This is a genomic window from Spirosoma taeanense, assembly GCF_013127955.1.
Taxonomy (GTDB): Bacteria; Bacteroidota; Bacteroidia; order Cytophagales; family Spirosomataceae; genus Spirosoma; species Spirosoma taeanense.
Map to the genome: position 1 here is coordinate 5435001 of NZ_CP053435.1, position 115343 is coordinate 5550343.

Sequence of the window (115343 nt, forward strand, 5' to 3'; positions counted from 1 at the left end):
GTGGCCTTTCCCGGGATAAAATCGTAGCAGAGGGTTTAATCATCAATCAACGGGCCGCTAACGAACCCAAGACCGAGGCCTATGCTGAAGTTGAGTATGAGTTAAAAGGACAAGCTTACCGGTCGCGCTGGTCCATTGAAAAGAACCGTAACGGCAATTGGAACGACTATGATATGGAAGTTGCCCAGTTGCCCGACGGCAATCTGCTTTCTAACAAGAAACGTGATGTTCCTTCGCTGAATACTGAAAAAATCGGCCTGACGTATGAACAGTTCATCCGGTCGATGGTCCTGGCGCAGGGGGCCTTCGACAAATTTCTAAAAGCGTCCTCGGGCGATCGGAGTAAGCTGCTGGAACAAATAACCGGCACCGACATTTACCGACGGCTTAGTCAGGGGGCGCACCAGCAGAACAAAGGCTATGATGAGCGAATTAAGGATAAACAGCGCGAAGTTACCCTCATCGACTTTCTATCAGACGAACGGGTTGCGGAGCTGAATGCCGAGCAGAAAGATATTGAAACGCGGCTTGGCGATCTTGAAAAAGACGTACAGTTTTATCGCCATGAGGTAACGCTGGTGGATGCTGTTACGGCGGCCGACGAAGAGTTGGCAAAGCTGGAACGTCAACAACTAAGTCTGGATACGCGCCAGCAAGCTTTTGCGCCGAGCGCCGAGCGGTTAACCCGGCACGAACAGGTAGCGGATTTAGCCACAGCGTTTGCGGACCTGGCGAATGCAGAATCAAACAGAAGCCAGGCTCTACGTGATCGAGAGCTTGCCGAGGGGGCCGTTACGGAACTGCAAATCCGATTAACCGCCCTTATTGATGAGGTGCGGGAACTGACCCAGCAGCCATCCGTTACTGAGCAGTCGTTCGATGCCGATCTTAATGCATTTCGGGATAAAGTTCTTGCGCTTACGCGGCAGATCGAACACGAGCAGGAACGGGCGGCTAAACCTTATCAATCCATTCAGCATACGCTGACAACGGCGTCGCAGCCCTGGTTTCGCACGCTGGACCTGAATGATCTTGAGCAGGTAACGCTACAGGTAACGAGTAGATGTAAAGAAACTGGTGTGCGACTGGTTCAGTTGGAGAACGATTACCCAATGATGACGCCCGAGCGGTTGCAGGAGGAGATCGGTCGTTATGTTGAGCAGGAAAAACAGCTCTCCGCGTTAATTCAGCTTCAGGAACAGCAACAGCAGCGACTGATTGAGGGAATGAACCTGAAAGCGCAGATTAATGAAAAGCGTGATTTTCTGAAAATTAACAAACCCTTACTGGAGCAGCTTGCCCAGAAACTTGACCTCCTCGATAAGTCACGAAAAGACCTGGAGCAACAAAAATTCCGATTGGCTCAGGAGGCTAATCTCGAAAAGCTTCGGGAAGGGCTTGTAGCTGGCGAACCCTGTCCGCTATGTGGTTCGCTCGATCATCCTTACGTTCAGCACTATGTGCAGCAGGCCGGTACGCTGGAAGTCAAGCTTCGGTTGGTAACGGAGGACTTAAGTAATAAGAAACAGGAGCACGATACTCTGCATGATAGTATCATTAAGGCAGAAGCCGATGAGCAAAGCCTTGACCAGCAACGCATTCAACTGCGAAAGGTGTTCGCTTCGGGCAAAACGACGATTAGCGAGCAGTTAACCGAACTGGCTTTAGACCCGACTCTGGAATTAGAATCGTTACGCGACACCCAGAAACTGGCCGAAGTACAGCGTGGCGAGTTAGTGATATTACAATCCCTCTGGGAAGAAGAGAAGGCATTACGTCGTTTAGCTGACGACCTGCAGATTGTCCGGGAAAGTTCGGCTGCGCTGCAGCAAATTATCAGCGAGAAAGAACGTCTATTCGCCAGCGATGACATTCAGGGCCGTTGTAACGAGCTTACCGAGCGATTCAATACCGTCAAGGGTGAACTGGCCTCGCAGCGAGGGTTAGCTGAACATGCTAATAAAGCGTTAGCCGATGCCGATCAGCAGATCAATATGCTAACGAGCCAGCTCTTGCCTGTCCTGGTCGAGCGGGGCCTGAGCGATATAGATTCCGCCCGCGCCTGTCTGCTTGATACACCGACTCTACGTCAATACCAGGAGATTCAGAAAACGCTCAGCGATGAAGCGCTTAGTATCTCATCGCGCCGGGATCAGGCAACCTCTAAGCGAAAAGAGGCTATAGAAAAGCGACAAACTGACTTAACCGGAGAGTCAGTTCGGCAACAGGTCAAAGACCTGGAGAAAGAGCAACGGCAGCGAATGGAACAGTTAGGCAACGTAAAGGCTCAGCTTAGTGCGAACGACCGCGACCGTAAGCGACAGGCGAAGCTGGCAAAAGAACTGGCGAAACTGGAAGCCGAGGCTATGCCCTGGCGTGAATTGAACCGGCTTATCGGTAGCGCAAAAGGGGATGAGTACAGTCGATTTGCCCAAAGCTTAACACTGGCGCAGTTAATCGGCCTGGCTAACCGACGCCTTCGTGATTTATCGGATCGCTACCTGTTATTAAAGCCCCGCGACGGGCAGGATGAGCTTTACGTTCTGGATCAGTACCAGGGTAATGCCGAGCGGACCGTAACCAGTTTGTCGGGCGGAGAAACGTTTACGCTCAGCCTAGGATTAGCGCTTGCGTTATCGGACCTGGCCTCTCAAAATGTGCAGATCGATAGCTTGTTTGTGGATGAAGGCTTTGGCACACTTGATCCCGATGCGCTCGATACAGCCATCGTCATGCTGGAAAAGCTACAGCAGGACAGCCATAAAACGATTGGTATCATCTCGCACCGTCAGGAAATAAAAGAACGGATCAGCGTTCAGCTTCAGGTTGAAAAAGGGAACGATGGCAACAGCCGGGTGGCTGTAGTAGAACTTTAATCACTGTTAACAAATTTTGAATTCTGTCGGCAAACAAAGCGGTCGACTTACCTTTAGCCCAAAAATTGAACTTGCTCAAATGAAATCTTTGCTTTCACTTAGCTTGCTTGGGTGTGTATTGTTAGCTGGTTGCCGCAATTCACAGCCGGGCTCGGCTGCTTCTCAGCAGAATTCTGTCTCGACGATTGCTTTTGGCTCCTGTAGCGACCAGAAACGACCGCAACCGTTATGGGACGACATTGTAGCGCAGAAGCCAGACGTCTGGATATGGCTCGGCGATAATATTTACGGCGACTCGGAGATCATGGATACACTCACGGCCAAGTATAACCGTCAGAAGTCAAATCCGGTGTACCAGCAACTGCGCCAATCGGCGTCGGTCATTGGCGTATGGGACGACCATGATTACGGCGTAAATGACGGCGGCAAAGAGTATCCCCGCCGGAAGGATAGCCAGCAACTCATGCTGAACTTTCTGGATGTTCCGGAAAACAGTCCGTTACGTAAACAGGAAGGCGCTTACTCGGCACACGTATATGGACCCAAGGGCAAACGCGTGAAAGTAATTCTGTTGGACGGCCGCTATTTTCGCGACCCGCTGAAGAAAGATGGTAAGGCGAACGTACCAGACCCTTCGGGCGATATGCTGGGCGAAGCGCAGTGGCAATGGCTTGAGCGACAACTGACCAACTCCGATGCTGACGTACACATTATTGGCAGCGGCATTCAGGTGTTGCCCGAAGAACATGTTTATGAGAAATGGGCCAATTTCCCGACTGCCCGCCAGCGACTGCTGGACCTACTGAGCAAAACAAAACCTAAAGGCGCTTTATTCATCAGTGGCGACCGGCATATGGCCGAAGTCTCGCGGGTGCAGGTGCCGGGCCTGAGTTACGCTCTGTATGATATTACCAGCAGCGGCCTGACTCATGTTTCGGCTCCGCACGAGGAAGCCAACCGTCACCGCGTTGGCGATATGGTGTCAAAACTCAACTATGGTCTGATTACAATTGACTGGAATGCCAAACCGCTGCGGGCTACCGTTCGGATAAACGGTGATAATCAGGCGACTTACCTAACGCAGGAGATCAAGTTTTAAACCTTTCCTGCATTGGCCCAAGCGAGACGGGGCGTCTTACGTATAGCTGCTATACGTACGACGCCCCGTCTCATGTTATTTACTGGTTCCGTTAGGATTTGTTAATCAACGCCATAACATCTTCCGACACACCGGTCATCGAGAAGCCGCCATCGTGGAAGAGGTTCTGCATCGTAACCATGCGGGTCAAGTCCGAAAATAGCGTAACGACGTAGTCGGCGCATTGATCGGCCGTTGCGTTGCCCAGCGGGGCCATTTTCTCGGCATAATCATAGAACTGTTCGAAACCGCCGATGCCGCCACCAGCCGTCGTAGGCGTGGGTGACTGCGATACGGTGTTGACGCGTACATTCCGGAATTTACCGTAGTGGTAGCCGAAGCTGCGGGCAATCGACTCCAAGGCGGCTTTAGCATCGGCCATGTCGCCGTAGAACGAAAACGTCCGCTGAGCCGCCATGTAGGTCAGGGCCACAATCGAGCCCCACTCATTGATGGCGTCGAGTTTATAGGCCGTCTGCATCATTTTGTGGAACGACATTGCCGAAATATCAATGCTCTGCTTGTACCAGTCGTAGTTCAGGTCGGTATAGGATTTGCCTTTCCGAATATTAGGGCTCATGCCGATGCTATGCAGCACAAAGTCCACTTTGCCGCCCAGCACCTCCTGCGATTTGGTAAACAGGTTTTCCAGATCCTCGACCGACGTAGCGTCGGCTGGAATAATCTCGGCTTCACACTGCTCAGCCAACTGTTTAATTGCCCCCATGCGCATCGCAATCGGCGCGTTGGTCAGCGTAAAGGTCGCGCCTTCTTCTTTCGCCTTCAGAGCGACTTTCCAGGCGATTGATTTCTCGTCAAGGGCACCTGATATGATGCCGCGTTTACCGTTCAGTAATCCGTAAGCCATTGTGTTAGATTTGGTTATCGACAGTTCCGCCCAGCACGGCTCGCAGTTGCAGTATTGGCTATGGCGGTTGGTTGATTGTTTTTAGCCTGGCGAGGCCGCAACGTGCGAACAAACAGACAGTTAAACAACCAAACCAATTAAACGGTCAAAGTTAGCTTATTTTTTTGGCCGGATGGCCACAAGCGGCATCGTGGCTGGGGCTGGCGGCAGTTTCAATACATTAGTCATGAATGCTTTCGTCGCCTGATAAACGCCATTCAGATCGTCCGACGTAAAGTGCGACGCAATTACGTGTTCGCCGGCGTTGGGAAAGGCTTTCTTTTCTTTCAACGCAGCGGGGGTGCCCAACTGATCAAACATATTCAGCATAGCCGCTACCGAAACAACTTTATCCTGATTGTCTTCGTCCTTGTAATAGTACCCCATGAATACAGGCTGCTTCACCTTCTGAAACTCCTCTGTGGTCATGTACTGATCAAGCATCGTCTGGAGCGCAATCAACCCATTGGTGTGGTATTCGGTCAGCCAGTAACGCCCGCGTTTAGGACCATAATGCGTAACCGTTACGTGTTCGCCCCCGAAAACCCGTTCAAGTAGCTGTTGCCCCCAGGGTTTAGTTACGAGCTTGAGTGCCGGGTTGGTAGCCGCGATACAGGGTGAATACAAGATCAGGCCATGAATTTCTGGGTGGCGGGCCGCTAGATAAAGTGTTAGCATTCCCCCCGCCGACGTACCAATTACGACGACTTTATCGCCCAGCGCTTTACCAATAGCCAGCGCCCGCTCGGCCGAACCCGCGTAGGTGGACGGCGTCAAGCCCTTAAGTGCGTCGGGTGAGTTAACTCCGTGCTCATACGTACGGCTCAGGTAAAGATTACAGCCAAACTGTTTAGCCAACTGCTTATGGATCGGATCACCTTCGGCCCAACTCGCCGTAAAACCGGGAATATAGACGATGCTGTACGGCGTTTTAACTTTTCGGGTGCTATCGGCCCAGATAATCCGCGCTTCGTTGTCGGGACGCAGGTTTGCCTTTGCTTCAGATGCCTGAATGCTTTGCTCCAATTTAACCAGGTCAGCATCGAGCCTGATATATTCCGGTTTGATTGGACCGGACTGTACCGATGGCCCAAGCAGATACCCGACGACGATCAACGCCAGCAGCAGGCCGATAATGGTCAATAGCCGTTTCATACGTATTCTTTAATATCCATGCGGATACGCCAGTCCTTGGGCAGGTAGTTATTCACCCGATTGCCAACGCCTTTTACCCAGCCCAGATTCAGGCCGTTGTATTGCGCCAGTAACCAGCCATTTACGGGTTGATCCAGGACGAGGTTCTCTTTCTTAAAAAACCGGAGCGCGTTTTCTCTACTTAGTGCGATGCCGGGTAGCTGCTGATTAATGGCTGTGCTGAGCGCCAGCGGATGAGAGGGAATAAAATCGTGCCCTTTAAACTGCCCCATTTCCAGCCCGAATCCTTTGTTACGCAGGGCGCTGTCCAGAAAAAGAAACTGCTTTTCCAATGCTTTAGACAGCGCCATTACGTCGCCATTGGGTTTTTCCCAGAACGAAAAATCGCCCGGCTGTTGCAGCCATCTGGCCGCTGACGCCGTCTCCCTAGGTCGAAGTGCGCGGATGGTTCGGAAGGTTCGTGCATCCAGCTTTACCGAAGCGGTGAACGCTGTTTTTTGAAACACACTGATAAAAAACCCTTCGCCCCGAACCCGGTGCGGATAACATTGATAGCCAACCGCATTGTCTACGGCCTTCTCCACAATATTCCAGTCAGTCGGCAAATCGAGCGGCCGGCTGCGGAAGCCGTTCTGGGAAAGGAACTGAAGATTATCCCGATTCTCGGCATCGTTATACGTACAGGTGCTGTAGATGAGCAAACCGCCTTCATCGAGAAGGGGTGCGGCTGCGGCCAGAATCCGTTTCTGACGAGCGGAGCAAAGCTGCACGTTAGCCGGTGACCATTCCTGCATAGCATCGGGATCTTTACGAAACAGCCCCTCGCCCGAGCAGGGTGCATCAACCACCACCACGTCAAAGAAGCCAGCCAGATTACTCATGTCCTCCGGATCATGATTGCTGACAACTACATTTGGAAAACCCCACTTGTCCAGATTCTCGCGTAACACCGACACCCGACTGCGGATGACCTCGTTGCAAACCAGCAAACTATCGCGCGACAGAGCCGAAGCGAGGAGCGTACTTTTGCCACCCGGTGCCCCGCATAAATCCAGAACCCGCAGGGGCCGGTTCAGATTAGCTGTTTGCCGAAGCGCTTCGTTCAGAAGCATCGACGAGGCTTCCTGTACGTAATATGCACCAGCCTGAAACAGCGGATCGAGCGTAAAACTGGGGCGTTCAGGTAAATAAAACCCTTCTGCGCACCAAGGAACCGGCTCTAGTCCGGTTGTAGCCATGGCGTTTTTTTCTGGGTTTACCCGGATGCTTACGGGCGTATCCTGCGTAAGTGCGGCAGCAAAGACCGAAAATTCGGGACCTAACTGCTGTTGCATCTGTTCCTGAAACGCGGGCGGCAATTCAGCTTCGGATGAAGTGAGGCTATTCATTGAACAAAAATACAGAACAGTCAGTCCTATTTGCGCTAAACTTACGTCATGACCGATTTACAGGAGCGATTCAGGCAGATCAAGACATTCATTTTTGATATAGATGGGGTTTTAACGAACGGCGATGTTCATTTACTGGATACGGGCGAACAGTACCGAACCTTCGATATTAAGGATAGCTACGCTATTGAACGGGCGTTGCAGGCCGGGTTTCGGGTAGGAATTGTTTCAGTTGCCAACTCCGAAGGTATCCGCCGGTGGCTCAACGTTCTCAAGGTCAAAGACGTATTTATGGGCGGCCCGTCTGACCAGAAGTTAAACGCCTACCTGGGCTACCTTACGCGCGACAGCCTGAACGAAACCGAAGTTTTATACATGGGCGATGACCTACCGGACTACCCGATTCTGAGTCGGCCAAAGGTTTTGAAAGCCTGTCCAACCGACGCCGTTGAGGAAATAAAAGCGATCTGCGATTATGTCTCGGTAAAACCAGCCGGACGCGGAGCGGTTCGGGAGGTAATTGAACACGTCCTGAAGGCTCAGAGTAAATGGCCGGTTACCTGAGCAGCGGCAACCAGCCATGATCGGACAACCTACGGCTCACCAGTTTTTAACCAGCTCGTTGAACCGCTCCAATAGGAATTTTGACTTCGGGCCTACGTGCCCATCACCGATGGTCAATTCGCCAATCTGCGTGATGGGCAGCACTTTCTTCGTAGAGCTGGTCGTGAAAGCCTCCTCGACATCGTAAAGTTCGGAGAGTAATACCGGGCGCTCCTCAACGCGGAAGTCGCTCTGCGCCAATTGCATTACTGTCCGGCGCGTAATCCCGTGCAAAATATGCCGGTTGGGCGTTATGAGACGTTCGCCCTTTATGATAAAAAAGTTACTCCGGCTCAGTTCGCTGATTTCACCTCGCTTCTGGTACAGCAGGTCCGATGCGCCGGCGCCCCGGATGGCCTCCGCCATCAGAATAACCCGTTTATAATCGGTACTTTTTACTTCGGCCATATCCCGAACGTAATCGTCGAGAATAACCTTGATACCTTTCTCATACTGAACGGGCGGTACCGGATGGATTTCTTCGGTCAGAATAAGCAGGTTCGGCCGATCAATACTAATACTATCGGGCGAGTAGCCGCCCGTCATGACGAACCGGAACGCCGTGTCTGCACCGCCCCCGCGTTCAATCAGATCCATGACGACAGCATACGTTTCCTCTTTACCCAGGGGCAGCGGCAGGTGCATGCGCTGGGCCGAATTTTGAAACCGTTCCCAATACCAATCCCATTGAAACGGCCGCCCGTTGTAGGTCAGGAAGTAATCAAACAAACCGTATCCGCGCAACAAACCGAGGTCAGTAGTACCAACAGCGAGTTGATCGGTGGGGGCAATAGTGCCATTAAAATAACCGTAATGCATGAAAAAGGCTTATCTTTATCAGAAACAAAAGTACAGCAAATGAGCGTAACACCCCGGACAACAGCGCGGAATTCGCTGACAACCCGTAAAGTTCCTGCTTCGCTGATTTACGAAGAGATTGACGGTGTACCTTACTATTATAGGGGTCACCGGGCGGTATTATCGCGTCAAAAAACCAAAGAAGAAATTATGGGTGCCAGTGCCCTGCAGTCGGCGGTTGTCTCATTGCTGATCCACATCCTGTACAAATACTTACCGTTCGAGGATTACCTGATTGCTACCAACGAACCGGGTCTCCACATGGGGCCTGGCAACAATCTCTCCAACGATATTGCCGTCTTTGATCAAGCAAGTCTGTCAACGCCTTTAGACGACAAATACTTTTCGGTGCCGCCCCGCATTGTCATTGAGGTGGACGTAAAGATTGACCTACCCGCTAATGTCACTGAGACGGAATACGTCTATGATAAGACACAGAAGCTGCTCGATTTTGGCGTTCAGAAAGTCCTCTGGATATTAACCAAAACTCAACGAACGCTCATCGCTCAACCTAACGAACGCTGGATTTTAACCGATTGGGATGACTCCGTTGAGGTATTGCCGGGTTGTAATTTTGAGTTAAATATGTTGCTGCGGTCGAAGGGAGTGATATGAAGTAATCCGGTATAATAAAAAAGCCGAACCTGTAGGTTCGGCTTTTTTATTATACCAGCTTCTTATACTTAATCCTCGTAGGAGTAGCGTCGGTGCCCAGGCGTTTACGTCGGTTCTCTTCGTATTCGGAGAAGTTACCTTCAAACCAGTACACCTGCGAGTCGCCTTCAAAGGCCAGAATATGCGTGGCGATACGGTCCAGGAACCAGCGGTCGTGGCTAATGACCACGGCGCAGCCGGCGAAGTTTTCCAGACCTTCTTCCAGCGCCCGTAGCGTATTTACGTCAAGGTCGTTGGTCGGTTCGTCCAGGAGCAGCAGATTGGCACCTTCTTTCAGAATCATGGCCAGGTGGACGCGGTTACGTTCCCCGCCCGACAGCGTACCGATTTTCTTTTCCTGATCGGCTCCGGCGAAGTTGAAGCGGCTTACGTATGCGCGCGCGTTCGACTGTTTGCCCCCCAGCATAATCCACTCGTTACCGCCTGCGATGGTTTCGTAGACGGTTTTATTGGGGTCGAGTCCATCGTGTTCCTGGTCAACGTAGGCTATTTTTACCGTTTCGCCGACAGCAAACGTACCGGCCTCGGGTTTCTCGCGGCCGGTAATCAGCTTAAACAGTGTGGTTTTACCGGCTCCGTTCGGACCAATAATACCGACAATGCCGCCCTGGGGTAGCCGGAAGTTCAGGTGTTCGAACAGCAGCCGGTCGCCGAAGGCTTTTGCGACGTCTTCGGCCTCAATAACTTTTGCGCCCAGGCGCGGTCCCGACGGGATGAAGATTTCCAGCCGTTCTTCTTTCTGGCGGTTATCTTCATCCAGCAGTCGTTCGTAAGCACCCAGTCGGGCTTTGGATTTGGCCTGCCGGGCTTTGGGTGCCATCCGTACCCACTCCAACTCGCGCTGAAGCGTCTTCTGCCGTTTCGACTCCGACTTTTCTTCTTTAGCTAAGCGCTGCTGCTTCTGATCGAGCCAGGATGAGTAATTCCCTTTCCAGGGAATACCTTCGCCCCGGTCGAGTTCCAGAATCCAGCCCGCTACGTTATCCAGGAAATAGCGATCGTGGGTTACGGCGATAACTGTTCCTTTATACTGCCGGAGGTGTTCTTCCAGCCACAACACCGATTCCGCGTCGAGGTGGTTGGTGGGCTCATCGAGCAGCAACACGTCGGGCTGCTGCAGTAACAGGCGACACAAGGCCACGCGCCGTTTCTCTCCACCGGACAGATTATCAATCAGGGCATCGGGCGGGGGGCAGCGCAGGGCGTTCATCGCCCGTTCAAGTTTTTGGTCGAGTTCCCAGGCATTATGATGATCGAGTTTTTCCTGTACTTCACCCTGTCGGGCAATCAGTTTATCAAAATCAGCGTCGGGATCACCAAAGGCTTCGTTAATTTCGTCAAACTCTTTGAGCAGGTTTACCACTTCCTGAACACCTTCTTCCACAACCTCTCTGACGGTCTTGCCAGGCGTGAACTGAGGCTCCTGCTGGAGCATACCAACCGAGTAGCCCGGCGAGAAAACCACCTCACCTGTGTAGCCTTTATCAAGGCCCGCAATGATGCGCAGTAAGGTCGATTTCCCCGAACCATTCAGTCCCAAAACGCCGATTTTGGCACCGTAAAAAAAGGAAAGGTAGATGTTCTTTAGGATTTGTCGGTTGGGCGGAATATTTTTACTCACGCCCGCCATAGAGAAAATTATGGTTTCCTGACTCATTAAATTCTAATAGATTTGTGGTTTGGCAATTACCCTCAAATTTAACCCACAGCGCAGCCTTAACCAAGTATAGTAATGGAAAACGCTTCACTGGTAGATGAATACGGTTACGTCAAAGACGGAAAGGTATTTTTAAAAGGCTACCTGAATTATGAAGACCGCCAGATCGGCGAAGTCAAACGTACAGAGCAGGAAGCGCTCGATTATTTTAAAAATCGCTTCATTATTGCCGAGAACAAAGTCAGTCAGTTAGAGAAAGACATTGCAGAAGCTCAGAACAAAGGCTCGTACCTAACAAAACTGGTTCAGCTTCGAAAAAAGCTGCTCGGCTTCGATGCCCTCGGCGACTTCCCTCCCCTACTCGAACGCCTGGATGCTCAGGAAAAACTGCTGGCCGATCTCATCACGGTCAACCAGCTTAAAAACCTTGAGATCAAACGGGCCCTGATTGCCGAAGCGGAAGCCATTGTAGACAGCACCGACTGGCGCCCAACAGCCGACGCCCTGCAGGAGATCAAAACGAAATGGATCAAAACCGGTCCCGTCGATAAGTCGGTTGAGACTGAAGTAGAAGGTCGTTTTCAAGAATTACTGGATGGCTTCTTCCAGCGTCGGCGGGAGTTTTTCAACGAGCAGAACAAGGTTATTCAGGAACGACTGGATAAATACGACGAACTGATTCGGCTGGCGTTTCGGGCTAACCGCCTGGGCGACCTGGATGCGGCTTTTCAGGAGGTTCGGCGGCTCAACAATGCCTGGAAACAAGTTGGTGAGGTACCGATCAAGAAAAGCGGCAAGTTGTATAAGCAGTTCAAGAAGGCCACAACCATGTTCTATACCAAATACAATGACGCCAAAGGCATTGTGATTGAGAAGAAGGTGGACCCGCGCATTGAAGCGCAGATGAAAATGGCCGACGAAGCCGAGAAGTTATCTAAACAGTCAGACATTTTCGCAGCTGCTGAGCGGGCAAAGGTTTTGCTAAATAGCTGGAAGGAAATTCGGGTTCCGTTCAAAATGCAGGATAAAGTTCTGAACGAGCGGTTCCGGGCAGCCTGCGATAAGATTTTTGAGTTGAGTTACCTGCACCGGGTGCTGGCCCGCAAATACCCGGCTTTTGAACTGAAGAGTAAGGCTGAACAGATTCGGACGAAGATTCGCGAAATGGAATACCTCGTCAAGCGGGAAAAAAGCGACCTTCAGTTTGCGCTTCAGGACGCTGATGGTCTCGACCCAAATAACGATGCCGACAAGCAGGTGTTGAACAAAATTAATACGCAGAAGCGTAAGATTGCGATGAAAGAAACCATCCTGCGTGAGTTTCAGAAGCAACTGGAAATGGTTGGCTACTAAACTACCCTATATCAAACGAAACGTGCTCCGACCTGAAGTTGGGGCACGTTTCGTTTATAGGCTTTGTTCTTCTGGTATGGAAACGATAACGAATCAATCCGCCCCTTCAACCGACGCCGAGTTCCGGGCGTTGATCCCGCTGAATAAGTATGTACGGCTCGACTATTTTACCGAGCTACGCGAGTTTATCCGTACTAATGCAATGACCAAAGCCATCCATGAAACAGATGGTATCGAGTATCTGGAGCTGGCTACGGGCGAGCAGATTCCACTTGACCGGGTTATTCGAATTGACGGCCATTTATCCCCACGCTATCCCGGCTACGATGATTATTCGTGTAGCTGTTAATAAACCGAAAAAGTCGCCGGTCTGACCAGCGACTTTTTCGGTTAGCCTCATCCGGATTAATCAATCAGCTCGAATCCGCAGTAGGGCACCAGAGCAGCCGGAATACGAATGCCTTCGGGTGTCTGGTTGTTTTCCAGAATAGAAGCCAGAATACGCGGTAGTGCCAGCGCCGACCCATTCAGCGTATGCAGCAACTGCATCTTGCCATCCAGTTTCGAACGGAGTTTTAACCGGTTTGCCTGATACGTTTCGAAATTCGAAACGGAGCTAACTTCCAGCCAGCGCTGCTGAGCCGCCGACCATACTTCCATGTCATAGGTCAGCGCCGACGTAAAGCCCATGTCGCCCCCGCAAAGCCGCAGAACCCGATACGGCAGTTCCAACTTTTGTAGTAGCGACTGAACATACTGGCTCATTTCTTCCAGAGCGGCATACGAGTTTTCGGGCTTTTCGATTCGCACGATCTCTACTTTGTCGAACTGGTGCAGGCGGTTCAGGCCCCGGACGTGCGCCCCCCACGAACCCGCTTCGCGCCGGAAACAGGGCGTATAACCAACGTTTTTGACAGGCAATTGATTTTCGGCCAGAATTACGTCGCGATACAGATTCGTAATGGGCACTTCGGCCGTTGGAATCAGGTACAGCTTATCTTCCGTAACATAATACATTTGCCCTTCTTTGTCGGGCAGTTGCCCCGTTCCGAAACCAGAGTCTTCGTTGATAACAATGGGTGGCTGCACTTCCTGGAAGCCAGCCATGAGCGCTTCGTCCAGAAAGAAGTTGATCATTGCCCGTTGAATCCGTGCGCCTTTGCCTTTATAAACCGGAAAGCCTGCACCCGAAATCTTGACACCTAGCTCAAAGTCGATGATGTCATATTTCTTGATCAGCTCCCAGTGTGGCTGTGCATTGACGTGCAGCGTAGGCTTTTCACCGTGTTCAAGCACCACTTCGTTATCATCGGCAGTGCGGCCTTCCGGCACGCTGCTATGCGGCAGGTTGGGTAACGTAACGAGTACGTTTTGCAGCTGCAGCTCGACTGTGCGGAGCGTTTCTTCGAGGTCTTTCGAGCGATTCTTCAGTTCGGCGGTCTCGGCTTTAGCCGCTTCGGCCGCGGCTTTGTCGCCCGATTTCATCAACGCGCCGATCTCTTTTGCTTTGGCGTTCGACTGTGCCAGTATGTCGTCTAATTCTTTTTGCGTGTCGCGCCGTTGCTGATCGAGTGTCAATACCTGATCAACGGTGGCTTCTGCATTGGCAAAATGTTTTTTCTTAAGTCCCGCAATTGTTAAATCACGATTATCTCGGATAAAAGCAGGTTGTAGCATTAAAATTATTGTTTAGCTAGTGATGTGATTAACTTAATAAAATTCTCTGCGTCCTCTACGAATGCGCCAATTTTCTCTTCATCAAAATCAATAAAGTCTTCGTAATCAGCTTCATTCCGATTGTCAAACAACTTTTGGTAAATCTTCCCCCAAACTACGTCTACCAAACCTGACTTAATGAAATGTTGATTAAGCATAGACTTTACACCTTTATGCGTGTAGGTGTCCATGTCATTCTTAGCCAATAAAGCTAATACTGCGTAGAAACAAGCGTAGTATAGGCGGTTGGCAACACCGTTCCAGTCGCCTGATTCAGCTAATTTCTTAGCCGTTTGTAATGTTCCGTAAGCTCGTTCTACGCGGTAGCTAATTAAATCGTCTTTCGTACGGCTCATACTGGCTTACGGTCACGTTTGGTGTTTCGATATAAGGGTGTCATCCAAAAGTCATTTTCCCATTCCTGTTTTGAGTGAATGATTGAACCAATAACTTTATCAGCAGACAGCTCTATTTCGAACAGGCTATCCCGTAATTGCTCTTTCAAAACTTTGTTGGTTGGTTTATTCGTCAGTACAAGAAAATCCCAATCCGAATCCACACGAGCATCGCCCCGTGCCCGCGAACCGAACAACCAGACCTCGGCCCCCGGATCAATCTCCAGTATGGATTGCTTTACGGCTTGCAGGAACTCAGAGTCGGTCATACCGTTAAAAGTTTTAAGACCTGCAAGGTTTACAAAACCTGACAGGTCCAGGCAACGTTACAACGAAAACAGTCCGTCATTCAACGCGTTCAGTGCATGGGCTTTATAGCGGCTATGCACTAGCAGTGACAGATTGCTCTCGGTACCTCCGTAGGAGATCATCCGGATTGGAATATTCTTCATGGCGTTGAATACGCGCACAGCTACCCCTTCATTGTCAGCACTGAAATTACCAACAATGCAGATAATCGTCTGGTCATAGTCGGGCTCTTCCAGGTTACAGAACGTGCTTAGTTCCTCCGAGATTTCCTGAATACGCTCGGTATTATCAATCGTGACTGATACCGATACCTCAGAGGTAGCCAGCATATCGACCGGCGTTTTGTACTTCTCGAAAATTTCGAAGATCCGACGCAGAAACCCGTAAGCATTCAGCATCCGGGTTGAATGAATGTACAGTGCCGTAATGCCATCTTTCGCGGCTACGGCTTTGAATACCTGATCTGACGTCCGGTCGGCAATGAGCGTGCCGGGCGCGGCCGGGTCCATTGTATTTTTCAGACGTACCGGCACCCCGAACATTCGGGCGGGCGTAATGGTGGACGGGTGCAGAATCTTAGCGCCAAAATACGCTAGCTCGGCGGCTTCGTCGAAGGTCAGCTCACGAACGGGGAACGTATTCTTGACAATACGGGGATCGTTATTATGCATCCCGTCGATGTCGGTCCAGATCTGAATTTCCTCGGCCCGGATAGCTCCCCCAATCAGCGATGCGGTATAGTCAGAGCCACCCCGCTTGAGATTATCAACTTCGCCCCGTGGGTTACGGCAGATAAAACCCTGCGTCACTATAATCTGCTTATCGTCGTGCTGGGGCAGCATCTCGGCCAGCCGCTGCTCAGTGTATTGGATTTCGGGCTCATTGTCGGCATCGATCCGCATGAATTCCAGCGCGGGCAGCAAGGTGGACGGAACGCCTTCTTCGGCCAGATAGGCCTGAAAAATCTGGGTGCTTAGCAGTTCGCCTTCGGCCACCAGTTCTTTCTCCTGCTTGAGCGTAAAAGGCTTAATACGCGTCAGCGACCGGATAAACGAAAACTCGTTATCCACAATCTGCTGACCAGCGGCTTTTCCTTCCGCCGTTTTATAAAGGTCGCTAATAAAGCTATCGTAATGCGCTTTCAGCGTATCAATCTGGCGGTTGGCTTCATCGTCGTTATTTGCCTTAAGTGATTCGCCAATGGCCAATAACGCGTTCGTAGAGCCAGAAAGAGCCGACAGAACAACGATTTTACGGGTATCGTCACCAGTAATCAGGTTACGGATCGAGTGCATACGCTCGGGCTTTCCGACCGACGTACCGCCAAATTTCCAGACGTGCATTTTTTAATGAGTGAAAGAGTGAATGAGCGAATGAGTGATTGAGTGTTGGCGGCATTACTCGCTCTTTTACTCTTTCACTCTTTCGCTCATTTAAATTGAAACGAATAAACCTGTTTTTGTAAGCCAAGCATTTTGATCGCCGTTATGGCGGCTTCGTCGCCTTTGTTACCATGTTTACCACCAGCCCGGTCGAGAGCCTGCTGCTGGTCATTGGGCGTCAGAACACCGAAAATAACGGGCTTGCTGGTTTTGAGACTGACGTTTGTCAGGCCCTGCGCTACAGCATGATTGATGTAATCATTGTGCTTGGTTTCGCCCTGAATTACGCAGCCGAGCGCAATAACGGCATCAACATCGTCGCGTTGGGCAAACCATTGAGCGCCGAGGCTCAGTTCATAACTGCCCGGTACGTTACCCCGAACAATGTTTTCGGCTTTTGCCCCGTATTGAAGCAACGTCTGAAACGCGCCGTTAAAAAGGGCTTCGGTCACTTCCGTATTCCATTCGGAAACGAGAATAGCAAAGCGCCGATGGCTAATGTCGGGTAGAGCGTCGGTTGAAAAGACGCTAAGATTCTTTAGGTCAGATGCCATTTGGATAAGGATTGTGTCACTACAGCTGATTAACCGACTGAAGTAGTGACAAACGCGAAACAAAAAAAGGACAAAACCCGGGTCGGCTTTGTCCTTTGCTGTATTGATTCGTTCAGATACGCTTACGACTCGCCGACCGTTGCTTCGAGCACGGATTTGTATTTCTTGGCACTAATGGCCTCAGCGGATTGGGCGTATTTTTCGATGATAGTATTGTAGGTTTCTATGGCCTTATCGTTCTGCTTAGCCTGTGCATAGGCAACGGCCTGCTTCAGCAGATAGCCGGGCGTAAAGAACTTGTTGGGCTTATAGTCGGCCGCTTTCTGATAATAATCAGCGGCTTCAGCGAAGCTTTTCTTCTCCATATAAGCGTCGCCAATCAGAGCATAGGCCCGAGCCTGCACCAGCAGGTCTGATGAGCTGAAATCTTTCAGGTGATCAATAGCCTCGTCGTATTTACCCTGTTTCAGCAAGCCAACACCCGCATAAAACTCGGCCAGATTACCGGCATCCGTCGAACCATAATTATCGGCAACAGCCAGCAGGCCCGGCGTTCTGCCATCGCCGTTCAGGGCTTTTTTGAGCGAGTCTGCTTCGAGCTGGTAAACTGATGGAAACAGTTCGGCCTGCGCCGTGTCATCCTGGCTGCTTACGTAAGCCCGATAGCCAAAGAACCCGACTATAATCAGGGCGATTCCTCCGAGTACGCCTAAAACGATGTTTCGGTTCTGCTGAAAGAAATCGCCTACGTCTTCTAACTTATTCTCTAACGCGTCCGGGTCTTCCAAAAACTCCAGTCCGGTGTTCTTCTTGCTCATGCTTTTGCAATTTGGATTGCAAAATTAGGAATATTTGCCATTGTGGAAAAGCATAATTTTCAAAAGTTTAGCGAACCCGGCTGACTATCCAAAGCCGGGTTGGGCACGGTGGTATCGCGGACGGTCATAACTTCCGATGCGCGGACTTCGCGAATCTGGTGCGGCAATAAAGTTTCTACCGCTATTGCTTCGCCCGTCAATGTTACAAACTCGACCTCAAATGCTTTGCCTTCGTTATAAACTGTAAGAATTGTGCCGACGTCACCTGCTTTCAACCGACTTTCCACTATATCTTCCTGCAGCACGACTAATTCAAACTCACTCATACCTTTATTCAACTGGTTTTGTTTAAGGAACGCTGAACCAAGAGTCTTGTTTTGTTAAAATTCGCTTAACTTTGCTCCGCTAATCTTCTTAGGGGTGCCCTAATACAACGGGCTGAGATTATACCCATTGAACCTGCGCGGGTAATGCCGCGAAGGGAACTGGATTTCTTGCTTTACAACGTTTAATCAAAGGTAGGATTGGCCCCTTGCCTATCGTTTATGCTTTTTCGTAATGAGAAAAACGATACCTGGGCGGCTTTACGCCTGCTTTTTTTCGCTAACAGCCATACTGTATCTATCCAGTCTGCCTGTTTGGGCGCAACATGCAATTACCGGAACCGTACAGGATGCCGATGGCGGTACGTTACCGGGCGCGGCCGTAACCATTGAGGGAACGTACACCGGCACGTTCACCGATGCTGCGGGCAGCTTCCGGCTGTCGAATCTTAAAGCGGGGGCTATCTCCTTACGGGTATCTCTGCTAGGCTATGAAGCACAGACCCGAACGCTTGACCCCGCCCAGACCAGTCAGGTTTCAATCACGCTCAATAAAACGGCTATTGCCGTCGATGAGGTGGTTGTAAGCGCAACGCGGGCCAATCAGAAGTCGGCAATAGCCTATACCGATGTGTCGCGTCAACAACTGGATAAGCTTAATCTGGGACAGGATATTCCCCAACTTCTCAACTTTACACCCTCTATCGTAACTACGTCGGATGCGGGAACGGGCGTAGGATATACCGGTATTCGGATTAGGGGCTCCGACGCGACCCGGGTGAATGTAACCCTCAACGGCATTCCCTACAACGATGCGGAGTCGCAGGGTACATTCTTTGTGGATATGCCCGATTTTGCCTCATCGGTCAGCAGCATACAAATTCAGCGGGGCGTCGGCACGTCGACGAATGGTGCGGGCGCCTTTGGTGCGTCGATTAACATTCAGACCAATAAACTGGAAGAAAAACCCTATGCGGAGGCTAACCTGTCGGGCGGGTCGTTCGGAACACGGCGGGTGAACGTCCTGGCGGGTACGGGTCTGCTTAATAATCATTTTGTGTTGGATGCCCGGCTGTCCAGCATCCACTCGGATGGTTACGTTGACCGGGCTTTCTCAGACCTGAAATCGTTTTACCTGTCCGGCGGCTATTATACAGCCAGGAGCTTCATTCGGCTGAATGTTTTTTCGGGCCGGGAGCAGACGTATCAATCGTGGGGTGGCGTACCGGAAAATCTGCTCAAGACTAACCGGACGTATAATCCATACACCTACGAAAACGAAACGGATAACTATCAGCAGGATAACTACCAGCTTATTACGTCGCACGAACTGAACCGGAACTGGCGGCTGAATGCTTCGTTCTTTTACACGAAAGGCAAGGGGTATTATGAGCAATATCGCCCCAACGACAAATACAGCAACTACGGTCTGCCGAATGTGGTCATTGGCGATTCGACCATCAGCCGTACGGACATCATCCGGCGTCGCTGGCTCGACAATGATTTTTACGGAACCGTCTTCTCGCTGGATTACAACAGCTTTGGCAAACTAACGGCCAACATTGGTGGTGGCTGGAACCAGTACAAAGGTGGTCACTACGGTGAAATCATCTGGGCGCGTATCGCCGGCAATACCAATATCCGCGACCGCTACTACGACGACAACGCTACCAAAACAGATTTTAACCTGTACGCTAAAGCCTTTTATCAGTTCAGCAACCGGCTCAATGGTTTCGTGGATGCCCAGGTGCGAACGGTTGGCTATTCATTCCTGGGCTTTAACAGCCAGTTGCAAAACGTGCAGCAGGACGCCAGCCTGACGTTTTTTAACCCCAAAGCGGGCTTAACTTATACGCTCAGCGACCGTAGTAGTGTTTACGCATCCGTTGGCGTGGGACACCGGGAGCCGAACCGGGATGATTATACTCAATCGACACCCCAGAGCCGACCGAAAGCGGAACAATTGATTGATTACGAAGCGGGCTATAAAGTACAGACGGAGCGGCTGGCGTTTACGGCCAACGCCTACTACATGGACTATCAGAACCAACTGGTGTTATCGGGGCAGCTGAACGATGTCGGGGCTTACAATCGGGTCAATATTCCGGCCAGCTACCGCGCGGGTCTGGAACTGGAAGTTGGAGCACGACTGGCGAAACAACTGCGCTGGAATGTCAACGCGACCTTTAGCCGCAACAAAATTCGGAACTTCACCGAGTATCTGGACAACTTTGATAACGGAGAGCAGGTAGCGAATCACTACCATGAAACCGACATTTCCTTCTCACCGAGCGTTGTCAGCGGATCACAATTGTTGTTTACCCCGGCAAAGGGCCTGGAATTGGGCTTGCTGTCGAAGTACGTCGGTCAACAGTATCTGGATAATACCTCCAACGAAAGCCGGAAACTGGACCCGTATTTTACGAACGACATTCGGCTCATTTATTCGTTCAAGCCCAAATTTGCGCAGGAGATTACGTTCACGCTGCTGTTCAATAATGTTCTGAACGAGCTTTACGAGTCGAATGGCTATACCTATGCCTACATTTCGGAAGGCAGGGTTATTGCCGACAACGGGTATTACCCGCAGGCAGGTCGGAATTTCCTGGCCGGAATCCGCCTGCGGTTCTAAGCGCGACAACAATCGTTACAGTAGTTTTGCTTTATAAAACAACAGGCCCAGATTCACGTCGATGAATCTGGGCCTGTTACGTTCTGCTTTTGAGCTATCCAATCGCCTGCTCCAGGTCCTGAATCAGATCGCTGACGTCCTCAATGCCGACGCTGAGCCGGATGAGGGTATCTTTCAGGCCGTTTTTCTCGCGTTCTTCTTTTGGAATGCTGGCGTGGGTCATACTGGCTGGATGAGTACATAGTGATTCAACACCGCCCAGCGATTCGCCCAGCGAGAAAACTTCAAACGACTCCATTACCCGCACAGCTTCAGGCATGGAATCGCCGTGGAGCGTAAACGACAGCATGCCGCCAAAGCCACGCATTTGTTGTTTCGCCAGTTCATGTCCCGGATGTGATTCCAGGCCCGGATAATACACCTGACTGACCTTGGTATGTTGCTGTAGATACTCGGCTACCTTCTGCGCATTCTCGCAGTGCCGCTGCATCCGGATGTGCAGCGTTTTAATGCCACGCAGCACCAGAAAACAATCCTGAGGCCCCGGCACAGCTCCGCAGGCATTCTGAATAAAGGCCAACCGCTGGGCTATCTCGTCGTCATTCAGGACAATGGCCCCCATAACCGTATCCGAATGCCCCCCGAGATATTTGGTAACGGAGTGCACGACAATATCAGCACCCAGATCAAGCGGATTCTGCAGATAAGGCGACGCAAACGTATTGTCCACCACCAGTTGCAGGCCATGCTGTTTAGTAATTGCCGCAATAGCCGCGATGTCCACTAGCCGGAGCAGCGGATTAGTAGGCGTTTCAATCCAGACCATTTTGGTAGCCGACGTAATGGCTGCTTCGAGGTTGGCCGGATTGTCCAGACCGACAAACTTAAATTTGAGGCCAAACTCCTGAAACACGCGCACCATAATCCGGTACGTTCCACCGTAGAGGTCATTACTGGCAATGATTTCGTCGCCGGGTCTGAAGAGTTTCAGGATGGCATCGGTAGCGCCAAGGCCGGATGCATAGCAGATACCGTGTTTACCGTTCTCAAGAGCCGCGAGGTTATTTTGCAGCACCGTTCGGGTAGGATTTTGCGTACGAGCGTATTCATATCCCTTATGTTTGCCCGGCGATTCCTGCACATAGGTTGACGTCTGATAGATAGGCGTCATAATAGCGCCTGTTGTAGGGTCTGGCTCAATACCAGCATGGATGGCTTTCGTTGCAAATTTCATACCCGAAGGTAGTAAAGTCGTCTGGAATGAAAGCGCGTGCCGGAGTAGCCTTTAGACAAAATCCGCCTTTCTTCTGTTTACCATACCAGTGAAGAACGCCATTCTCAAAAAACTAACCGGACCGGCTGTAGCTGGTATCCTGCTTTCTGTAACACCCATCGTATTTACGTCGGTGCTTACGTACTATGCGGTTGTGTATGAATCCACCATTGCGCGTTTCAGCAACTGGCAATGGGCGGGGATTACGTTCCTATGCGCCATTACCTCGGCAGGGTTAACCCCGCCAACCATGCTAGCCCTCATCTTTGGCTATTTTCTGGGCTGGCAGGCGATTCTACCCATTTTTATTATCAACTTCGGAGGAATCCTCTTCATTAACCTCTTGGTTCACTGGCTAGACCACGACCGATTTCTTCGGTTCTTACGTCAAAACCCGAAGGCGCAATCAGTGCTCGACCGCATCCTGAGCAAAGAACTGGAAGTTATTTTCTTTGCCAAGCTCTCCCCTATTCTTCCCTTTGGTCTGACTAATCTACTGTTCGCGTTATCGGGTGCTCAACTGAAAAATATCCTGCTCGGCGGCTTTCTGGGTATGACGCCCCGGACCTTGCTGGCCGTCTGGTCGGGTCACGAAGCCCACGAGATCCGAACGCTGCTGGCCAATCCGAACCAGAGCACGTGGACACAAATTATTGTCATTGGGCTGGTTATTGTGTCGATTGCCGGGCTCTGGCAGGTTTTACAGCGAGCGTTGCGCTAGATGCTCAGCCGTCAGTTCAATCAGCCGGTTATGACCGGTTTTAAAGACTGTTATCTCATACCGCGAAAGGCGTTTGGTAAGCGGCAGGACGTAATGGCCCGGCACGATCCGGTCGAAGAATCCTGTGAACAACTGTACCCGAATCGACTGTTCATTCAGTAGGGTGCTAGTGGTCGTTAAATCGGGCCAGATTAGCCGGAATCGCGTCCAGGTCAGAAACACCAGACGCCGTTGCTCGGGTGTTCCCAGCGAGATCTCGGCAAACCGCATAACTGTCCGGTTCAGTAAGCCGAGTTTTGTCAAGGCATGGCCGAATGTGTTCAGCAACGACAAATGCCGCAGACCATGCCGGAACACCTTACGCCCTACAGCCGAACCCGTAGCCAGTTGATACCAGAAGCTGGCCGTAATGCCATCGGGAGCAATTAAAATTAGCTGATCAATCCGATCCGCAAAGGCTTCGACCGTTGCCAACGCAAACCGTCCGCCCAGACTAAATCCTATCAGTGAGAACCGATCAACCGCTTGCTGCCGTAAAAAAGCAGCTACCAAACTTTGCCAATCCTTTTTGGTTAGCAATTGACGATCAGGCTGATAGCTACCCCCATGAAAAAATAAGTCAAGGGCAAATACGGTATATCGGTCGCCAATAGTGGCTTCCAGCGGTTGAAACACATCGCCATCCTGTCCAAAGCCGTGAAAAGCAAGCAAGATGGATGCGCCATTGCCGAAGACACGATAGGCCAGACGACTACCCTGGTACTCAAAAAACTGAATATTGGTGGCACTGGTCATCGGACAAAACTGCACAAAACCCAATCATCAATGCAAACTTTCGCTAATCTCAACGAATTTACAGCTTTTGCCGGGCAGTCGCTCGGCGAAACAGAGTACATGACTATTACGCAGGAAATGGTTAATCTGTTTGCGCAGGCTACTAGCGATCACCAATGGATTCATACAGACCCCGATCGGGCGAAGAGGGAATCGCCTTACAAAGCTCCCATTGCCCATGGCTTTCTGACACTTTCTCTGGCGCCTAAACTGATGGCGGAAATTTATACGATCAAATCGGTTAGGATGGGCGTCAATTACGGAGCCAATAAGATTCGGTTCATGAACGCCGTGCGGGTGGGAAGTCGCCTGCGCATGAAAGCCTGGCTGCACCATGCCGAGCCGCAGAATAGCAACGAGGCAACCAACGGTGTACGTGCTATTATCGAATGTGTTTTCGAAGTTGAGGGCGAACAGAAACCAGCCTGCGTAGCGGAATTAATCAATCTGTATTTCGAGTAATTCCGTGGCTCATTTTCCAGAATTAGTTAGTGCTGATTAGTTGCTTTAGTAATAGTATGCGTGCATACTATTACTACTATTTTTTCTTATCTTTACCCTATTATCAACAAACCAAAAACTACGTAATTCAAATGGCAACCCAGACGTTGGAATTGCAGGGATTGAACTTTAATCTTTCGGAAGAACACTTGGCCGTACAGGAAGCCGCCCGCGATTTTGCGCAGAATGAACTCCTGCCCGGTATTGTCGAGCGGGACAATGAAGCCCGATTTCCAGCTGAGCAGGTGAAGCGTATGGGTGAGTTAGGCTTTATGGGCATGATGGTTTCACCCGAATATGGAGGAGGGGGTATGGATACCGTTTCTTACGTAATCGCGATGGAAGAAATTTCCAAAATCGATGCCTCAGCCTCTGTAATCATGTCGGTCAACAACTCGCTTGTCTGCTACGGTCTGGAAGCGTTTGGGACCGAGGAGCAAAAGCAGAAATACCTAACCCGGCTGGCCACTGGCGAAACGATTGGCGCGTTCTGTTTATCAGAGCCCGAAGCGGGTTCCGACGCTACCTCACAGGCAACAACCGCCGAAGATAAAGGGGATTACTATCTGGTAAACGGGACTAAGAACTGGATTACCAACGGCAATTCGTCGGGCATTTGTTTAGTCATTGCTCAAACCGACCGGGAGAAAAAACACCGGGGAATCAACTGCCTGATTGTCGAGAAAGGAACACCGGGCTTTATAGTCGGTAAAAAAGAAGACAAGATGGGCATTCGTGCCTCAGATACGCATTCTCTGCTGTTTACCGACGTAAAAGTTTCAAAAGAAAACCGGATTGGCGAGGACGGCTTTGGTTTCAAATTCGCCATGTCGACCCTGAATGGCGGTCGAATCGGGATTGCAGCCCAGGCCCTCGGTATCGCAGCCGGCGCGTATGAGCTGGCGCTCAAATACAGTCAGGAACGCAAAGCGTTTGGCAAACAAATATTTGACCATCAGGCTATTCAGTTCAAACTGGCCGAAATGGCGACGAAGATTGAAGCGGCTCGACTACTGGTTTATAAAGCAGCTCGGCAGAAAGACGAGCAAAAAGATTATGTTCAGGCTGCGGCTATGGCCAAACTCTTTGCCTCAGAAGTAGCGATGTGGGCCACAACCGAAGCCGTACAGATTCATGGCGGCTATGGCTACGTAAAAGAATTTCACGTGGAGCGGCTGATGCGCGATGCTAAAATTACTCAGATTTATGAGGGTACATCTGAAATACAAAAATTAGTGATAGCCCGTGAGCTAACCAGATAACCTTATTCTTAGGAAAATAGAATTTTTTTATAACCCTGGTGCGTGTTCAAAGCGAATACGCACTATTTTTTTATTATTTGGAAACTTTTCTTCTTGTATTAGTTTTGTACAAATTATTAGTTTTGTGCAACTTTGAGTGCAATACCTGATTAAGAGACCTCCCTTTCAACTATGGAAGACTATAATAAAATCATCGAGTCGCTGGGTGTTAAGTTTATTAAGGCCCGTAATATTCGGATTTTGCAGCCCATCACCATCAAGAATTTTTATGATGTTGAAAACACGCTGCTCATCCTATACAATGGTGAAGTATCCATTGGCGAAGAAAAAATAAAGGTCGAAGTAGGCGACATGCTGTTTATTCCGGGAGGAAAGCACGTAACCGTCACTTATGGCGACCCGACAAACGCCAAAGGTGTCTCGAACGAAGAGTTCATGACGCACCGGGAAGCTTACTGGGAAGGCAACCACGATCCTAAGCTTATCGGACATCTGCCAAACTCATTTGGTTACGTATCGTTCGAAGCCAAAGTTTTCGATTCCGTAAACTTCTTCAATTCGCTGGACGTACCGCCGTTTATCATCAAACGCGAAGATCACCTGGCTAACACCATTGATCAGATCCTGGCAGAAGAAATGACCGATCTGGCCGGTAAAGGACGGATTATCAAGATCAAGACTGAAGAGATCGTCATTGAAGTTGTTCGGTACATTCTAAAGAACCGTCTGTTCGTTGAGCAGTTGGTTACCAACAGCACCTACTTTAAGGACCCGCGTCTGATCGACATCTTTGCGTATATCAAAGAGAATCTGGGTGGCGATCTGTCGAACAAAGTGCTGGCGAACGTAGCGAACGTTTCGGAAGATTACGTTGGTCAGTATTTCAAGATGCTGACGGGGATCAACCCGCAGGATTATATCGAATACCAGCGAATGGAAGCTGCGGTTGGCCTGCTACGCACAAGCAAGAAGAGCATTCGGGCCATTGGCGCCGAAGTTGGCTATAAGGACACAGCTTATTTCTGCCGTCGGTTTAAGATGATGTTCGGCATTCCGGCCGGAAAAATGCGTCGTCGTGAGTCGCTGATGAATGTGTAATAATCGTTTATAAGACCACAAGGGTAGCGCTGATCAGCGCTACCCTTGTGCAATCACTGCATATTTACTTCGATCGGCAGAGTATAGAACACGGCAACGGGCTTCCCGCTTACTTCGCCGGGGCGCCAGCGAGGCATCTTCTCGATAGCCGCAATGATGGTAGTCATAAATTCCTGCATGCCTTTCTGTACGTCCTTATCCAGCGGTTTTGTCGTTACCCGCACATCGCGCACTGTTCCGTCTTTATCGACGATAAATTTCGCAGCTACCGGCCCGGTATTATAATTTTTACGCACTAGCGCGTTGGGTACGCGGATATTCTGAGCCAGGTATTGACCTAGAGCGGCTTTTCCACCCGGGAACTCCGGTTCGCGTTCTACAACGGTATAAACCAGTTCGTTTCGCGATTGAGCAACGACACTGGACGGGGCCACTACCAAAGTGCTGGCTGCACTTATAAGACTTATTAGAATAATTTTTAGATTGTTCATACGTCAGGCCTGCACAATTGACTGATTGAACTCGCGTATTACAGCCGATAATTCGGGCAATAACTCGGGATTCTGCTCAATTCCGTTTCCCACCACAATTAAATCGGCACCCGCTTTTAGCGCATTATACGCTTTCTCGCCGGAATTTATCCCACCTCCTACAATAATCGGGGTATCAACAACTTCCCGTACAGCCGCAATCATCTCTGCCGGAACCGGCCGACGCGCTCCGCTGCCGGCATCCAGGTACATCAATTGCAGACCCAGCATTTCGCCCGCCATGGCTGTACAGGCGGCTACACCGGGTTTATCATATGGTAACGGAATCGTACCGCTAATGTAGGACACGGTAGTCTGCGTACCACTATCCACCAGCATATAGCCCGTTGGCAGGATTTCTAATCCGCTTTTTTTAAGGAGCGGAGCGGCAATGACATGCTGGCCGATTAAGAAATCTGAATTACGGCCTGAGATAAGCGACAGAAACAGGATGGCATCGGCTGAAGGCTCGATGTGAAGCGGATTACCCGGAAAAAGCACAACCGGCGTAGTGGTGCGCTGGCGCAGGGTTGCGATAACATCGCGGTGAACGTAATCGGTAACCAGACTCCCCCCGACCAGGAAAAAATCAATAGGATACTGCCCGGTGCGGCTAAGCAGGGCTATAAGTGCGTCTTGCTCGACCTTATCCGGATCGAGCAAGACAGCTAAGGCCTTTCGGCCTGTCAACTTATTGTTGCGAAGTATAGTCAGCAGGCCGGACTTGGGCCTTTTCGTGGTATTGCGTTGGACGGGCGGCTGGGTTGATCGCATTATTCGTACGGATGCGGGCTAAAAAGCCGGATAGCTGTTCGCGGGCAATATTGGTCAGTACGGATGTTATCAAACCGCCAATCAGGCCGCTCGCAGCTGCCTTTCTTTGTGTTTTCTTTGCCTGCTGCTTTACAACTTTACGATTCGTCGGCGGAGCGTATGAATCATCTTCATCGTCTTCGTCCAGATCATCGTAGTCTTCTTCGTCCGGTTCACCATATTTCTCGGCGTGCCGATACTCATCTGACTTCGGCAGAATGGCATTAACAACCAAATATACAGCTAAAGCAGCACCTGCAACAAATGCGGCTGTTTTACCCGTCTCGGCCGCATCATCTTTCATTGATTCAACGCTAGTGCTTATTGAGTTTTTAAACCGCTCCGTTGCGGCCATTAATTGTGCCCGGCGGGCAGTTGTATCCGCGAAAGGGACTTTGGGATCTTCCATAATGGATTTGTCTTAATTAAGTGTGTAGGATGTCCTGATTGATTAACTTATTCCGTTCCAATACATTAAGGTGTGTTTGTCTGGCCTGCATACGGAGTTTTGTCCCCCATGCTGGCGCGTGTCTGGGCCATTAGCTCTTCGATAGCTTCTGATTTTTCCGCGCTTTTCTTTTCCTGATTCTTCTTAATGACTTTATAGGCAGCTACGCGAATTTTTGATTTGAAAAAATCCTTGGCCGCAACCCAGACAACTGTAAGAATCAGGAAAAATATAGCAACAATCAGAAAGCCCAGATACCGGCTGTCGGTAACCTCATTGAGATAAGCAGCTAGCAAACTGAATAAAAATATGGTCGTCATTGCACCAAGCAGGGCCAGTACAACGCCATGGACACCCACCACAATGCCTTCTTCCACTTTACTTCTGGTTTCGAGTGTAAATAACTCGATTCGAGCCTCCAGATAGCGGAATATATTCTCCCGAATTTCTTCAAGGCGTTCCAGCATGATTGTAGATTTTTAGTTTTTTACACTGCGTTATTTACAAAAAGCCGAACGTTTTGTTTAAAAAAAGTGCATAAAGCCTTATTTCGGTACCGATAAGAGGAGAGTTTTACACCGGTTGAGTAAGTTGGAAGGCCTGCCTATTTACCCCAACAAAAGAGCTTAATCAGCAGCGCTGCTGTTAGCAGGAACAGTATCTGGTACGCCGGTAAAACAAACAGGCCCAACGAAAATTCGTTGGGCCTGCGGGTTCTGGTAATTTGCTGACGTCAAAAGGGTATGCTGTCCTTCAGGGAGGGACAGGGGCACAAGGGCTGCGCCTGGCACTTAGTTCGACTGCCGGAGCTTAGCCTCGATCGTTTGCTGGGTATGTGGCACAGCGCGAAGCCGTTCCTTCGGAATCAGCTTACCCGTGTCCTTACAGATACCGTAGGTTCCGTTCTTGATTCGCACCATTGCCGCATCCAGCTGCTGCGTAAACTTTTGCAGACGGGCGGCCAGCTGGCTTAGGTTCTCGCGTTCGCTGGTATCGGCTCCGTCTTCAAGCAGTTTCGAGTTACCCGACGTGTTGTCAGTACCGCTGTCGTTGCGCTTGCTGAGTGTTTCCTTAATATAATTTAACTCGCTACGGGTCGCATCGAGTTTCTGGCTGATCAACTCCTGGAATTCCTTCAGGTCTTCTTCAGAGTAGCGTTTTTTTTCTTCCTGAACCATAGCAGACGGTCTTAAGTCACTGGGTGTGTATATTATTCCCCAAAATTAGTGCTTTCTCATTTGATAATCAATGAATGACAGGAGATAATCGAAAAATCTTGAAAATTTATCAAATTGTAATTTACCGAGTTCTCCGATTTTTATTCGGCCATTACTGGCACTCAATCAATAACTATTTTGATATATGCCGATTACGTAGATGATTATACGGCATTATTTTTTTAGATTAATCTTAGAAAAAATGTACTTTTCATAATATAGCTAAGCTTTTATTAAGTTTGTAAAGCACTTCATCAACAAATTTAGTTTCTAAGTAAGCGAAGTAAAGCTATGGCTATGGCGTACATTGAACCAGCTCCAATAAACGATAAAGAGAATCCCCTTGAATCTATGATGTCGCGTTTCGACGCGGCCGCCCGAATGCTTGGAATTTCGGACGAAATGTATGATATCCTGAAGGTACCGGCCCGACAGGTTATTGTAGGACTTCCCGTTACGATGGACAACGGGAGTATCAAGGTATTTGAAGGCTACCGCGTTATTCACTCAAATATTCTGGGTCCGGCAAAAGGCGGCATTCGGCTGGACCCAGGCGTTCACCTTGACGAAGTTCGGGCGCTGGCCGCCTGGATGACCTGGAAATGCGCCGTTGTGGATATTCCTTATGGCGGTGCAAAAGGTGGTATTGCCTGCAACCCGCGTGAAATGTCGGCGGGCGAAATCGAACGGCTCATCCGGCAATACACCGTTGCCATGCTCGACGTTATTGGGCCCGACCGCGATATTCCAGCGCCCGATATGGGAACCGGCCCGCGGGAAATGGCCTGGATTGTTGACGAATATTCGAAAGCCAAAGGCATGACCGTCAACAACGTTGTTACGGGTAAACCACTTGTTCTGGGCGGTTCGCTGGGCCGCACTGAAGCAACGGGACGGGGCGTTACGGTAGCAGCCCTGGCGGCAATGGATAAGCTGCGGATGAATCCCTACCGCACTACGGCGGCTGTACAGGGATTTGGCAACGTTGGGTCATTCGCGGCCGAGCTACTTCACGAACGGGGCGTTACAGTAGTGGCTATCAGCGATATTTCGGGTGGCTACTACAACTCGGGCGGAATCGACATTCTGGCTGCGGTTAATTATCGCAACGCTAACAAAGGAACGCTCGACGGCTTCAGCGGAGCCGAGAAAATAACGAACGAAGAACTGCTTTCGTTACCAGTCGATGTGCTGGTACCGGCGGCTAAGGAAGACGTAATCACGGACGACAACGCCGGCTCGATTCAGGCTAAAATGATTGTAGAGGGCGCTAACGGTCCTACCTCGGCCTCGGCGGATGAAATCATTAACAATAAAGGGATTCTGGTCGTACCGGATATTCTGGCCAATGCCGGTGGCGTAACGGTATCGTATTTTGAATGGGTGCAGAACCGGATCGGTTACAAATGGACGCTCGACCGCGTTAATCGCCGGGCCGACCGCATCATGAAAGATGCCTTCGACCGCGTATACGAAACCTCACAGCGTTATCAGGTGCCAATGCGATTGGCCGCTTATATTGTAGCGATTGATAAAGTTGCCAGCACCTATAAGTTCCGGGGCGGCTATTAAGAACGAGATAAGGTTTTCGGTTTACGGTGGTTGGTTGTATATATTTGTCGATTCTTATTTGACACAACATCGGCTCACCTACCCGTAAACCGTAAATCGAAAACGCAAACTCATGCGCTTACACCGCGAAGGTAACACCATTATGCTGACTACGGGGCTGGTTCTGCTTGCCTTGAACTTGCTCGCTTATTATTATCTGTTTTCGGACAATCCGACCACGATTGCCCTCTTACTGGCCGCCAGTTCGGTATTATTCGTACTGGTTGTTCAGTTTTTCAGGATACCGAACCGCCTGTTGACGGTTAGCGAAAAACAGGTAATTGCTCCGGCAGATGGTACAATTGTGGTGATTGAAGAAACCGAAGAAAGCGAATACTTCAAGGATCGCCGGCGGCAGATTTCCATCTTCATGTCTCCGCTGAACGTGCACGTGAACCGGAACCCCGTAACGGGGATTATTCGGTATTTCAGATATTACCCCGGCAAATACCTGGTTGCCTGGCACCCCAAGTCAAGCACGGAGAATGAACGCACAACGGTCGTGATTCAACTGACCAACGGCGTTGAGGTCTTATTACGTCAGATTGCGGGCGCGGTAGCCCGGCGTATTGTCTGGTACGTAAAGGAAGGCCAGCCGGTGGAGCAGGGCTCGGAACTGGGCTTTATTAAATTCGGCTCGCGGGTCGATGTATTTTTGCCCCTCGATGCCGAAATTAAAGTCAAAATTGGTGACCGAACCAAAGGTGGCGTTACGGTGCTGGCCGAATTAGCGTAAGAAATTAAACGTCGAAGGGGCGGCTGTAAACACGATACAGCCGCCCCTTCGACGTTATAGCTGGATACTCAGCAAATTGCCCTTTTCTGTTTCGGTTACGACCAGCCCTAACCGCCCCGATGGGTCGAATACACAGTTAGACGGGTTCTGACCCGGCAGCTTAATTTCCCGTAACGGTTCACCCTCTGCCGTGAAGACCTTAATTATACCCGCCCCAAAAACGGCAACGTAAACATTTCCATCCGGTCCAACCGTCATGCCATCGGGTCCAGGAATTGGCTCATTGTCCGGCGCATCACCGGCAACGCCCCAAACACGGATATTTTCCCAGCTTAGTCCGGCTGCATCCCAGTACCCCTGCCAGATTCGATGTCGATGCGTCTCGCTAATTAACAGATTAGACGTTTCCGGCAGGAACACTAATCCATTCGGATAAAACAGCCCATCGGCAATGATTTCCAGGGTTCCGTTTGGCGCATAAACGGCCACGTATCCTTCTTCATCGCCATCGGGAGAACCGGGGCAGGTAAACACCAGGTTTCCCTGGTCATCGAATTGTAAATCATTGGGCATACTAATAGGCTGGCCACCAATGTGACTGACCACTGTCTCGATGGATTTTGACCGGATAGCCATCCGGCGAATCGCATTGTACCCGGAGTCGCAAAACCAGAGATAACCGTCGCGTACAGCCGCGCCATTAGGTCTGCCTCCCGTATGAACACGCATTGTCGTTCCATCCAAATCGCGACAAAACAGCCCCTCTCCCTCCTGCTCTACGCACCAAAGACAACCTTCCTCATCGAACACCGGTCCTTCGGGAAAACGGAGCCCAGATGCCAGTATACGTACATTGTCCATAGTTTGTTGTCGTTTGTGTACAGTAATCTTCGCTTCATTTAGTTCCTGGATTGTGCCTGCTATTACTGCTTTTCACATCATTGGACAAGTCATAATCCAGTGCCTTTGTTCAAGAATCTTCCTAAATGCATCTACTGTACCTGTTATCTGACGCTCAGGTAAATGCTCAGTCCATAACCATCTATACTTTGCGGTTATTTTTTTGCATCTTTACCAGGACTCCTCCTCTCTATCGCCATGCAGTTTGACTACATCATCGTTGGCGCAGGCTCAGCAGGATGCGTACTGGCGAACCGGTTATCGGCCGATCCGGCCGTTTCGGTGCTGCTCCTGGAAGCGGGCGGCCCGGACGCCAAACTGGAGATTCAGATTCCGGCGGCCTACACAAAACTGCATGGCTCAGCCGTTGACTGGGGTTTCTGGACGGAGCCACAAACAGCCCTAAACGGTCGACGTATTTACCAGCCACGCGGTAAAACGTTGGGTGGTTGCAGTTCGACCAACGCAATGGCATACGTGCGGGGCAATCGGCTCGACTACGACGACTGGTCTGCTTCTGGCAACGCGGGCTGGAGTTATAAAGATTTACTTCCTTACTTCATCCGGTCGGAGCATAACGAACAGTATGAGCAGTTAGACCCAGGTTACCACGGTACGGAAGGGCCGCTGAACGTAACCTTCGCGACGCGCTTTCAGACACCTTTGGCCGCAGCCTTCGTTGAGTCATGCAAACAGACCGGCATACCCGGCAACAACGATTATAACGGAGCCCAACAGGCAGGTGCTGGCCTGTTTCAGTTTACGATAAAAGACGGTCGGCGACACAGTGCGGCTACGGCTTTTTTGAAACCGGTTCTGAAACGCCCCAACCTGAATGTGATTACTCATGCACAGACAACCCAAATTCTAATTCAGAACGACCGGGCGACAGGTGTCGAATTTATTACAGGCAAAAACCAGATACAGCAGGCTATGGCTCGGCGTGAGGTCATTCTTTCGGCGGGCGCGTTTCATTCACCCCAGCTTTTGATGTTATCTGGTATCGGGCCAGCAGAAGGGCTTCGGTCAGTAGGTATTCCCGTCAAGAAACACCTGTCCGGCGTTGGGCAGAATCTACAGGATCATGTATTTACGGGCGTCAGCAGCCTGAGTTCGCAGCGGGCAAGCTCGGCTAATTTTCACCTTAAACCGCTAAATCAGTTCAAAGGATTAGTGCAGTATTTTCTGAACCGCAACGGGCCAATGACCATCAGTCCGCTCGAAGCCGTCGCGTTTCTCCGGGTCAACGATCCATCGACAGAGGTTCAGCCAGATCGGATCAATATGCAATTTCATTTTGCACCGGTCCATTTTGGGAACGACGGCCGGACCGACTTTTACGATCTGAGTACCTACCCAACAACAGATGGGTATACGGTATTACCAACGTTGCTAAAGCCAAAAAGCCGGGGCTACATCGGTCTTCAATCCAAAAATCCGCTTGATGCACCAGTTATTCAACCCAATTACCTGATAGACGACACCGACTGCCAGGTGCTCGTGAATGGTCTACGTAAAGCGATTGAGGTGATGCAGGCCGACGCCTTCGGACGATTCAGTCTGGGTATCAACCACCCAACCGAATACAGCTCGGACGATGCGCTTTGGCAACACATTCTGAATGTACTGGAACCCGTCTATCATCCGGTTGGGACCTGTAAAATGGGGCACGATGAACTGGCCGTTGTGGACGCTGACCTACGGGTTCGGGGCATTGAGGGCCTCCGCGTGATCGACGCGTCAATCATGCCAACAATTGTTTCGGGCAATACAAACGCGCCGGTGATCATGATTGCCGAGAAAGGGGCGGATCTGATTCTGGGGCGTAAAATCAGCCGGACAAACGCGGTCGGCGCAGTAACCAGTACTAAGTAGCTCCCTTAAAAATTAGCCAGATAGCTAATGTTGCGCTCGACAACTTCAATGACGAGGACATCCGGCCGCTCGGCTTTAACCAGCGCAGGATCAAGCTGACTGCCGCGCACAAAATAGGACTCTCGAAAATACCCCGGCAAAAACTGGGTCATGCTGTGACTGAACGAATCGCCAATGAACAGCAGTCGGGGCAATTGGGAGCCGGTAGTGTCCGCTTTGATGAACCGCATCGACGGAAAACCCGATAGGTCGTTTGGCACGGTAGCCGTCTGTCGGGCCGCGCGATCCGGATTCGGCGTGATAGCGTAAAAAACCGGGTCTTTCTGCGCTTCCTGCACCGTCAGCATGGTTGTCAGGTCGCCCCCTAAACCGCGCTGTTTTTCAATCCGGTAGTTGTCTGGACGAATTTGAGGTATCGAGGGCCAGTCCCGCCGGATGCGCTTCAGCAGGGCTGCGCAGCCCACCAGTGTGCCATAGTCGTTCCAGTGCGTGTCGGTCTGGTAATACACCACATGATTGCGCTTAGCAGTCCAGAGCGTATCACGGATGTCAACAAAGGGCAGTTTCGTCTGCCGAACGGCCTTCTTCAATATATCCAGACGGGAAGGGCTTACATTGGGCTTTAACCGGTCGGGCAGGTACTCCGGATAGATGGTGTGCGAATCCGGCGCAATCAGCACGTAAAGCCGAATCCCCTGCTGCGCCAGTTCCTGCTGCCGACGGATCAGGTGGCTGGTAATTATGCGGGCCGAATCAGCCGAGAGAGGCAAGAGGCCCCGATGCTGATCAACAACGTGATTATAGCTGTTCCCGAGGTAAAACCAGCCATTCTGGCCAACCACTACTTTTTCGGGCAACGGCGATTCACCCAGCACATTCAGTTTCCAGCGGCTATAGGCGTAAAACAAGGCGTTACGCCAGCCGAAGTTCTCTTTGTAATACTGGTCAAACTGCCGAACGAAGCTCCGTACGTGCGGAAAGTTCAGAGCTGGCATGCCCGCCTGCCGCCGATTTTCGGTGCTTTTGAACCGTTCGGATAGGTTCAACACCTGATCGAGCGCGGGCAACAGCAGCAGGATGGCAAACGTAAAAGCGGTTAGTTTTAAGCGTAACGCATTCATGCAGAATCAGAACCGAAAATAAATGAACGGGTTGTAAGTATCGGCCGCCAGATACGCCACCGCCATAACAAAGAGCGTAACCAAACCCAGCACGTAGGCCGTGTCGAGCGTAAGCCGGACGGGCGAGACCACAACCCGAGCCAGCAACCGATGCCATAACGTCTGAAACCGATGATAAACCGGCGTTGCCAGCACAAACCCGAGCAGCAGAGAGACAATAATCTCCGAATTCAGGAAATAAGACAACGGATAAGCCGACAGGGATGGCTCCGGCGTCAGGCCAGCCATTTTTTGCAGATACGCTACGGCCGTTGTCAGGTCGGTCGCCCGGAAGAATACCCAGCCAATCAGGACAACCAGCAGGGTATACAGGTGCGCAACGGGCGGCCACACCCGCTCCAGCCACTTGCCCAGGCCCGCCCGCTCAATCAGCAGAAACAGGCCGTGATACAGTCCCCAGACGATGAAGTTCCAGCTGGCACCGTGCCAGAGCCCCGTTACAAAAAAAACGATCAGCAGGTTACGATACGTGCGGGCTTTCGTTGCCCGACTGCCCCCCAACGGAATGTAGAGGTAATCTCGAAACCAGCTCGACAGGGAAATATGCCAGCGTCGCCAGAAATCCTGAATCGACCGGGCAATGTAGGGATAGTTAAAATTCTCTTTGAAATCGAAGCCGACCATCTTGCCCAGACCGATAGCCATGTCGGAGTAGCCGGAGAAATCGAAATAAATCTGCAGACTGTAGGCTAGAATGCCGAGCCAGGCAGTAGCCGTCGGGTACGTGTCTGGTGGCGCGTTGAAAACCGTATCGGCCAGCCCGGCAAAGGTGTTTGCCAGCAGTACTTTTTTCGCCAGCCCGATAATGAACCGTTCGGCCCCGACGCCAAACTTCTCTACCGTAACGGTCCGGTCGGCCAGTTCGGGTGCGATGTCGGCATACCGCACAATCGGCCCGGCGATCTGATGCGGAAACATGGCCACGTATGTACCGTAATCCAGAAAGCTGCGGTTGGCCCGGATGCGGCCCCAGTAAATATCCAGCGTATAGGAAATGCCCTGAAACGTATAGAAGCTAATGCCAATCGGTAAAGCAATCTGCGCCAGCGTCAGATTCTCGGAAACTGGCAGGGCGAAGGCTTCGGCAAAGCCCCGCACCGACTCAAACAGGAAGTTGGTGTATTTGTAATAAAACAGCAGCGATAAGCTCCCAACCAGCGACACAAACAGCCCGGTCCGGCGCTGACCCCGCTCCACCAGCCGCCCGGCTACGAAATTGATAAAGGCCGACAGCAGCAGAACCAGCACAACCAGCCCTTCGCCCCAGGCATAAAATAACAGACTGGCTCCGAACAAAAACGCGTTACGCCACCGGTGCGGCAGCAGGTAATAGGCAATGAGGAAGAAGGGAAGGAATAAAAACAAAAAAATAGCCGAACTGAACAGCATACGGTCGGTAATAAGTCAGCGACAAAGGTAATAATCCGACCCGAATCCCGACGGCGGGCTTAGGCAATAGATGGACCTATACACCGACGGGCGCCTGATTCGATCAGACACCCGTCGGCACTTTTCCAGTAAACTACGTTCGGATTGTTCGGAATTTTTAGAAGAACGACAACCGGATTACGAATGGATTTCCGTAGATGACGCGGGCCAGTCCCGAATTGTCATTGTAATTCAGATTGTACAGGGCCGTCAGGTTCACCCCAAACCGACGCGAAATGGGCTGCGAGTACGTCAGGCCCACCAGGGGCGAGGTCAGGCCCGCGCTGAAACTGGTTCCACCGTCTACTTTCTCCTGAATGGTGCTGTTTTCGATTTCGCCGTGCAGATACAGATTTGGAACGATAGACGGAATCGCTTCATACATCACAAACCCACGTCCGCCAAATTGATTATAGGTTGTTGGAACGTAATAGGGTGCTTTGTACCGCGTGTACGTGTAGCTTCCCCCAATACCCACAATTAAGCGTTCGGTTGCCTGATAGGCCACCACCGGGGAAGCGCCCAGGCTGAACGGATTACCGAAACGAAAACCGTTGATTCCGCCCCCGAATCGTAGCCGTTGTCCGAAAGGCAAAGGACGGCCTTCGGGTGTCTGGGTACGTAAAGGGTCTTTTCCCTGATCACGGCGATCTTCGGGGTCTTCCGTAAGCTGCCCAAACGCGACACTGCTGCTTAGCAAAGCCGTCAGCAACAGCAACTTCTGAATATGCTTCATAATAAGTTGTAGAGAATAAATTGATCGTCGGACTGAGCAGTTACCAGTGGTTATGAGGAACGTCTGCGGTTAACGTCCGCGATCCAACGTCTTGATTAACGAAATCAGAACGTAAATTCTTTTACTTCGGGATCGTTGAGCAACCGTTTAATGCATTTTTCGTGATTCTTTTCGGAACCGTCGACCCGCCAGTGACCAATGATCTCGGAGCCGATACGCTGCTGATTGCTTCGCACGGGCGACAGACCGCACTCTTCAAAGAATTTCTCGTACTGGTTAAGCGTCTTGTTCCGAAACTGCGTCACGATCTTATAATTCCGCGTCTGATTCAGTTTCTGAATTCGTTTGGTCAAGCCGACCAGCAGCAGCAACGACCCCAGAATAAAGACAAAGCCGATCAGTGCAATGTCATACAGTCCACTGCCCACACACATTCCTACGGCCGACACCGCCCAGACCGTTGCAGCTGTCGTCAGGCCTTTGACGCTGTTCTTTTCCCGGAAGATGATCCCCGCGCCCAGAAAACCAATGCCGTTAACGATGTTGGCCGCAATGCGATCTTGTGAGCCACCAATTCGAACCGACGCCATCGTAAACAACGCTGACCCTACGCAGATCATAATCATGGTCCGGAATCCGGCCGCTTTACCGTGATATTCACGCTCCGCACCAATTAATCCGCCGATCAGCAGCGCCAGACACAGGCGAACAATATCTTCCAGTTCGAAATCCATTTCCAAAACAATACCCAAGTAAGCCCGGAGCAAACAACCTTCGTTTAGCCAGGCAGCATACATACATTGATGTAAAAGAACCTATCCGAACGTAAAACCGTTAAAACTTAGATAGAGTTTACCCTCATTGACATCGAATGACTCAGACTACGGAAACCGGGCTATCGCGCTCGGTTGATCACCTCGACCCCAAGCAGTTCATCATCATCAAAGGGGCCAAAGTACATAATCTGAAGGGAATTGACGTTGCCATTCCGCGCAACAAATTAGTAGTACTGACAGGTCTTTCCGGCTCGGGCAAATCATCGCTGGCCTTCGATACACTGTTTGCCGAAGGGCAGCGCATGTACGTCGAAAGTCTGAGCAGTTACGCCCGGCAGTTTCTGGGCCGGATGGAGAAGCCCGAAGTAGAATATATCAAAGGGGTGTCGCCGGCGATTGCCATCGAGCAGAAAGTTTCGACGCGCAACCCCCGCTCAACGGTGGGCACCTCGACCGAGATTTACGATTATCTCAAACTGTTATTTGCCCGGTCAGGCATTACTTATTCGCCCATATCGGGCCAGGAGGTTCGCCGGGATACGGTTACAGACGTAGTGAATTACATATTCAGCCACGAAGACGGTCAGCGGGTCATGATTCTGACGCCCCTGATTATTCATCCAGGCCGAACGCTTGACTACGAACTTAAGGTTCTGCTTCAAAAGGGCTATACCCGGATTGTTGCGGATGGCGGTCCGACGGGTCAGCAGGTTCTGCAGATTGAAGATCTGCTGGAGCAGGACCCGGCTCAGGTCAACGCCCTGCCCGATCAAACTGATCAGCTTGAATTGCTGGTCGATCGGGGTACGGTTATCCTGGATGCCGACGGACAGCCCGACGAAGACACGCAGTATCGTTTTTCGGATTCGGTACAAACGGCTTTCAACGAAGGTGGCAGCGTTTGCCGGGTAGACGTAGTCGGGAAGGAGTCGCGTACTTTCTCTGATAAGTTTGAGCTGGACGGGATTGTGTTCGAAGAGCCAAGCGTCAACCTGTTTACGTTCAATAACCCATACGGCGCCTGCCGGCGCTGCGATGGCTTTGGTAAGGTGCTGGGTATTGACCCTGACCTGGTGATTCCCGACAAGAACCTGTCGGTTTTTGAGGGTGCCATCATGCCATGGCGGAGCGAGAAGATGAGCGAGGAGTTTCTGAAGCCTTTACTGAAAAACGGTATCCGCTTCGACTTCCCGATTCATCGGCCCTATAAAGACCTGACGCCCGCCGAGCAGGAACTACTCTGGACTGGCAACCAGTACTTCGACGGCCTGAATGCGTTCTTCGCTTACGTCGAAAGTCAGACCTTTAAGGTGCAGTACCGCGTCATGCTGTCGCGCTACCGGGGCAAGACTACCTGCCCCGAATGCCGGGGGTCGCGCCTACGCAAAGATGCGGGCTACGTGAAAGTAGGCGGCAAATCCATCACTGATTTGGTTCTGATGCCGCTGACGCAGGTAACGGCTTTCTTCCGCAATCTGGAATTACCCGAGCATCAGCAGCAGATAGCCAACCGGATTCTGATCGAGATTCGGAACCGTCTGGATTATATGGAGCGCGTCGGCCTGGGCTACCTGACCCTCAATCGCCTGACCAACTCGCTGTCGGGTGGCGAATATCAACGCATCAAACTCGCTACGTCGCTTGGTTCGGCGCTGGTCGGCTCGATGTATATTCTGGACGAACCCAGTATTGGTCTGCACCCCCGCGACACGCAGCGGCTGGTGAGCGTCCTGGAATCCCTGCGCGACATGGGCAATACAGTCATTGTGGTTGAGCACGAAGAAGAAGTGATGCGGGCCGCCGATCAGCTCATTGACATTGGCCCCGAAGCGGGCTCGCTGGGGGGCCATCTGGTGTTCCAGGGAAATCTGAATGGAATAATGAATGAGGAGCGAGGAATGCTAAATGGGCAAGAGCCAAATTCGTCCTTCATCGTTTATAACGCATCCTTGAAATCGCACACGCTCGACTTCCTGACGGGCCGCGAAACAGTGCCCGTCCCCAAGTTCCGGCGTAAGGCAACCAATTTTATTGAGTTGAAAGGCGCGCGGGAAAACAATCTCAAGCAGGTTGATGTGCGCTTTCCGCTTAACACGCTGACCGTCGTTACGGGCGTGTCGGGATCGGGTAAAAGTACACTCATCCGGAAAGTTCTATACCCGGCTCTGGTGCGTCAGAAAGGCGATGCGGCTGAAGAAGCGGGTAAGTTCATGGGCCTCGAAGGTTCGCTCGACCGGATTTCATCCGTTGAAATGATTGACCAGAACCCCATCGGTAAATCGTCGCGCTCGAATCCGGTTACGTACATCAAAGCCTATGATTACCTGCGGCAGGTCATGGCCGATCAGCCCATTGCCAAGTCCCGTGGGTATAAGCCTAGCCACTTCTCATTCAACGTCGATGGCGGTCGCTGCGAGGTTTGTCAGGGCGAAGGCGAGGTAAAGATTGAGATGCAATTCATGGCCGACATTTACCTCAAGTGCGAGGGCTGTGGCGGCAAACGCTTTAAGCAGGAAGTGCTGGAGGTAGCGTTGCAGCACAAGAATGTCTCGGACATTCTGGATATGACCGTTGACGAAGCGATCGACTTTTTCCGCAAGGTAGAACCCAAAATGGCCGATAAGCTCCTGCCCCTACAGGAGGTTGGTCTAGGGTATATTGGACTAGGGCAATCGGCCAATACGTTATCCGGTGGTGAAGCGCAACGCGTTAAGCTGGCGTCGTTTCTGAGCAAGGGGAATCCGAACAAAGGCAGCACGCTGTTTATTTTCGATGAACCGACCACGGGCCTGCATTTTCACGACATCCGTAAACTGCTCACAGCCATCAACGCTTTGGTCGATCAGGGCGACTCGGTCATTATCATCGAGCACAACATGGAAGTCATCAAAAGCGCCGACCACATCATCGACCTCGGCCCCGAAGGTGGCGAAACCGGCGGTTACGTAACGTTTACAGGCACCCCCGAAGAAATGGTGAAACTGCCCGAAGGCCAGAACTTTACGGCTGATTTTCTGCGGGGGAAAGTGTAAGCATAAGCGCTTATTTATCAGGCTAGGTTTCCATTAAAGAAAGGTGGGTGTATACCTGCCTTTCTTTATATATCACCCGTTAAAGCTACCCATCATTTTAGGTTCATCCGCTACGTTCTGCTTTTGTTCCTTGCTCAGTATGAACCACTCAGGTACTACAACAGCATACGTCAGGGCCTATGCAACATTGGTTCTCAGCCAACGCATTCGTTCACACAGTTGAAAATAATAATAGCCAAAGCCGATAATAAGCAAACGTCCGACAGACTCAGCAGTCCGTCGGACGTTTGCTTTAATTAATTACGCACAAGGGTAGGGTAATACGTTTTATCAGCCGAAGTCGGTATAGCTACTTATCGTCTTTTATAATCTTTATAACCTGCGCTTTATCGGCGGTTGCTACTCGTAACAAATAGATGCCCGTTGGCTGGCCGTTCAAACTGAACAATTCCTGCTGTTTAGGCGCTTCCATCACCGTCTGTCTGCGTTGAATGAGTCGGCCACGCGCATCCGTCATACTGATTGTGACGGGTTTACGCAATTCGGCCTGTACCTCAACTGTCAACACTTCCCGAACTGGATTTGGCCAGGCTCTGACCATTAACCCCTCCTGACCGGCGCTCTCTTCCGTTCCAACGCGTAACCCATTACTTGCGGAGCCACTCACGTTGATAACCGTTGATACAACAGGCGCATCACAATAATAGGCGTCGGCAAAGTGTCCGTAAAGAGTAGCGGTGTAACTACCGAGTTCAGTGGCCGTCGATTCAAAAACACCGCTACGTGTACCGGCTAATTCATTGCATAACGGAGGACAGGGTAAAAGCCAGGTGTAGGTGTAATACGATCGTTCGGGAATAGCGTATAACCTGAAGGTCTGCCCCGTTGAAATGTTCAGCGGTCCTGGTTTAGGCGTTCCCGAGTAAGGGGGTAGCAAATAACCAATACTATGCACTTCAACCGATTTGATTCGTATTTCGACTGTATTCCCGGTTACGGATGCCGGATCTTTTGTGCAGCCTTCCGGGCGCATGCTGGATACACGTACTTTATACAGTGACCCAATCACAGCCGTAGCAGGAACCGTAACCCCCACCATTGACCAGGGTATCCCTTCCACATTGTCCATTCCGACAGTATAGGAACTCACTATAGTTGGCGTACCACTGGTTTGAATTAAGTCAACCTTGAAGCGCGTGTCCGGGCATTGGAAGCGGGCGTATTGAAAATTGACCCATAATTCTCCACCTGGACATGAGATAGCACTTCGAAGCACATGATAATTAATCCCTCCGTCCCTATTGTTTGTAAATCCTACGTTTGTAATTGTTTGCCCAGCAGTTGTTATCCAGCAACTGACGACGAGCAGAATGAGGAGTATAATCTTTTTCATGATCTACTATTATTAGCTTCATAATACGATATGTTATTGTAGTTACCCCTATGCGCATAAATAATATAACTACCTGAAATGTAAGCACGAAGAACGCGCAATGTCTCACGAAATCTTCGATTTTAGCTAAAGGTGGTATTTACCGCCGTCTAGCATACCAAACTCATATACGTGTTTATATAACCCCAGGGAAACTCTATGGTAAGTTCGCACTTAGGCATCAGGAAGATGCTAAGATTCAGTTCTGCCCTTCGCTTTTCAGGCTCCGTATCCACTCCCGCACGAGGGCAACACCTTCCTGGTGGGTGACTTTGCGGGCAACTTCAGGCATCATAATACCGGGGTCATTGGATTCAATCCGATAAACGAGTATCGACTCGTCGGGTTTACCAGGCACGATGTCATACTGCCGCCCACCCGAACCCCGACCAGCCGCAACGGGTGTTTTCAGGACGCCCCAGACGGTAGGATTCTCCTCATTATAGCGCAGGTTCAGGCCTGACGTAGCGGCCGGGCCATCGGGGCGGTGACAATGGGCGCAGTTGATGTCGAGCCAGGCACGGGCGCGGGCGTCCAGGCTGCCGGTAGCCGGATCGTTCCAGACAGGTGTTTTTGCCACTGCCGCCAGTTCAGGCAGGCCCGTGAGTAGTCCATGCAGTTGCCAGTAGGCAAGCTGGTTGGCCGGGCCGTCGGCGTAGGTTTGTTCGCCGTTTAGCTGACGGGCCGATGGCCCAATGGGCAAGAGCCGTTCGTTCCGGTTGTGGCACCCTTTGCACTGATTCAGGTTAGGCATCACGTAGGGCTGCCGGTGTGTTTTCCCGGCCAGGTCAACGTAAGTCACCTCTGTCTGTTCGCCGGCCACTTCGAGCAGAGCGTCGGTTTGTTCGGTATTCCAGACGTATTCGAGCGCTTTCCAGCCGGCGGGCTCATGGACCAGTAAGCGCGTTTCGAGCAGTCGGCGCCCTTTGGCCGGGTCGCGGAAGTCATTCGGAAAGTAAAACGTTTTGATGAGTACCGTCCCGGTCGGAAAAGCCAGTACATCATCCGGGTTATAAGGCACGCTTTGCCCCGCGGGTAGCTTCAGGAAGCGCAACTTTTCGGCGTAGTCCGAAAACAGGGGCGTATTGAGCCGGTAAGGTATTACGCCCTCAGCCGGTCGCTGCCCGGCGATATTACCCGCAAAAATTCCCCAGTCCGAAAGCTTCTCCGGCGCGGCCGCACCCGTTCCAACCGGCCGTATGGTAAAGGCGATTGAAATGAGGAAAAGGGCAAAAGCGAGGAAAAGCTTCATCGTTACGTCTGTTTACAACCCGTAGAGCAAGCAGGAATTTGAGCCGCTACTCCTGCCCTACGGCGAGTTTGGCGTCGGCCAGCGGTTTAAGTTCACAGTTGTGCGGGGTCATATTGCGCGATACGTTCTTGAAACCGCCAGCGGCATCCATATTAGCGAACTCAGCACCGGTGTTGTTCCGCAAACAAATGTCCATCGTGGCCGGATGAGCGTAGTTAGTGTCTGTAATGCCATCCCAGAGAATGTCGGGGACATCCTTACCAAACTTCAGTTTAAAGCGGAACATCATACCCATGCGGCCTTTGCGCGTCGGATAGCCCCGTTCGCGTACGTACGTATTGTCGTGGATATTGATGTTCGTCGGATAAGGATAGTATTCCTTGTCGGCAATGGGGTTCTCGGTCATGTGGTAGCTGATAACCCCCGTGCCGATACTCTTGTTGTTGATAATTTGATTATCGAACACCTCAACCTGGTTAGTCGCCAGAATCAGCACCCCCGTACCAGCCGCCACCCGGGCGACGATGTTTCCCTTCGGGGCAAAATTGTCGTAGTTATTCTCACGGATGGTGTTTTTATAGACCCGCACATTACCGCCCCGCTTCTGCACCAGATCGGGCAGATCAAAGACCAGAATGCCCCCGGTATTGTCGTGAGCGTTGTTTTCATAGACATCGGCCATGAGCGAGTTCTCAATCTCGATACCCGCTACGTTATGATAAGCCTCACACCGACGCACCACAATATTCTTCGACTGCCCAACGTAAATACCCGCATCCGACGCGCCAATGGCGACGCAGTTTTCAATCAGGACGTTCTGGCACTGCACCGGATACAAGCCATACGAACCGTTATCAGGGCCGGGCGTACCGGTCCACTCGACTTTCAGGTTGCGGAACGTAATGCCATTCACGTTCATCGTCTTGATGGCGTCGCCTTTCGTGTCCTGAATGGTCAGGTTTTCGATGATGATATTCTGGCCGTTACTCACCCGCAGCCCTTCGGCCCCGTCGGTTTGCCCCTTAAATGACAGCACCGTTTTATCCACGCCCCGCCCCCGAATCACAATGTTTTTCTTGTCTTCCAACGACAGACTGCCCGTAAACGTAAACTTCCCTTCGTCCAGTTGAATGGTAGCTCCATCGTCGCTGAGAATAAGCTGTTTCTGAATTGCCTTTTGTACCGCCGGCTGCGCGACTGCGCCAAGGGCAGTTAAACAGCTGGTTGCGATCGTGATGAGCAGCGTTTTCATGGCAATCAATCTGTGATAAATTTCTGACAATGAAGGCATAAGGGTTTTAACAAAGATACGTTAAAAAGCAGGAATTCGCTTACCGCTGGCGAAGAGAACCGGATAGGATGCAGATACTTAAATAAGTACATTTCACTGTACCTGACCAACTTTACTCGTAATTTCGCGGGGCAATTTTCGGTTTAGTCATGTCGTCCGCGCTTCGCTGGGTTCTTTTGATTATTGGATTACCCTACTTTGCTTTTGCTCAGCTTCAGATTTCGTATCCGATGCCCCGGCTGGTCGTACAGCGCGGTGCCGATAACAATGGACGACTCTATCTATCAGGACGGCTGGGTACGGCGGTTGACCGGGTTGAAGCGCGATTGACACCCGTAGCAACCAACGATGGAACAGCCACCGACTGGCAAACGGTACAGATTAATCCAGCCAATAACGTCTTTCTAGGCTATATCACGGGTAAAGGCGGCTGGTACGTACTGACTGTTCGTACGCTAATTGGCAATACGGTAACGGGGCAGGCCACTGTGCAACCGGTGGGTATTGGCGAGGTGTTTATAACGGCGGGGCAATCGAATTCGCGGGGGCTTGGCGTAGGCGATAACGACCTGGGTACGGCTACCGACCGCGTCAATGCCATTGACACCATCAATCACTACTATCCGCCCAATGCCAACGCGCTGTTTTCTTCCGGCGATCCGTTGCCGGTGCCGGTCTATAAGCCCTTAACGGCCGGTCGGCGCGTGTTTCCGATGGCCGAAAGCTCCTGGGTCTGGGGCGAACTGGGCGATTATATCGTCTACCGCTATAACGTGCCGGTGGTCTTTTACGTAGCGGGCTGGGATGGCTCAACCATTGACAACTGGCTTAACTCAGCTAACGGCATTCCTAGCTGTAATGCGTATTACTGCGTAGAGAACTGGCCAAACCTCCAACCCTATACCAATCTCAAAAATATTTTAGGCTATTATGGCTCGACGGCGGGCATCCGGGCCGTTCTCTGGCACCAGGGGGAGGCCGAAAATGACGTCGCCCGCGATAAGATCCTGCAGTATGCCGACCGGCTACGAGCGCTGATTCAAAAGTCGCGGCAGGACTTTGGCGGACGCCCGCTACCGTGGGTCGTAGCCCGGGCTTCGTTTAACGGAACCAGTTCATCACCCGACGTAGTGGCTCAGCAGGAAGCCGTTATCGCAACACCAGGCTTCAACGCCTTTCAGGGACCGTATAACGATACCATTGTCAACCGGAACGCCGGCACGCCGGACGTACATTTTCGGAATATTCTCCGCCCTTCTCCGCATCCCCGCTATTACCTGAACCCAGGATCAATCCCGGCCGATATGGGTATGTCGCGCTACGCCCGTAACTGGAGCAACAGCCTGAATGACGGCTTTTTCCAGAACGCCCTTCCCAGCACACCGACGCAGTTTGCCGTAACCGAAACGGTCGCCGATTATCTGCGTCCCGGCGATAGTCTGCGCGTATCCTTTCAAACGGTGGGCACGTTCGCTGGCGACAATCAATGGCAGGTGCAGCTTCTCGATTCACTGGGAAAGTATGTAGGCGTTCTGGGCAGTGGACTTAGCAGTCCGGTGGCGGTTAAGCTACCCGATACGCTCACAACCGGCCGCCGGTATCAGGTTCGGGTGGTGGCTACCTCGCCCGTTTTTCCCGCCGTACCCTCCAACCTCTTCCGGGTAGGTACTCCACCGTCGTCCTCCGGTGCGGCCGACTTAAGTCTGTCCATGGGTATCAGCCAGCGAACGCCCGGTGTGAACGATACGTTGACCATCTCGCTCTACATCCGCAATGCCGGGCCTAATCCGGCGACCAACATACAGGTTCGCAATCGCCTGCCCAGTAATCTAAGCATTGTGTCGGCGTCGGGCCTGGCCTTCAGCGGCAGTACGTTAACCGGCACGGTCGTCAGCCTGAATCCGAATGCAACGGTCATTCTGAGTTTTCGGGCGCGGCCTTTGGCGGCTGGAACGTACCGAAACGCGGCTGAGATTGCACAGGTTACCAACACCGATCCCGACTCCCAGCCCAACTCCGGTACGGGCGACGGACAGGACGACACCGCGGAACTGAACTTTCGCACCCGCCAGGCCGGACTGGCTGTCTTTACGTCGCCTAATCCCAATCAGGCTCCTTTGCCCAGTGTTCAGGACAACCAACCAGCCGCCGATCTAACGAAAGCCGATGTAAGCCTAAGCCTGTCGGTTAGCAATCGCTCTCCCCGCCTGAACGACACCATAACCTATACGTTATGGCTGACAAACCGGGGTGGGATGATAGCAACCGGCCTGAACGTAACAGCTTACTTGCCCGCTGGCCAGACATTTATTTCGAGCAACGACATGGCTCCGGGTGGGGGTGGCATTTCGGGCGGACTAAGCAGTCTGGACGTAAATAGCACCGCTACACTTCAGTTTCGAGCTAAAGTTACCGCGCTGGGTCGCAGTGTCTGTAAGGCCCAGATTACAGCGGCCAGCCGCCCCGATCCAGACTCCGTTCCCGGCAACGGAACCAGCAATGGCGAAGACGATACCAGCAGCCTAATCATTCGGGTCAAGTAAGCGCCCCAAGCTGACGGCTAGCATTTACATACTGATATTGAACGGCTTACCATCGGGTTTCGTTATCCAGGCTCCCACCCTGTCGGCTAACTATCGCTTGTTTTTCAAATAAACTGCTGCTTGCTGCTGTCCGACAGTGAAAAAAGCGAAGGTTCTGCCTTTACGAATAAGTAGTCTTTGCGGTTAACCAGCGGGCATAAAATTCGAGTGCTCGCCAAATGACCTGATAACTGGACATGAAAACGCAGTGGGTTATTCTGGGCGCAGTCAGTATGACGGTGGCGTTAACGCTTTCGTCGTTTCTCGGCATTTTCGACAGCCGGGTGGATTACAATACCCAGATAAAACCGCTGCTCAACAAGAACTGCATTGTCTGCCACGGTGGCGTAAAAAAAGCGTCGGGTTTTTCGCTGCTGTTCAAACACGAAGCGCTGGCCCCGGCGAAATCCGGTAAACCAGCCATCATTCCCGGTGATGCCGACGCCAGCGAGATGATTCGCCGATTGACGCTGAGCGACCCCGATGAGCGGATGCCGCTCGATCACCCACCGCTCAAACCCGACGAAATTGAGCTTCTGCGCAACTGGATCGATCAGGGTGCCGAATGGGGCGACCATTGGGCGTATCAGCCCGTCGTAAAGCCTGAGTTACCCAAACTCGGAACGTTCTGGAGTCGGCTGGGTCTCACGCAAAATGAAGAAGCTGGCTGGGTCAGGAACGAGATCGACTACTTCATTCTTGACAAACTAAAGCATGAGGGTTTAAAGCCCTCTCCGGAAGCCGACCGGGCCACGCTCATTCGGCGGGTATCGCTTGATTTGACCGGCCTGCCGCCCACACAGGAAGCGGTGACGGCTTTTGTTCAGGACAAAGCGCCGGATGCTTACGAAAAAGTGGTTGACCAACTGCTTACATCACCCGCTTACGGCGAACGCTGGACGGGAATGTGGCTCGATCTGGCCCGCTACGCCGACACCAAAGGCTATGAACGCGACCCCGGCCGCAAAATCTGGCGTTACCGCGACTGGCTCATTAACGCCTTTAACGACGATAAGCCCTTCGACCAGTTTACCGTGGAACAGATTGCGGGTGATCTGCTGCCTAATGCTGACGACAATCAACTGATTGCAACCGGATTTCACCGGAATACAATGACGAACGATGAGGGCGGTACGCAGGATGAAGAGTTTCGGGTGGCGGCCGTTCTGGACCGGGTCAACACGACCTGGGATGTCTGGCAGGGTACTACCTTTTCGTGCGTGCAGTGCCATAGCCATCCTTACGATCCGTTTACGCACGACGAGTACTACAAATACCTGGCCTTTTTCAACAACAGCCGCGACGAAGACGTAACGAGCGACACCCCGACCCTCCGGTTCTATAAACCTGCCGACTCGCTGAAACTGGTGGCGTTACAGCAGTTTATTTCAACCGCCGAACGTAACGCGGCTCGGGCAAAGGCGCAGACCGACTATTTTACCAAGCTGGCCCGAACCATTGAACCGAAGATCAACTCCCACGACTTTGACAAGTACATCAACGCGTCGCTGCTCGACGCCAAGTACTTCGGTGCGCAGGATAAAGGCTCGGCCCGCATCAAAAATGTTACGCTGACAAACCGACCCCGGCTTTTGATTGCCTGGGGTACGAATGCTACCAACGCTGTCGTTACCCTCCGTCAGGATAAACCCGATGGGCCGGTTCTGGCTACAATTCCGGTGCCTAAAACTGGTAACAGCTGGAACGATACGATCCAGATGATTCCGCTGCCCTCTGTGCAGGGCCGCCATGACCTATATCTCTCGCTCAACAGCCCAAAAACGCCTAAAGAGTGGGTCATGGTCAAATGGGTATCCTTCCAGCCAATTCTACCTGGTCAGCCACTTAGCACCCTGGGTGAGCAGGATAAACTGCTTCTGGACGTACTGAACGCTGAAGCGGAACAAACGCCTATCATGCTCGACAGCTCCGATGACCTTGCCCGGCCAACCCATGTGTTTCAGCGCGGGAACTGGATGGTCAAAGGCCAGCGGGTGTCTCCCGACGTACCCAAGTCGTTTCCTCAGATGAACCCCAAATTACCCAGAAACCGGCTCGGTCTGGCCCGCTGGATGGTCAGTCGGGAGCATCCGTTAACGGCGCGCGTAGCGGTAAACCGATTCTGGGAGCAGCTCTTCGGGACAGGCATCGTCGAAACCGTGGAGGACATGGGCACGCAGGGCATTCCGCCAACCCACCGCGAACTGCTGGATTATCTGGCGGTTGACTTTATGGAAACGGATCGCTGGAGCATTAAGGCGCTGCTGAAAAAGATCGTTCTGTCGGCAACGTACCGGCAGCAGTCCACGGCCTCGCCCGAGTTGCTGGCGAAAGACCCGTTCAACAAATTGCTCGCCCGCGGGCCACGCGTTCGGCTATCCGCCGAGGCTGTACACGATCAGGCGCTGGCCGTAAGTAAGCTGCTGAGTACAAAAATGCATGGCCCTAGCGTAATGCCCGTTCAGCCTGAAGGCATCTGGCAGTCGCCCTACGACGGCGAAACCTGGAAACAGAGCGTTGGCGAAGACTTGCATCGACGCGCCCTGTACACGTATTGGAAGCGCACGGCCCCCTACCCGTCGATGGTAACGTTTGACAGCCCCAGCCGCGAGTTCTGTCAGTTACGTCGGCTGCGCACAAACACGCCCCTGCAGGCCTTGGTAACGTTGAATGATCCAGTCTATGTTGAAGCGGCCCAGCAACTGGCCTGCTATATGGCTGCTCAGGGCCGCTCGCCCGAAGCGCAGATTCAGGCCGGTTTCCGGCAGGTGATGCTGCGCGAACTGGCCCCGAAGAAATTAGCCGTGCTGACCAGGCTGTATCGTACAACCGAGCAGTATTACCGGAGCAAGCCAGATGAAGCGAAAAAGCTCCTGACCCTGGCCGATGCAACCCCTCAGCAGGCCGCACTGACCGTAACGGCCAATACTATACTGAATCTGGACGAAGTGATTACCAAAGAATAGTTTTACGCGCAGCTTTCGGCTACGGAACCCTTTACGTCAATATGAACAAGCTCCTGCAAGAACTCCAACAGGCTGCCGCCGAGCGCGAAACCCGGCGTCACTTTTTGCATACCTGCTCAACGGGCGTTGGTGCACTGGCCCTTAGCTCAATTCTGGGCAGCTGCGGTTTCCTGAATAAAGACGAACATACGGCTGCCGTTGGTAACGCCCTACAGTCGGGTGAGCCGACCGCTCCGCATCCGTCGCAGTATATTCCCAAGGCTAAACGGATCATTTATATTCACATGGCCGGGTCGCCCAGCCAGCTGGAATTGTTTGATTACAAGCCCGAGCTGGCTAAATACAACGGTAAAGACTGCCCGCAGGAATTGCTCGAAGGCAAGAAATTCGCCTTTATCCGGGGCGTCCCGAAAATGCTCGGACCGCAGGGCAAGTTCGCGCAGCACGGCCAGTCGGGCGCTTGGGTGTCTGATTACCTGCCGCATCTGCAGGGCGTCGTGGACGACCTTACGTTCCTCAAAGCCATGCATACCGACCAGTTCAACCATGCCCCTGCTCAACTGCTCATGCACACTGGCAGCGCCCGACTAGGTCGGCCGAGTATGGGCTCCTGGGTAACGTATGGCTTAGGAACGGAAAACGATAACCTGCCGGGCTATATCGTGCTGGCGTCGGGCGGCAAACAACCCGATGCAGGAAAATCAATCTGGGGCAGCGGGTTCCTGCCGACGGTGTATCAGGGTGTCCAGTGCCGTACCGACGGCGATCCGGTTCTGTACGCATCGGACCCGGCCGGTATCACCCGCGACGTTCGGAAGCAAACCATCGACGCGATCAGCGAAATCAATCAGCAGCAGTACAACGACGTTAAAGACCCCGAAATTCTGACCCGAATCGCTCAGTACGAACTGGCCTTCCGGATGCAGATGTCCGTACCGGATGCGATGGACATTAAGAGTGAGCCGCAATACATCTTGGACAGCTATGGTGTTGACCCGAACAAGGGCTCCTTTGCCCGAAACTGCCTGCTGGCTCGTCGGCTGGTTGAGCGTGGTGTCCGGTTCGTGCAGCTTTTCGACTGGGGTTGGGATTCTCACGGAACCAGTGAAGATGGTGCCATTGAAATAGGTCTGAAGAACAAATGCAAAGAGTCGGACCAGGCCGTAGCGGCATTGCTGAACGATCTGAAGCAACGGGGCCTGCTGGACGAAACGCTGGTGGTCTGGGGCGGGGAGTTCGGCCGGACGCCAATGCAGGAAAACCGTGATGGGCAGGTGCTGCCCTTTATGGGCCGCGATCATCACCTGGAAGCCTTTACGGTCTGGATGGCAGGCGGGGGCGTAAAGAAAGGGTTTTCCTACGGCGAAACTGACGACATTGGCTACTATGGCGTGAAAGACAAAGTTCACGTTCACGACCTGCAGGCCACGATTCTACACCTGCTCGGGTTCGATCATACGAAGCTAACCTACCAGTTTCAGGGGCGGCCGTTCCGGTTAACCGACGTAGCGGGCAAGATCGTAAAGCCTATTTTGGCCTAAACGGACTACCAGCCCATGCTTCGCATCGTTCTTATCCACGGCTACCTCGAAGACCCGACTATTTTTGACCAGTTGGTGCCGCTGATTGGCCCGGCCAGTTTTGTGCACATTGATCTGGCCGACGAATTTGCCCGTTGGGCGCCGTCAGATACGATCAACGTACAGCAGCTGGCTCAGCGCCTAATTAGCCAGTACAGGATTACGGCCGAAGATGTGATTATTGGGCACTCGATGGGCGGCTGGGTTGCCATGCACATCAAACAACTGACGAACGCCACGACTATTCAGCTGGCTTCGTGGACGAATCAGAAGAAGATTTATTTGCCTCTGAAAAACCTTCGTCTCCTGAAGTTCATGCTCGATACGAGGCTTACGCAGAACAGCGTAACAAACGGTATGTTGAAGAAACTGTACCCGTTTAAAGAGTCGTTTGGCTTATTCTGCACGCTCCTAGACAACTCGCTTCGCATGAGCCGGCTGTATATCTATCAGCAGTTTCAGACGCTATTCGCGAAGGCTCCTCCGCTGACGGTTCAGCCCGACCTACGGATTCACGCCCGTCGGGATAACATCGTTTTACCACCTGACGAACCTTTCATTGAGGTACCCGGCGATCACTTCAGCCTCGTTTTTCACGCCGAAGCCGTGGCCGAACCAATTCGTACGCTGTTAGGCAACCGACCGACAACGGCCATCGCCTGAGTTATTCCAGAACTTTAGGGACTTCAAAAAATTGCTCATCGTGCTGAGGAGCATTCGCCAGGGCCTGTTTGCGGGGCAGGTGCTGACCAACTACGTCATCGCGCAGCATATTCGTCTCGTCCGAAATATGCGTCAGCGGCTCAACACCCGTTGTATCAACCTCGTTGAGCTGTTCCATCCACGTCAGCACACCATTGAGGCTGGCGAGCAGTTCGGCTTCTTCTTCCGGCTGAACTTCCAGCCGGGCCAGATGAGCGATTTTATGGAGAGTTTCCTGATCGACTTTCATGCTATCTACTTGTTTAACTACGTCCCGGAACCGACATGGGCAACAAAATTAGGCCGTAACGGCCGCTCCCTTCATCAATTCCTGATCAATGATGCGATACGTTTCCTCCTTCAGCCATTCAATGTCGTTGGGGGTCATGCCCGTCGTTTCAATCGGTTCATGAATTACCGCCCGAAGCGGCCCCCAATGCATCCGTAGCTTTTTCTTGTCCGGTAGAATCCGGTGATCGTCCAGTAGCGTTATGGGCACAATTGGAACCTGCTGCTGAACGGCCATAATGAAGGCGCCGTCCTTGAATGGATGGTGCATTTTGGGTGGATGTTTGGCCCGGATGCCACCTTCCGGAAAAATCATGATGCTGCGGCCGGATGCCAGCAGCCGGATAGATTTAGCCAGCGAGTAGGCGCGGCTGTTCGGCTGCGACCGATCGACCTGCACATGAAGCTTGGCGAACATATAGCCCAGCAAGGGAATCTTTTTTACCTCGCTCTTACCAACAAACGCGTAATAGTTCCGAACTACTACGCCCATTACGGCAATATCCAGATATGAAAAATGATTGGCGCAGAATACATACGCCTGCTTCGGGTCGGGCCGGAACCGATGTTCGACCCGCACGGGCATACCAATTCCCCAGAAATACAGGAAGCCCCAAACCCGATTGACTTTGTGCGCCAGTGGCTTCCATTCCTCGCGCTGCAGAAACACAAACTGAAACGGAAACAGGACCAGATACAAGGCCACAATGTAAAAGGCGCACCAGATGGAATAAAGTAGTCGCATGGGCTCTGGATTGGCTTTCGGTGGGGCGTAACAACAAGCGATCGCCCCCAAAGAAAAAGTAAATCCTGGGTTCTGGTTAATTAGTGTTTGAAGTGCCGCACGCCCGTGGTGACCATGGATAGACCGTGCTGGTTGCAGTAGTCGATCGAATCCTGGTCGCGAATCGAGCCGCCGGGCTGAACGACCGCCGTAATTCCTGCCTGATCAGCAATTTCAACGCAGTCGGGAAACGGGAAGAATGCATCCGACGCCATAACCGCTCCTTTCAGATCAAACCCGAACGAGTTGGCTTTTTCAATGGCCTGCCGCAGCGCATCGACGCGGGAGGTCTGCCCGACGCCACTGGCCAGCAACTGATTTTCTTTGGCCAGCACGATTGTATTCGATTTGGTATGCTTACACACTTTTAGGGCAAACTCCAGCGCCCGCAGCTCGCTCGCCGATGGTTCTTTGATCGTTGCCGTTTTAAACTGATCGGCGGTTTCGGTCTGGTCATCTTTATCCTGCTCCAGAACGCCGTTCAGGATTGTTTTGAACATCACCGATGGTAGAGCAACTGCTTTACGTTTCAGCAGGATACGATTCTTCTTCGATTTCAGTACGTCCAGGGCCTCGGGCGCGTAATCGGGCGCAATGAGAATTTCCATGAACAGCTTATTCAGCTCTTCGGCCGTTTCCAGATTGACTGGCGTATTGGTAATCACAACGCCCCCGAAAGCTGAAACCGGATCGCAGGCCAGCGCGTTGAGGTATGCTTCTTTACCGCTCGAAGCAGTCGCAATTCCGCAGGCGTTTGTATGCTTGATGATGGCAAAGGCCGCCCCGTTAGCGTTTCTGAATTCATCAATCAGGTTTACGCAGGCATCTACGTCAACCAGGTTGTTGTACGAAAGCTCCTTGCCGTGCAGCTTCTCGAACATGGCGTCCAGATCGCCGTAGAAGGTTGCCTGCTGGTGCGGGTTTTCGCCGTAGCGAAGATGATTGGCGGGTAACTTCCTGAAATCGGCAATGTCGCCGGTGGCCTCCTTCTGCTGGCCCGAAACCACATCAGCCTCCGAACTGAAATAGGCCTGAATGGCGGTATCGTAGTACGACGTAACGCCGAAAGCCTTCCGGGCATACTGCCGACGATCGGCCAGATCGGTCGCGCCGTTTTTCTCGTTCAGGAGCGTTACCACCTCGGCGTATTGACTGCGCGACGACACGATCAGCACGTCGTTGTAGTTTTTGGCAGCCGCCCGGATGAGCGAGATTCCGCCGATATCAATTTTTTCGATGACATCCTCGTCCGACGCGCCCGACGCAACCGTTTCTTCGAAAGGATACAGATCGACCACAACCAGATCAATCGGTGGAATCCGGTGCCGCTCGGCCTGCGCAAGGTCTTCCGGCAATTCGCGCCGGTACAGAATACCACCCATTACGGCCGGATGCAGCGTTTTAACCCGCCCGCCGAAGATGGACGGGTAGCCGGTCAGATCTTCGACGGGCGTAACGGGAATACCAAGCTGTTCAATGAACGTCTGGGTGCCACCTGTGGAGTAGAGTTTAACATTCTGCTCGTGCAGCAGCCGAACCAGGGGTTCAAGGCCATCTTTATAATAGACAGAAATTAGCGCGGAGGAGATCTTAAGCGACATAGGAACGACCGGAAAACAGGTGCCCGGCGATTGCTGGTTAGTTGGCTGTTGACCCGAAACAGCCGGGAGCTGTTTCGATCAGAAGCGCAAAGATAACCAAAGGTCTTAACTTTGTCAGCCCGGATAAGCCGGCTGTTATTACCCCGAATGAGTACATTTAAAAAACTAGCCAGCGATACGGCCCTGTACGGCATCAGCACTATCCTGGGCCGGATGCTGAATTACGTGCTGGTCCCGATCCAGACGTATGCGTTCGCGAGACCGAAAGAGCTGTCGTCCAACGTTGAGTTTTACAGTTATATCGCCTTACTGCTGGTGATTTACACGCTGGGGCTGGAAACGGCTTTTTTCCGGTTTTCGGCCCGCAAGCCCGAAACCACGGCCGTCGTTTTCAGCAACACGCTGAGTATGGTAATCGTCATTACGACCGTAGCGACAGTTCTGCTGCTCTGGTTCGCCCCCGAAATTGCGGTCTGGCTCAATTACCCGAATCAGGCTACGTTTATTCGCTGGTCGGCGCTGATAGTGGCAATTGACGCCGTCATGGCCATTCCGTTTGCGCGGCTGCGGGTTGAGAATAAAGCCAGGCAGTTCGTCGTGGCCCGGATGCTCAACATTGCTATTGTTGTCGCCCTGAACGTCCTGTTTCTCATTGTTTGCCCAGACATTCTCAATGGAAAATATCTGTCGGCCCTGCAACCGCTGGTGCGTTCTGTTTACGACCCCTCCATAGGCCCCGGCTATATTTTCCTGGCTAACCTGCTGGGTAATCTCTGCTATTTTGTTCTGCTGCGCGGGGCCTTCCGGGGCTTTCGGTTCCGGCTCAACTGGGGCGACATTCGCATCCTGTATGTTTACGCCTTTCCGATTATGCTGACGGGCCTGGCGAACGTAGTCAATAACCTGACCGACCGCCTGTTCCTGCGCCATTACCTACCCGACGATTTTTATCCGGGCCTGACGAACGAAGATGCCCTGGGTATTTACGGTAACTGTTTCAAGTTATCGGTTTTTATGGCGCTGGTGACGACCTCCTTCCGACTGGCCGCTGATCCGTTTTTTTTCACCCGCGCCGAAGATAAGAACGCACCCGATCTGCTGGCCCGCGTAACAAAGTGGTTCACCATCGTTTGCGTGTTTATCTGGGTGGGCGTGAGCCTGAACTTAGATATTCTGGGTAAAATCATGCTGGCCCCAGCCTATCGACGAGGACTGGACGTAGTGCCACTCCTGCTACTGGGCAATCTGTTCCTGGGCGTTTACCAGAACATTGCCTTCTGGTTCAAGCTCACCGACAAAACCAAGTTTGGTACGCTCATCACCGGCATTGGAGCGGCCATTACGATTCTGGGGAACATCCTGCTAATTCCGGTCATGGGCTATATGGGCTGCGCTGTAGCGTTTCTGACGTCCAGCTTTGTGATGATGGCAATTTGCTACGGGCTGGGCCGTAAATATTACCCGGTTCCGTATGAAGTTGGGTCGGCGGTTGCTTATGTCCTGGGAGCGGGACTGCTGATTTACGCATCCCTGTGGATCGATATTCCTAACCTCTGGATGGCAGTGCCTTTCCATCTGGTGCTGTTCGGGCTGTTTACGGCCGTGATTATCTTTCTGGAGCGCGACAGTCTGCAACCGCTGATCGCGCGCTTCCGCCAACGCAAACCGGCTCCGGCCGGGCCAACAGAGCTTAAGTAACCATACACGGCCAGCTTTCGGACCTTATTTTGTCCGTAGATTCTCACCGGCCACCCGCGCCGTTCGGCCACGTACGGCCGAGGCAATAAAGAAGCCCGTTGCCCGACGTCCGTTTCCATTCGTGTTGATAATGTTGGTGGGTACATTAGCCGGGGGCGTAGCAAACAATCCGCCGTTGGTAATCTGGTTCTGTAGCTGCTGCCAGAATTCGAAAGCTTCGGGGGTCAGCGACATGATTTCTACCTTCACCGTATCATTAAGATTATAGAGACTGTCAGGGTTGACTGACTGCCGGAACGGACGAATAAATACCAGCCCATCGGTATCGGCGCTACCGGGAAACGACCCATCTTTCACCGTAATAATATCGCGGGGTTTGTTCTGCAGCGTGCCATTCCGGTAGTACCGAATCCGGTAGTAATCCGTAGCGCCGGGCAGATCGCGGGCAAAAAACTCAGCCTGATACCCCTCCGTTGATGATAAGGGATTGATCTTTTGTTTGCTGAACACCAGCGAATCCACCACTGGTACCCGATTCATCCGGCTGGTAGCGCGGTAGGTTTCGCCCTGAAAGGTAATATTCAGGTTGTACGTCTGCCCAATACGGCCGAGCGTGTCTTTACCGGTTGGCTGCCAGACGTAATAGCCATCGTTATCGGGATCGGTGAATGAAAAGTTTCGGCCGTTATTGTTCCTCACCTGCACGGTGGCACCGATAGCCGGTGGCGGTGTGCCGTTGTCAAGGTAGGCTGCCGTTTGCGTGAGCCGGATCGATTGTGGGCCGGGCAGATCGGTCAGGGTGCCATCGACCGACAGTTGTGTAGGCCCGGTATCGAGTTTAGCATCAATGACTGTCTCACAGCCTGTCAGCAGCAGACTTAGAACAAGCCCTGAGAAAAGCAGGTATATCGAAAATCGGTTCATGACGCATAGGCAGGATTATCTCCAGCCAGGCTTAAAATTTGAAATTATAGGTCACCGATGGTATGGCCGTGGCAAAGACGGAATAGCGTACGGCTTCCGTCAGGCGGGGATTATCAGTATTTGGTCGGAAAAAGACCGAAAAGGGATTCTTCCGGGCATACACATTATAGACCGAAAACACCCAGTTGTCTTCTTTACGTTTACCCGGTCGACGGCGTCCCTGTAGCGTAGCGGCCAGATCGAGACGGTGGTACGTTGGAATTCGGTAGTTGTTACGGGCGTTGTCAGCGTTCTGTGGAACCACGTAGCCGCCGTATTCAAAGCGGTTGGTAGGAAAGGTAGCGGGCGTACCGCTGGCCAGCGTAAAGGTTGCCGAGAAATTCCAGCGTTTGGCCTGGGGTGGATCAACCAGCAGTACCGTAGTGAGCGTGTGGCGTTTGTCGAATCGCGCCGGGAACCAGTTGCCGTTGTTGATTCCGGTCACCTGCCGTTCGGTTTTAGCCAGCGTATAGCTCACCCAGCCGTTGATGGTTCCCCGGTTGCGCTTTACGTAAAATTCGGCCCCGTAGGTCCGCCCGTTGCCGCTCAGCAAATCGCCCTCCAGAAACTTGTTCAGAATCAGGTTGGCGCCGTCGATATAGTCAATTTGGTTATGGAGCCATTTGTAATACCCTTCTACCGAGGCTTCGAACTCGTTAGCCGCGCCAAAGTTGCGGAAATACCCGCCCGCAATCTGATCGGCAATCTGCGGTTTAATGTTATTGGTCGAAGGCGTCCAGACATCCAGCGGTGTAGAAGCCGTCGTATTTGAAACGAGGTGGATGTACTGCGCCAGACGGTTATAGCTGAGTTTAAGCGAACTGTTGTCAGATAGCTCATACTTAGCCGCAAAGCGGGGCTCCCAGTTGCCGTACGTCTGGATGGTTTCCCCTCGTCTATAGGTTTGGATCGCGATTGGATTACGACGCTGGCCGGCCGGAACATCGGTCGCAAAAGTATAGGCTTCGCCCGGCCCAATGTAATTATAGAGTGAATAGCGCAACCCATACTGAAGCTGCAACCGGCGCGACATCTGTTGCTCATTGCCTATGTACAGCGCGTTTTCCAAACCGTATTTGCTTTCCAGCCCGAACGTCCGGACACTGCCCGAACTGGCAGCCGTTGCCGTACCAGGCTGAAAATCGTGTAGAATGCTCTGGCCTCCGAACGTAATGGTGTTTTTACCCAGAAACAGCGTAAAATCGGGCTTGAGGCTGTAATCGACGATGCGCGAGTTGGTACGGAAATAATCGTTTTTGTTTTCCTCCTTACGTTTCAGGTCGGAGTCGAGCGAGTAATCGTAGTTGCTGTAGTAAGCAGTCGTGTTCAGAAACAGCCGGTCGCTGAATACGTGATTCCAGCGGGCCGAAGCCGTGCCATTGCCCCAGTTGAAGCCAAAATCGGCCCCAAACACGTCGCGCCCGAAATAACCCGACAGAAACACTGTGTTCTTGTCATTGACGTGGTAGTTCGCTTTAGCGGTAAGATCATAAAAATAAAATTTTGAGCCTCTCAGGTCATCGTTCAGGAACGGCTGAGCCAGGATGTCGGCATAGGATCGCCGACCGGCGATGATAAACGAACCTTTTCCTTTGAAAAGAGGACGCTCGTAGGACAGCCGGCTAAATATCAGTCCGATCCCGCCGTTGAGCTCGGGCTTTTTGGCGTTGCCTTCTTTTAGCCGAACGTCCAGAATCGACGAGATTCGTCCGCCATACAGGGCCGGAATGCCGCCTTTAATCAGTTTGACATCCTTGACCGCGTCGGGGTTGAAGACCGAAAAAAAACCAAACAGGTGCGAAGAGTTATAAACGGGCGCTTCGTCGAGCAGAACCAGATTTTGATCAATACTGCCGCCCCGGACGTTGAAGCCCGTTGCCCCCTCCCCAACCGTTGAAACACCCGGCAGCAACTGAATACTACGTACAACGTCCACCTCACCAAGCAGCGCCGGAATCCGTTGCAGCGTCTTTACGTCTATCCGGTTAACGCTCATCTCAATGTTTTTTACGTTGTCATCTTCGCGCCGGGTCGAAACCACCACTTCCTGCAGTTGCTTTCCTTCTTCCGTAAGTTCAAGGTCCAGACGCCGGTTCTGATCAGTTAGAGCAACGGTTTTAGTTTGTTTTTCGTAGCCTACGTACGAGATCACGAGAGTGTAGGTCCCGGCAGGCACGGTAATGGCATAGAAGCCGTAGCTATTCGTAACGGCGCCTGTACCCGTCTCCTTTACGTAAACCGATACACCGATGAGCCCCTCGCCATTCGCAGCGTCCCGGATGTATCCGCTAACGGTCAGGTTTGCCTGCGCAGAGTTGCGACCAAGCACATTCTGACTCGCCTGCGCGACAGCATTTGTGAATGGCGTCAACACAGTAACCAGACAAAGCACGTATAACAGAACGAAATTATGTTTCATAGCGTAGCAAGCGCGTAAGGACTTGTCTGGCCGGTTACGCGAACAAATTCATGACGAAGCAAAAGTACGTCTGGACAGAAGCCGCTTGACTGAAAATTAGATGAACCAGCGAATCGAGAGGCTGAACGGCGCGCGGGATAGGATAAAACCTTTAAAGGGTCTATGGGCAAAAGCAGGGAAACCCTATGCCATTACCAATTGTCGTTACGTCTGAATAGACCCGACTTAGCTATCCTGTTTCTGAATTTCCTTAATCAGCTTTTTTGCTTTGGCGGGATCTGTTTCCGGAAACCGGGTTGGTAAAGACTCCAATACCTCCGCCAGAATGGTAGCGATAATGAGCTGTTGATTTGGCCGGTCATCGCTCGGGATCACGTACCAGGGATTCTGTCGGGTAGCCGTCGCATTAATCGTGTCTTCATAAGCCCGCATGTACGCTGGCCAGTGCTGCCGCTCCTCCAGATCGCTCTCGCTCAGCTTCCATTGCTTCTCGGTGTCGCTCAGGCGGGCAATGAGCCGCTTACCCTGCTCTTCTTTCGATACGTGCAGATAAAATTTGACAATAGGAAAACCATTGCGAAACAGGTAATCCTCAAAATGCACAATGTCGCCAAAACGCTGCTTCCAGAGCGTTTTCTCATCCTTTGGCAGCAGATTCTCGGGTATATTACTCTGGCTTAGCCGATCCGGATGAACCCGCAGGGTCAGCACTTCTTCGTAATAGGTGCGGTTGAAAATACCCATGTAGCCCCGTTCGGGTAGCTCCTGCCAAAACCGCCACAGAAAATCATGCTTCAGATCCGTCTTTTCGGGTTTGGTGAAAGCCGCCATCTTAAACCGCGACGGATTAACGCCCTTAAACACGTGCCGGATGCTGCTGTCTTTACCCCCAGCGTCCATCGCCTGAAATAAGACCAGCAACCCGTAATGCTCGTCGGCATGCATTCGATTCTGAGCCTGATCCATACGCGTAGCCAGTTCATCAAGCTGGTGGGCCCGATCCGTTTCGTCGACGTAAAACGGATCAATCCGCGTAGGCGTACCGGCGACCGAGAACTTGTTGTGTCCGTCGTAACGGAATTGTTTGCTATTGAATTTCATAACGTTTGCGGACAAAACAACCTCGGTCGATTATTGCTTCTCAATGATCGGAATGAGCTTCTGTAATTCATTAAAGCGTGTTTCGTCCGGCTTCGGATCAGCAATGGGCAATTTCTCAAGTTCGTTGATCAGCACCTGCCCGACCAGCAGCCGCATATTTTTTTTGTCATCCGCAGGAATGACATACCAGGGCGCGTGCTCAGTTGCAGTTTCGTTAATACAGGTTTCGTAAGCTTCCTGATAACCGTCCCAGAATGCACGCTCTTTTACGTCTCCTTCGTCGAATTTCCAGTTTTTGGCCGGGTTCTTAATCCGGGCAATAAGCCGCTCAGCCTGTTCTTCTTTCGATACGTGCAGAAAGAATTTTACGACAGGAAAGCCATTCTGGTGCAGGAATTTTTCCATATGCCGAATGGCTTCGTACCGATGCTTAAAGAGTTTATCCAAGTCATCGGTTTCTTTTCCGGGCAGACGCTGGTTCTGGGTCAGAATGTCGGGATGAACCTTAGTCACCAAAACCTCTTCGTAGTACGATCGGTTAAAAATGCCGAGGATTCCCCGTTCAGGCAGTTCGCGCCAACTGCGCCACAGCCAGTCATGGTCAAGCTCCTGATCGGTGGGACGCTTAAAGGAATATACCTTTACACCCACCGGATTGGTGCCGGTAAATACGTGCTGGATAGTGCCATCTTTCCCGGCCGCATCCAGCGCCTGAAAAATAGTGACCAATCCATAGCGGTTGTCGGCATACATGCGGTTTTGCCACGTGTCGATCTGTTCAGCATGCTGGCGCAGACGAGTTTCGTATTCGTCCCCATCTTCATAGAGATCATCTACTTTCGTTGGCGCTTTTTTGATTTTGAGCGGCTTAGAACCGTCGTAGCGGAAGCGGTCGGTATCGAGTTCTTTCACGGACAGGACGCGTAAACTTTACGCGAATCAGTTACGTTATCACTACAGCTAACAACCAGAATCCAACCTAATGGTTGTAATCGGTTCTGCGAACGGCATCGGCATCTGTGCTAACCACTCAGCCGCCAGTTGCCGGACGGATAGCGTAGATTTAACCGACCGTTGCTAAGACAGTCTCATTATGACCGCAAATCAATCCGCAAATTACGAGAAAGCCACGTTTGGCACTGGCTGCTTCTGGTGCACCGAAGCCGTGTTTGAATCGCTCGATGGGGTTATCAAATCCGTATCGGGCTACGAAGGTGGCCGGAATCCCAATCCTACGTATAAGGAAGTCTGCTCGGGTACTACCGGCCACGCCGAGTGCGTTGAAATAACCTATGACCCCAGCGTAATTACCTACCAGGAACTGCTGGAAGCTTTCTTTCGGAGCCACGACCCAACTACGCTGAACCGCCAGGGCGCCGATGTTGGCACCCAATACCGGTCGGTGATTTTCTATCACAACGACGAGCAGAAACAGCTGGCCGAAACAGCAAAAGACGAACTGAACAAAGCTGGTGCGTATCCTAATCCCATCGTTACAGAGATTAGCCCGGCCGAAACGTTCTACGAAGCCGAAGCCTACCACCAGGATTATTTTGCCAAGAATCCAAATCAGGGTTACTGCGCTTTCGTTATCGCTCCGAAACTAGACAAGTTCAGGAAGGTATTTAAAGAAAAACTGAAGCCGCAGAGCGACTCGGTAATCAATCACGGATAACCGCAAATGAGCCCCCACAAGGGGCTTTTTTGTGGCCTTAAGCGTCGGCTGGCTAATGCCAGAATGTGGCGTAGCAGGACCGGGTAGCTGATTAGTTTAGGTCGTTCGATTGCTTTTCATGTCAGTTGCTGGGTACTCTCTTTCTATGAGGTCGTTTCTGCTATTCTGCGTTCTGGTGTTAGCTGCTCCCTCAGCCTTCTCGCAGGCTGTTGCCTCAAACGTTTATTCGTGGCCCCTGTCGCCCGTTGTCAGGCATCCGACTTATGAAGAGCGAACCTTTCTGTCGGGAATAACCCGAGATTTTTCCAATCTCACGGTTCAGGCCATAACCCTGTTCGCTAACCAGCCCGCCCACCCTGCCCAGGAACTCGATGAGGAGGTCTTACTAATCATCAAGGCGGGCGAATTAACATTAACGATTGGAGAAAAACGAACCCAGCTTGGCCCCGGCAGTATAGTGCTGCTGATGCCGGGCGATGCGCATCGCCTGGAAAATAAATCGTCTCAACCACTCACCTATTATCAGATCCGATACATGTCTAACGAAATGCCGGATTTGGACCTGTACAGACTGATGGGCACCTCTTTCTGGGTCGATAGAAAAGAGATGGGTCGGATAACGCCTGATAACGAGGGGAACCGCCCCATAATTGATACGGGAACGATCATGGCGAAGCGACTTACAGCGCACGTCACGACACTGAGTCCAGGCTCAAAGGCCTATTCCCCCCATAGACATCGGGCGGCCGAAATTGTGATCGTAGTAGAGGGGGCCGTTCAGGAGCGTATTGACGAAACGCAGCAGGGGGTGCTAGCGGGCGATGTGATTTTCCTGGAGCCTAATACGCTGCATAGCCTGCAGAAGAATAGTCAGGAACAATGCACTTATTTTGTCCTGCAATTCGAGTGACTAAATAAACTTTAGCTTTTAATTTACACTTAACTTGACATTGCTAACAACCGGGCGGACTTTACACTCACCAAACGTCCCCATCCAAAGCCAGAATCAAGGATTATCTGTTGAATCGTTCAGTCATTAAATCCAAGTTAGGCGATGACGTACTACGAGGTGGAATTTTGGGCCGCTGGCGATGGGAAATGGGTGCCGATTAAAGAACTGGAACTTGTTTCGGGCCGGCCATATGTTCGGGTTGACTGTAACGAAAGACTGACACTCGATGAAGCCGAGTCCCGCTTTGCCTCGTTAACCGTCAGGCATCCTATGTTTAGTTTTAGGGTAACCAAGGTTAGCAACTTTTAATGGCTGGTGAACCTGATGTGACACCAGAGTAGCCCTAGCTCAGGGTAAAAGCGGGCTGTCTTCACCCGTGAGGATATAGCGAATATTCAGCTTCGGATAAAGCCGGGCCAGTTCAGCCAGCGATTCACTGTTCAGAAACGAACGTCCTTTAAAATGCTGATAATACTTATCGGGACGGTCCTGCTCCAGCTGCTTACAGACCTTGTAGGCAGTTACGCCCAGCGCCTTAAATGCGTCTTCGAGCCACTTGCCCTGTACGGATTTATTCATGCTACCCTATACGCTACTCATCGTCAGATGGTTGCTTATCTGCCCTGAATGGCAGACGGTTTTTATAAGGGCTACGCCTGAGTCTGACGCTTATTTTCTATTTTAGGGAGTCTCTCACCTAAAGCGTGGCCGGATGAAATATGTTCTGATTGCCCTCCTGTTAGTATCCCACCTGGGCAAAGCGCAATCAAATCTCACTGGATTAGGGCGTTACGTCATTGGCGTTACAACGCCCGACTCGCTAAATTCAGCCGATTTCAATGAACAGGACGAATCCTATGTTAAAGGCACTTTAACGTTGGTATGCTCCCATATTCGTTCGTTTTCAGCTCGTAAAACCAAAGTTGCGGGCATCGAGGTTGCGAATCTGGTACTGTATTTTTATGACAATACACTATTCCGAATTTCCTGCCCTTATAGCAATACGTTGAAAATGAGCTTTCTGGCTCAGCATGGTCCGGGGCTCCTTAAGCCAGAAACCGTTTTACGTCTTTGCCCTAGGGAGCCAGATAAACTTTTGTCTATGTGGAGCGAAGCATGGCAAAATGGCGACATTACGGCTTTGGTTGTCCACCGGAAAGGTTATACGGCAGATTGTGAGCCCGAGGAAAGCGCCAGTCTGATTATAGCCAGCCAGAAGTTCACAGCTTTATCTTCCGAATGTGAATTACGAGGCAGCGACCCCTTCCTTGACGAGTATTTGAGCACGTTGAAAAACTAATAGCAGAACGCACTAAACGATCCAGGCAGGAAAGGTAACCGACGCATCAGGCTTTTTTTAAACGGACGCCCGCATTAGTTAAGTAGCTCAGCGCTGTCTTGGTAATCACCTCAGGATCGAATCGGGCTACAACCTCCCCTTTGTGCTCATAGACAGTTACTTCATCAGTGAGCACATCATAGACTCCGTAGGGCAGTAATTCATACTCCTCGTAACCCCAGAACAAAAAATCAACCGCGTCGGGTAGTTCATCGAACCCGACAGCGTAACACGTTTCAAGCTGGGAGAAGACAGTAACGAAGCGCATACAATATATACGCACGAAAATGTCGGGCGGTTGCGTCAGGCTTTAGATTTAACCCCCGGTGCAGACACGAGACAATTAAAAAGCCCATCCGATTGGATGGGCTTTTTAATTGTGGTGCGATTGTATGTCGTTCAGGAAATCGTCGACAGCAGTTGTTGGCGAACTGCCGTCCACCGCCGACGCGAAATGGGTAACGTAGCGCCGGTTGTCAGGTGAACTAATCCCCCCAATTCCGTCCGTTCCAGCCGATCAATATAGTAGCGGTTAATGATGCAATTCCGATGCAGTCGGATAAACCACTCAGCCGGCAGCATAGGCGTATAATACTTGAGCGTGCGCGGCATCAGAATACGCCGGCCGTCAGCCCACTGTAACCAGCTGTAATTTGTTTCGGCCTGTAGATAGACCAGATTCATCACCGGAAAAGCCTGTCGGCCGCTATCGCGAAGATAGAGTTGAAGAGGTGGCCAGTTAGTAGGCGCTTCACCACGTGCGTAAATAGAAGAGGAAACGTTCGTCATACGTTAACTTGTTAGGTGGAATAGATGAACAATCTTTATAAAATTAATTAACTACTGTAAATCAACAAATTAAATTTTATGAAATCTGGTATGAACAGCTATTTTCTGTATGTAGAGATGTCACTGTGGCCATAGATAATGGCTATAGACAACGCTGCTCACAGCCTATTGCACTTACGAGTTAAGGCGCAATCAGGCGAAACAACCCGTTTCCTTACTCATTGATGCCCTAAGGCGGTTTAATTCCTGCTGTACAGCCCTGGCAAAAGCTATCTTGTCCGATTTCCGATACTGCTCCGGTGAACGAAGCTTTGAAGAGACATGAAAGCTATGATCTATCCGCTGGCAGGCCTTCCATAAGTCGGGATTCAGCTTGATTTTGTACTGACGAATCGGCGTATCGGCGCCAAACCAGAGACTGATAATATTATTGACGGTTGGTTTGATAACAACACTCATGGCCTGCTTAGAAAGTAGCTGGATCAAAATTCGAATATCGAAGGTAACTCGCTGGGCACTTATCATCAAAACCAATTTGTGTCAACGGTCAAAATCGGTGGATGGACTGCCTGAAAAGCGCGATGAACTGCTTTACTCACCGGGGTTAACAAGTTGATTATGACCTTCATTCTACAATGTTACCAGTCATTAAGTATTTATAATAGCGGCTATTTGATCTCGTTTGGCTATATGCTTTATATACATGATTAGCCGGTTTCATACACAGAGTTAGGATAGATATTGTAAGTGCGACTACTTTTATTACGGTGCCCTGGGCTTTCCTCGCCTATCACCGCCTATAAACTCTTTCAATCAATAACCATTATGAGTTCTACCTTTTTAGCTAAGTGCGCACCTTTGCTACAGATAGCTCAGGTGATGCCCGTTGACGGCACAGTTCAGATTGCTTCGTTTACAGATCCTCTCAAAGCCTTGCAATGCCTGCAGCAACAGGGTATTTCTGGCCGGGAGGTTCGCATTATGACCAATGATGCAGCCATGTACTGGGTAGTTCCCCGCCGGTTTGCCTACCGACTGATGCAGATCGGCTTTTATCCATTAAAAATTTCAACCATTTCTAAATCCACTAACTAAAGCCGGGCGAACGTCTCCACTCGTTCTGACCAGCTAAGAAGCTTGTTTGGCTGGGGCCCTGAGTTGCCTGTACACCATTGGAGAGTTATGATTCGTTCGCTTCAATCACCTTTGTGAACCTGAAGCAAACCAGTGGCTATGTTCGCTTGTTATTGGCTCTACACGCCTTCATAATGCTGTAAAACCAGTTACTCAGGGCATTCATGTTTATACGTTCACTAAATCTCTCAACATCCATGGAAACTGCTCAGACCCAATTCCAGCCCGGTGACCACGTTACGGTACTCGACGGTGGACCACCAATGATTGTCAAATCAACTAAAGAAGGCGGCCGGATAGTAACCTGTGCACCCATCCAGGAAGAACACGGAGGTGAACAGGACTATGACGCGACCAAGTTAACCAAGCTCGACAGTCAGCAGGGAGACCAGAAGTAAGGCCACCCGTGCCGCTTTAAGTCATCGGCAGCGCCGACTCAGTATGTTGCAGAAATCGCAGGAAGTTCTGCCGCTGATCGTTGACGTAAAAGCACTTCAGTTGTACAGGCAAAACGCCGGGAGTCATGACCCGGCGTTTTTTTATTATTCAGGTTGTATTGAGAAGCTCCTACAAAGTGCAGACTTTCCGCCGGAAAACGCTGAACCATTCAAGCTAATTAATAAAGGTCTGCTGACCGTCCATCTGTTGTAATACCTCCCGCCAGCGCCGACGGGAAACAGGAAAGGACACGCCCGTAGTCATATGCACCCGATAGCCGGAATTGGTATATTCCAACCGATCGATAAACTGACGATTCACTACGCACTTGCGGTGTAGCCGAATAAACCACCTGGCCGGCAGTTTGGCATGATGATATTTCAGCGTGCGGGGCGTTAATACGGGTTGGCCAGTTTTCCAGTGAAGCCAGCAATAGTTGGTATCGGCTTCCAGATAAACCAGATTTGCGACCGAAACAAACTGACGGCCGGTCTCCCGCACATACAGGCGCATAAGCGGCCAATCAATTAAATCAGCAGAGATTGTCGTTGCTAGATTAAGTGCTTGCATCATAGTTGGATTAGGTACTGAACACTTTATACGTCAATTTATAATCCAATAGATTGATAATCACAGCAATTATCCCATTAATTATATAGATTCAACGTATAATATTAAATTAAGATAATTAACTGTTTATCAGCCCCTTGAACGGCACTGGGCTTTTTCAGTGTCCCGGTAGTAGACGACCAGTTACCAGACGTAGTGAAGGCGTCTTGTCTAGACTTTTATTGATGCACACTAACCAGTTCGACCGAATAATAAGTGCCTATATTGGTATTTGTACGCCAATACGAATAGACGTTAATTTGTCGCAGTTTTACTTTAATCAGTTCTGTCTCATGAAAAAATTCAACTTTCTGTTTTTACTGGCTTTTGTGCTGCTGGCAGGCACTCAGTCGTTTGGCCAGTTAGCGATTGACAAAGGCACTAAGTTCATCAACCTTGGTATTGGTGTTGGCGGCTATGGCTACTATACGGTAGGCGGTGGCATTGGCTTAAATGCCGCGGCTGACTTCGGGGTCACTAAAAACATTACGGTAGGTGCTGTAGCTGGCTACAAAAGCTATGGAAGCGTAGGTGCGTACAAATACAACTCGTTCGATATTGGCGCACGGGGCTCATACCACTTTAATGAACTCCTCAGCCTGACCAGCGATGCCGTTGACCTGTATGCTGGCTTAGGGCTTTCATACTACTCATTCTCGTACGGCGGCTATCTGGATAACTATGGAGCGGTATACCTCCCGATTCACCTCGGTGGTCGCTACTTCTTCAGTCAGAATGTAGGAGGTTTTGCCGAGCTTGGCTCTAGTCTGGCTACGCTGAAACTTGGTGTTACCTTCAAACTGTAACCGTTTAAACTAACAATACTCCCAATAAAAAAGCCTTTCCAGCTTTGGAAGGGCTTTTTTATTGGCGTTTGCTACAGCTTACTTGCTAGCGATTTCTTTCAGGCTTTTTACGCCCATATTCCAGAGAATAAACGAGTAGATATCGGCTGTTGTCTCGATATTCTTTTTGGTGTTGCTGGCTCCGTGGCCCGAGTTGGTATCAATCCGGATCAGCACCGGGTTTGGCCCGTTATAAACCTCCTGCAGGGTAGCCGCATATTTGAACGAATGAGCGGGCACAACGCGGTCGTCGTGGTCGGCCGTGGTAATGAGCGTAGCGGGGTAGTTCGAACCAGTCTTCAGGTTATGAATGGGCGAATACGCATACAGCGCCTTAAACTCATCGGCATTGTCGCTGCTGCCGTAGTCGGCGATCCAGTTCCAGCCGATGGTGAACTTATGAAATCGCAGCATGTCCATAACCCCTACCTGCGGAATGGCTACCCGGAACAGTTCAGGACGCTGGTTTATGGCGGCACCCACCAGCAAACCTCCGTTTGATCCGCCCTGAATCGCCAGTTTTGCCGAACTGGTATATTTCTCCTGAATCAGGTATTCGGCAGCCGCGATGAAATCATCAAAGACATTCTGCTTTTTGAGCTTCATGCCCTGCTCATGCCATTTTTCGCCGTATTCACTGCCTCCCCGCAGGTTAGCCTGCGCGTAAATACCGCCCTGCTCCAGAAACGGAATCCGGAGCGCGCTGAAGCCCGGAGGCAGGCTGATGTTAAAACCACCGTAACCATACAGCAGCGTAGGATTTGACCCGTCGAGTTTCATGCCTTTCCGGTAGGTCAGGAACATAGGAATTTTCGTTCCGTCCTTACTGGTATAAAATACCTGCTTTGTCTCGTAATCGGTTGGTTTAAAATCGACCTCGGGCGCGCGGAACACCATGCTTTTCCGGGTGGCCAGATCGTACCGGTAGATTGTGGGCGGAACGGTAAAGGACGTAAAGGTGTAGAACACAAACTTATCGTCTTTCTCGCCATTAAAGCCGCCCGCTTCGCCCAGACCCGGTAGCTGAATTTCGTTTTCGAGTTTACCTGTATAATCAAATACAGACACCCGGGAGGTTACGTCTTTTGAATACTCAACGAACAGTTTGCCACCGGCCGTTCCGGCGCCGACGAGCGGCTCGGGTTTTTCGGCAATCACGACTGTCCACTTTTGGGTCGATGGACTATAGCGCATCACTTTGCTATTGGGCGCGTCGGCGTTGGTTTCAATGAGCAGATCGCCACCATCGTTGTCCAGAACACCGTACTGAAAATTCGTAATCTCCGACACGACCGGCACAAATTTCTGCTGACTAGTTTTAGCATCGGCCACATACAGCGCGTTTCCATCCTTACCCTGGCCGCGGTCGCTGATCGACAGCACTGCAAATCGTTCATCGTCGGTTGTCCGAACGGTGTGGAACCGCTGCGGATTTCTGGCATCCTCGAACACCAGCCGATCGGCCGACTGAGCCGTGTTCAGCTTATGAAAAAAAACCTGGTGGTTTTCGTTCTTTGCCGCCAGCGCTGAGCCTTCGGGTTTGGGGTAGCGGCTGTAGTAGAACCCATCACCCTGCCAGGCCGCCCCCGATACTTTTACCCACTCGATGGTTTCGGGTAGGTATTGTTTGGTGGCCAGCTTCATAATCCGGTACGCATTCCAGTCAGAACCACCCTGCGACGTACCCACTACGGCGTAAGCCCCATCTTTTGACAGTGAGAACGTTGTCAGGCGGGTCGTGCCATCGGCAGACAACTTGTTCGGATCGATCACAACTTCGGGTTTACCGTCGAGGCCTTTCTGACGGTACAGGACCGACTGGTTTTGCAGGCCGTCGTTTTTCGAAAAATAAAACCAGTCCCCTTTACGGCTGGGGGCTGAGTATTTCGGGTAGTTATACACCTGCTCCAGGCGTTCCTGTAGTTGCTTCCGGTAGGGAATCTGCGACAAATAGTCGAACGTAACTTTGTTTTCGGCCTTGACCCATTCGGCGGTTTCGACTGATCGGTCATCTTCGAGCCAGCGGTAGGGATCACTCACCGGTGTACCATGATACGTATCGGCCTGATCAGTTTTGCGCGCTTTGGGATACGTCAGTGGCCCGTCGGTTTGTGCCACAGCAGCGGAAGAAATCAGCATGAGAGATAGTCGAATGAAGTTGGTAAAACGCATTGGAGCTAAGCGTTTAAAGTTTTTATTGGAACAATAGTGCTACGAATTTCGACCCGTTAGGCCAGAACAGCAAATCAAACGGGCTTTTCGCGCCAAAACAGCTGGATTAAATCCAGCCGCCCCCGAATGAGTTTGGAAATCTGCCAAATAGATAGCTCATTTACAGCTGCATGACCTTATCCGATACACGCCATGACGCTGTCATTCCCGCACCGCAGAACGCTCTGTTGGCTGCTCCTGTGGAGTGCCTTGTGCGGGTATAGATGCGGATTAACGACCTACGCAAAAACTCCGCCCGGCACTCCCTTCCGGGTTGATCATATCGGCGTGAACGATGGACTGACGCAGGGGTCGGTTTATTCGATGCTGAAAGACAGCCGTAATTTTCTCTGGTTTGGTACGCAGGATGGCCTGAACCGTTACGATGGTCACCGGTTTCGCACGTATCGGCCAATGGTTGGCGCGGGTGGAACTACCCAGTCGGGAACAATCGTAGGCGTTAATATCGTCGGGATGGTGGAAGACCCGGACGGAAATTTGTGGGTGGGCACCGAAGAAGGCCTGAATCGCTATGATCGTCGGCGTGATCGTTTCGACTGTTTTTTTGCCTTAGACAGTAACCGGAAACCAAAGGCAAGTCGAACAATACCGTTTTTCGTTGACCAAACAGAACTGCTGTACCTCAGCGACTTCGAAGGTCTTGTTCGGTTCAACTATCGCAACCAACGTAAAACAATCCTGAATCCGTCGCTGCACCCACCCAAAGAGTATGACAATCCCAGTTCGACCATGCGTACCCGTATGGACGACGTCTGGCTGCACGCGCCGAAAGGTCTGGCCCGATATAACCTCCGCGACCGAACGTTATCCTATTATTTCAGCGACCAGCCGGGCAACCGTTTTGGACCCGCTCAAACTATTTTCTCCTTTTACGTCGACGAGCAGGACGTTGTCTGGCTGGGTACCCCTGCTGGTCTGCTTCGATTCAATCATCGATTAAATACAATTCAGGCATACGATCAGATCGCCAGTCAGGCCTTAAGTGCTATTTACAGCATTGCCCCCGACCGAAAAGGCCGGTTATGGCTGGGTACCCAGCATCATGGAGTTCTGTCGTTCGATAAGCGTTCGGGAAAATTTGTACAGGTAAATGAGTTTACCAACGACGCTCGTCAGCTGAGCGAATTCGAGATCAGTAAGGTTTATGTAGACGATATGGGGATTGTCTGGGCCAATACCGACCCCGATGGGCTGGCCCGTATCGTTCCCAACGCCTTTTTATTCGGAGGTATCACGAAGCGCTCCATGCTGAACGCCCTTCCTTCCACGCCCACGCTGAGCCACTACACCATACGAGCGTTTCTGGAAGAGCGATTTGATCGAATCTGGATTGCTACGGAGAACGGCATCAACATTCTGGACCCGCGCACGAACCGAATTACCCAGCAGTTTTTGACCAACCGCAAAAACGCACCCACCGTCAGAAGTCTTTACCGCGATCCGCAACGGCGCATCTGGGTTGGTGTTATAGGGGGCGTAATGGCTTACCACCCTGAAACAGAGACATTCGATTTTATTCCATTCGAAGCTGGAACCAGCCAGGTAGCCGACAATTACGTTCGTAATTTCGTTACCCTGAACGAAAACCTACTCATAGCCGCTACGGAAGATGGGCTGTATGAGCTGAATATTCGCCAGCGCCGGTTGGCAAAACTTCCGACACTTTCCGAGCAGAATGTCTTTAGTATATGGTATGACGCGGCCTCCCGCCAACTCTGGGCAGGTACGTACCTGAACGGATATTACTGTTACCAGCTGTCCGCCAACAATACGGCTCCCTGGCGCCTGGTCCGCGCGGGCCTTGGCGGGTCGATGGTTTTAAATATGCGCCCCGACCCGGACCGCCAGATGCTGTGGTTGGCTACGGACCGGGGGCTGGTTGGGCTGAATCCAGAAACCGGTGAGCTGACTGTTTATTCAGAGCGGCAGGGATTGGCCAACTCCTTTGTGTACGGCTCCCTCGCCGATCAGGACAATAATCTCTGGATTAGTACGAACCGGGGCATTTCGCGACTCGACCTGAAGGAAAATGTCATTAAAAATTTTACCCTCAGCGATGGCCTACAGGGCAATGAATTCAACGGAAACGCTTTTTTGAAGACGGCTACCGGCGAAATGTTCTTCGGGGGCGTTAACGGTTTCAACCGCTTCCGACCCGATCAGTACCGCAGTTCGTTGTTCGGCCCGCAGGTGTATATTTACTCGTTTAATGTTAACGAGGAGCCCTTTGCTTCCGACAAATACGTTGGTGAAGCAGATACCATTGAGCTGACGCACAACCAGAATACCTTCTCAATGGAATTTGCCGCGCTTGATTATCTGAGCAACGGCCATAACAACTATCAATATCAGCTGACAAACCACGATCCGCAGTGGGTCTCGGCGGGCGAACGAAACTACGTCCGTTATGCCAATCTGCCACCGGGTGAATACGTCTTTCAGGTGAAAGCCGCCAATCAGGATGGACACTGGAGTACGCAGGTTCGGAAGCTAACCATCCTGGTTCATCCGCCGTTCTGGCAAACGCTTCCCTTTATTGCCTTCATGATTGTGTTGCTGGCGGTACTGACTTATGCCTGGATTCGCCAGCGCGAGAACAGTATCCGACGACAGCAGGCCGAGCGGCTGCGGCTGGCCTACAACATCCAGGAGCAGGTTAAAAAAGATATTGCCCGCGACCTGCACGACGAAATAGGTACACGGCTGGCCACGCTGAAACTATACACGACCCGGCTGGTGCAGCACATCAACGAAACGACCGACGAGTCGGCACTGTCCACTCAGCGAACAGACGTTCTGGATGCATCCGGTGTGCAGATGCTCAAAAACAACATTTTTGCACTCATCAACAACACCATCAGCGATGTTCGCAACCTGCTCCGGAAACTCAATCCCCAAACGTTGGAACGCTATGGGTACGTAGCCGCCGTTGAGGAACTGTTTTCGCGCATTAACACAATGGGTACCGTCGAACTGCACCTGACACTGGCCGACGCACCCGGTGAGGAATCCCTCGATGTCGACAGCCAGGGGCCCTCGGTCAGGACCCGCCTTCCGGCCGATATGGAAGTAATGCTTTACCGCATCACGCAGGAACTCGTCAACAATTCGCTCAAACACGCCAACGCTCACCGCATTGATTTACACGTTCAGGGGCAATCCAATTCGCTATTGCTGACTTATTCTGACAATGGCCAGGGGTTCGATTACGCACAGATTCAGCAAAACGGCACGGGCCTGGGTATTGGCAGTATTGAATCGCGGGTGGTGCTGCTGAACGGCCGTATCACCTGGCAAACACAACCGGGGCAGGGCCTTCGGGCAATTATTGAGGTACCAACGGGCTGGGCCGCGACCCGCAAGTTTTTTCGGACGCGGACGCTGTAAGACCTAATGCGGAATTGCCAGACCTACGCGAGGAATTAAGCCATGCGCGTCGTGCAGAAGCAGCCGCTCAAACAACTGAACCGTAGCGGCAGCGTCGCCATGAGCCCGGTGGCGGTCATTAAGCGGTATTTCGAGCGACCGGCAGAGCTTGCCCAGGCTGTATGACGGAAAGCCGGGAAACACCTTGCGACTGGTGCGGACAGTGCAGAGCGTCCGCCGAAAGAACTCATAGCCCAGCCAGTCGAGTTCTTTCTTGATAAAGTTAAAGTCGAAATTGACGTTATGCGCCACAAAGATGGCGTCCTGGGTTATAGAAAGCACGTCAGAGGCTACTTCAGCAAAGGTAGGCGCTTCCTGCACCATCTCGTCGGAGATGCCGGTCAGATGACGGATAAATGGTGGGATCGGACAGCCGGGGTTCACCAGCGAGTGGAACGAATCAACAACCTGACGCCCGTCGTGGCGGAAGATAGCAACCTCGGTTAAACGGGTAGGTCCTTTTACGCCCCCGGTAGTTTCAACATCAACAATGCAATACACGGTATAAAGATACGCGTATTTTCAGAATATGCGGAGCTTTCATCGCACCAGCGTTGTCTACTGAAACTACCGTGACGCCTGCAGGGGGCGTATTTTAATGGGCTGACGGGCGACTACGCCCTGCCGAATGAGCCGCATCGTATAATCCAGGACATAGTCGCGGTTCGTCATCAGGTCTTCATGCGATCGGGTGACGGTAAAGTCAGGTTCGACCGTGAAGCCGTTAGCCCGTTCGGCCACAACCGCGTGCGTCAGCTTTTTAAGTGGGATCCGTAGCTGAATCCGCGAGTGCGGCAGGGTAATAGTTTTGAAATGGCCGGCAAAATCTCCCCAGTAGGCACTGCCACTTGCCTCACCCACGAACGTTCCCAGGCCCGCATCGAGCGTTTTAGCCAGCACCGACGTCGCAGCCGAGAACGATGCCCCATTCATCATGAAATACAGATTTCCTTTGAACGCGGTTTGTTTACGTGGACGATATCGCCGACGACTCGAACGGCTGGCAAACCCCCCATCGCGGGTTGATTTATACTGTAGGCTGAAATTGAGCGCCGATAAAGGATTCCATCGCGTCACAAGTTCGGCCCGGGCCGCCTTCTTCATCTCTTCATGCTCCATAATGGTGAACGGCTCGGGCATCCAATAGCGCAGCAGCCGGGCCGAATTCAGAACAATGCCCCCGCCATTACCCTGCATATCCACGATAAGATTTTGTACGTTTTCCTTCCGAATCTGCTGGAAAGCCTCTTTAAGACGCCGGTTGTAGGCTCGCTGGAACGGGTCTGTCTTCTTAATGCCCATGAACGACGATACCCGAAGCACGGCGGTGTGCGTAAGCGTATCGACAACCTGCACGGACAGATTCGACCGGCGATCAATTTCGTTCCGGTAGCGCCGTTGCATAACCGACCGGAATCCATTGAGCGTTGGGCAGCGCAGCCGGGTCTGTCGGATCAGGGTATCGCCGGGAAGCTGGTACGTAATGGCAATTGAATCGGCCGAGCCATACCAGGCTGCGTAATAGTCGGCAAACTGTACCAGGCTCCACTGCCGACGGCCCGTCAGGTTATCGCCATCAGAACCGGAGTGGTCGTTATTCATCAGCTCGTGATGCAGCTCGGCCACGCTCCGGCCGTTGATCGTCAGCAAGGTAGTACCGCGCCGAAGGCTGGTATCAGCCGATACGTTATGGCTGATATAGTATTGGGAGCCGACCGGCCGAATGTAAAACGGAATAAAGCGCGTCGTTTTACCAATATAATTTTTGCGATGATTGAGATTGGTATGCCCGTCTTTCAGCGCCGTAACAAATGGACTAACGTGACGAAAAAACGTCAGATAATCCATGGGTGCGGTCAGTCGATTGTACAGTGAATCGTAGAGCTGCTCCATGCGCGGCTGGGGTGTGTAAAAACCCATGCCGGGATGCAGCATATCAAGTTTACGTTTCAGATAGCTAAGATCTACACGGGCTTGTTCGGGGGTAAGAGTCTGAGCAGGAACCAGGGAATGACACAGCCCAATGAGTACCATTGAGCAGAGTAAAAGGCGCTTGACGTTCATCGGCAATAGTCACGGTATAAGACTAAACCCCTAGGCTTAGTTTTCATTCTGTGAATATAAAGACCGGCGCAACTAAAATCAACTCAAATTGTTTAGAGAGTTGGTAAAATTTTGTTTTCGGTCAGTTTTTCCCTATTAATCGTATAATCCTGTACGTTACTAAGGCCCTCTATCTCAGAATAAAAAGCATAATTTGAACGTGGTATAATCCTATTCCAACTTATACCCTATCCTCGCGCGCGACATGAACGGTCCATTACCAGCTTAGTTGTCAGGCAATGCCACCAGCCCATCTATACGGCTTATTTCTATCCTTTAAACAGCGACAGCAAACCAAACTGGCTTGCCTTTTTTCGTTACTTTGACGTATGAATTATATTGAATTGAATTTGCGCGTATCGCTCGACTACACAGACATCCTTACCGCCGAACTGGCCGAACTTGGTTTTGAGTCATTTATCGAAACCGATGAGGGTCTGAACGCCTACATTACGGAGCCCGCTTTTGACGAAACTGAGATTCAAAAATTGGTTGCTAAATACGCTGACCAGACGGCAATAGCCTACGAAGTCAGTTCGTTAGAAAAACGAAACTGGAATGCCGAGTGGGAGCGCGATTATGAGTCAATAGAGGTGGCCAACAGTGTCCGGGTCCGGGCGTCCTTTCATCAACCGGACGCCCGGTTTCGTTACGACATTGTCATTAATCCAAAAATGTCGTTTGGTACGGGCCATCACGAAACGACGGCCATGATGCTCGAACAGCAGCTAAGCCTTGATTTCACTGGTAAGACGGTCCTGGATGTCGGCAGCGGCACGGGTATTCTGGCCATTCTGGCGGCTAAAATGGGCGCGCAGTCGGTACTGGCGTTTGATATTGAAGAGTGGGCCGTGGAAAATGCCCGCGAAAACGCCGAGCTGAACGCCTGTCCACAGGTCACGGTATTGCAGGGGACTATTGCTGACGTTGATTCCAGTAACCGCTATGATGTAATTCTGGCCAACATTAACCGCAACGTCTTGCTGGCCGAAATACCAGCGTATGTCGGTTTACTAAACTCAGCAGGTTATCTGCTGGTCAGCGGGTTTTATGAACATGATGCCGCCGATATTCAACAAAAAGCGATTGAAACCGGGTTAACACTCATTCAGGATATGGCCATCCGGGAGTGGACTTCGCTCCTCTTTCAAAAACCAGATGAAAACGCAGCTGCGTAGCTGCGTTTTGTAAACAACTTTTGCAACAGATACGTAATGAATCGCCTTTACTTTATACTCAACTCGTTTTCGCGCAGGCGAACCGGGCATCGCGTCAAGTGGCCGACAAGCGCGCAGCTTACGGTGCTACTAGGGTTGTTTGTTGTGTCCAGCTCGTTCGGGCAGTCGGTGCGGCTGTCCGATAAGCCGGAGCAGTTCATGGCCGACGTACAGAAACTGATGGCAACGGGCGGGCCAGTTGCCGTTCGGGCCGGATCGGACCTGCAGTCGCTTTGGTCCGAAAATCGGCTGTTGGCTCAACAGCAGGAGCGCGTGATGGCACTCAGCCGCAAAATGAATCAGAAGCGGCTACAGCCCGCTCTGCATTATGCGCCATTCTACGAAGCGCTTTACCACGCCTTCACCACCCAGAAACTAAGCTCCAGCCCTGATCTCGACGGTCTGCTGACGGTTGCCGAGAAGCTTTTTGAAACGACGGATGCCAAAACTTTTGCCCGAAGTCTGGAGACAATCCGGCAGTTTCTGGAACGGCATGAACTCTACCGAAGCAATTATAATAAGCTGTATGCGCAGGGGGGTACGTTTCAGTTTCGCTACCTGGATTCGTCGCAGCCCGTACGGTCGGATTCGGCCGCAGCCTCGGCACCGATTGTAGCCAATGACAAATCGCGATTTGATGGGTGGGATGATCCCATTCCGGCCGATTCGGGTCAGGCGCGTCCGCAGGGCGTTCGCTTCGTGCCCCAGCGTCGACCGATTCCGGCCGTAACGGGAGCCGTGCTTACCCTCAAGGACGTAACGTTGAACATGGTGGCTAACGGCGATTCGGTACTGCTATCCAACACCAGCGGTGATCTGATGCTCAAGGACGGAATTTTCGTGGGTAATGGCGGTAAATTCACCTGGGCGTCGGTGGAACGGCCTGACATCTTCGTAACCCTGAGCGAATATGCCCTGACCATCATGAACCCGCGCCTGCTGGCCGACGACGTAACGTTAACCTACGGGACAACCAAACCCATAAAGGGCGTTTTTGAATACGTCAGTAAGAAAAAAAGCGGGCCGACAACCTATCCGCGGTTTATGTCGTGGCAGAACGACGTTAAAATTCCGGACCTGGGTCAGGATATAGACTACCGGGGCGGACTGGCTCTTTCAGGTACGCAGATTGTCGGCTCCTCGGCCAGTGGTCAACCGGCGGTTCTGACCGTCAAACAAAACGGGAAACCCGCGTTTAAAGCCATTAGCCGCCGGTTCGACTTCAAAGACTCAACCATCACGGCCCCGGTGGCTGCGTTCGTTGGCTATGTGGATACCGATTCCATTACGCACCCGGCGGTGCAGTTCAGGTTCGACAAGGCCCAGCGTATCGCCTGGCTCAACCGGATTGACCGGACGGAATATGGGCGGGTTCCTTACGCCGACTCGTACCATAAATTTTACATTCAGCCCGAAGTAGCACGCTGGGACTTACCACGCCGGAAAGTTGATTTTTATCAGGTGGGTGCCAAACGAGAGGTGCCTGTTCGGTTCGAATCGTTCGATTACTTCCAGCCACAGCGCTATACTGATTTAACAGTCGACTACGGTTTCCATCCCCTACAGATCGTAGCGAACTACGTATCGACCAAGAAAACACAGACCTTTCTCGACGACGATATAACCCAGTTTGTGAAGGTTAGCCCTGTTGCCCTGCGCGGTGCCCTGAACCGGATGGTTCTTGAGGGCTACATTGACCGGGATGCCAATACGGGCCTGATGCGTCTGAGCCGGAAGGGTATTCTTTACGTCCTGGCTAATGCCCAGAAGCGCGATTATGATAACTTTCAGGTGCAGTCGCTGTTTGCGTCGAACGACAGCACTAAAAATGCGACCATTAACCTCGACGACAAGATCATGACGATTCGGGGGGTAGATCAGTTTACGTTGTCCGACTCCCTGAAGGTCTTCGGCATTCCTTCCGATAAAGTTCTGCGCGTAGGCAAGGGGCGGGCCTTTACGCTGAATGGGCAGCTCAAAGCTGGCACCCTGCGCTACGCTGGCCGCGATCTGAAATTTGATTACGACAAGTTCGCCATGAGCCTCAGTAAAATCGATTCCATTACCTTCTCGTCGCAAAAACTGGCGGCTCAGGGTAAGTCAGGCGAAGTGGGGGGCGACATTAAGTACGAAAATCCAGGAACGGTTTATTTTGGCAGCGCCGACAACAAATCTGGTCGGATTGCGGGCAAGAAAACCACCCAACGACTGGTGATGCCGGAAGGAATGACCGTGTATTTTGACCAGCCGATTCGCGGTGATCTGGCTTATAACCGGAAGGTCTACTTCAAAATCCCGGCGATTGACAACGATAGCCTCGGCAAGGGCGACATCTCGTTCATCGGTACGTTCTACTCCGACGGTATTTTCCCGCCTTTTAAAGCTGAACTGAAAACAATGCCCGACAACACGCTGGGCTTTGTCCACAAGGCTCCGGCGACGGGCTATCCGGTGTATGGCGGCAAGTCGAACGTAAAGCTGACCAGCGAGATTACGATGGACAAGAATGGCCTGCGGGCCGAAGGTGTCCTGAACCATCTGACCGCCAGTCTGAACACGCAGGGGATTCTGTTCACGACCGACTCGCTGCTGGCATCGGGCGAAAAGGGCGAAATTCGCGAAGGTCTGGTTGGTAAGGGTTACTTCCCGCAGGTACAACTGAACAACTATAGCCTGAAGTGGTGGCCCAAAGCTGACAGCATGGTCATCACCACCCAGAAGAACAATTTCGTGTTCTACAACGCAACGACGAATCTCGAAGGCGGTTTAGTGCTGCGTTCGTCGGGGCTGTTTGGCAAAGGGACGTTACGTCGGAAAGACTCGGAAGCTATTTCGCAGAGTATAAAGTTCAACAAGGACGGATTTTTGGCCGACAACGCGCAATTTAGGATTGTATCGGATAAGGAAGCCGCCGGTTCTGTAGCTGGCAAACCGATTCTTTTGGGCAACAACATTGACGTTGACTTTAACCAGACTAAAGGCATTGTTGGACTGGCCGTTAATAAAACCCAAAGCCTCGACGACACATTGGGCTCCACCATGGAGTTTCCGTTTGCCGCGTATAAGACCAGCATTAACCGGGCGCAGTGGAACGTAAACGCCAAAACCATTGCCATGAAAGGCGATGTAAAATCGTCTACGTTCACCGCAACCGCCGAAGAGCAGGAGGGCTTAACCTTCAACGGCTCGGCAGCTCTGTACGATGTAGAAAAGATGACACTCAACATCAGCGGTGTGCCTTACGTTACCTCTGCCGATGCCCGCATTTATCCGGACAAAGGTCTGGTCACAATCCGGCGTAACGGCGAGATGCTGGCCTTCAAAAATGCCCGGCTTGTTCTGGATACGGTCAGCCTGTTTCACCGACTCAAGAACGGCAACATTCAGATTCTTTCCCGAACGCGCTTTGCGGGCGACGCCACCTATCAGTTTGCTACGGCAAAAGGTGACACTGCCAGTATCAAGATGGAAAGCTTCGAGCTTAAAGAAGCTCCGGCCGTAGCGGCTTCCACGCTGACAGCCGATACCAAAAAAACTTCTCGCGGTCGGCGTAACGCATCTGAGAAGCCCCTGACAACTTATTTTACCGTGGCCAAGGCGGAAGTCGAAGAGGATGACAACCTGCAGCTGGCCCCGCGTATGCTTTATAAGGGCAGTATTACCATGCAGGCTCCCAATCAGGATCTGGCTCTGGATGGCTTTATCAAACCGGCGCTAAAAAAACGGCGGGATCTGATTAGCGGCTGGATTCCCTTCAAGGAAAAAATTGCCGAACGACTTGAGATAAAAGTCGACAAGAACCTGAAAAACGAAGGCGGGCAGCAGTTGGTGGCTGGTATTCATTTCCGACTTGGTGGCGGGGGTATGTACCCAACGTTCCTCTCACCCAAGGAAGATCCCAAAGATGATGACCTGTTTACGGCTACCGGCATCATGCGCTACGACGAAAAAGATAAACTGTACCGCATTACGTCAAACAACGTCGACACAACCACAGTCACGGATAGCAGTTCGGAAGAAGTCGAAAATGCCTTTACGTTTAATGATCCCAAAGGCCTGATTACGTTCAAGGGAAAGCTAAATCTGCTGCATTCGGCCCCAAATGAGTTCCTGCTTGGCGCGGGTTCGGCACGTATTAACATTGACAGCAGTCAGTACCGCTTCAATACCCTGCTGGCCTTTACGTTCCCCGTTCCTGAGCCGATCAGCAGCGCGATTTCCGACAAGCTTGTTAAAACGAATCTGGAAGAAAAGAACGACGAAGCCGCCGACGATGATCTGAACCGGTTATCCGACAAATTGCTGCCCCTGATCGGCCAGCAGGCGGTTGATGCCTATCGCACTAAAGCGCAGAATCAGCACGTACCGCTCAATCAGGCATCGCCCAAGCTGAACGCTATGCTCGTGCTGGCCAATGCGAATCTTCGCTGGTCTGATAAATACAACGCGTTTTACAGCACCGGCAAGCTGGGCGTATCGAACATGATGGCCACGGACGTAAATGCGCAGATGGACGGATTCGTCGAGATTCGCAAAACGGGAAATGGCGATGAAGCGAGCATTTATCTCGAATCGTCGCCCGATGTCTGGGTATTCTACGACTATAAACCCGGTAACACGCCGACCGCACCCGGTCAGTTAGCCATTATTACGTCGGAGCAGGAGATTAACGACCGGCTGCTGGCAGGTTCCAAGAACAGCGGCAAGGCTGCACTGGAAGTTGTGCCCGCTACCATCGACGAAAAAACGCTCTTTGTTGACCGGTATCTGGATCAGTACAAGACCAAAGCGAAAGCCGCTCCGAAACCTAAACCACTACCCGGCCAGAAAGCCGCGAAGGAAGTGGCGAAAGAAAAGAAGAAAGACAAGGAAGAGGAAAAAGAAGGCTTCTAAGCCGAATCAGACACAGAAAAGCCGCCAGAAAATGATTTTCTGGCGGCTTTTTATTTGTTCAACAGAACGCGGAATATAATTCGGGCAATACTTAGTGAGCTAATTGCCGTTTTAATATGCCACCGATGAAACTGCCAATGAACGTAAGAATGATGGACCCGTAGAGGCCGAATAATTCCAGCTCGCGGGTTCCGCTGTTCTGAGGGGCTTCCGTGAAAAACGTGTAGCCAATCCAAAGCGTTGCAGCCTGCAAAATAGCCAGAACCCAGCCTTTCTTAGGTTCCAGAAACCCAATAACGGCGGCTGCAATAGCGGCCAGCAGGTAAGGCAAATGAATAACACCCGCTTTTTTGATTACCAGCAGCAACAGGCCGCTATTCACCAAAATCACGATGGCGTGGCTCAGGAGCTTCCGGTCAAAAAACGTATCTGACGCCCGGCCCGACGCCGACTTGCCCGCGACTTCGGATTGTCTTAATGTAAGGGCCCGTTCCAGGTCCTGTTCGGCTTCTAAGAGCTGCTGAAGTTTTTGCCGGGTTAGGCCCCGCCACTCAAATGCATCGGCCTGCGAGCCTTTTGAATAAAATACCGCTTTGTCAAATTCCAGGAACGCTTCGGCGTAGGCCTGCTGATCATACAGAATCTGCCCCATCTCCAGATGCAGGTCGGCAACGGTGTCGTCGTAGCTTTCCCCTGTCTTTAATGCCTCAATAGCAGTTGGTAGCTGGCCTAGAGCGCGATAACACCGAGCTTGATACAGGTAAGCCACGCTTGATTTAGGCTCTTTTTGGAGATACTGCGTAAAAAACACCAGTGCATCGGAGAATTGACCGCTGTTGTAGAGTTTAATGCCAACCTGCAATTTTTCAAGGTCCTGCTCTGACGTATTGCGTAAATCAGCGTAATAGCGCAGATAGATGATATACCCAATAATGGCCGCTGTAACCAGTATTTCCATTCGCTAATCCTGAATCATTTACCCTATAACGTAAGCTAAACGCAGAAACGGGCCACAGTAGTTGATTGAATCGGGGCCTCCAGTCACTCCCCCTTTACCACCGTGGCCCCTGCTACTGATAATTTAAACTAAAACCCTTATACCAGTCCAAACGCTGACAGACGCACAAACTCGCTGACTCGCGCCTGAATTTCCTCCTGAGTCAGGTTCATAATGCGTTCGGCACCAAATTTTTCCACGCAGAACGACGCCATCGCCGAACCGTAAATAATGGCCCGCTTCATATTGTCGAACGAGATGTCGTCGGTTTTGGCTAAATAGCCGATAAAACCGCCCGCAAATGTATCACCCGCGCCGGTTGGGTCGAACACCGCTTCGAGCGGCAGCGCCGGAGCAAAGAAAATCTGACCTTCGTGGAAGAGCAGTGCTCCGTGTTCGCCTTTTTTGATAATCACCGTTTTAGGGCCCATCTGACGAATTCTGGCAGCCGCCTTTACCAGCGCATATTCGCCGGTTAGCTGCCGGGCTTCTTCATCGTTCACCACCAGAACGTCGACCATAGGTAGAAGCGTCATCAGGTCGGGATTGGCAATCTCGATCCAGAGATTCATCGTATCCAGCACAATCAGTTTTGGACGGTTGTGCAGCCGCTCGATTACGGTCCGTTGAATGGCCGGAGCCGTATTGCCCAGCATCAGGTACTGGCAGTTCTGATACGAATCGGGAATGACCGGATCGAAGTCTTCCATTACATTCAGTTGTACCTCAACCGTATCGCGGGTATTCATATCGTTATGATATTTACCCGACCAGAAGAAGGTCTTCTCCCCTACCCGCACCTGCAAGCCTTCGGTGTTCACCCCGTGCTGGTTAAGGTCGTCGATCATCGACTGCGGAAAGTCGTCGCCGACGACGGCCACCAGGTTATTCTCTTTGGTAAAGTACGACGCCGACAGCGTGATATACGTAGCAGCACCGCCGATGATCTTGTCGGTCTTGCCGAACGGAGTTTCCAGCGCATCAAACGCTACTGAACCAATGGTAAGTAAGCTCATTATTTCTCTTTTTTTCTGCCGATGACCGGGCAGCGTTTAAACGGTTTTGTTTCGTCGAATAATTTGCGGTAGGTAACGTGGGTCTTAACGATAGTTGACCCCAGTTGGCTCACAAATCGCACCATAATCGGGTTAAAATCGCCCACCCAGTTCATTTCCAGCTCGTTGTACTGAAAATTGGGGTTGGTATCTGCTTCGTGCGGCATCCGGAGCGCAATGGCCGCTTCCAGCCCTTTACCCTGATAGGCCGGCGCGACGCCGAACACGACGCCAAACGCTTTGTGGTTAGTTTTGCGAAGCATGTGCCACAAGAATTTCAGCTTGCCTAGCCAGTCAAGTTTGCCGTTGACGTGCTTGAAGATCTGATTCAACTCGGGCAGACACACGAAAAAGGCTACCGGCTCGTCGTTGTGATAGGCGAAGTAGATGATTTTTTCATCGATCACCGGCTTTAGTTTCTGCATCAGCAACTGCGCCTGTGCCGCCGACATCTCCTTTACGCCACTGTGACCGCCCCATGCCGCGTTGTAAATATGCCGAAACTGCTCGGCCGCTACGGGTAGCTGACGCTTGTCGATCGTCCGGAAGCTATATTCTGGATTTTCATAGATACGCTGGGCACGGTCTTTCACCGCCTGCGACATATCGACCAGCTTCGCCCAGGTTGTTGGAATACCAAACGTAAACTGCTTGAAATAGTCTTTAAAACCATAATTCTCGAAGAATGGGATGTAATACGGCTTGGTATAGGGCATACAATAGTTGGGCTCTCGCTCGAACCCATCCACCAGTAGGCCCCACCAGCGATCGCGGTCACCAAAATTAATCGGGCCGTCCATGGCCTCCATACCCCGCTGCTGTAGCCATGATTTTGCCGCGTCAAAAAGCGTAAACGCGGCTGTCTGGTCGTTAATGCACTCAAAGAAACCCATTCCGCCCGTAGACTGATCGTTGTCGAGGTTGGCAATGTCGTGATCCACGAAAACCGCGACCCGGCCAATGGTTTCTTTCGTATCGTTCAGCAGCAGATAGCGGACGCACTCACCATGCTCAAACCGCTTGTTGCGGGCGGGGTCAAAAACTTCTTCTACGTCGGTATCTAAGGGCCGAATCCAGGACGGATCATTCCGGTAAAGCCGCACCGGAAACTGTATGAATTCCTTTTGGTACCGGGCATTTGCGCCAACCTCAACTATCTGCATTTATAGTGTTTTCATCAACCATCACAGCATAGAACAGTGCTCATTTTGTACCGGGCAACCTCAGTGCCCCGCCAAGTTGATCGGCTCTGCCAGAAGATAGTTAATCCTATTTGATCTTTGTCCGGCAAAGATAGCGAACTTGGTCGGGACCGTCGTTTTCCGGGTAACAATGCGTAGATTTGTAGGCCTTAAACAGGTGTTTGACAGTTTAGTGATGTATAGATTCGGTTGTTTTAAAACCAGCAACTACTAATCGCGTTCCGCAAACAACCGAACCGCCCGATCAAGACAATGCAGCCGCTTCAGTTATACAATACGCTTTCCCGCAAAAAAGACTTGTTTGAACCGCTCAATCCGCCTTACGTCGGCATGTACGTCTGCGGCCCAACGGTTTACAATTACGTTCACCTCGGCAACGTCCGTACGTTCCTGACCTTCGATACGCTGTTTCGGTATCTGACCTTCATTGGCTACAAAGTTCGGTACGTCCGTAACCTTACTGACGTTGGCCACCTCGTTGGCGACGGCGATGATGGCGAAGACAAAATCGGACGCATGGCCAAACTGGAGAAGGTTGAACCCATGGAGATTGTGCAACGCTTCACGAACGATTTCCACACGGTGATGGGGCAATTCAACGCCCTGCCGCCGAGCATCGAGCCAACCGCTACGGGTCATATGGTCGAACAGATTGAAGCCGTGCAGGCGCTGCTGGACAAAGGACTGGCTTATGAATCGAATGGCTCGGTGTATTTTAATATTGAGAAGTACAATCAGGAAGGCGGCAATTACGGCAAGCTCTCCGGTCGCATTCTGGACGATCTGCTCAACGAAACACGCGAGCTGGACGGCCAGTCGGAGAAACGTAACCCGCTTGATTTTGCCATCTGGAAGCGGGCCGCGCCCGAACACCTCATGCGCTGGAATTCGCCCTGGGGCGAAGGATTTCCGGGCTGGCACCTGGAGTGCACCTGCATGAGCACTAAATACCTTGGCAAGCAGTTCGACATTCACGGGGGTGGCATGGACCTGAAATTTCCGCACCACGAGTGCGAAATTGCGCAGGGCGACGGCCTGACCGGACACGATCCCGTTCGGTACTGGATGCACTCTAACATGCTGACCGTTAATGGCCAGAAAATGTCGAAGTCACTGGGTAATTCGTTTTTACCTGCCGAGTTGTTTGCCGGTAGCCATTACCTGCTCGAACAGGCTTACAGCCCTATGACAGTGCGTTTTTTCATGCTGCAGTCGCACTACCGCTCAACGCTCGATTTCTCCAACGATGCGCTTAAAGCCGCGCAGAAAGGGTATCGTCGGCTGGCTAATGGCTTACGGGTTATCAAAACAATGACCTATCAGCCAGCCGAAGGCGTTCAGCCCGACGAGAAAAAGCAGCAGGATATCCGCCAGGCCGTACAGCAGTTTTACGACGCCATGAACGACGATCTGAACACCGCCGTGGCCATTGCGCAGCTGTTTACCCTGTTAAAGTATGTTAATATGCTTTACCTGAACCAGCTTCAGGGAGCTACGCTCGGCGAGGATACGTTTACCCTATTGAAAGACTCTTTCGTTACGTTTATGCAGGATGTTCTTGGCCTAAAGGAAGAGGGAACGGACAATCAGCCTATACTCGAAGGTTTGCTGACGCTATACCGCGAATACAAAGAGCAGAAGCAATATGATAAGGTTGATCAGATTCGTTCCTATTTCAGAGCGCAGGGGCTGGCGATCAAAGACATGAAACACCAGATTGACTGGGCCTACGAAGAGTAACTACCTGGAAAATAGATTACCATTAACCCAAAGCCTGTTCATCAGTTTATTGATTTTTCTGAAACAGAGCTTCTGTTTCATACGTATATGACCAGACTACCGTTCTATTTGCTTGCTTTAGTTTTGTTCGTGAGCGCCTGTAAATCCAAACCGAACCAGAGCGAGGCAACGCAGACTGCCGATCAGGTCCCTACTGTTCAGGCACCCGCTTTTAACGCCGATTCGGCTTATGCTTATATTGAACAGCAGGTAAAATTCGGCCCGCGTGTACCAAACACCCCCGCCCACGTTCAGGCAGGTAACTACTTGGTAGCAAAGCTGAAGCAGTTTGGTTGTGCAGTAACGGAACAGAACTTTGTAGCCACCACCTGGGACGGAAAAAAGCTCAACGCTCGTAACATCATCGGCAGTATTAATCCCACTGCCACCAAGCGGATTGTGTTGACATCGCACTGGGATTCGCGACCTACTGCCGATCAGGACCCCGACGCGGCCGATAAAAGCAAATCCGTACTGGGTGCCAACGACGGCGCCAGTGGCGTTGGGGTTCTGCTCGAACTGGCCCGCACCATTCAGCAGACCCAGCAAAAACCAGCTGTTGGCATCGATATTATTTTCTTTGATGCCGAGGACTGGGGTAATGGCGAGAAGGCGGGTAACGATTACGAAACCCAGAGTGGCAATCAGTACGATTACATCGGTTTCTGTCTAGGCTCGCGTTATTGGGCCAAGAATTTACATAAACCAGGCTACTCGGCTTATTACGGTATTCTGCTGGACATGGTTGGGGCTAAGGGAGCTACCTTTGCTAAAGAAGGCTATTCGATGCAGTTTGCCCCGAGCGTTGTAAACAATGTCTGGCAAACGGCCAGCCGGTTAGGCTACAGCCAGTATTTTGTCGATACGCCTGGCGGACAGATTACGGACGATCATGTTGCTCCGAATACCATTGCCAAAATTCCCATGATTGATATTATTCACACCAACATCGGATCGGGCGGGTTCTTTCCGGCCTGGCACACAGCCGAAGACAACATGAGTAATATTGACCGTGGTACGCTCAAAGCTGTTGGACAAACCCTGTTACAGGTAGCGTATAATGAGCAATAAATTTATCCGGCGTCTGATGCAGCAGAGCGCTGTCTGTTTTCTGCTGACTACCACCCTGTTTGCCTGTGGTCCAGCGCCGGATCAGTTCGGGAAACTGGATCTGAAAAAATGGCGTAGCGACCGGGGCGGCTGCAATGGCATCCGGGCTACACTCCTGCCCGATTTTAAAGCAGAAATCCATAACCTGAAGGGTAAAACAGCCAATACCATTGGCGAGTTGCTTGGTCGGCCCGACATCAACCAGATTGCCGACCGTAACCAGAAGTTTTACGTTTATTTTCTGGAGAAAGGATCGCACTGCGACAAACCCGGCACTAAATCCAATAGTCGTTCAGTAGCCATTCGCATGAGCGCTATTGGTCTGGCAACCGAGGTTACCTTTCAAAATGGCTTACCGTAACGGCGTATTGACCCATCCTATAAGTAAAACTTTTTCCGGTGAATCATCTCTTCAACTGCTTCTGGTACCATATAACGTATAGGCCGATTGGACCGGATACTATCCCGAATAAACGTCGCCGAAATATCCAGTAGCGGAGCTTCGACTAACCGGACATTCGGGTGCGTTTTGATCAAGCTCTCCAAAGCACGCGGTCGCGGATATACGTACAGACCGTAATACTCCAGGATTTTTTCGTAATTCTTCCAGTTGGCAAACTGCTCTAGATTGTCCTCGCCCATTATGAGCCTGAATTCGTGCTGCGGATATTTTTCGCTCAGACGGGTCAGCGTATCAATTGTATAGCTGGGCCGAGGCATCGAAAACTCGATATTGGTCGCTTTCAGGCGGCTATTATCGGCAATAGCCCGCTCCACCATATCGAATCGGTCGAACTCATGCAGCAGGCTCTTCGTCTTTTTAAACGGGTTCTGGGGTGATACCACAAACCACACCTGCTCTAGATCCGTCGTGTTGGCCATCGTATTGGCAATAATCAGATGACCAATATGAATGGGATTAAACGAGCCAAAAAAGAGACCTATTTTCATTCTGGATTACAAACCTGACCGGCCTGGTACTAACAACGTTCTTTAACGCGATTGGAAATCAGTAATCTATTTTCCTCTATAGCTTATAAGACTGTCGATTTTGGTGGAATTTTATTGTCGATCACAAAATCATCAACCAGCTTCTGTGCTTTTTTCAGTGATGTTGACAGATCATCATTTACAAGAACAACGTCAAAACGACCTTCAAAGCTCATCTCAAAATGCACTTTAAACAGTCGCTTTGATAGACTTTCTTCTGTCTCAGAACCACGGCCAATTAGTCGTTGCCGCAGCGTTTCTTCATTCGGAACCCTCACAAAAACGGCCAAGGCCTTATCGCCATAATATTGCTTGAGCTTTAATCCACCCTGTACATCCACGTCAAACAAAACATGTTTGCCGCTGGCCCACAAGCGCTCAATCTCGGATTTTAACGTACCATAGAACGCACCCGTGTATACTTCTTCCCACTCGACAAACTCATTGTTATCAATCCTCTGCTTGAACTCTTCGGGGGTCAGAAAATAATAGTCTTTGCCATTTTGTTCGCTACGGCCCCGACGATCGCGGGTGCAGGCCGAAATAGAAAAGCCGAGATTATCGTTCTCGGCCAGCAAATGCTTGACAATCGTTGTTTTGCCCGAGCCAGAAGGGGCTGAAAAGATGATAAGCTTACCGTCCAAAATAAGTCAGTGATTAACAAAGTCCTTAAATGAATTGAGGTAATCAGAGCGACGTTTTGTAGCGGCTCTGATTACCTCAATTATGTCAATTTATCTTAACTAAAACTCAGAATGCGAGACTTGATCGTTGCCACGAGCTGCTCAGGGCAGCATTTCTTCTCCATCCGTTTGGCTAATAACTCCTTGACTTCCTTTTCGAGCTGATACATCTCAATGCAGGGTTTGCAGGACTCAAGGTTTGCTTTCAGTTTGGCAAGCTGCTGTTCAGTAGCTTCCCCATCCACAATTAACTGGATCATCTTCAAGCAGTCTGCCTGATGACTGCAATGATCTTTCATCTCAGGACCAGCGCTGGATGAAGATGACGATGGCAACGACGTTTGCATTGGAAAAGTTTTATTTATTCCAAGAATATTATAATACGTTAAGTTATAAGCAGAACCAATTTGTCGTTAGAAAAAGTTCGGTTTATTCTTCGTTTTCTTCATTATAACCCATCGAGGATGCGTAATCACGCAATTTTTCTTTCAACAGGTTGCGGGCGCGGTGCAAACGAGACCGGACTGTACCAATCGGGATGTCCAGAATCTTGGCCATTTCTTCGTAGGTAAACCCTTCAATATCGCAAAGGATAATCACCGTCCGAAAATCAACGGGCAAGGAATTCAGCGCCGTAGCTACTTCATCACCAATCAGATCGGAAACAGACTCGGCCCGCAAATCGACCGTGTGCTCGGTTTCGGCATCTTCAGAATTATAGGTCGTTTCAACGTCCTGATAATCTACTTTAGCCGGTTCCTTACTTTTTTTCCGGTAATCGTTAATGAAGCTGTTCTTCAGTATTCGAAACAGCCATGCTTTTGCGTTAGTTCCTTGCTCAAATGACGAAATAAACCGAAAAGCTTTTAAATACGTATCCTGCACGAGGTCATTGGCGTCGTCCTCATCGGTTGTCAGTCGGAAGGCAAAATTATACATGGAGTCAATGTGTGGCATAAACTCCTTATTGAAAACCTGATACTTCTGCTCTTCCGTATATCGGCGGGCAGGCGCATCGGCAGAGGGCTGCTCGTTAGAACCGCCATCGGGTAATAATTGATCGTCGTCGCGAGTTGGCGTATCTGACATAACTTCGGGTATAGTCGCCATAAAAGTAAGAGTTAATTGCCGTTTACTGTCGGCAGAACTCAACGAAATTCTATTACACCCTAACCAGTTCGCTGAGCCGTGTCTGTGTTTGACTGCAAAAATCAATCCTTTGTTTAAAAAAACAGGGGAAAAACCAGTCAATATGACGATTTGGCAGCGAACGTTTCCCTAGATTGTAATGTTAAAGCCTGTTCATTCCCGCCATAGTGGCGTCAATGAACAGGCTGGCTATGTTTTAATGAGGTTAAACAGTAACCGATTTAAAATATCGTTTCAGCCAGGAATCGGCGGCTCGGAGACGCCAGTTTGCCAGAAACTCCGCTTTGGTTTGCACCAGTGTATTAAACACGGTTGAGTTTGGCGTCAACAAACCATCGGCAACTGCCGCTTTGATGGCTGGTAACGGATAGGTCGTTACGGTGCCATCAGCCGAAAGAACGGCCGCCGACCGGTCAAAGAAATCAACGCCGATCTGCTGACCAATTTCCCGGAGTGTTCGCACGGATGCATCAATTGAGCAGCCGCTCGGCAGGTTGAACCCTTCATCTACCCCTACCACAACAAATCGGTTTTCAATAACCTTCGCCGATGCCAGCAAAGGCTGCCCATGTGCTGCCCACTGATTTAAAGCGGGCTGAAGGGCCTGTTCAATACCTGATACATCGCTGCCCGAGAGCGGACGGTTTGCCTGATATACCCACACCCGGGCATTATCTGGCAGTTTATCAAAGTCAATCCACATAGCAAAAAAGTACTAGTATGTGATAAACGATGCAAAGGCTCTATCCGATTCACCGCTCATCCATATTTATTACAGACCCTCTTTCTGAGCAATGAGTTCGGCAATATCGTAAACCCGGACCGAATCTTCGCGGTTCTTATTCTTTACGCCATCCGACATCATCGTCATACAGAACGGACAGGCCACGGCAATCATGTCGGCGCCTGTGCCGAGCGCTTCCTCTACACGCTCGACGTTGACATCCTTATTACCGGGTTCAGGCTCTTTGAAATACTGACCTCCACCGGCTCCGCAGCACAGGCCATTGGCCCGCCCCCGTTTCATCTCGACCAGATCAGCATCCAGCGCGGCCAGCACCTCGCGGGGCGCTTCATAAATTTTATTGGCCCGGCCCAGGTAGCATGAATCATGGAACGTAATCCGCCGACCCTTAAACGACTGCCCGTCCTTTACTCGAACGCGCCCCTCATTAATCAATCCCTGTAGAAACTGTGAGTGATGAATAACTTCATATTTCCCGCCCAGTTCTGGGTACTCATTCTTCAGCGTATTGAAACAGTGCGGGCAGGCCGTTACGATCTTTTTTACGTTATAGCCGTTCAGAACCTGAATGTTCGACACAGCCTGCATCTGGAATAAAAATTCGTTTCCGGCCCGACGTGCCGGGTCGCCTGTGCAGGCTTCTTCCGGCCCCAGCACGGCGAATTTGATGCCAACGTGATTCAGGATCCGCACAAAGGCGATCGTTACGCGTTTATAGCGGTCGTCAAACGAGCCGGCGCAACCGACCCAGAATAGAATCTCCGGTTCTTCGCCCGCGGCAGCCATATCGGCCATGGTCGGGACTTTGTATATCTTCTCGCTCGTTGCTTCCATGTATTGACTAGTTTCGGTCATTTTCCGTAAATTCATTCGCTGATGAACACTGGTCAACCGATACGTTTATTTGCTTTGCGATTCGTTTACCTGATCGGCCCAGTTGAAACGGTCGCTCGGTGAGAATTTCCAGGGGGCCATATTATTTTCAATGTTGCTGAACATGGCATTCCAGGACGCCGGCGCCTGCGATTCTTCCATCACCCGGTAGCGACGTAACTGCAGAATAATGTCCAGCGGATTGATGTTAACCGGACAGGCGTTTATACAGGCCTGGCAGGTGGTGCAGGCGTTCAGTTCTTCTGCGGTTATATAATCACCGAGCAGTGATTTGTCGTCTTTAAAATCGTTACCCTGGGTTTGCCAGCCGCGCTGAATGTCTTCCATCCGGTCACGGGTATCCATCATAATCTTACGGGGCGACAATTTTTTGCCCGTAATATTTGCCGGGCAGGCTGCCGTACAGCGACCGCATTCGGTGCAGCTATAGGCATTCATTAGATTGATCCACTTCAGGTCATATACGTCCTTTGCCCCAAAACGGCCGATTTCAGCCGGCTGCTGACCGTTATCATTTTCCTGAGAACCGTCTGGCTCCGTCGTCAAAGGCAAGCCCAAGGCCAACTGAACCTCCTTCGTAATTTCGGGCATATTCTGCATTTCGCCTTTCGGCTGCAGATCCGAAAAATAGACATTCGGAAAGCCCAGAGCGATGTGCAGGTGCTTCGAATACGTTACGTAAACGGCAAAAGCCAGAATACCCAAGATGTGCAGCCACCACGCAGCCCGTTCGTAAGCAATAAGCGCCGTATCGCTGAACCCGGTAAAGAACGGCTTGAAATACTGACTAACCAGAAAATCGGGAACAATGCCCTGCAACTCTCCATAGTGGCCAACACCCCGGTCGCGCAAAACACTATCTGATGCATTCCAGGTCAGAAAGGCAATCATCAGAAAGATTTCGGCCGATAAGATAATTGTTGCATCGGAGACCGGCCAGCCGCGCAGTTCGCGGTGTCGACTTGCCTGTAACCGATTAACGCGGGTAATAAATCGTCGGCACAGAAACGCAACGCAGACCGCCAACACGCCAAACGCCAGCACTTCGAACACATCAATCAGAATCGGGTAAACCGGCGTAATGTAAGGTGCAAATAGCCGGTGCGTTCCCAGAATACCATCCAAAATGATCTCCAGAATCTCAATATTGATGATTAGAAACCCAGCATAGATGACAAAGTGCATCACCCCGACCAGCGGCTTAGTAAACATCTTTTTCTGCCCAAACGCTACCAGCAGCATCACTCGCATACGCTCACCGGCATTGTCAGTTCGATCTTCAGGCCGACCCAGCTTAATGGCCCGGGTAATGAGCCGCACGCGTTTGGTTATGTACCAGATTGCTGCGGCCAGGGCTGCGACAAACAAAATTTGCTGAAAAATATCCATTCTATTTTCGGCTTACTTTACCTGAGAATCAGCTTTGTAATTCATCAGGCATAACTTTACTGAAAAATAATCTGCGCAATCTGTTGCAGCGAGACATCTGGCTGTGTACTTTTGCACCCACGTTTCGGTGATGTAGCTCAGTTGGTAGAGCAAAGGACTGAAAATCCTTGTGTCGGCGGTTCGATTCCGTCCATCACCACCACCTTAACTTCAGCCTTCCTAATCAGGAAGGCTTTTTTTATGCCTGACAAGTTCTCAAACTTGTCAGGCATCGTTAAAATAGTATGCACGCATACTATTTTAACCTTAGCAAAGATACAACTTCCTGCGAATCTAACAAGGAAAGGGAGCCGTTGTTTTGTACCTAACCCGAACGGGTAATAACATCTCGCTGATAAGCAGAAAATTAGAGTTTCTGGCCTTCAGGCAGGTTTACTTCAATGCCAATCGCCCGCATAAGCTGACTGGCGTTAAAGCTTCCGCAGATGCCTTTACGTAGTTTATAATCGAATACGAGTTCGCCGTTGTGGAGATCGGACTGGAAATGATAATTGCTGACAAAATCAGCCGCATCCGTCAGTTGGCCCAGTTCAAGATCATGGGTTGACACAAAACCCGATGCGGCCGTGCGGTGCATCTGACGAATCAGGGCCTCGGCGCCCCGGTGGCGATCGGCAGAGTTCGTACCTTTCAGAATCTCATCCAGAAAATATAGTACAGGCAATGCATCAGGCTCTTTAGTGAGACTAATCAACGTCTGTAGGCGTTTTAGCTCAGCATAAAATGAGGACGTACTTTCTTCGAGCGAATCCTGAGTACGCATACTCGTGAACACCCGTACCGGCGAACACACGAAGCGTTCTGCACTCACGACAGCACCCGCCAATGCCAGCACAACGTTTGCGCCGACTGTGCGCAGGAACGTACTCTTACCAGACATATTTGATCCGGTAATAAGTACGGTCTGGCCGCTACCGGCGATTGAGAGTGAATTAGCAATGCTACGGTCAAGTGGCAACAAGGGATGAGCCGCCGAACGCACATCTAGGGTTAATAGCTCATTGACGATCTCAGGCGTAGAATAATCCGGATGCGCAAAGGCAAAACCAGCCAGACTATTGAGTGCTTCCAGCTCGCCCAGAGCGTCGAACCAGCGGCTGAGATCAGGGCCATATTGCTGGCGCCAGCGTTCCAGCCGAAACAAGTTATGAATATCCCAAAGCGTGGCTATGCCGAAGAGCAGATAAAAATAGGGATTACGTCGGTAATTCAACCCTTCAGTCAGCCGAGCTAATTGACTGATAGCCTCGGAGGCAGAATGTCCGGTTGCCGTCAGCGCCTGCTGAATAACCTGTAAGCGAGCTGATTCTCCATTTACTTGTTCAGCCTGTTGAAACAAGGCGCGAAACGCCCGCAGCGCAGCCGAAATCTCGAATGTCTGCTCACTTACGTCTTTTGCCTGGGCGCCTGTTCGGCTAAGCACCAGGCTATGAACTGCTAATGCTCCCAGAACGGCCACACCCGGCACATAGCCAGACAGCCACGCGACAAAAACACCCAGGGTAATTACCGGGAACAAAAATCGCACTACGTTCAGGTAAGCTGGTAGCGACTTATTTTCTGACGTAACCCACGTAACGAGCGCATTCGGCGACTGACTGATTGTTTCCTCTATATAGGCTAATGCTTCAAATTTCTGCCGCCAGTCAAGCTGAGGTTTTAGCTCGGTTACAGCCTGCTGTCTTTGCTGAATAACTTCAAAGGTCGCCGGAGCCTGCAGCCAGGCGGCCAACTGGTTCTGGCCTAGGTGAGTATGCGTGCGATTGAGCAGCCGAAACAACGAATGCTTGCCGAAAACGTCCAGATCGCCGGAGTAATAGTGGGTTGGGCTGGCAAACTGTTCACCCGTTTCGGGGCGCAGGTACTGCCGCTTCAGACGGGCAAGTTCATCCTGATTAACGAACGCCAGATGATGATTCAAATCCCGCTCCTGCCGGACATTCTGGTGTTTTTTCAGCAGCAACAGAAAGCCAGTGATTCCAATCAGCAATGTCGCTACCGCTCCCCACTGCTGATCGAGCCGGATAAGCAGCCAAACGGCTCCTACGCTGCCAATAAACCAGACAAGCCGCCAAAACGCCAGTTGATTGTATCGGCGCTGGGCGACCTGTTCGACTTGTGTAAATTCCTGCTGACGGTGACGAAAGGTTGTTTCGGGCGGCATAAGCTAATGCGGCAGACAAACCGCCAACTGAATTTCAACTTGCGGAAAGCCCGCATCATTTATTACAATCCTGGCAAACGCCCTGAATCAGCAGGTTCATTTCCCGACGATCGTACCCTTCCGGCAAAGCTATGGCAGGAATACGCACCTTGTCGAGGCAGGTTGTCTGACCGCAGACTTCACATTTGAAATGGACGTGATCATGATGATGGTGTCCATCGGCGCAGTTTTCCCGACAGAGAGCGTATTTAGTGCCTCCCTCATCATCCAGAACCTTGTGGAGTAAGCCTTTATCCAGAAACGTCCGTAACGTTCGATAAATCGTTACGCGGTCATGGTCGGGCCCCAGACCGTTTTCTACGTCGTTATGCGCCAGCGCATGACCTGCGTTCAGAAACAAGTCCAGCACCTCCTCCCGCCCGTTTGTGTGCCGAAGGTTAAAGTCTTTCAGAGTTTTTGCGGCCGGTGTCATGGTGAGCAGTGACTTATCGGGACGTAAAGGCTGGCGTGGCAAGCAGCCAGCCTTCCGTTTATTCTATGATTTCGAACTGCAATTTAACTAGGTTTGCATAGATGCCGTCCTCCTGCGTTGCCAGTTCATCGTGCGTACCCTGCTCGGCAATCTGGCCCTCGCGGATGACGTAGATCGTATCTACCTTACGGATTGTGGCCAGCCGGTGTGCAATGATAATCGTCGTACGGTTCTGCATCAGCTCATCGAGCGCTTCCTGCACCAGCCGCTCCGACTCGGCATCCAGCGCACTGGTCGCTTCGTCCAGAATCAGAATAGCTGGATCTTTCAGAATTGCCCGGGCAATAGCAATACGTTGCCGCTGACCACCCGACAGTTTAACGCCCCGCTCGCCCACAATGGTTTGAAAGCCTTCCGGGAATGATTCGATGAAATCAAGCGCATTGGCCTTGCGGGCAGCCTCACGTATCTCAGCTTCTGTTGCGCCGGGCTTACCATACTGAATATTTTCCAGAATTGTACCGCCGAACAGCATGACCTCCTGCGGCACCACAGCAATGTTTTTACGCAGTTCCGTTACGTTAAAACCGGCCAGCGCCCGGCCATCTATGGTGATATCGCCATCACTCAGTGGGTAATACCGCATCAACAGCTGGACAATCGTGGATTTACCTGCTCCACTCTGGCCAACCAGGGCAATTTTACGTCCGGCGGCTACGTCGAGCGAGATACCTTTCAGCACAGAGACATCCGGGCGAGACGGGTACGAGAACTGCACATTATTGAACCGAACGTTACCCTGTACCGGAATAAACAGTGGTGTTTCCTGATCGGCATCTACCTCTGATGGCTCGTCCAGAATTTCAAGAATGCGTTCTGATGCGCCGATGGTCCGCTGAACCTGCGCGTACATATCCCCCATACCCGCTACCGAACCACCAATAAAGGCCGTATAGAAAATGAAGGTCAGCAGGTCGGCAAAGGGAATTTCACCCGACTGCACCAGGCTACCACCGTACCAGACGATGCCCATGATACCACCAAACATGGCGAAAATGATGAAGGAAACAAACACACCCCGGAACCGGGCCGTCCGCAGAGCCGTATTGACCATGCGCTGCAAAGCAGCACCGTAACGACCGATTTCTAAACGTTCGTTGGTAAACGCCTTAACAACATTGATCGATTGCAGCGTTTCCTCCACGATCACACTGGCCGCAGCCAACTGATCCTGCGCTTCTTTGGACAGCTTACGAATATACCGACCGAATATAATGGCCGCCACAATAATGACGGGGAAGGTCGCCAGCATGAATAGCGTAAGCTTCCAGGATACGTACAGGATAAACAGCGTGCCACCCACCAGTGTAGCCACCTGCCGGAATAATTCAGCCAGCGTAATAGACAGCACATCCTGTAATTGCGAAACGTCGGCGGAGATACGGCTGGTCAATTCACCGACGCGCCGTTTTTCAAAAAAAGGAATTGGCAACGTAACAATCTTGCTATACACCGACCGCCGAACGTCGGCCATGGAACGCTCGCTAACCTGCGCAAAGAAATAGATCCTAAAGAATGAAAAGATGGCCTGCAGGACCAGAATAGCGGCAAAGATTAGGATCACCTGGCCAAGCGTAAACGGCGACTTCCCCTGGATAACACTTGTTACCTGACCAATCAGGGCCGGAAAGCTCAGCGTCGTTAGGGTTGATAAAACCAGGAATACAAACCCGAAGGCGAACTGCACCCGATAGGGCCGTACGAACCGAAATACACGCAGGGCTTTCTGGATGCCTTCCCGGTTCAATTTGCGTTTATCTTCTTTACCGGCTTCCTCGCCAGCATTCTCACGTCGCTTTGCCATTGTTGGTTAATCCTGTTACTAAATGACCTCTGTATAGACTGTCGTTACCGGCCAGAAAATATTGGCTCGGAACCATACAGAGGCAAAACTTTAATCGTCTTTTTGGCCTTTATAGCCGGATTGTTCAAAAATCTGCCGGGCATCAGCCAGGCGCATCAGCTCGGCAATACTCTGACTGCTATGTTCGTCGTGGTATCGGCCAACAATTCGCCAGCCAAGCCACCGCCCGATTGCGCCGGGTGCGGCCTGCCCAATTTCGGCCGTGAAGGGCCGTTCGTTCAAATATCGTTGTTTTACGCCGGGATTCGTTTGATATAGCAGTTGATTATCAATAAAATGCGCCCAGACGATGTCCTGCGCATTAAACGTTTCGGTCAGTTGCTTGTCTGAGTAGCCGATAATCAGACTGTCGGCCACCTCAGGTAACATGGTTTTGGTAAATACAAACCCTTTGCCATAATAAACCATATCGGCTAGCAACGTCTGGTCGGCCCGGTTTGTGGCGTTGTATTTATCCGAGATGGCAAAAACGATGGCCGGAGCGATATACTCTTTCTGGTAACGGCGCAGAATATATTGTGGAAATTCCGGACCCTGTGGACGATACTTCGCCTTTGGACCAACAAAATAATCGAGACCAATAATGATCAAGCTATCGCTAACAACCAGATCCGGTCCCTGAAAGCCTGTTACCATCGTAGCGACTTTAGGCGATCGAAAGTCTGGAAAGTCTTTTTTAATATTTGTGAAAGCTTCGGCGAGTTGGTTGTTCAGGTCGGTCATATCGCCGAATTCCGTCTGAACCTGCTTGTATAGTTCGTTCAACGCCGGATTATTGACCCGGTTGGTCAATTCCCGAACGAGTGCCGTATCATTTCCGGCTCCGTTCGCGTTAAAGTACAATTGAGCGATGGATGGATTCTGGTTTAGAAATACCCGAACGCTATCCGAAGATTTATTCGCAAAAAGTTTTTGATCGAGCCGAACCAGCGTAATGTCTTCGTTTTCGGTACACGAAGCAAACAGAAAAGAGAAAAAAAGCCCAAACAGGGCCATCCATAGTCGCATGAAAATCACGGGTTTCCTATATTGAAAACGTGCAAAATTATGAAAAAAGTTGCAGGGTTAAGTCTGATTTTGATTGCCTTCATGTTGGTTGGTGCTGTTGCTCAGACAACTTCACCTGCACTTTATAATCTGAGAACGAAGGAATCGCGCGCGACCGATAAACGGTTCCGAAAAATACTGGGCGACAATTATGACGGGCAGGACAAGAACCGCCGGGACTACGACGATGACCGTAAGCGCCGTCGGCGTCGCCAGTCTACCACCGACGAAAGCGGCCCCGATTACGCCCGCCCCAACCACCTCATTGAAATGAGCATCCGGCTCGCGCCTTCACTCAATCTGAACACGGCTACCGGAACCGGAAGTTACGCAGGTTTTGGCGACAATGGGGCGGCCGTCCGGATGAGCGTTGGCCCAACGCTAGACTATTTCTTCTTTAAAGACAGTTATGCTTTCAGCACGGGGCTTTGGTACACCATTAAACGATCCGGTTTTCAGATGCCCGGTACCTTCGGGGGATCGCGGTGGACGCCCGGTACGCCCGAAAAAGAGTCGATCTATAATCTCCAATACCTACAGGTGCCGTTGAGCGTCAAATTATTTGCGAACAATATTTCCCCCGGCATCCGGCTTTACGTACAGACGGGTGGCCTGTTAAGTCTGAAAATAGCCGAGAAAGCTCTGCAGCCTGAACGGAATGGACTTTATACGGCTGAAAGTGGCGGTAATCGGCGGCAGTACGGATTTGGTGATATTGAGTTGCTGCTCGGAACCGGTATCCAGTATAAAATTAACCAGACCAATGCGTTTAACCTGGGGGTGAGCTACCAACGTGGCTTGGTCAACGTAGCCCGGGCAAGCGAGCTCATTTCTAAAAATCGGGTTGTTTCCCTGGATTTCGGCTTTAAGTTCTGATCCGGACCGGAACTCATATCCTCACACCCGCATTTCGATGCCCTGCTCACGCAGATAGTTCTTTAATGCCGGAATTTCGATTTCCTTGAAGTGAAAAATACTGGCGGCCAGCCCGGCGTCGGCTTTGCCGGTGGTGAAAACATCCACGAAATGTTCCATCGTGCCCGCTCCACCTGATGCGATCACCGGTATGTTCGCTGCGCCTGAAATCTGCGCGGTTAATTCCAGCGCAAAACCGGCTTTGGTGCCATCAGTATCCATCGAGGTCAGCAAAATCTCGCCCGCGCCCCGGTCTTCAACTTCCTTAGCCCAGGCAATTGTCCGTAATTCGGTGGGTTTACGTCCGCCATGGGTATGCACTATGTGTTCGCCATCTACATACCGTGTGTCGATTGCAACCACGACGCACTGACTGCCAAACTCAAGAGCCAGCTCGTTTATTAAACCAGGGTTTCGCACGGCCGACGAATTAATTGAGATTTTATCGGCTCCAGCGTTCAGCAGCGCCGACACATCGGCGACGGATGAAATTCCTCCACCCACCGTAAATGGGATATTAATTGTATGAGCCACGTTCCGAACCAGTTCAATCAGCGTTTTACGCTCATCGACGGTTGCCGTTATGTCCAGAAAAACTAACTCGTCGGCTCCCTGTTGGGCATAAACAGCCGCCAGCGCAACCGGATCGCCTGCGTCGCGGAGGTTAACAAAGTTTGTTCCTTTCACCGTGCGGCCATCTTTGATATCCAGACACGGAATGATACGTTTGGTAAGCATGAATTAATAACGTTCGATCAGCTTGCGCTGCATGAAAATGTAGGGGTGGTCCAGGGCCGTAAAGCCAAACTGCTCATACAGCGAGTGTGCATCCCGGGTAGCCAGCACCCATCGGCGAAGACCCTGCAGCGCGGGATAATCCGAAATGGTTTGCATCAATAATTTAGAAAGCCCTCTGCCCCGGTGCTCAGCAACGATAAACACATCAGCCAGATAAGCGAACGTAGCTTCGTCGGTGATAACACGGGCAAAACCGACCTGCTCTACGTCAAGATAAACCCCAAAACAAAGCGAGTTTCGAATAGCTCGTTCAACAAGTTCGATTGGAATGTTCAGGGCCCAGTAGGATTCTGTGCTCAGAAACCGGTGAATGAGCGCTACATCTAATCGGGTTTTATCCGTACTTACTATGTAGCTCATATTCATGGGTTAGCAAACTTGGTCAGCTCTGCCAGCGTGACGCGACCTTCGTAGATTGCCTTGCCGACAATGACCCCGAAAACGTTCATGTCGGCCAGGGTTTCGATATCCTGCATGCCGCTAACGCCCCCACTGGCGATAATATTCAGATTCGGGAATCGGTCCTGCAAATTCCGGTACAGATCAAACGATGGCCCCTGTAAAAGACCGTCCTTCGCAACGTCGGTGCTGATAACATACTTTGCGCCCTTCTCAACCCATTTCTCCACGAAATCATATACCCACACGTCAGTCCCTTCCTCCCAGCCGCTAACAGCGATTTTTTCGTTTTTAGCGTCGGCGCCCAGAATAATCTTATCAGCACTATGCCGCGATAACCACCGCTCCATCAGATCGGGCTGTTTCACCGCAACGCTGCCGCCCGTCACCTGCTTCGCTCCGCATTCAAACACGACGCGCAAATCATCGTCGGACTGAACCCCCCCGCCAAAATCAATATGCAGCCGGGTTTTGGTAGCAATCAGTTCCAGAACTTTCCAGTTGATAACCCGTTTCTCGCGGGCACCGTCGAGGTCGACCAGGTGCAGACGCGTCAGACCCGCATCTTCAAACTGCTGAGCCACCTCAAGCGGCCGGGCATTATATTCTTTTTTCTGGCGGTAGTCGCCCTGCGTCAGCCGAACGGCTTTGCCTTCAATCAGGTCAATTGCAGGAATAATGTACATGGATGGTATGAACGTAAAAAAGCGCTGTGTTTACGACAGTTTTAGAAAATTCTCCAGAATCCGCTGTCCGGCATCTCCACTAATTTCGGCATGGAACTGAGCCGCATAAAAGTTGTCCCGGTGCAGCATGGCGCTGAATGGCCGGACGTAATCGCAGACGGCCGTTGTTTCCGGACAAACGTCAGCGGCATAGCTATGCACAAAATATACGTAAGCGTTTTCGGCTAAACCCTCGGTCAGCGGACCGCGCAGATTATGGATATTGTTCCAGCCGGTATGGGGCACCTTAAGACCCGGTACGGTTTCAAAGCGCCGAACGTCAATATCAAAAATGCCCATACAGGTCGTGTTATTTTCTTCAGAACGACGGCACATCAGTTGCATCCCGACGCAGGTGCCTAAAACGGGCTGCTTCAGCGACGGAATCAGTTTATCGAGCCCACGCTCGCGCAGGTAAGCCATGGCAGTGCTGGCCTCGCCCACACCCGGGAATATTACTTTATCGGCCGAACGTATCTCTGCTTCGTCGTCTGTAAGCAAATAGCTAGCGCCCAGCCGGTCCAGCGCGTACATGACCGACTGAACATTACCAGCGTTGTATTTGATAATTACTGTTTTCATAAAGCAAAAGCCCGGCTCATTAGCAGAACCGGGCTTTGTATATTGTGGTAATCAGGATTGTCTCACCGAACTCACAAACACGAGCAACTCGTTCTGCTGCGTTACCGCTCAGAATGATGATGCCGATGAGTTGAGGTTGCTAAAATCATAAAACAAAGGTAACCGGTACCCGTGGCAATTCAAAACAAACTTCCCTGCACGACTTTCGGCTGCACAACTGGCTATACATCTATTCGTCGAATTCTGATTTTCTGAGTAGTAACCGTTGTAAAACAACCTGTCAGATCGGCGATGCGTTCGGACATTAGTTTCATTAGAATCGTTTTTATAGCATCCGTTTCTTTGAAATGATAGCGTAAAAACAAAACACTAATGCCCCGAACATGATGAGCAAATACCCACTCGCTAAAATCTTTATCCTCAGTTAAAATAATACGAGGTGGGTTACGTGCTAATTCAATTACTTCCTCATCGCGTATGCCACTCTCGGACTCACTAATTGAATAAACGTCTATACCCAGCTTCCGAATAGCGTCAATCAGGCTATGATCAATATTTTCGTCAGCAACAATCATGCTGCATCCAGCATAATTATTTCTTCATTTGCCAACACATCGGATGCGTAATTCAACGCAGCTAATACATCGGCTTCCTGCAGGTTCGGATATATTGCCATCAGGTCTGATGTAGATGCGCCTTCTGATAATTTACGCAGTACTAATTCAACAGTTATACGAGTCCCCTTAATGACGGGTTTACCCAACATTACCTGATGGTCAGATGTAATCCGTTCCTTGTAGTTCATACGAGCAATATTAGTTAAAACAAACTTCCCTGCACCACTTTCGGCTGTAACACGGGTTCGCGGAGGTTCAGGCCGCAGTGCTTGTTCAGTTCCCGTACCCAATACAGAATCAACTCGGGTGCAGTATCGTTCTCAGCTCCGCCGTGAATAAACAGATAAGCTGTCTGTAATCCCTTTTCAAACCAGGTTTTCAGCCGCTGTATCCACGCATCGGCCCGGCTGTAATCCGTTGAGTGCCCTTCGTTCGCAATGAACCGTAACGTTAAGGCCGGACTGCTCAGGCCCATGTGCAGAACGTCGCGCCTACCAGCGACATCCGTAATGACGACGTGCCGGTGCAACCCATACAGCCGTTCGAGGGTGTGCTGCCAGACGATTGCCTTGCTGAACCAGTCAGGATGCCGAAACTCAACCGCTACGTCCAGTTCGTCGGGGAGGCTTTTCAGATACGCTTCCAGTACGGGCCATTTCTCCGGCCCAAACGAAGGCGGCAGTTGCAGAAACGTCATGCCCAGAAACTCCTCCAACCCGAGCACGGCATTCACAAATTCTTCGGTCAGTCCTTCGGTAGCAGTCAGTTGCCGTTCGTGACTGATGATCTGCGGAAATTTCGGACAATACGTAAAGCCTGGCACGGCCTCAGCCTTCCATTTCTCGATCATGCCCGCCGTTGGAATCTGGTAATGCGTCAGGTTCAGCTCGATGGTGTTGAACTGCCGGGTATAGTAGTGCAGAAAGTCTTTCTCCTTAGCGTTGGACGGATAAATTTTACCGACGTAATCTTTGTTAGCCCAGATTGGACCACCAATGAAAACTTCGGGTCGGCGCGTCGGTTCCACAGCCGTCCAGACACGGGTATTGAAGGCCGCGCCGGGGGGCAGCGAAAAATTAACAGCGCCAAGGTTATGTATTTTTCCAAATTCCATCTGCTTGTGGATAAAGTGACATTAAGTAAAAATAAGGCATTTCTGATTCAAAATCCACTGTTAATCCGCCCGTTGGCTAAGCTTAAGTATTCACTGAAGAGCAACCAAATCAGCCGCTCGTCCGGTATTTCCCGCGAGGGGGTTATTTTTGCATACCAAACGGGTCAGGCCCGCCGACGACGAATGATCTCCAAGACATACAACCCCAAAGACATTGAGGAAAAATGGTATCAATACTGGATTGATAACCAATTTTTTAAATCAACGCCCGATGAGCGAGAACCCTACACCATCGTCATTCCGCCCCCGAACGTAACGGGCGTGCTGCACATGGGGCATATGCTGAACAATACCATCCAGGACGTGCTGATACGTAAGGCGCGCATGGAAGGTAAAAATGCCTGCTGGGTTCCCGGAACCGATCATGCCAGTATTGCTACTGAAACGAAAGTTGTAGCAATGCTCAAAGAGCGCGGCATTAGCAAGCAGGATTTGACCCGCGACGAATTTCTACAGTATGCCTGGGAATGGACGCATAAATACGGCGGCATCATTCTTCAGCAGCTTCGCAAGCTAGGTGCCTCCTGCGACTGGGATCGTACCCGCTTTACGATGGAACCAGCCCTCTACGACTCGGTCATCGACGTATTCGTTGACCTCTACAACAAAGGCAAAATCTACCGGGGCGTCCGCATGGTGAACTGGGACCCACAGGGACGTACGGCCGTATCGGACGAGGAAGTAATCACGAAAGAGATTCAGCAGAAACTCGTTTATATCAACTACGCCATCGCGGGTCAGGAAGGACAGTTTATTACGATAGCTACAGTTCGTCCGGAAACGATCATGGCCGATACCGCCATCGCCGTTAACCCGAACGATGAGCGATATAAACATCTGCACGGTAAAAAGGCCATTATTCCGCTAATTAACCGCGAGATTCCCATCATCACGGATGACTACGTAACGATGGACTTTGGAACGGGTGGCCTGAAGGTTACGCCGGCCCACGATCCAAATGACTACGCGCTCGGCATGAAGCACAACCTGCCCGTTCTGGACATCCTGAACGACGACGGTACGCTGAATGAGAAAGCCCAGATTCTGGTCGGTCAGGACCGCTTTGCGGCACGAAAGGCCATTATCAAACTGCTCGAAGAGTCGGGTAATCTGGTTAAAACGGAAGAGTATAAGTCGAACGTTGGTACGTCCGAACGTACCGGAGCCGTCATCGAGCCTAAGCTATCTCTGCAATGGTTTTTAAAGATGGACGAACTGTCGAAGCCGGCATTCGAGAACGTGATGAACGACACGGTTCAGCTCCATCCGGCGAAGTTCAAGAATATGTACCGTTCTTGGATGGAGAATCCGCACGACTGGTGCATTAGCCGCCAGTTGTGGTGGGGGCAGCGCATTCCGGCCTTTTACATGCAGGACGGCACCATCATCGTCGCTAAAAACAAGCACGAAGCCTTAGAAAAGGTCCAGCACGAAAAGCTGCTCTTCGCCATGACCGAAGCCGACCTGACGCAGGACGAAGACGTACTCGACACCTGGTTTTCGTCGTGGCTCTGGCCTATGTCGGTTTTCGACGGCCTGAAAAACCCGAACAATCCGGATATCAATTATTACTATCCAACCAACACCCTTGTTACGGGTTTCGATATCATTTTTTTCTGGGTTGCCCGCATGATCATTGCCGGGTACGAGTACAAAGGTGAACGCCCTTTCAAAGATGTGTACTTTACGGGTATGGTCCGCGACAAGCTGGGTCGTAAAATGTCGAAGCAACTCGGCAACTCCCCCGACCCGCTTGATCTGATCGACCAGTACGGTGCCGATGGCGTTCGAACGGGTATGCTGTTTAGCTCTGCCGCTGGTAACGACCTGCTGTTCGACGAGAAACTGGTTGAGCAGGGCCGTAACTTTAGCAACAAAATCTGGAACGCCTTCCGGCTGGTTAAAGGCTGGATGGTCAGTGACCAGTCGGCACCTGACAGCAATGGCCTGGCTATTCGCTGGTTTGAATCGAAGCTGAACACAACCCTTATCGAGATTGAGGACTACTTCAGCAAATTCCGGATTTCTGACGCCTTACAGGCCATCTACAAGCTTATCTGGGATGACTTCTGCTCACAGTACCTTGAATTGATTAAGCCCGGCTACGAGCAGCCAATCGACCGGTCTACGTATGAGGCCACGATCAACTTCTTTGAACGGCTGATGTGTCTGGCGCATCCATTCATGCCCTTTATCACGGAGGAAATCTGGCAGGAGATTCGTGAACGTAATAGGGGTGAAAGTATCTGTATTGCGCCGTTTCCACAGCCTGACCAGATTGATGCCCAAATCCTGACTGACTTCGAAACATTGTTCGAAATCATCACCAATATCCGGAACATCCGGAACGCCAAGCAGATTTCGCCCAAAACAGAGATACCCTTAGCAATTAAAACAATCTCTCTGGACCGATTCAGAACGCTTGAAGCACTTATTGGCAAGATGGCTAATGTTTCGGGGGTTACCTATGTCGACGAAAAAGCCGAAGGATTGCCTTTCCTGATAAAAGGCGAAGAGTTTTTTGTCAATGTTACGGGAGAAATTGACGTTGAGCAGGAGGTTCAGAACACCCGCAAAGACCTGGAGTATCAGATCGGATTCCGCGATTCAACCCTCAAAAAGCTTTCCAACGAGCGGTTCATTGCCAATGCCAAGCCCGAAGTAGTTGAACGGGAACGCCAGAAGCTTGCCGATGCTGAGGCTAAGATCCAGGCGTTGGAACAGCGGTTGAGCAATTTGGGAGTCTAAACTTATTCTAAGTCCTAACGTGGAGTTCACTTATTCCACGCTGGAGCTTAGACTAGAAAATTAATACATTTATCGTGTTATATTTCAAATGAATAATGAAATAATAGTATTATTGTAGCTAACTCGGACTCTGCTACTCAATGAATAAATGCATTTTTCTGGACCGTGACGGTGTGTTGAATGAAGACCGTACAGATTATGTCTACCGGGTTGAAGACTTCATTATTCCCGAAGGCGTACCTGAAGCGCTGCGTTTATTAAAAGAAGCCGGATATCTTTTAATTATCATCACCAATCAGGCGGGCATAGCCAAAGGGCTTTATACCCGCGATGATGTTATGCAGTGCTTCAATTACTTACAGGAGCAGTGCGATCATCTGATTGATGATATTTATTACAGCCCGCATCATCCTGATTACGATACACACTCTCTGACCCGTAAGCCTGGTTCGCTCCTGCTCGAGAAAGCGATGGCCAAATACAACATCGTTCCCGACAAATCCTGGATGATTGGCGATGCTCCGCGCGATATGCAGGCTGGTCGGCGGGTAGGGGTTCGCACCGTACGTATCGCGCAGGACGTACAACTTAGCCCCGACTGCGATGGTTGTGCACCGAATCTGCTGGAAGCTTCCCGGTTTGTCTTGGAGTGTGCCTAAAAAATTGCCGGTAATCGAGTTTCGTAAAAGCTCGATTACCGGCAATTCAGTACATGCTTTCTTACGCCCGTACCTGCTGCGCTGATGCGGGCTTTTGTACGCTTCCGTACGCCGGGCAGTTGGCCCTCCGCGCACATGATCCAAGCGACAGGGTCGCCAGCACCGTACCTAAAATCAGTAATTTTTTCATGAATAGCTTGATCTGCTTACCTAATCTTCAGATTACTAAACGAATATAACGGGTAGAACAGTACAAAAAAATTCGGTCGTTGTACTGAACGGTGAATTAATGCCCGTCAAGGGTACAACGACCGAAAAATTAATCTTCTTCCCGTATCAGTTCAATCTCTTCTTCCCGGCCTTCAGCAGCTGCTTCGGTTGCCTCAAGTTCCGTCATGCCAGGTTCTGCGCCACCGTAGCCCAATATTTTGAGCATGGTCTCGCTGTTTTGCTCCGGTGCAAACAACCGCGAGCGCAGATTGCCTTCTTCGTCCTTATCCACAATAACGTGCTGTGGCGCCGGAATCAGGCAGTGCTGAATACCACCATAACCACCCAGTGACTCCTGGTAAGCGCCAGTATGAAACAGCCCAATGTATTGGTCCTCGGCTTCCTGATCAAATATTGGCAGATACAGGTCCGCACTGTGGGCTTCTGTATTATAGAAATCGTGCGAATCGCAGGTCAGGCCACCAAGGTTCACTTTCTGGTATGGATTATCCCAGTTATTAACCGACAGCATGATGTATTTTTGACCCAGACCCCAGGAATCAGGTAGTTGCGTAATGAACGAGCCATCAATCATATACCACAGCTCTTTATCGTTCTGTAGTTTCTGATCAATCACCTTGTAGATAACCGCTCCACTCTCACCAACCGTGTACGAACCGAACTCCGTAAAGATATGGGGCACGGGTACGTTGTTCTTGTTGCAGATCCACTGGATGCTTTCCACGATCTGATCAATCATGGCCTGATAATCATACGTAAACTGGAACGACGTCTGGATAGGCATTCCCCCGCCAATATCAATCGAATCGAGGTCGGGGCACATCTTCCGCAGCTCGCAGTATTTATACATGAACCGGCTCAGTTCACTCCAGTAATACGCGCTGTCTTTAATACCCGTATTGATAAAAAAGTGCAGCATTTTCAGCTTAAACTTCTCATTGGTCGCGATTTTGCTTCTATACAACTCATTAACGTCGCTGTACCGAATGCCCAGCCGCGACGTATAGAAAGCAAAATTAGGCTCCTCATCCGTTGCAATCCGAATCCCGAAATTAACGGTATCGGCCGTTATCGAATTCTCGTAAGCCTCAATTTCCTTCAGGTTATCGAGTACCGGAATGCAGTTCGAAAAACCGTCATTGATCAGTTCACTGATGTACTGAGTATACAGCGGCCGTTTGTAGCCATTGCAGATGATATACGTGCTCTTGTTGATTTTGCCAGCTTTATACAACTCGCGTAAAATGGGCATGTCGTAGGCCGACGAAGTTTCGAGGTGAACATTGTTTTTCAAAACTTCATCGAGCACAAATCGAAAGTGGGATGACTTCGTGCAATAACAGTACGTGTAATTGCCTTTGTAATTATACCGTTTCATGGCGTTCTTGAACAGCAGCTTCGCATGTTCAATATGCTCCGTGATCTTCGGCAAATACGTTAGTTTTAACGGTGTACCATACTGCTTGACAATGTCCATCAACGGTACATTGTTGAACATCAGTTGATTGTTCTCAACATTAAACTCCCGGGTTGGAAATTCAAATGTCTGGTCAATAAGGTCATAGTAAGTCTTCATCCCTTCTTTCGGTGCATATAATGGATGGTCCGCCGTTGCGGGTTGTAGTTATGAAAAAACAGGCGCGAATTTGGCCCCGAAAATTGGGCTTTCCAAGTACACCCTATTTGCAAGATAGTCAACGAAAATGCAGGGGGTTTGATTCGATAAAGGAGTAAATTTTATAATGATGGAACACAGCTTTTCCACCGACAGCTAGGGTTCTTCCTGCAAACCAAAAAGAAGCTGTACTTTTGCCTATTGACATCGACTTTTGTATCGAATGCCTCAGTCCATCCATTTTATATCCATTGGCGGCAGTGCCATGCACAACCTTGCACTGGCGCTTCAGCATCAGGGTTACACCATTACTGGCTCCGACGACGAAATCTACGAACCCTCGCGGTCAAGACTGCAGCGATATGATCTGTTACCAGCCGAGATGGGCTGGTTTCCAGAAAAAATTACAACCAGTTTAAACGCTGTTATCGTCGGTATGCACGCTCGCGCAGAGAATCCAGAGTTGCTTAGAGCGCAGGAGTTAGGTTTACCGATTTACTCATATCCCGAGTATATTTATCAGCAGAGCAGACAGAAGCAACGAGTGGTTATTGCCGGCAGTCACGGCAAAACGACGATTACGTCGATGATTCTGCACGTATTAAAATATCACCGCCGAACCTTTGACTATCTGGTTGGTGCTCAGATTGAAGGCTTTGAAACCATGGTGCAGCTTACGCCTGATGCACCCGTCATCATCATTGAAGGCGACGAATACGCATCCTCACCGGTCGACCCGCGCCCAAAGTTTCTGCATTACCAGCCGCATATTGCGCTTATCAGCGGCATTGCCTGGGATCACGTTAATATTTATCCAACCTGGGAAGAATACGTCGATCAGTTTGAATCGCTGGCTGAAGCAATGCCCAAGGCCGGGATATTAATATTCGATGAGTCAGACAACATGCTTGATGTAATCGGTCAGAAAGAGCGTACCGACATCACTAAAATACCTTATGAAGCCCATCCTCATGAGGTTGCAGATGGTCAGACATATTTGATTACAAAACAGGGCCAAAAAATTCCTGTACTGGTCTTTGGCGAACACAACATGAAAAATGTTGCTGGCGCTATGACGGTGCTCGACCGTATTGGTATCACTGAAAACCAGTTCTATGAGGCTATACCCACATTTAAAGGTGCTGCCCGGCGTCTTGAGAAAATAGCCCATAACGGAAATCGGATTATATTCCGCGACTTTGCTCACGCCCCTTCTAAGGTTGAAGCCACTACCCAGGCAGTCAAGCGTCAGTATCCCAATCGAAAACTTTTAGCCGCCGTTGAATTGCATACGTTCAGCAGCCTCAATAAAGCTTTTTTAGATCAGTACAAAGACTCGTTAAATGAAGCCGACGAAGCTGTCGTTTATTTTGACGATCATACATTAACCGTCAAAAGACTTGAACCCATTACACCAACTGACGTTATCTCTGCTTTCGAACGCCCCGATTTGCATGTATTTACAAACACAACTGATTTGCAGACGTATTTAACTCAACAGCGAGAGACTGCCGAAGTGTTTTTGTTAATGAGTTCAGGCACTTTTGGTGGCTTGAACATCGATCTTATTGCAGACCAATTGATAAATTAAACGAGCATTTTATTCGTGGCAACTCAAAGTATCGTTGTGTATTGTGGTTCTAGTCCCGGCACTAGCTCCGTATATAAAGAAGTCGCTGTTGAACTAGGGGCAAAAATGGCAGCTCGCGCTATTCGGCTTATTTACGGCGGAGGTGGTTTTGGGCTTATGGGCACCGTTGCCAACGCTGTTTTGCAGAATGGAGGAGAAGTTACGGGTGTTATACCCAATTTTTTAGCTGATCTCGAAGTGGCTCATAATACGCTTACCGAGCTTCATTTTGTTGAGACAATGCACGAGCGGAAGTATAAAATGGTGCAGTTAGCCAAAGGGGTAATTGCTTTGCCGGGAGGATATGGCACGCTGGATGAATTATTTGAAATACTTGCCTGGCGCCAACTAAAAATTTACGACGGTCCAATTGCATTACTCAATATCAATGGCTATTACGATCTCTTGCTTCAGCAACTTGACCGAATGGTAACTGATGGTTTCTTAAAGGCGGAAAACCGTGCTTTACTGATAGTGGCCGAATCAGTCGATGAGACACTAAAGTTAATGGAAGAGTTCTGGCTTACGTTATAGTTCACACCACCTATTCCTGTGAATGCAGGGGCGTTTTTGTTAGGCGCAGCCCTCGCTGTCTTCCCCCCTTTAAACGCGAAAGGCCGCTGAGCACCCCAACAGGGGATCCAGCGGCCTTCGCCCTCAATGCACCAGGTGGCACCTTCCTACTCTCCCGCTTGTGACAGCAGTACCATCGGCAGTACGGGGCTTAACGGCTCTGTTCGGAATGGAAAGAGGTGTCCACCCGCCTTACCAGCACCAACCTGTTGTGACGTCCAGCCAAACCCTAACGGGCCCAGCCTATATCCTGGTGTCTTTTGCCCCACAGAGAGAAACCTTGATGCGCCAACCGGCCAGCCCAACCAATCAACTACCACAAAGACTTATTCACTAACTCGCGTCCGGGCTCATTAGTACGGCTCAGCTCAACACCTCTCAGCGCCTACACCTGCCGCCTATCCACGTGCTCGTCTCGCACAACCCTTTATACCGGATGACTCATCTCGGGGCCAGTTTCGCACTTAGATGCCTTCAGCGCTTATCTTAACCATACGTAGCTACTCGGCCGTGCCTGCGGCCAAACAACCGATCCGCCAGCGGTATGTCCATCCCGGTCCTCTCGTACTAAGGACAGACCCCCTCAGTCATCCAACGCCCACCACAGATAGGGACCGAACTGTCTCACGACGTTCTGAACCCAGCTCGCGTGCCACTTTAATCGGCGAACAGCCGAACCCTTGGAACCTTCTCCAGCCCCAGGATGTGACGAGCCGACATCGAGGTGCCAAACCTCCCCGTCGATGTGAGCTCTTGGGGGAGATCAGCCTGTTATCCCCGGCGTACCTTTTATCCTTTGAGCGATGGCCCTTCCATGCGGAACCACCGGATCACTATACCCGACTTTCGTCCCAGATCGGCCTGTTTGCCTCACTGTCAAGCTGGCTTCTGCTATTGCACTCCCCTGCCGATTACCGTCCGGCATGAGCCAACCTTGGGAAACCTCCGTTACCCTTTCGGAGGTGACCACCCCAGTCAAACTACCCACCAAACAC

The 115343-nt window shown here is 51.1% G+C and carries 101 protein-coding genes, 1 tRNA gene and 2 rRNA genes (2 of these 104 cut by a window edge); 38 read left to right on the plus strand and 66 right to left on the minus strand.

The window, feature by feature from the left end:
* Positions 1-2876 carry the 3' portion of an AAA family ATPase gene (locus HNV11_RS22570; protein ID WP_171741816.1) on the plus strand. Its footprint begins 202 nt before the window's first position, so only the last 2876 of its 3078 coding nucleotides appear in the window; the start codon falls outside the window, past its left edge; the stop codon is at positions 2874-2876.
* A 79-nt stretch (positions 2877-2955) separates the two neighbouring features.
* The gene (locus HNV11_RS22575) at positions 2956-3975 is read left to right on the plus strand and encodes an alkaline phosphatase D family protein (RefSeq protein WP_171741817.1); all 1020 of its coding nucleotides are present in this window, start codon (positions 2956-2958) and stop codon (positions 3973-3975) included.
* Positions 3976-4066: 91 nt separating this feature from the next.
* Here the strand turns inward: HNV11_RS22575 and HNV11_RS22580 are convergent, their stop codons facing one another.
* The 3 genes from HNV11_RS22580 to HNV11_RS22590 form a co-directional block, all read right to left on the minus strand.
* Entirely contained in the window at positions 4067-4882 is an 816-nt protein-coding gene (locus HNV11_RS22580; RefSeq protein WP_171741818.1) for an enoyl-ACP reductase FabI, read from the minus strand.
* Between the two features lie 156 nt (positions 4883-5038).
* Positions 5039-6076, minus strand: a complete 1038-nt coding sequence (locus tag HNV11_RS22585) for an alpha/beta hydrolase (RefSeq protein WP_171741819.1) — start codon at positions 6074-6076, stop codon at positions 5039-5041.
* The gene (locus HNV11_RS22590) at positions 6073-7464 is read right to left on the minus strand and encodes a methyltransferase RsmF C-terminal domain-like protein (RefSeq protein WP_171741820.1); all 1392 of its coding nucleotides are present in this window, start codon (positions 7462-7464) and stop codon (positions 6073-6075) included. Before HNV11_RS22590 ends, HNV11_RS22585 begins: the two co-directional genes overlap by 4 nt.
* Positions 7465-7512: 48 nt before the next feature.
* Here HNV11_RS22590 and HNV11_RS22595 point away from each other — a divergent pair, with 48 nt between their 5' ends.
* The gene (locus tag HNV11_RS22595) at positions 7513-8028 is read left to right on the plus strand and encodes a KdsC family phosphatase (RefSeq protein ID WP_171741821.1); all 516 of its coding nucleotides are present in this window, start codon (positions 7513-7515) and stop codon (positions 8026-8028) included.
* A 36-nt stretch (positions 8029-8064) separates the two neighbouring features.
* Here the strand turns inward: HNV11_RS22595 and HNV11_RS22600 are convergent, their stop codons facing one another.
* Positions 8065-8886, minus strand: coding sequence for an aminotransferase class IV (locus HNV11_RS22600; RefSeq protein ID WP_171741822.1), 822 nt, complete (start codon positions 8884-8886; stop codon positions 8065-8067).
* A 39-nt stretch (positions 8887-8925) separates the two neighbouring features.
* Here HNV11_RS22600 and HNV11_RS22605 point away from each other — a divergent pair, with 39 nt between their 5' ends.
* Positions 8926-9540 (plus strand): Uma2 family endonuclease, encoded by a 615-nt coding sequence (locus HNV11_RS22605; protein ID WP_171741823.1) that lies wholly within the window; start codon positions 8926-8928, stop codon positions 9538-9540.
* Positions 9541-9589: 49 nt separating this feature from the next.
* Here the strand turns inward: HNV11_RS22605 and ettA are convergent, their stop codons facing one another.
* Entirely contained in the window at positions 9590-11257 is a 1668-nt protein-coding gene (gene ettA / locus HNV11_RS22610; protein ID WP_171741824.1) for an energy-dependent translational throttle protein EttA, read from the minus strand.
* A gap of 75 nt (positions 11258-11332) precedes the next feature.
* Here ettA and HNV11_RS22615 point away from each other — a divergent pair, with 75 nt between their 5' ends.
* Complete coding sequence (locus HNV11_RS22615; RefSeq protein WP_171741825.1) at positions 11333-12610, plus strand: DUF349 domain-containing protein; 1278 nt, start codon at positions 11333-11335, stop codon at positions 12608-12610.
* A 76-nt stretch (positions 12611-12686) separates the two neighbouring features.
* On the plus strand, positions 12687-12959 hold the full coding sequence (locus HNV11_RS22620; protein ID WP_171741826.1) for a hypothetical protein: 273 nt from the start codon (positions 12687-12689) through the stop codon (positions 12957-12959).
* A 56-nt stretch (positions 12960-13015) separates the two neighbouring features.
* Here the strand turns inward: HNV11_RS22620 and serS are convergent, their stop codons facing one another.
* The 7 genes from serS to HNV11_RS22655 all read right to left on the minus strand — a co-directional run bounded on the left by serS (position 13016) and on the right by HNV11_RS22655 (position 18110).
* Complete coding sequence (gene serS / locus HNV11_RS22625) at positions 13016-14287, minus strand: serine--tRNA ligase (protein WP_171741827.1); 1272 nt, start codon at positions 14285-14287, stop codon at positions 13016-13018.
* 5 nt (positions 14288-14292) lie between these two features.
* On the minus strand, positions 14293-14682 hold the full coding sequence (locus tag HNV11_RS22630) for a HEPN domain-containing protein (protein WP_171741828.1): 390 nt from the start codon (positions 14680-14682) through the stop codon (positions 14293-14295).
* The gene (locus HNV11_RS22635; protein WP_171741829.1) at positions 14679-14990 is read right to left on the minus strand and encodes a nucleotidyltransferase domain-containing protein; all 312 of its coding nucleotides are present in this window, start codon (positions 14988-14990) and stop codon (positions 14679-14681) included. Before HNV11_RS22635 ends, HNV11_RS22630 begins: the two co-directional genes overlap by 4 nt.
* 57 nt (positions 14991-15047) lie before the next feature.
* On the minus strand, positions 15048-16373 hold the full coding sequence (locus tag HNV11_RS22640) for an aspartate kinase (RefSeq protein WP_171741830.1): 1326 nt from the start codon (positions 16371-16373) through the stop codon (positions 15048-15050).
* An 86-nt stretch (positions 16374-16459) separates the two neighbouring features.
* Positions 16460-16966 carry a 6,7-dimethyl-8-ribityllumazine synthase gene (ribH, locus tag HNV11_RS22645; RefSeq protein ID WP_171741831.1) on the minus strand — a complete coding sequence of 169 codons (507 nt, stop codon included), beginning with the start codon at positions 16964-16966 and terminating at the stop codon, positions 16460-16462.
* Between the two features lie 122 nt (positions 16967-17088).
* A complete protein-coding gene (locus tag HNV11_RS22650) occupies positions 17089-17784 on the minus strand; it encodes a tetratricopeptide repeat protein (protein WP_171741832.1) in 696 nt (231 codons plus the stop codon).
* Between the two features lie 59 nt (positions 17785-17843).
* Positions 17844-18110, minus strand: a complete 267-nt coding sequence (locus HNV11_RS22655; protein WP_171741833.1) for a DUF4926 domain-containing protein — start codon at positions 18108-18110, stop codon at positions 17844-17846.
* Between the two features lie 232 nt (positions 18111-18342).
* Here HNV11_RS22655 and HNV11_RS22660 point away from each other — a divergent pair, with 232 nt between their 5' ends.
* The gene (locus tag HNV11_RS22660; protein ID WP_171741834.1) at positions 18343-20739 is read left to right on the plus strand and encodes a TonB-dependent receptor; all 2397 of its coding nucleotides are present in this window, start codon (positions 18343-18345) and stop codon (positions 20737-20739) included.
* 94 nt (positions 20740-20833) lie between these two features.
* On the opposite strand, the gene HNV11_RS22665 is transcribed toward HNV11_RS22660, so the two are convergent.
* Positions 20834-21973: a cystathionine gamma-synthase gene (locus HNV11_RS22665; protein WP_171741835.1), complete on the minus strand. Its 1140-nt coding sequence runs from the start codon at positions 21971-21973 to the stop codon at positions 20834-20836.
* Positions 21974-22061: 88 nt separating this feature from the next.
* On the opposite strand from HNV11_RS22665, the gene HNV11_RS22670 reads away from it, so the two are divergent.
* Entirely contained in the window at positions 22062-22733 is a 672-nt protein-coding gene (locus HNV11_RS22670) for a TVP38/TMEM64 family protein (RefSeq protein WP_171741836.1), read from the plus strand.
* On the opposite strand, the gene HNV11_RS22675 is transcribed toward HNV11_RS22670, so the two are convergent.
* A complete protein-coding gene (locus HNV11_RS22675; RefSeq protein ID WP_171741837.1) occupies positions 22713-23528 on the minus strand; it encodes an alpha/beta fold hydrolase in 816 nt (271 codons plus the stop codon). The genes HNV11_RS22670 and HNV11_RS22675 overlap by 21 nt on opposite strands.
* 30 nt (positions 23529-23558) lie before the next feature.
* On the opposite strand from HNV11_RS22675, the gene HNV11_RS22680 reads away from it, so the two are divergent.
* The 3 genes from HNV11_RS22680 (at position 23559) to HNV11_RS22690 (ending at position 26428) form a co-directional block, all read left to right on the plus strand.
* Positions 23559-24029: a MaoC family dehydratase gene (locus HNV11_RS22680; protein ID WP_171741838.1), complete on the plus strand. Its 471-nt coding sequence runs from the start codon at positions 23559-23561 to the stop codon at positions 24027-24029.
* Between the two features lie 131 nt (positions 24030-24160).
* Positions 24161-25330: an acyl-CoA dehydrogenase gene (locus tag HNV11_RS22685; protein WP_317168032.1), complete on the plus strand. Its 1170-nt coding sequence runs from the start codon at positions 24161-24163 to the stop codon at positions 25328-25330.
* Between the two features lie 171 nt (positions 25331-25501).
* Positions 25502-26428 carry a helix-turn-helix domain-containing protein gene (locus HNV11_RS22690; RefSeq protein WP_171741839.1) on the plus strand — a complete coding sequence of 309 codons (927 nt, stop codon included), beginning with the start codon at positions 25502-25504 and terminating at the stop codon, positions 26426-26428.
* 53 nt (positions 26429-26481) lie between these two features.
* On the opposite strand, the gene HNV11_RS22695 is transcribed toward HNV11_RS22690, so the two are convergent.
* The 5 genes from HNV11_RS22695 to HNV11_RS22715 form a co-directional block, all read right to left on the minus strand.
* On the minus strand, positions 26482-26919 hold the full coding sequence (locus HNV11_RS22695) for an energy transducer TonB (protein ID WP_171741840.1): 438 nt from the start codon (positions 26917-26919) through the stop codon (positions 26482-26484).
* Positions 26920-26922: 3 nt separating this feature from the next.
* Positions 26923-27732, minus strand: a complete 810-nt coding sequence (locus tag HNV11_RS22700; protein WP_171741841.1) for a geranylgeranylglyceryl/heptaprenylglyceryl phosphate synthase — start codon at positions 27730-27732, stop codon at positions 26923-26925.
* Positions 27650-28180, minus strand: coding sequence for a hypothetical protein (locus HNV11_RS22705; RefSeq protein WP_171741842.1), 531 nt, complete (start codon positions 28178-28180; stop codon positions 27650-27652). Before HNV11_RS22705 ends, HNV11_RS22700 begins: the two co-directional genes overlap by 83 nt.
* Positions 28181-28245: 65 nt before the next feature.
* Positions 28246-28686, minus strand: a complete 441-nt coding sequence (locus HNV11_RS22710) for a phage holin family protein (protein WP_171741843.1) — start codon at positions 28684-28686, stop codon at positions 28246-28248.
* Positions 28687-29010: 324 nt separating this feature from the next.
* Positions 29011-29397 carry a TraR/DksA family transcriptional regulator gene (locus HNV11_RS22715; RefSeq protein WP_171741844.1) on the minus strand — a complete coding sequence of 129 codons (387 nt, stop codon included), beginning with the start codon at positions 29395-29397 and terminating at the stop codon, positions 29011-29013.
* Positions 29398-29733: 336 nt separating this feature from the next.
* Here HNV11_RS22715 and HNV11_RS22720 point away from each other — a divergent pair, with 336 nt between their 5' ends.
* Both HNV11_RS22720 and HNV11_RS22725 read left to right on the plus strand, forming a co-directional pair.
* On the plus strand, positions 29734-31008 hold the full coding sequence (locus HNV11_RS22720) for a Glu/Leu/Phe/Val family dehydrogenase (protein WP_171741845.1): 1275 nt from the start codon (positions 29734-29736) through the stop codon (positions 31006-31008).
* A 112-nt stretch (positions 31009-31120) separates the two neighbouring features.
* Positions 31121-31783, plus strand: coding sequence for a phosphatidylserine decarboxylase family protein (locus HNV11_RS22725; protein WP_171741846.1), 663 nt, complete (start codon positions 31121-31123; stop codon positions 31781-31783).
* A gap of 54 nt (positions 31784-31837) precedes the next feature.
* Here HNV11_RS22725 and HNV11_RS22730 read toward each other — a convergent pair whose 3' ends face one another.
* On the minus strand, positions 31838-32644 hold the full coding sequence (locus tag HNV11_RS22730) for an SMP-30/gluconolactonase/LRE family protein (RefSeq protein WP_171741847.1): 807 nt from the start codon (positions 32642-32644) through the stop codon (positions 31838-31840).
* A gap of 237 nt (positions 32645-32881) precedes the next feature.
* Between HNV11_RS22730 and HNV11_RS22735 the strand changes: the two genes are divergently transcribed.
* Positions 32882-34558 (plus strand): GMC family oxidoreductase, encoded by a 1677-nt coding sequence (locus tag HNV11_RS22735; RefSeq protein WP_171741848.1) that lies wholly within the window; start codon positions 32882-32884, stop codon positions 34556-34558.
* A 5-nt stretch (positions 34559-34563) separates the two neighbouring features.
* On the opposite strand, the gene HNV11_RS22740 is transcribed toward HNV11_RS22735, so the two are convergent.
* The 4 genes from HNV11_RS22740 to HNV11_RS22755 form a co-directional block, all read right to left on the minus strand.
* Positions 34564-35679 carry an alginate O-acetyltransferase AlgX-related protein gene (locus HNV11_RS22740; protein ID WP_171741849.1) on the minus strand — a complete coding sequence of 372 codons (1116 nt, stop codon included), beginning with the start codon at positions 35677-35679 and terminating at the stop codon, positions 34564-34566.
* A gap of 6 nt (positions 35680-35685) precedes the next feature.
* Entirely contained in the window at positions 35686-37128 is a 1443-nt protein-coding gene (locus tag HNV11_RS22745) for an MBOAT family O-acyltransferase (RefSeq protein ID WP_171741850.1), read from the minus strand.
* A 157-nt stretch (positions 37129-37285) separates the two neighbouring features.
* Positions 37286-37903, minus strand: a complete 618-nt coding sequence (locus tag HNV11_RS22750; protein ID WP_171741851.1) for a hypothetical protein — start codon at positions 37901-37903, stop codon at positions 37286-37288.
* A 104-nt stretch (positions 37904-38007) separates the two neighbouring features.
* Positions 38008-38637: an MgtC/SapB family protein gene (locus tag HNV11_RS22755; RefSeq protein WP_171742287.1), complete on the minus strand. Its 630-nt coding sequence runs from the start codon at positions 38635-38637 to the stop codon at positions 38008-38010.
* A 137-nt stretch (positions 38638-38774) separates the two neighbouring features.
* Here HNV11_RS22755 and uvrA point away from each other — a divergent pair, with 137 nt between their 5' ends.
* The gene (gene uvrA / locus HNV11_RS22760) at positions 38775-41711 is read left to right on the plus strand and encodes an excinuclease ABC subunit UvrA (RefSeq protein ID WP_171741852.1); all 2937 of its coding nucleotides are present in this window, start codon (positions 38775-38777) and stop codon (positions 41709-41711) included.
* Between the two features lie 349 nt (positions 41712-42060).
* Here uvrA and HNV11_RS22765 read toward each other — a convergent pair whose 3' ends face one another.
* The 3 genes from HNV11_RS22765 to HNV11_RS22775 all read right to left on the minus strand — a co-directional run bounded on the left by HNV11_RS22765 (position 42061) and on the right by HNV11_RS22775 (position 45647).
* A complete protein-coding gene (locus tag HNV11_RS22765) occupies positions 42061-42861 on the minus strand; it encodes a T9SS type A sorting domain-containing protein (protein WP_171741853.1) in 801 nt (266 codons plus the stop codon).
* A 481-nt stretch (positions 42862-43342) separates the two neighbouring features.
* The gene (locus HNV11_RS22770; RefSeq protein WP_171741854.1) at positions 43343-44395 is read right to left on the minus strand and encodes an SO2930 family diheme c-type cytochrome; all 1053 of its coding nucleotides are present in this window, start codon (positions 44393-44395) and stop codon (positions 43343-43345) included.
* Positions 44396-44441: 46 nt separating this feature from the next.
* Complete coding sequence (locus tag HNV11_RS22775; RefSeq protein ID WP_171741855.1) at positions 44442-45647, minus strand: parallel beta-helix domain-containing protein; 1206 nt, start codon at positions 45645-45647, stop codon at positions 44442-44444.
* A 188-nt stretch (positions 45648-45835) separates the two neighbouring features.
* On the opposite strand from HNV11_RS22775, the gene HNV11_RS22780 reads away from it, so the two are divergent.
* From HNV11_RS22780 to HNV11_RS22795, 4 genes are all read left to right on the plus strand, one after another.
* Positions 45836-48229, plus strand: a complete 2394-nt coding sequence (locus HNV11_RS22780; protein ID WP_171741856.1) for a sialate O-acetylesterase — start codon at positions 45836-45838, stop codon at positions 48227-48229.
* Positions 48230-48465: 236 nt separating this feature from the next.
* Positions 48466-51234, plus strand: coding sequence for a DUF1553 domain-containing protein (locus HNV11_RS22785; protein ID WP_171741857.1), 2769 nt, complete (start codon positions 48466-48468; stop codon positions 51232-51234).
* A 41-nt stretch (positions 51235-51275) separates the two neighbouring features.
* Positions 51276-52775: a DUF1501 domain-containing protein gene (locus HNV11_RS22790; RefSeq protein WP_171741858.1), complete on the plus strand. Its 1500-nt coding sequence runs from the start codon at positions 51276-51278 to the stop codon at positions 52773-52775.
* Positions 52776-52790: 15 nt separating this feature from the next.
* Positions 52791-53477, plus strand: a complete 687-nt coding sequence (locus HNV11_RS22795) for an alpha/beta hydrolase (RefSeq protein WP_171741859.1) — start codon at positions 52791-52793, stop codon at positions 53475-53477.
* 1 nt (position 53478) lies between these two features.
* Here HNV11_RS22795 and gatC read toward each other — a convergent pair whose 3' ends face one another.
* The 3 genes from gatC to purH form a co-directional block, all read right to left on the minus strand.
* Complete coding sequence (gatC, locus tag HNV11_RS22800) at positions 53479-53766, minus strand: Asp-tRNA(Asn)/Glu-tRNA(Gln) amidotransferase subunit GatC (RefSeq protein ID WP_171741860.1); 288 nt, start codon at positions 53764-53766, stop codon at positions 53479-53481.
* Between the two features lie 48 nt (positions 53767-53814).
* A complete protein-coding gene (locus HNV11_RS22805) occupies positions 53815-54549 on the minus strand; it encodes a lysophospholipid acyltransferase family protein (RefSeq protein WP_171741861.1) in 735 nt (244 codons plus the stop codon).
* An 80-nt stretch (positions 54550-54629) separates the two neighbouring features.
* Positions 54630-56189 carry a bifunctional phosphoribosylaminoimidazolecarboxamide formyltransferase/IMP cyclohydrolase gene (gene purH / locus HNV11_RS22810; protein WP_171741862.1) on the minus strand — a complete coding sequence of 520 codons (1560 nt, stop codon included), beginning with the start codon at positions 56187-56189 and terminating at the stop codon, positions 54630-54632.
* Between the two features lie 147 nt (positions 56190-56336).
* Here purH and HNV11_RS22815 point away from each other — a divergent pair, with 147 nt between their 5' ends.
* The gene (locus tag HNV11_RS22815) at positions 56337-57887 is read left to right on the plus strand and encodes a polysaccharide biosynthesis C-terminal domain-containing protein (protein WP_171741863.1); all 1551 of its coding nucleotides are present in this window, start codon (positions 56337-56339) and stop codon (positions 57885-57887) included.
* Between the two features lie 24 nt (positions 57888-57911).
* On the opposite strand, the gene HNV11_RS22820 is transcribed toward HNV11_RS22815, so the two are convergent.
* From HNV11_RS22820 to HNV11_RS22835, 4 genes are all read right to left on the minus strand, one after another.
* Entirely contained in the window at positions 57912-58811 is a 900-nt protein-coding gene (locus HNV11_RS22820) for a DUF4249 domain-containing protein (RefSeq protein WP_171741864.1), read from the minus strand.
* Positions 58812-58842: 31 nt separating this feature from the next.
* Positions 58843-61269, minus strand: a complete 2427-nt coding sequence (locus HNV11_RS22825; protein ID WP_171741865.1) for a TonB-dependent receptor — start codon at positions 61267-61269, stop codon at positions 58843-58845.
* A 225-nt stretch (positions 61270-61494) separates the two neighbouring features.
* Positions 61495-62370 carry a PPK2 family polyphosphate kinase gene (locus HNV11_RS22830; protein ID WP_171741866.1) on the minus strand — a complete coding sequence of 292 codons (876 nt, stop codon included), beginning with the start codon at positions 62368-62370 and terminating at the stop codon, positions 61495-61497.
* Positions 62371-62400: 30 nt separating this feature from the next.
* On the minus strand, positions 62401-63282 hold the full coding sequence (locus tag HNV11_RS22835; protein WP_171741867.1) for a PPK2 family polyphosphate kinase: 882 nt from the start codon (positions 63280-63282) through the stop codon (positions 62401-62403).
* A gap of 181 nt (positions 63283-63463) precedes the next feature.
* Between HNV11_RS22835 and msrA the strand changes: the two genes are divergently transcribed.
* The gene (msrA, locus tag HNV11_RS22840; RefSeq protein ID WP_171741868.1) at positions 63464-64045 is read left to right on the plus strand and encodes a peptide-methionine (S)-S-oxide reductase MsrA; all 582 of its coding nucleotides are present in this window, start codon (positions 63464-63466) and stop codon (positions 64043-64045) included.
* A gap of 145 nt (positions 64046-64190) precedes the next feature.
* Positions 64191-64955, plus strand: coding sequence for a cupin domain-containing protein (locus tag HNV11_RS22845; protein ID WP_171741869.1), 765 nt, complete (start codon positions 64191-64193; stop codon positions 64953-64955).
* A 390-nt stretch (positions 64956-65345) separates the two neighbouring features.
* Here the strand turns inward: HNV11_RS22845 and HNV11_RS22850 are convergent, their stop codons facing one another.
* Positions 65346-65576 carry a hypothetical protein gene (locus tag HNV11_RS22850; protein WP_171741870.1) on the minus strand — a complete coding sequence of 77 codons (231 nt, stop codon included), beginning with the start codon at positions 65574-65576 and terminating at the stop codon, positions 65346-65348.
* A gap of 133 nt (positions 65577-65709) precedes the next feature.
* Between HNV11_RS22850 and HNV11_RS22855 the strand changes: the two genes are divergently transcribed.
* Positions 65710-66297 carry a hypothetical protein gene (locus tag HNV11_RS22855; protein ID WP_171741871.1) on the plus strand — a complete coding sequence of 196 codons (588 nt, stop codon included), beginning with the start codon at positions 65710-65712 and terminating at the stop codon, positions 66295-66297.
* A gap of 46 nt (positions 66298-66343) precedes the next feature.
* Here the strand turns inward: HNV11_RS22855 and HNV11_RS22860 are convergent, their stop codons facing one another.
* From HNV11_RS22860 to HNV11_RS22870, 3 genes are all read right to left on the minus strand, one after another.
* A complete protein-coding gene (locus tag HNV11_RS22860) occupies positions 66344-66604 on the minus strand; it encodes a hypothetical protein (protein ID WP_171741872.1) in 261 nt (86 codons plus the stop codon).
* 131 nt (positions 66605-66735) lie between these two features.
* Positions 66736-67125 carry a LytR/AlgR family response regulator transcription factor gene (locus HNV11_RS22865; protein ID WP_171741873.1) on the minus strand — a complete coding sequence of 130 codons (390 nt, stop codon included), beginning with the start codon at positions 67123-67125 and terminating at the stop codon, positions 66736-66738.
* Between the two features lie 192 nt (positions 67126-67317).
* The gene (locus HNV11_RS22870; RefSeq protein ID WP_240163650.1) at positions 67318-67611 is read right to left on the minus strand and encodes a hypothetical protein; all 294 of its coding nucleotides are present in this window, start codon (positions 67609-67611) and stop codon (positions 67318-67320) included.
* A gap of 339 nt (positions 67612-67950) precedes the next feature.
* Between HNV11_RS22870 and HNV11_RS22875 the strand changes: the two genes are divergently transcribed.
* Positions 67951-68220 (plus strand): hypothetical protein, encoded by a 270-nt coding sequence (locus HNV11_RS22875; protein WP_171741874.1) that lies wholly within the window; start codon positions 67951-67953, stop codon positions 68218-68220.
* A 236-nt stretch (positions 68221-68456) separates the two neighbouring features.
* A complete protein-coding gene (locus tag HNV11_RS22880) occupies positions 68457-68657 on the plus strand; it encodes a hypothetical protein (protein ID WP_171741875.1) in 201 nt (66 codons plus the stop codon).
* 214 nt (positions 68658-68871) lie between these two features.
* Here the strand turns inward: HNV11_RS22880 and HNV11_RS22885 are convergent, their stop codons facing one another.
* Complete coding sequence (locus HNV11_RS22885; protein ID WP_240163652.1) at positions 68872-69270, minus strand: LytR/AlgR family response regulator transcription factor; 399 nt, start codon at positions 69268-69270, stop codon at positions 68872-68874.
* A gap of 329 nt (positions 69271-69599) precedes the next feature.
* Here HNV11_RS22885 and HNV11_RS22890 point away from each other — a divergent pair, with 329 nt between their 5' ends.
* Positions 69600-70112 (plus strand): hypothetical protein, encoded by a 513-nt coding sequence (locus tag HNV11_RS22890; protein WP_171741876.1) that lies wholly within the window; start codon positions 69600-69602, stop codon positions 70110-70112.
* Positions 70113-70190: 78 nt separating this feature from the next.
* Here the strand turns inward: HNV11_RS22890 and HNV11_RS22895 are convergent, their stop codons facing one another.
* Complete coding sequence (locus HNV11_RS22895; RefSeq protein WP_240163654.1) at positions 70191-72290, minus strand: prolyl oligopeptidase family serine peptidase; 2100 nt, start codon at positions 72288-72290, stop codon at positions 70191-70193.
* 225 nt (positions 72291-72515) lie between these two features.
* On the opposite strand from HNV11_RS22895, the gene HNV11_RS22900 reads away from it, so the two are divergent.
* Positions 72516-75770 (plus strand): ligand-binding sensor domain-containing protein, encoded by a 3255-nt coding sequence (locus tag HNV11_RS22900; protein ID WP_171741878.1) that lies wholly within the window; start codon positions 72516-72518, stop codon positions 75768-75770.
* Between the two features lie 3 nt (positions 75771-75773).
* On the opposite strand, the gene HNV11_RS22905 is transcribed toward HNV11_RS22900, so the two are convergent.
* Positions 75774-76310 (minus strand): 3'-5' exonuclease, encoded by a 537-nt coding sequence (locus HNV11_RS22905; protein ID WP_171741879.1) that lies wholly within the window; start codon positions 76308-76310, stop codon positions 75774-75776.
* A 66-nt stretch (positions 76311-76376) separates the two neighbouring features.
* On the minus strand, positions 76377-77873 hold the full coding sequence (locus tag HNV11_RS22910; protein WP_171741880.1) for a S41 family peptidase: 1497 nt from the start codon (positions 77871-77873) through the stop codon (positions 76377-76379).
* Positions 77874-78241: 368 nt separating this feature from the next.
* Between HNV11_RS22910 and prmA the strand changes: the two genes are divergently transcribed.
* Positions 78242-79090, plus strand: a complete 849-nt coding sequence (gene prmA / locus HNV11_RS22915) for a 50S ribosomal protein L11 methyltransferase (protein ID WP_171741881.1) — start codon at positions 78242-78244, stop codon at positions 79088-79090.
* 36 nt (positions 79091-79126) lie between these two features.
* The gene (locus HNV11_RS22920; protein WP_240163655.1) at positions 79127-84022 is read left to right on the plus strand and encodes a hypothetical protein; all 4896 of its coding nucleotides are present in this window, start codon (positions 79127-79129) and stop codon (positions 84020-84022) included.
* A gap of 91 nt (positions 84023-84113) precedes the next feature.
* On the opposite strand, the gene HNV11_RS22925 is transcribed toward HNV11_RS22920, so the two are convergent.
* From HNV11_RS22925 to HNV11_RS22935, 3 genes are all read right to left on the minus strand, one after another.
* A complete protein-coding gene (locus tag HNV11_RS22925; protein WP_171741882.1) occupies positions 84114-84980 on the minus strand; it encodes a tetratricopeptide repeat protein in 867 nt (288 codons plus the stop codon).
* 137 nt (positions 84981-85117) lie between these two features.
* Entirely contained in the window at positions 85118-86035 is a 918-nt protein-coding gene (locus HNV11_RS22930; protein WP_171741883.1) for a PfkB family carbohydrate kinase, read from the minus strand.
* Entirely contained in the window at positions 86035-87237 is a 1203-nt protein-coding gene (locus HNV11_RS22935) for a hypothetical protein (protein ID WP_171741884.1), read from the minus strand. The genes HNV11_RS22930 and HNV11_RS22935 overlap by 1 nt, the downstream gene beginning before the upstream one ends.
* Positions 87238-87528: 291 nt before the next feature.
* Here HNV11_RS22935 and cysS point away from each other — a divergent pair, with 291 nt between their 5' ends.
* The 3 genes from cysS to HNV11_RS22950 all read left to right on the plus strand — a co-directional run bounded on the left by cysS (position 87529) and on the right by HNV11_RS22950 (position 90526).
* On the plus strand, positions 87529-89016 hold the full coding sequence (gene cysS / locus HNV11_RS22940; protein WP_171741885.1) for a cysteine--tRNA ligase: 1488 nt from the start codon (positions 87529-87531) through the stop codon (positions 89014-89016).
* Between the two features lie 87 nt (positions 89017-89103).
* A complete protein-coding gene (locus HNV11_RS22945; RefSeq protein ID WP_171741886.1) occupies positions 89104-90126 on the plus strand; it encodes a M28 family peptidase in 1023 nt (340 codons plus the stop codon).
* A 16-nt stretch (positions 90127-90142) separates the two neighbouring features.
* The gene (locus HNV11_RS22950; protein WP_171742291.1) at positions 90143-90526 is read left to right on the plus strand and encodes a hypothetical protein; all 384 of its coding nucleotides are present in this window, start codon (positions 90143-90145) and stop codon (positions 90524-90526) included.
* Between the two features lie 17 nt (positions 90527-90543).
* Here the strand turns inward: HNV11_RS22950 and nadD are convergent, their stop codons facing one another.
* From nadD to HNV11_RS22985, 7 genes are all read right to left on the minus strand, one after another.
* The gene (gene nadD / locus HNV11_RS22955; RefSeq protein WP_171741887.1) at positions 90544-91116 is read right to left on the minus strand and encodes a nicotinate (nicotinamide) nucleotide adenylyltransferase; all 573 of its coding nucleotides are present in this window, start codon (positions 91114-91116) and stop codon (positions 90544-90546) included.
* Positions 91117-91199: 83 nt separating this feature from the next.
* Complete coding sequence (gene gmk / locus HNV11_RS22960) at positions 91200-91799, minus strand: guanylate kinase (protein ID WP_171741888.1); 600 nt, start codon at positions 91797-91799, stop codon at positions 91200-91202.
* A gap of 95 nt (positions 91800-91894) precedes the next feature.
* On the minus strand, positions 91895-92137 hold the full coding sequence (locus HNV11_RS22965) for a hypothetical protein (RefSeq protein ID WP_171742292.1): 243 nt from the start codon (positions 92135-92137) through the stop codon (positions 91895-91897).
* 130 nt (positions 92138-92267) lie between these two features.
* Positions 92268-92948 (minus strand): sigma-70 family RNA polymerase sigma factor, encoded by a 681-nt coding sequence (locus tag HNV11_RS22970; protein ID WP_240163657.1) that lies wholly within the window; start codon positions 92946-92948, stop codon positions 92268-92270.
* Positions 92949-93192: 244 nt separating this feature from the next.
* Entirely contained in the window at positions 93193-93690 is a 498-nt protein-coding gene (locus HNV11_RS22975) for a hypothetical protein (RefSeq protein WP_171741889.1), read from the minus strand.
* A gap of 69 nt (positions 93691-93759) precedes the next feature.
* Positions 93760-94527, minus strand: a complete 768-nt coding sequence (locus tag HNV11_RS22980) for a (Fe-S)-binding protein (RefSeq protein WP_394353892.1) — start codon at positions 94525-94527, stop codon at positions 93760-93762.
* 105 nt (positions 94528-94632) lie between these two features.
* Complete coding sequence (locus tag HNV11_RS22985) at positions 94633-96015, minus strand: 4Fe-4S dicluster domain-containing protein (RefSeq protein ID WP_171741890.1); 1383 nt, start codon at positions 96013-96015, stop codon at positions 94633-94635.
* Between the two features lie 126 nt (positions 96016-96141).
* On the opposite strand from HNV11_RS22985, the gene HNV11_RS22990 reads away from it, so the two are divergent.
* Positions 96142-96217: transfer RNA gene (locus HNV11_RS22990), tRNA-Phe, on the plus strand.
* A gap of 204 nt (positions 96218-96421) precedes the next feature.
* On the opposite strand, the gene HNV11_RS22995 is transcribed toward HNV11_RS22990, so the two are convergent.
* The 4 genes from HNV11_RS22995 to gldB all read right to left on the minus strand — a co-directional run bounded on the left by HNV11_RS22995 (position 96422) and on the right by gldB (position 101643).
* Positions 96422-98239: a MutS-related protein gene (locus HNV11_RS22995; RefSeq protein WP_171741891.1), complete on the minus strand. Its 1818-nt coding sequence runs from the start codon at positions 98237-98239 to the stop codon at positions 96422-96424.
* A 55-nt stretch (positions 98240-98294) separates the two neighbouring features.
* A complete protein-coding gene (locus tag HNV11_RS23000) occupies positions 98295-98711 on the minus strand; it encodes a Fur family transcriptional regulator (protein WP_171742295.1) in 417 nt (138 codons plus the stop codon).
* A 58-nt stretch (positions 98712-98769) separates the two neighbouring features.
* Positions 98770-100575, minus strand: coding sequence for an ABC transporter ATP-binding protein (locus tag HNV11_RS23005; RefSeq protein ID WP_171741892.1), 1806 nt, complete (start codon positions 100573-100575; stop codon positions 98770-98772).
* A 90-nt stretch (positions 100576-100665) separates the two neighbouring features.
* Entirely contained in the window at positions 100666-101643 is a 978-nt protein-coding gene (gene gldB / locus HNV11_RS23010) for a gliding motility lipoprotein GldB (RefSeq protein ID WP_171741893.1), read from the minus strand.
* Between the two features lie 39 nt (positions 101644-101682).
* Between gldB and HNV11_RS23015 the strand changes: the two genes are divergently transcribed.
* On the plus strand, positions 101683-102558 hold the full coding sequence (locus HNV11_RS23015) for an outer membrane beta-barrel protein (RefSeq protein WP_171741894.1): 876 nt from the start codon (positions 101683-101685) through the stop codon (positions 102556-102558).
* 21 nt (positions 102559-102579) lie between these two features.
* On the opposite strand, the gene hisF is transcribed toward HNV11_RS23015, so the two are convergent.
* The 7 genes from hisF to HNV11_RS23050 form a co-directional block, all read right to left on the minus strand.
* A complete protein-coding gene (gene hisF / locus HNV11_RS23020; RefSeq protein WP_171741895.1) occupies positions 102580-103335 on the minus strand; it encodes an imidazole glycerol phosphate synthase subunit HisF in 756 nt (251 codons plus the stop codon).
* A gap of 3 nt (positions 103336-103338) precedes the next feature.
* Positions 103339-103761 (minus strand): GNAT family N-acetyltransferase, encoded by a 423-nt coding sequence (locus HNV11_RS23025; protein WP_171741896.1) that lies wholly within the window; start codon positions 103759-103761, stop codon positions 103339-103341.
* Positions 103758-104480 (minus strand): 1-(5-phosphoribosyl)-5-[(5-phosphoribosylamino)methylideneamino]imidazole-4-carboxamide isomerase, encoded by a 723-nt coding sequence (gene hisA / locus HNV11_RS23030; RefSeq protein ID WP_171741897.1) that lies wholly within the window; start codon positions 104478-104480, stop codon positions 103758-103760. The genes HNV11_RS23025 and hisA overlap by 4 nt, the downstream gene beginning before the upstream one ends.
* A 30-nt stretch (positions 104481-104510) precedes the next feature.
* A complete protein-coding gene (hisH, locus tag HNV11_RS23035) occupies positions 104511-105101 on the minus strand; it encodes an imidazole glycerol phosphate synthase subunit HisH (protein WP_171741898.1) in 591 nt (196 codons plus the stop codon).
* 221 nt (positions 105102-105322) lie between these two features.
* On the minus strand, positions 105323-105676 hold the full coding sequence (locus HNV11_RS23040) for a DUF5615 family PIN-like protein (RefSeq protein ID WP_171741899.1): 354 nt from the start codon (positions 105674-105676) through the stop codon (positions 105323-105325).
* Complete coding sequence (locus HNV11_RS23045; RefSeq protein WP_171741900.1) at positions 105673-105906, minus strand: DUF433 domain-containing protein; 234 nt, start codon at positions 105904-105906, stop codon at positions 105673-105675. The genes HNV11_RS23040 and HNV11_RS23045 overlap by 4 nt, the downstream gene beginning before the upstream one ends.
* A 14-nt stretch (positions 105907-105920) precedes the next feature.
* On the minus strand, positions 105921-106832 hold the full coding sequence (locus tag HNV11_RS23050) for a DUF72 domain-containing protein (protein ID WP_171741901.1): 912 nt from the start codon (positions 106830-106832) through the stop codon (positions 105921-105923).
* A gap of 183 nt (positions 106833-107015) precedes the next feature.
* On the opposite strand from HNV11_RS23050, the gene HNV11_RS23055 reads away from it, so the two are divergent.
* Positions 107016-109640 (plus strand): valine--tRNA ligase, encoded by a 2625-nt coding sequence (locus HNV11_RS23055; RefSeq protein WP_171741902.1) that lies wholly within the window; start codon positions 107016-107018, stop codon positions 109638-109640.
* A 140-nt stretch (positions 109641-109780) separates the two neighbouring features.
* The gene (locus HNV11_RS23060; RefSeq protein WP_171741903.1) at positions 109781-110299 is read left to right on the plus strand and encodes a D-glycero-alpha-D-manno-heptose-1,7-bisphosphate 7-phosphatase; all 519 of its coding nucleotides are present in this window, start codon (positions 109781-109783) and stop codon (positions 110297-110299) included.
* A 319-nt stretch (positions 110300-110618) separates the two neighbouring features.
* Here HNV11_RS23060 and HNV11_RS23065 read toward each other — a convergent pair whose 3' ends face one another.
* Entirely contained in the window at positions 110619-112106 is a 1488-nt protein-coding gene (locus tag HNV11_RS23065; protein WP_171741904.1) for a type III PLP-dependent enzyme domain-containing protein, read from the minus strand.
* Positions 112107-112368: 262 nt separating this feature from the next.
* On the opposite strand from HNV11_RS23065, the gene HNV11_RS23070 reads away from it, so the two are divergent.
* Positions 112369-113736: a UDP-N-acetylmuramate--L-alanine ligase gene (locus HNV11_RS23070; RefSeq protein WP_171741905.1), complete on the plus strand. Its 1368-nt coding sequence runs from the start codon at positions 112369-112371 to the stop codon at positions 113734-113736.
* Positions 113737-113751: 15 nt separating this feature from the next.
* On the plus strand, positions 113752-114309 hold the full coding sequence (locus HNV11_RS23075) for an LOG family protein (RefSeq protein WP_171741906.1): 558 nt from the start codon (positions 113752-113754) through the stop codon (positions 114307-114309).
* 133 nt (positions 114310-114442) lie between these two features.
* On the opposite strand, the gene rrf is transcribed toward HNV11_RS23075, so the two are convergent.
* Positions 114443-114554: ribosomal RNA gene (gene rrf / locus HNV11_RS23080) — 5S ribosomal RNA — on the minus strand.
* 126 nt (positions 114555-114680) lie between these two features.
* Positions 114681-115343: ribosomal RNA gene (locus HNV11_RS23085) — 23S ribosomal RNA — on the minus strand; it runs 2177 nt beyond the window's last position.

What these genes read in the sequence shown, in the direction of transcription:
- HNV11_RS23000 (WP_171742295.1), bottom strand. Translation starts at nt 98,711, where the DNA reads ATGACACCGGCCGCAAAAACTCTGAAAGACTTTAACCTTCGGCACACA.
- HNV11_RS22630 (WP_171741828.1), bottom strand. Translation starts at nt 14,682, where the DNA reads ATGAGCCGTACGAAAGACGATTTAATTAGCTACCGCGTAGAACGAGCT.
- ettA (WP_171741824.1), bottom strand. Translation starts at nt 11,257, where the DNA reads ATGAGTCAGGAAACCATAATTTTCTCTATGGCGGGCGTGAGTAAAAAT.
- HNV11_RS22970 (WP_240163657.1), bottom strand. Translation starts at nt 92,948, where the DNA reads ATGGCGACTATACCCGAAGTTATGTCAGATACGCCAACTCGCGACGAC.
- HNV11_RS23065 (WP_171741904.1), bottom strand. Translation starts at nt 112,106, where the DNA reads ATGAAGACTTACTATGACCTTATTGACCAGACATTTGAATTTCCAACC.
- HNV11_RS22710 (WP_171741843.1), bottom strand. Translation starts at nt 28,686, where the DNA reads ATGCTGGAACGCCTTGAAGAAATTCGGGAGAATATATTCCGCTATCTG.
- HNV11_RS22855 (WP_171741871.1), top strand. Translation starts at nt 65,710, where the DNA reads ATGAAATATGTTCTGATTGCCCTCCTGTTAGTATCCCACCTGGGCAAA.
- HNV11_RS23070 (WP_171741905.1), top strand. Translation starts at nt 112,369, where the DNA reads ATGCCTCAGTCCATCCATTTTATATCCATTGGCGGCAGTGCCATGCAC.
- HNV11_RS22945 (WP_171741886.1), top strand. Translation starts at nt 89,104, where the DNA reads ATGACCAGACTACCGTTCTATTTGCTTGCTTTAGTTTTGTTCGTGAGC.
- cysS (WP_171741885.1), top strand. Translation starts at nt 87,529, where the DNA reads ATGCAGCCGCTTCAGTTATACAATACGCTTTCCCGCAAAAAAGACTTG.
- HNV11_RS22575 (WP_171741817.1), top strand. Translation starts at nt 2,956, where the DNA reads ATGAAATCTTTGCTTTCACTTAGCTTGCTTGGGTGTGTATTGTTAGCT.
- HNV11_RS22950 (WP_171742291.1), top strand. Translation starts at nt 90,143, where the DNA reads ATGCAGCAGAGCGCTGTCTGTTTTCTGCTGACTACCACCCTGTTTGCC.
- HNV11_RS22725 (WP_171741846.1), top strand. Translation starts at nt 31,121, where the DNA reads ATGCGCTTACACCGCGAAGGTAACACCATTATGCTGACTACGGGGCTG.
- HNV11_RS22890 (WP_171741876.1), top strand. Translation starts at nt 69,600, where the DNA reads ATGAAAAAATTCAACTTTCTGTTTTTACTGGCTTTTGTGCTGCTGGCA.
- HNV11_RS22865 (WP_171741873.1), bottom strand. Translation starts at nt 67,125, where the DNA reads ATGACGAACGTTTCCTCTTCTATTTACGCACGTGGTGAAGCGCCTACT.
- HNV11_RS22975 (WP_171741889.1), bottom strand. Translation starts at nt 93,690, where the DNA reads ATGTGGATTGACTTTGATAAACTGCCAGATAATGCCCGGGTGTGGGTA.
- HNV11_RS22605 (WP_171741823.1), top strand. Translation starts at nt 8,926, where the DNA reads ATGAGCGTAACACCCCGGACAACAGCGCGGAATTCGCTGACAACCCGT.
- HNV11_RS22850 (WP_171741870.1), bottom strand. Translation starts at nt 65,576, where the DNA reads ATGAATAAATCCGTACAGGGCAAGTGGCTCGAAGACGCATTTAAGGCG.
- HNV11_RS22815 (WP_171741863.1), top strand. Translation starts at nt 56,337, where the DNA reads ATGAGTACATTTAAAAAACTAGCCAGCGATACGGCCCTGTACGGCATC.
- HNV11_RS22755 (WP_171742287.1), bottom strand. Translation starts at nt 38,637, where the DNA reads ATGGATTTCGAACTGGAAGATATTGTTCGCCTGTGTCTGGCGCTGCTG.
- HNV11_RS22585 (WP_171741819.1), bottom strand. Translation starts at nt 6,076, where the DNA reads ATGAAACGGCTATTGACCATTATCGGCCTGCTGCTGGCGTTGATCGTC.
- HNV11_RS22600 (WP_171741822.1), bottom strand. Translation starts at nt 8,886, where the DNA reads ATGCATTACGGTTATTTTAATGGCACTATTGCCCCCACCGATCAACTC.
- HNV11_RS22995 (WP_171741891.1), bottom strand. Translation starts at nt 98,239, where the DNA reads ATGCCGCCCGAAACAACCTTTCGTCACCGTCAGCAGGAATTTACACAA.
- HNV11_RS22845 (WP_171741869.1), top strand. Translation starts at nt 64,191, where the DNA reads ATGAGGTCGTTTCTGCTATTCTGCGTTCTGGTGTTAGCTGCTCCCTCA.
- hisA (WP_171741897.1), bottom strand. Translation starts at nt 104,480, where the DNA reads ATGTACATTATTCCTGCAATTGACCTGATTGAAGGCAAAGCCGTTCGG.
- uvrA (WP_171741852.1), top strand. Translation starts at nt 38,775, where the DNA reads ATGACTCAGACTACGGAAACCGGGCTATCGCGCTCGGTTGATCACCTC.
- HNV11_RS23055 (WP_171741902.1), top strand. Translation starts at nt 107,016, where the DNA reads ATGATCTCCAAGACATACAACCCCAAAGACATTGAGGAAAAATGGTAT.
- HNV11_RS22790 (WP_171741858.1), top strand. Translation starts at nt 51,276, where the DNA reads ATGAACAAGCTCCTGCAAGAACTCCAACAGGCTGCCGCCGAGCGCGAA.
- HNV11_RS22695 (WP_171741840.1), bottom strand. Translation starts at nt 26,919, where the DNA reads ATGAACAATCTAAAAATTATTCTAATAAGTCTTATAAGTGCAGCCAGC.
- HNV11_RS22775 (WP_171741855.1), bottom strand. Translation starts at nt 45,647, where the DNA reads ATGAAAACGCTGCTCATCACGATCGCAACCAGCTGTTTAACTGCCCTT.
- HNV11_RS22690 (WP_171741839.1), top strand. Translation starts at nt 25,502, where the DNA reads ATGGAAGACTATAATAAAATCATCGAGTCGCTGGGTGTTAAGTTTATT.
- HNV11_RS22795 (WP_171741859.1), top strand. Translation starts at nt 52,791, where the DNA reads ATGCTTCGCATCGTTCTTATCCACGGCTACCTCGAAGACCCGACTATT.
- HNV11_RS22965 (WP_171742292.1), bottom strand. Translation starts at nt 92,137, where the DNA reads ATGAAAGATCATTGCAGTCATCAGGCAGACTGCTTGAAGATGATCCAG.
- HNV11_RS22985 (WP_171741890.1), bottom strand. Translation starts at nt 96,015, where the DNA reads ATGGATATTTTTCAGCAAATTTTGTTTGTCGCAGCCCTGGCCGCAGCA.
- HNV11_RS22730 (WP_171741847.1), bottom strand. Translation starts at nt 32,644, where the DNA reads ATGGACAATGTACGTATACTGGCATCTGGGCTCCGTTTTCCCGAAGGA.
- HNV11_RS22640 (WP_171741830.1), bottom strand. Translation starts at nt 16,373, where the DNA reads ATGCACGTCTGGAAATTTGGCGGTACGTCGGTCGGAAAGCCCGAGCGT.
- purH (WP_171741862.1), bottom strand. Translation starts at nt 56,189, where the DNA reads ATGTCGCTTAAGATCTCCTCCGCGCTAATTTCTGTCTATTATAAAGAT.
- hisH (WP_171741898.1), bottom strand. Translation starts at nt 105,101, where the DNA reads ATGAAAACAGTAATTATCAAATACAACGCTGGTAATGTTCAGTCGGTC.
- HNV11_RS22930 (WP_171741883.1), bottom strand. Translation starts at nt 86,035, where the DNA reads ATGAGCTTACTTACCATTGGTTCAGTAGCGTTTGATGCGCTGGAAACT.
- HNV11_RS22720 (WP_171741845.1), top strand. Translation starts at nt 29,734, where the DNA reads ATGGCGTACATTGAACCAGCTCCAATAAACGATAAAGAGAATCCCCTT.
- HNV11_RS23050 (WP_171741901.1), bottom strand. Translation starts at nt 106,832, where the DNA reads ATGGAATTTGGAAAAATACATAACCTTGGCGCTGTTAATTTTTCGCTG.
- HNV11_RS22750 (WP_171741851.1), bottom strand. Translation starts at nt 37,903, where the DNA reads ATGAAGCATATTCAGAAGTTGCTGTTGCTGACGGCTTTGCTAAGCAGC.
- HNV11_RS22590 (WP_171741820.1), bottom strand. Translation starts at nt 7,464, where the DNA reads ATGAATAGCCTCACTTCATCCGAAGCTGAATTGCCGCCCGCGTTTCAG.
- HNV11_RS22910 (WP_171741880.1), bottom strand. Translation starts at nt 77,873, where the DNA reads ATGAACGTCAAGCGCCTTTTACTCTGCTCAATGGTACTCATTGGGCTG.
- HNV11_RS22925 (WP_171741882.1), bottom strand. Translation starts at nt 84,980, where the DNA reads ATGGAAATACTGGTTACAGCGGCCATTATTGGGTATATCATCTATCTG.
- HNV11_RS22980 (WP_394353892.1), bottom strand. Translation starts at nt 94,527, where the DNA reads ATGGCCGATATGGCTGCCGCGGGCGAAGAACCGGAGATTCTATTCTGG.
- HNV11_RS22805 (WP_171741861.1), bottom strand. Translation starts at nt 54,549, where the DNA reads ATGCGACTACTTTATTCCATCTGGTGCGCCTTTTACATTGTGGCCTTG.
- HNV11_RS22900 (WP_171741878.1), top strand. Translation starts at nt 72,516, where the DNA reads ATGACGCTGTCATTCCCGCACCGCAGAACGCTCTGTTGGCTGCTCCTG.
- HNV11_RS22745 (WP_171741850.1), bottom strand. Translation starts at nt 37,128, where the DNA reads ATGCTGTTCAGTTCGGCTATTTTTTTGTTTTTATTCCTTCCCTTCTTC.
- HNV11_RS22655 (WP_171741833.1), bottom strand. Translation starts at nt 18,110, where the DNA reads ATGAGTGAGTTTGAATTAGTCGTGCTGCAGGAAGATATAGTGGAAAGT.
- HNV11_RS23015 (WP_171741894.1), top strand. Translation starts at nt 101,683, where the DNA reads ATGAAAAAAGTTGCAGGGTTAAGTCTGATTTTGATTGCCTTCATGTTG.
- serS (WP_171741827.1), bottom strand. Translation starts at nt 14,287, where the DNA reads ATGCTACAACCTGCTTTTATCCGAGATAATCGTGATTTAACAATTGCG.
- HNV11_RS22820 (WP_171741864.1), bottom strand. Translation starts at nt 58,811, where the DNA reads ATGAACCGATTTTCGATATACCTGCTTTTCTCAGGGCTTGTTCTAAGT.
- gldB (WP_171741893.1), bottom strand. Translation starts at nt 101,643, where the DNA reads ATGCGACTATGGATGGCCCTGTTTGGGCTTTTTTTCTCTTTTCTGTTT.
- HNV11_RS22675 (WP_171741837.1), bottom strand. Translation starts at nt 23,528, where the DNA reads ATGACCAGTGCCACCAATATTCAGTTTTTTGAGTACCAGGGTAGTCGT.
- HNV11_RS22935 (WP_171741884.1), bottom strand. Translation starts at nt 87,237, where the DNA reads ATGCAGATAGTTGAGGTTGGCGCAAATGCCCGGTACCAAAAGGAATTC.
- HNV11_RS22880 (WP_171741875.1), top strand. Translation starts at nt 68,457, where the DNA reads ATGGAAACTGCTCAGACCCAATTCCAGCCCGGTGACCACGTTACGGTA.
- HNV11_RS22580 (WP_171741818.1), bottom strand. Translation starts at nt 4,882, where the DNA reads ATGGCTTACGGATTACTGAACGGTAAACGCGGCATCATATCAGGTGCC.
- HNV11_RS22635 (WP_171741829.1), bottom strand. Translation starts at nt 14,990, where the DNA reads ATGACCGACTCTGAGTTCCTGCAAGCCGTAAAGCAATCCATACTGGAG.
- HNV11_RS22685 (WP_317168032.1), top strand. Translation starts at nt 24,161, where the DNA reads ATGGCAACCCAGACGTTGGAATTGCAGGGATTGAACTTTAATCTTTCG.
- hisF (WP_171741895.1), bottom strand. Translation starts at nt 103,335, where the DNA reads ATGCTTACCAAACGTATCATTCCGTGTCTGGATATCAAAGATGGCCGC.
- ribH (WP_171741831.1), bottom strand. Translation starts at nt 16,966, where the DNA reads ATGGCATCTGACCTAAAGAATCTTAGCGTCTTTTCAACCGACGCTCTA.
- HNV11_RS22895 (WP_240163654.1), bottom strand. Translation starts at nt 72,290, where the DNA reads ATGCTGATTTCTTCCGCTGCTGTGGCACAAACCGACGGGCCACTGACG.
- HNV11_RS22705 (WP_171741842.1), bottom strand. Translation starts at nt 28,180, where the DNA reads ATGGAAGATCCCAAAGTCCCTTTCGCGGATACAACTGCCCGCCGGGCA.
- HNV11_RS22770 (WP_171741854.1), bottom strand. Translation starts at nt 44,395, where the DNA reads ATGAAGCTTTTCCTCGCTTTTGCCCTTTTCCTCATTTCAATCGCCTTT.
- HNV11_RS22740 (WP_171741849.1), bottom strand. Translation starts at nt 35,679, where the DNA reads ATGAATGCGTTACGCTTAAAACTAACCGCTTTTACGTTTGCCATCCTG.
- HNV11_RS22715 (WP_171741844.1), bottom strand. Translation starts at nt 29,397, where the DNA reads ATGGTTCAGGAAGAAAAAAAACGCTACTCTGAAGAAGACCTGAAGGAA.
- HNV11_RS23005 (WP_171741892.1), bottom strand. Translation starts at nt 100,575, where the DNA reads ATGGCAAAGCGACGTGAGAATGCTGGCGAGGAAGCCGGTAAAGAAGAT.
- prmA (WP_171741881.1), top strand. Translation starts at nt 78,242, where the DNA reads ATGAATTATATTGAATTGAATTTGCGCGTATCGCTCGACTACACAGAC.
- HNV11_RS22650 (WP_171741832.1), bottom strand. Translation starts at nt 17,784, where the DNA reads ATGAGCAAGAAGAACACCGGACTGGAGTTTTTGGAAGACCCGGACGCG.
- HNV11_RS22875 (WP_171741874.1), top strand. Translation starts at nt 67,951, where the DNA reads ATGAGTTCTACCTTTTTAGCTAAGTGCGCACCTTTGCTACAGATAGCT.
- HNV11_RS22780 (WP_171741856.1), top strand. Translation starts at nt 45,836, where the DNA reads ATGTCGTCCGCGCTTCGCTGGGTTCTTTTGATTATTGGATTACCCTAC.
- HNV11_RS22595 (WP_171741821.1), top strand. Translation starts at nt 7,513, where the DNA reads ATGACCGATTTACAGGAGCGATTCAGGCAGATCAAGACATTCATTTTT.
- HNV11_RS22620 (WP_171741826.1), top strand. Translation starts at nt 12,687, where the DNA reads ATGGAAACGATAACGAATCAATCCGCCCCTTCAACCGACGCCGAGTTC.
- HNV11_RS22615 (WP_171741825.1), top strand. Translation starts at nt 11,333, where the DNA reads ATGGAAAACGCTTCACTGGTAGATGAATACGGTTACGTCAAAGACGGA.
- nadD (WP_171741887.1), bottom strand. Translation starts at nt 91,116, where the DNA reads ATGAAAATAGGTCTCTTTTTTGGCTCGTTTAATCCCATTCATATTGGT.
- HNV11_RS22700 (WP_171741841.1), bottom strand. Translation starts at nt 27,732, where the DNA reads ATGCGATCAACCCAGCCGCCCGTCCAACGCAATACCACGAAAAGGCCC.
- HNV11_RS22860 (WP_171741872.1), bottom strand. Translation starts at nt 66,604, where the DNA reads ATGCGCTTCGTTACTGTCTTCTCCCAGCTTGAAACGTGTTACGCTGTC.
- HNV11_RS22660 (WP_171741834.1), top strand. Translation starts at nt 18,343, where the DNA reads ATGAGAAAAACGATACCTGGGCGGCTTTACGCCTGCTTTTTTTCGCTA.
- HNV11_RS23060 (WP_171741903.1), top strand. Translation starts at nt 109,781, where the DNA reads ATGAATAAATGCATTTTTCTGGACCGTGACGGTGTGTTGAATGAAGAC.
- gatC (WP_171741860.1), bottom strand. Translation starts at nt 53,766, where the DNA reads ATGAAAGTCGATCAGGAAACTCTCCATAAAATCGCTCATCTGGCCCGG.
- HNV11_RS22680 (WP_171741838.1), top strand. Translation starts at nt 23,559, where the DNA reads ATGCAAACTTTCGCTAATCTCAACGAATTTACAGCTTTTGCCGGGCAG.
- HNV11_RS23040 (WP_171741899.1), bottom strand. Translation starts at nt 105,676, where the DNA reads ATGATTGTTGCTGACGAAAATATTGATCATAGCCTGATTGACGCTATT.
- HNV11_RS22920 (WP_240163655.1), top strand. Translation starts at nt 79,127, where the DNA reads ATGAATCGCCTTTACTTTATACTCAACTCGTTTTCGCGCAGGCGAACC.
- HNV11_RS22885 (WP_240163652.1), bottom strand. Translation starts at nt 69,270, where the DNA reads ATGATGCAAGCACTTAATCTAGCAACGACAATCTCTGCTGATTTAATT.
- HNV11_RS23045 (WP_171741900.1), bottom strand. Translation starts at nt 105,906, where the DNA reads ATGAACTACAAGGAACGGATTACATCTGACCATCAGGTAATGTTGGGT.
- HNV11_RS22785 (WP_171741857.1), top strand. Translation starts at nt 48,466, where the DNA reads ATGAAAACGCAGTGGGTTATTCTGGGCGCAGTCAGTATGACGGTGGCG.
- HNV11_RS23025 (WP_171741896.1), bottom strand. Translation starts at nt 103,761, where the DNA reads ATGAATATGAGCTACATAGTAAGTACGGATAAAACCCGATTAGATGTA.
- HNV11_RS22665 (WP_171741835.1), bottom strand. Translation starts at nt 21,973, where the DNA reads ATGAAATTTGCAACGAAAGCCATCCATGCTGGTATTGAGCCAGACCCT.
- HNV11_RS22735 (WP_171741848.1), top strand. Translation starts at nt 32,882, where the DNA reads ATGCAGTTTGACTACATCATCGTTGGCGCAGGCTCAGCAGGATGCGTA.
- HNV11_RS22830 (WP_171741866.1), bottom strand. Translation starts at nt 62,370, where the DNA reads ATGAAATTCAATAGCAAACAATTCCGTTACGACGGACACAACAAGTTC.
- HNV11_RS22825 (WP_171741865.1), bottom strand. Translation starts at nt 61,269, where the DNA reads ATGAAACATAATTTCGTTCTGTTATACGTGCTTTGTCTGGTTACTGTG.
- msrA (WP_171741868.1), top strand. Translation starts at nt 63,464, where the DNA reads ATGACCGCAAATCAATCCGCAAATTACGAGAAAGCCACGTTTGGCACT.